The 115,343-nt window shown below is 59.0% G+C and carries 100 protein-coding genes and 1 tRNA gene (2 of these 101 only partly in view); 46 read left to right on the top strand and 55 right to left on the bottom strand.

Features of this window, described 5'->3' with window-relative positions; genetic code table 11:
• Positions 1-447: the beginning of a Bug family tripartite tricarboxylate transporter substrate binding protein gene (locus tag ACR0K1_RS01730; RefSeq protein ID WP_480611456.1), read on the bottom strand. Its footprint begins 537 nt before the window's first position; 447 of the gene's 984 nt are visible here — the first part of the coding sequence; it begins with the start codon at positions 445-447; its stop codon lies beyond the left edge, outside the window.
• A gap of 108 nt (positions 448-555) precedes the next feature.
• Between ACR0K1_RS01730 and ACR0K1_RS01725 the strand changes: the two genes are divergently transcribed.
• From ACR0K1_RS01725 to ACR0K1_RS01715, 3 genes are read left to right on the top strand one after another with little or no spacing between them, the layout of a single operon-like run.
• A complete protein-coding gene (locus ACR0K1_RS01725) occupies positions 556-1,224 on the top strand; it encodes a response regulator transcription factor (RefSeq protein WP_480848398.1) in 669 nt (222 codons plus the stop codon).
• Positions 1,214-2,581 carry a sensor histidine kinase gene (locus tag ACR0K1_RS01720; RefSeq protein ID WP_480848396.1) on the top strand — a complete coding sequence of 456 codons (1,368 nt, stop codon included), beginning with the start codon at positions 1,214-1,216 and terminating at the stop codon, positions 2,579-2,581. Before ACR0K1_RS01725 ends, ACR0K1_RS01720 begins: the two co-directional genes overlap by 11 nt.
• Positions 2,560-3,567: an ABC transporter substrate-binding protein gene (locus tag ACR0K1_RS01715; protein ID WP_480848394.1), complete on the top strand. Its 1,008-nt coding sequence runs from the start codon at positions 2,560-2,562 to the stop codon at positions 3,565-3,567. The genes ACR0K1_RS01720 and ACR0K1_RS01715 overlap by 22 nt, the downstream gene beginning before the upstream one ends.
• On the opposite strand, the gene ACR0K1_RS01710 is transcribed toward ACR0K1_RS01715, so the two are convergent.
• Positions 3,554-3,955, bottom strand: coding sequence for a winged helix-turn-helix transcriptional regulator (locus tag ACR0K1_RS01710; protein WP_480848392.1), 402 nt, complete (start codon positions 3,953-3,955; stop codon positions 3,554-3,556). The two genes, ACR0K1_RS01715 and ACR0K1_RS01710, sit on opposite strands and share 14 nt — an antisense overlap.
• Before the next feature lie 128 nt (positions 3,956-4,083).
• Between ACR0K1_RS01710 and ACR0K1_RS01705 the strand changes: the two genes are divergently transcribed.
• Both ACR0K1_RS01705 and ACR0K1_RS01700 read left to right on the top strand, forming a co-directional pair.
• Positions 4,084-4,692, top strand: coding sequence for an NAD(P)H-dependent oxidoreductase (locus ACR0K1_RS01705; RefSeq protein WP_480848390.1), 609 nt, complete (start codon positions 4,084-4,086; stop codon positions 4,690-4,692).
• Positions 4,679-5,398 carry a glutathione S-transferase family protein gene (locus ACR0K1_RS01700; RefSeq protein ID WP_480848388.1) on the top strand — a complete coding sequence of 240 codons (720 nt, stop codon included), beginning with the start codon at positions 4,679-4,681 and terminating at the stop codon, positions 5,396-5,398. Before ACR0K1_RS01705 ends, ACR0K1_RS01700 begins: the two co-directional genes overlap by 14 nt.
• Before the next feature lie 21 nt (positions 5,399-5,419).
• Here the strand turns inward: ACR0K1_RS01700 and ACR0K1_RS01695 are convergent, their stop codons facing one another.
• The 10 genes from ACR0K1_RS01695 to ACR0K1_RS01650 all read right to left on the bottom strand — a co-directional run bounded on the left by ACR0K1_RS01695 (position 5,420) and on the right by ACR0K1_RS01650 (position 17,181).
• Positions 5,420-6,736, bottom strand: coding sequence for an HlyD family type I secretion periplasmic adaptor subunit (locus tag ACR0K1_RS01695; RefSeq protein WP_480848385.1), 1,317 nt, complete (start codon positions 6,734-6,736; stop codon positions 5,420-5,422).
• Positions 6,736-8,457: a type I secretion system permease/ATPase gene (locus ACR0K1_RS01690; RefSeq protein ID WP_480848383.1), complete on the bottom strand. Its 1,722-nt coding sequence runs from the start codon at positions 8,455-8,457 to the stop codon at positions 6,736-6,738. Before ACR0K1_RS01690 ends, ACR0K1_RS01695 begins: the two co-directional genes overlap by 1 nt.
• A 219-nt stretch (positions 8,458-8,676) precedes the next feature.
• The gene (locus ACR0K1_RS01685; RefSeq protein ID WP_480848381.1) at positions 8,677-9,801 is read right to left on the bottom strand and encodes an aminotransferase; all 1,125 of its coding nucleotides are present in this window, start codon (positions 9,799-9,801) and stop codon (positions 8,677-8,679) included.
• Positions 9,802-9,838: 37 nt separating this feature from the next.
• Positions 9,839-10,861, bottom strand: a complete 1,023-nt coding sequence (locus ACR0K1_RS01680; protein WP_480848378.1) for an Ldh family oxidoreductase — start codon at positions 10,859-10,861, stop codon at positions 9,839-9,841.
• A 75-nt stretch (positions 10,862-10,936) separates the two neighbouring features.
• Positions 10,937-11,689, bottom strand: a complete 753-nt coding sequence (locus tag ACR0K1_RS01675; protein WP_480848375.1) for an ABC transporter ATP-binding protein — start codon at positions 11,687-11,689, stop codon at positions 10,937-10,939.
• A gap of 1 nt (position 11,690) precedes the next feature.
• The gene (locus tag ACR0K1_RS01670; RefSeq protein WP_480848373.1) at positions 11,691-12,539 is read right to left on the bottom strand and encodes an ABC transporter ATP-binding protein; all 849 of its coding nucleotides are present in this window, start codon (positions 12,537-12,539) and stop codon (positions 11,691-11,693) included.
• On the bottom strand, positions 12,536-13,447 hold the full coding sequence (locus ACR0K1_RS01665; protein ID WP_480848371.1) for an ABC transporter permease: 912 nt from the start codon (positions 13,445-13,447) through the stop codon (positions 12,536-12,538). The genes ACR0K1_RS01670 and ACR0K1_RS01665 overlap by 4 nt, the downstream gene beginning before the upstream one ends.
• On the bottom strand, positions 13,444-14,502 hold the full coding sequence (locus ACR0K1_RS01660) for an ABC transporter permease (protein ID WP_480848369.1): 1,059 nt from the start codon (positions 14,500-14,502) through the stop codon (positions 13,444-13,446). Before ACR0K1_RS01660 ends, ACR0K1_RS01665 begins: the two co-directional genes overlap by 4 nt.
• Positions 14,503-16,098 carry an ABC transporter substrate-binding protein gene (locus tag ACR0K1_RS01655; protein ID WP_480848367.1) on the bottom strand — a complete coding sequence of 532 codons (1,596 nt, stop codon included), beginning with the start codon at positions 16,096-16,098 and terminating at the stop codon, positions 14,503-14,505.
• Between the two features lie 27 nt (positions 16,099-16,125).
• A complete protein-coding gene (locus ACR0K1_RS01650; protein WP_480848365.1) occupies positions 16,126-17,181 on the bottom strand; it encodes a dipeptidase in 1,056 nt (351 codons plus the stop codon).
• A gap of 121 nt (positions 17,182-17,302) precedes the next feature.
• Here ACR0K1_RS01650 and ACR0K1_RS01645 point away from each other — a divergent pair, with 121 nt between their 5' ends.
• The gene (locus tag ACR0K1_RS01645; RefSeq protein WP_480611473.1) at positions 17,303-18,214 is read left to right on the top strand and encodes a LysR family transcriptional regulator; all 912 of its coding nucleotides are present in this window, start codon (positions 17,303-17,305) and stop codon (positions 18,212-18,214) included.
• Positions 18,215-18,220: 6 nt separating this feature from the next.
• Here ACR0K1_RS01645 and ACR0K1_RS01640 read toward each other — a convergent pair whose 3' ends face one another.
• The 10 genes from ACR0K1_RS01640 to ACR0K1_RS01595 all read right to left on the bottom strand — a co-directional run bounded on the left by ACR0K1_RS01640 (position 18,221) and on the right by ACR0K1_RS01595 (position 26,329).
• The gene (locus tag ACR0K1_RS01640; protein WP_480848362.1) at positions 18,221-19,342 is read right to left on the bottom strand and encodes an energy transducer TonB; all 1,122 of its coding nucleotides are present in this window, start codon (positions 19,340-19,342) and stop codon (positions 18,221-18,223) included.
• The gene (locus ACR0K1_RS01635) at positions 19,339-19,716 is read right to left on the bottom strand and encodes an ExbD/TolR family protein (RefSeq protein ID WP_480611475.1); all 378 of its coding nucleotides are present in this window, start codon (positions 19,714-19,716) and stop codon (positions 19,339-19,341) included. Before ACR0K1_RS01635 ends, ACR0K1_RS01640 begins: the two co-directional genes overlap by 4 nt.
• A 4-nt stretch (positions 19,717-19,720) precedes the next feature.
• Positions 19,721-20,086: an ExbD/TolR family protein gene (locus ACR0K1_RS01630; protein WP_480611476.1), complete on the bottom strand. Its 366-nt coding sequence runs from the start codon at positions 20,084-20,086 to the stop codon at positions 19,721-19,723.
• Positions 20,079-20,744, bottom strand: a complete 666-nt coding sequence (locus ACR0K1_RS01625) for a MotA/TolQ/ExbB proton channel family protein (RefSeq protein ID WP_480611477.1) — start codon at positions 20,742-20,744, stop codon at positions 20,079-20,081. The genes ACR0K1_RS01630 and ACR0K1_RS01625 overlap by 8 nt, the downstream gene beginning before the upstream one ends.
• Positions 20,741-21,175, bottom strand: coding sequence for a hypothetical protein (locus ACR0K1_RS01620; protein WP_480611478.1), 435 nt, complete (start codon positions 21,173-21,175; stop codon positions 20,741-20,743). The genes ACR0K1_RS01625 and ACR0K1_RS01620 overlap by 4 nt, the downstream gene beginning before the upstream one ends.
• Before the next feature lie 163 nt (positions 21,176-21,338).
• Positions 21,339-21,902 (bottom strand): TetR/AcrR family transcriptional regulator, encoded by a 564-nt coding sequence (locus tag ACR0K1_RS01615; RefSeq protein WP_480611479.1) that lies wholly within the window; start codon positions 21,900-21,902, stop codon positions 21,339-21,341.
• Positions 21,903-21,908: 6 nt separating this feature from the next.
• Complete coding sequence (locus tag ACR0K1_RS01610; RefSeq protein WP_480611480.1) at positions 21,909-22,970, bottom strand: flavin monoamine oxidase family protein; 1,062 nt, start codon at positions 22,968-22,970, stop codon at positions 21,909-21,911.
• A 3-nt stretch (positions 22,971-22,973) separates the two neighbouring features.
• Positions 22,974-23,657: an SDR family NAD(P)-dependent oxidoreductase gene (locus ACR0K1_RS01605; RefSeq protein WP_480848358.1), complete on the bottom strand. Its 684-nt coding sequence runs from the start codon at positions 23,655-23,657 to the stop codon at positions 22,974-22,976.
• A gap of 3 nt (positions 23,658-23,660) precedes the next feature.
• Entirely contained in the window at positions 23,661-24,329 is a 669-nt protein-coding gene (locus tag ACR0K1_RS01600; protein WP_480848356.1) for a cupin domain-containing protein, read from the bottom strand.
• A gap of 215 nt (positions 24,330-24,544) precedes the next feature.
• Positions 24,545-26,329 (bottom strand): ABC transporter ATP-binding protein, encoded by a 1,785-nt coding sequence (locus tag ACR0K1_RS01595; RefSeq protein WP_480611483.1) that lies wholly within the window; start codon positions 26,327-26,329, stop codon positions 24,545-24,547.
• A 279-nt stretch (positions 26,330-26,608) separates the two neighbouring features.
• On the opposite strand from ACR0K1_RS01595, the gene ACR0K1_RS01590 reads away from it, so the two are divergent.
• Genes ACR0K1_RS01590 through ACR0K1_RS01580 form a run of 3 tightly spaced genes read left to right on the top strand, consistent with a single transcriptional unit; the run spans position 26,609 to position 28,500 of the window.
• Positions 26,609-26,776: a hypothetical protein gene (locus ACR0K1_RS01590; RefSeq protein WP_480611484.1), complete on the top strand. Its 168-nt coding sequence runs from the start codon at positions 26,609-26,611 to the stop codon at positions 26,774-26,776.
• A 30-nt stretch (positions 26,777-26,806) separates the two neighbouring features.
• A complete protein-coding gene (locus tag ACR0K1_RS01585) occupies positions 26,807-27,607 on the top strand; it encodes a glycosyltransferase family 25 protein (protein WP_480611485.1) in 801 nt (266 codons plus the stop codon).
• A complete protein-coding gene (locus ACR0K1_RS01580) occupies positions 27,604-28,500 on the top strand; it encodes a hypothetical protein (protein WP_480611486.1) in 897 nt (298 codons plus the stop codon). Before ACR0K1_RS01585 ends, ACR0K1_RS01580 begins: the two co-directional genes overlap by 4 nt.
• A 50-nt stretch (positions 28,501-28,550) precedes the next feature.
• On the opposite strand, the gene ACR0K1_RS01575 is transcribed toward ACR0K1_RS01580, so the two are convergent.
• Positions 28,551-29,291: a hypothetical protein gene (locus ACR0K1_RS01575; RefSeq protein WP_480848352.1), complete on the bottom strand. Its 741-nt coding sequence runs from the start codon at positions 29,289-29,291 to the stop codon at positions 28,551-28,553.
• Positions 29,292-29,511: 220 nt separating this feature from the next.
• Here ACR0K1_RS01575 and ACR0K1_RS01570 point away from each other — a divergent pair, with 220 nt between their 5' ends.
• The 7 genes from ACR0K1_RS01570 to ACR0K1_RS01540 all read left to right on the top strand — a co-directional run bounded on the left by ACR0K1_RS01570 (position 29,512) and on the right by ACR0K1_RS01540 (position 35,641).
• Complete coding sequence (locus ACR0K1_RS01570; protein ID WP_480611488.1) at positions 29,512-30,558, top strand: Gfo/Idh/MocA family protein; 1,047 nt, start codon at positions 29,512-29,514, stop codon at positions 30,556-30,558.
• 2 nt (positions 30,559-30,560) lie between these two features.
• Positions 30,561-31,538 carry a hypothetical protein gene (locus ACR0K1_RS01565; protein WP_480611489.1) on the top strand — a complete coding sequence of 326 codons (978 nt, stop codon included), beginning with the start codon at positions 30,561-30,563 and terminating at the stop codon, positions 31,536-31,538.
• A 30-nt stretch (positions 31,539-31,568) separates the two neighbouring features.
• A complete protein-coding gene (locus ACR0K1_RS01560) occupies positions 31,569-32,195 on the top strand; it encodes an SIS domain-containing protein (protein WP_480611490.1) in 627 nt (208 codons plus the stop codon).
• 2 nt (positions 32,196-32,197) lie between these two features.
• A complete protein-coding gene (locus tag ACR0K1_RS01555; protein ID WP_480848349.1) occupies positions 32,198-32,986 on the top strand; it encodes an inositol monophosphatase family protein in 789 nt (262 codons plus the stop codon).
• A gap of 25 nt (positions 32,987-33,011) precedes the next feature.
• Positions 33,012-33,689, top strand: coding sequence for an acylneuraminate cytidylyltransferase family protein (locus ACR0K1_RS01550; protein ID WP_480848346.1), 678 nt, complete (start codon positions 33,012-33,014; stop codon positions 33,687-33,689).
• 10 nt (positions 33,690-33,699) lie between these two features.
• A complete protein-coding gene (locus ACR0K1_RS01545) occupies positions 33,700-34,620 on the top strand; it encodes a phosphoglycerate dehydrogenase (RefSeq protein WP_480848344.1) in 921 nt (306 codons plus the stop codon).
• 121 nt (positions 34,621-34,741) lie between these two features.
• Entirely contained in the window at positions 34,742-35,641 is a 900-nt protein-coding gene (locus tag ACR0K1_RS01540) for an SMP-30/gluconolactonase/LRE family protein (RefSeq protein WP_480848342.1), read from the top strand.
• A gap of 107 nt (positions 35,642-35,748) precedes the next feature.
• On the opposite strand, the gene ACR0K1_RS01535 is transcribed toward ACR0K1_RS01540, so the two are convergent.
• On the bottom strand, positions 35,749-37,101 hold the full coding sequence (locus ACR0K1_RS01535; RefSeq protein ID WP_480611495.1) for a hypothetical protein: 1,353 nt from the start codon (positions 37,099-37,101) through the stop codon (positions 35,749-35,751).
• A gap of 548 nt (positions 37,102-37,649) precedes the next feature.
• Between ACR0K1_RS01535 and ACR0K1_RS01530 the strand changes: the two genes are divergently transcribed.
• From ACR0K1_RS01530 to ACR0K1_RS01510, 5 genes are all read left to right on the top strand, one after another.
• Positions 37,650-40,805 carry a M10 family metallopeptidase C-terminal domain-containing protein gene (locus ACR0K1_RS01530; RefSeq protein WP_480848339.1) on the top strand — a complete coding sequence of 1,052 codons (3,156 nt, stop codon included), beginning with the start codon at positions 37,650-37,652 and terminating at the stop codon, positions 40,803-40,805.
• Between the two features lie 219 nt (positions 40,806-41,024).
• Entirely contained in the window at positions 41,025-42,149 is a 1,125-nt protein-coding gene (locus ACR0K1_RS01525) for an FkbM family methyltransferase (RefSeq protein WP_480848337.1), read from the top strand.
• 30 nt (positions 42,150-42,179) lie between these two features.
• Positions 42,180-43,097, top strand: a complete 918-nt coding sequence (locus ACR0K1_RS01520; RefSeq protein ID WP_480611498.1) for a 6-hydroxymethylpterin diphosphokinase MptE-like protein — start codon at positions 42,180-42,182, stop codon at positions 43,095-43,097.
• Between the two features lie 12 nt (positions 43,098-43,109).
• A complete protein-coding gene (locus tag ACR0K1_RS01515; RefSeq protein WP_480611499.1) occupies positions 43,110-44,051 on the top strand; it encodes a glycosyltransferase family 2 protein in 942 nt (313 codons plus the stop codon).
• A gap of 300 nt (positions 44,052-44,351) precedes the next feature.
• Positions 44,352-45,206, top strand: a complete 855-nt coding sequence (locus ACR0K1_RS01510; protein WP_480848334.1) for a GSCFA domain-containing protein — start codon at positions 44,352-44,354, stop codon at positions 45,204-45,206.
• A gap of 120 nt (positions 45,207-45,326) precedes the next feature.
• On the opposite strand, the gene ACR0K1_RS01505 is transcribed toward ACR0K1_RS01510, so the two are convergent.
• The 5 genes from ACR0K1_RS01505 to glf form a co-directional block, all read right to left on the bottom strand.
• Positions 45,327-47,171: a carbamoyltransferase family protein gene (locus ACR0K1_RS01505; protein WP_480611501.1), complete on the bottom strand. Its 1,845-nt coding sequence runs from the start codon at positions 47,169-47,171 to the stop codon at positions 45,327-45,329.
• Between the two features lie 20 nt (positions 47,172-47,191).
• On the bottom strand, positions 47,192-47,488 hold the full coding sequence (locus ACR0K1_RS01500) for a hypothetical protein (protein WP_480611502.1): 297 nt from the start codon (positions 47,486-47,488) through the stop codon (positions 47,192-47,194).
• Positions 47,481-48,395 (bottom strand): GDSL-type esterase/lipase family protein, encoded by a 915-nt coding sequence (locus ACR0K1_RS01495; protein ID WP_480848331.1) that lies wholly within the window; start codon positions 48,393-48,395, stop codon positions 47,481-47,483. Before ACR0K1_RS01495 ends, ACR0K1_RS01500 begins: the two co-directional genes overlap by 8 nt.
• Positions 48,396-48,618: 223 nt before the next feature.
• Entirely contained in the window at positions 48,619-52,110 is a 3,492-nt protein-coding gene (locus ACR0K1_RS01490; RefSeq protein WP_480848328.1) for a glycosyltransferase, read from the bottom strand.
• A 156-nt stretch (positions 52,111-52,266) separates the two neighbouring features.
• A complete protein-coding gene (glf, locus tag ACR0K1_RS01485; protein ID WP_480611504.1) occupies positions 52,267-53,436 on the bottom strand; it encodes a UDP-galactopyranose mutase in 1,170 nt (389 codons plus the stop codon).
• 121 nt (positions 53,437-53,557) lie between these two features.
• Between glf and ACR0K1_RS01480 the strand changes: the two genes are divergently transcribed.
• The 4 genes from ACR0K1_RS01480 (at position 53,558) to ACR0K1_RS01465 (ending at position 57,258) form a co-directional block, all read left to right on the top strand.
• Positions 53,558-54,724, top strand: a complete 1,167-nt coding sequence (locus tag ACR0K1_RS01480; RefSeq protein ID WP_480848326.1) for a motility associated factor glycosyltransferase family protein — start codon at positions 53,558-53,560, stop codon at positions 54,722-54,724.
• A 145-nt stretch (positions 54,725-54,869) separates the two neighbouring features.
• The gene (locus ACR0K1_RS01475) at positions 54,870-55,406 is read left to right on the top strand and encodes an RNA polymerase sigma factor (RefSeq protein ID WP_480611506.1); all 537 of its coding nucleotides are present in this window, start codon (positions 54,870-54,872) and stop codon (positions 55,404-55,406) included.
• The gene (locus tag ACR0K1_RS01470; RefSeq protein ID WP_480848323.1) at positions 55,403-56,131 is read left to right on the top strand and encodes a hypothetical protein; all 729 of its coding nucleotides are present in this window, start codon (positions 55,403-55,405) and stop codon (positions 56,129-56,131) included. Before ACR0K1_RS01475 ends, ACR0K1_RS01470 begins: the two co-directional genes overlap by 4 nt.
• Positions 56,132-56,178: 47 nt before the next feature.
• Entirely contained in the window at positions 56,179-57,258 is a 1,080-nt protein-coding gene (locus ACR0K1_RS01465) for a helix-turn-helix domain-containing protein (RefSeq protein ID WP_480611508.1), read from the top strand.
• Here the strand turns inward: ACR0K1_RS01465 and ACR0K1_RS01460 are convergent.
• Positions 57,231-58,121, bottom strand: a complete 891-nt coding sequence (locus tag ACR0K1_RS01460) for a LysR family transcriptional regulator (RefSeq protein ID WP_480611509.1) — start codon at positions 58,119-58,121, stop codon at positions 57,231-57,233. The two genes, ACR0K1_RS01465 and ACR0K1_RS01460, sit on opposite strands and share 28 nt — an antisense overlap.
• Before the next feature lie 106 nt (positions 58,122-58,227).
• On the opposite strand from ACR0K1_RS01460, the gene ACR0K1_RS01455 reads away from it, so the two are divergent.
• Positions 58,228-59,229 (top strand): sterol desaturase family protein, encoded by a 1,002-nt coding sequence (locus ACR0K1_RS01455; protein ID WP_480611510.1) that lies wholly within the window; start codon positions 58,228-58,230, stop codon positions 59,227-59,229.
• A gap of 11 nt (positions 59,230-59,240) precedes the next feature.
• On the opposite strand, the gene ACR0K1_RS01450 is transcribed toward ACR0K1_RS01455, so the two are convergent.
• Entirely contained in the window at positions 59,241-60,545 is a 1,305-nt protein-coding gene (locus tag ACR0K1_RS01450; RefSeq protein ID WP_480611511.1) for a UDP-glucose dehydrogenase family protein, read from the bottom strand.
• Between the two features lie 158 nt (positions 60,546-60,703).
• Here ACR0K1_RS01450 and gmd point away from each other — a divergent pair, with 158 nt between their 5' ends.
• A complete protein-coding gene (gene gmd / locus ACR0K1_RS01445; RefSeq protein WP_480848319.1) occupies positions 60,704-61,828 on the top strand; it encodes a GDP-mannose 4,6-dehydratase in 1,125 nt (374 codons plus the stop codon).
• A 10-nt stretch (positions 61,829-61,838) separates the two neighbouring features.
• Entirely contained in the window at positions 61,839-62,816 is a 978-nt protein-coding gene (gene fcl / locus ACR0K1_RS01440) for a GDP-L-fucose synthase (RefSeq protein WP_480611513.1), read from the top strand.
• Positions 62,817-62,850: 34 nt separating this feature from the next.
• Here the strand turns inward: fcl and ACR0K1_RS01435 are convergent, their stop codons facing one another.
• From ACR0K1_RS01435 to ACR0K1_RS01400, 8 genes are all read right to left on the bottom strand, one after another.
• Positions 62,851-63,921 carry a DUF2793 domain-containing protein gene (locus tag ACR0K1_RS01435; protein WP_480848317.1) on the bottom strand — a complete coding sequence of 357 codons (1,071 nt, stop codon included), beginning with the start codon at positions 63,919-63,921 and terminating at the stop codon, positions 62,851-62,853.
• A gap of 157 nt (positions 63,922-64,078) precedes the next feature.
• Positions 64,079-65,515 (bottom strand): mannose-1-phosphate guanylyltransferase/mannose-6-phosphate isomerase, encoded by a 1,437-nt coding sequence (locus ACR0K1_RS01430; RefSeq protein ID WP_480848314.1) that lies wholly within the window; start codon positions 65,513-65,515, stop codon positions 64,079-64,081.
• A gap of 73 nt (positions 65,516-65,588) precedes the next feature.
• Positions 65,589-66,482: a UTP--glucose-1-phosphate uridylyltransferase GalU gene (gene galU, locus ACR0K1_RS01425; RefSeq protein WP_480611516.1), complete on the bottom strand. Its 894-nt coding sequence runs from the start codon at positions 66,480-66,482 to the stop codon at positions 65,589-65,591.
• Between the two features lie 287 nt (positions 66,483-66,769).
• The gene (locus ACR0K1_RS01420; protein WP_480611517.1) at positions 66,770-68,575 is read right to left on the bottom strand and encodes an ABC transporter ATP-binding protein; all 1,806 of its coding nucleotides are present in this window, start codon (positions 68,573-68,575) and stop codon (positions 66,770-66,772) included.
• 1 nt (position 68,576) lies between these two features.
• A complete protein-coding gene (locus ACR0K1_RS01415) occupies positions 68,577-69,506 on the bottom strand; it encodes an ABC transporter permease subunit (protein WP_480611518.1) in 930 nt (309 codons plus the stop codon).
• A gap of 11 nt (positions 69,507-69,517) precedes the next feature.
• Positions 69,518-70,441 carry an oligopeptide ABC transporter permease OppB gene (oppB, locus tag ACR0K1_RS01410; protein WP_480611519.1) on the bottom strand — a complete coding sequence of 308 codons (924 nt, stop codon included), beginning with the start codon at positions 70,439-70,441 and terminating at the stop codon, positions 69,518-69,520.
• 68 nt (positions 70,442-70,509) lie between these two features.
• Positions 70,510-72,138 (bottom strand): peptide ABC transporter substrate-binding protein, encoded by a 1,629-nt coding sequence (locus ACR0K1_RS01405; protein WP_480611520.1) that lies wholly within the window; start codon positions 72,136-72,138, stop codon positions 70,510-70,512.
• A gap of 386 nt (positions 72,139-72,524) precedes the next feature.
• Positions 72,525-73,760, bottom strand: coding sequence for a lytic murein transglycosylase (locus ACR0K1_RS01400; protein WP_480848311.1), 1,236 nt, complete (start codon positions 73,758-73,760; stop codon positions 72,525-72,527).
• A 193-nt stretch (positions 73,761-73,953) separates the two neighbouring features.
• Between ACR0K1_RS01400 and ACR0K1_RS01395 the strand changes: the two genes are divergently transcribed.
• Genes ACR0K1_RS01395 through ACR0K1_RS01380 form a run of 4 tightly spaced genes read left to right on the top strand, consistent with a single transcriptional unit; the run spans position 73,954 to position 77,951 of the window.
• A complete protein-coding gene (locus ACR0K1_RS01395; protein ID WP_480611522.1) occupies positions 73,954-74,916 on the top strand; it encodes a cytochrome ubiquinol oxidase subunit II in 963 nt (320 codons plus the stop codon).
• On the top strand, positions 74,913-77,003 hold the full coding sequence (locus ACR0K1_RS01390; protein ID WP_480611523.1) for a cbb3-type cytochrome c oxidase subunit I: 2,091 nt from the start codon (positions 74,913-74,915) through the stop codon (positions 77,001-77,003). Before ACR0K1_RS01395 ends, ACR0K1_RS01390 begins: the two co-directional genes overlap by 4 nt.
• Entirely contained in the window at positions 77,000-77,632 is a 633-nt protein-coding gene (locus ACR0K1_RS01385; protein ID WP_480611524.1) for a cytochrome c oxidase subunit 3, read from the top strand. The genes ACR0K1_RS01390 and ACR0K1_RS01385 overlap by 4 nt, the downstream gene beginning before the upstream one ends.
• Positions 77,625-77,951, top strand: coding sequence for a cytochrome o ubiquinol oxidase subunit IV (locus tag ACR0K1_RS01380; RefSeq protein ID WP_480611525.1), 327 nt, complete (start codon positions 77,625-77,627; stop codon positions 77,949-77,951). The genes ACR0K1_RS01385 and ACR0K1_RS01380 overlap by 8 nt, the downstream gene beginning before the upstream one ends.
• 15 nt (positions 77,952-77,966) lie before the next feature.
• Here the strand turns inward: ACR0K1_RS01380 and ACR0K1_RS01375 are convergent, their stop codons facing one another.
• Positions 77,967-78,329 (bottom strand): fluoride efflux transporter FluC, encoded by a 363-nt coding sequence (locus ACR0K1_RS01375; RefSeq protein WP_480848307.1) that lies wholly within the window; start codon positions 78,327-78,329, stop codon positions 77,967-77,969.
• Positions 78,326-78,694: a fluoride efflux transporter FluC gene (locus ACR0K1_RS01370; RefSeq protein WP_480611527.1), complete on the bottom strand. Its 369-nt coding sequence runs from the start codon at positions 78,692-78,694 to the stop codon at positions 78,326-78,328. The genes ACR0K1_RS01375 and ACR0K1_RS01370 overlap by 4 nt, the downstream gene beginning before the upstream one ends.
• Before the next feature lie 227 nt (positions 78,695-78,921).
• Here ACR0K1_RS01370 and ACR0K1_RS01365 point away from each other — a divergent pair, with 227 nt between their 5' ends.
• Positions 78,922-80,502: an FMN-binding glutamate synthase family protein gene (locus ACR0K1_RS01365; protein WP_480848305.1), complete on the top strand. Its 1,581-nt coding sequence runs from the start codon at positions 78,922-78,924 to the stop codon at positions 80,500-80,502.
• 27 nt (positions 80,503-80,529) lie between these two features.
• Here the strand turns inward: ACR0K1_RS01365 and ACR0K1_RS01360 are convergent, their stop codons facing one another.
• Genes ACR0K1_RS01360 through ACR0K1_RS01345 form a run of 4 tightly spaced genes read right to left on the bottom strand, consistent with a single transcriptional unit; the run spans position 80,530 to position 84,446 of the window.
• Positions 80,530-81,186: an ABC-type transport auxiliary lipoprotein family protein gene (locus ACR0K1_RS01360; RefSeq protein WP_480611529.1), complete on the bottom strand. Its 657-nt coding sequence runs from the start codon at positions 81,184-81,186 to the stop codon at positions 80,530-80,532.
• Positions 81,183-82,499, bottom strand: coding sequence for an MlaD family protein (locus ACR0K1_RS01355; protein WP_480611530.1), 1,317 nt, complete (start codon positions 82,497-82,499; stop codon positions 81,183-81,185). The genes ACR0K1_RS01360 and ACR0K1_RS01355 overlap by 4 nt, the downstream gene beginning before the upstream one ends.
• Before the next feature lie 5 nt (positions 82,500-82,504).
• Positions 82,505-83,320: an ABC transporter ATP-binding protein gene (locus ACR0K1_RS01350; RefSeq protein WP_480611531.1), complete on the bottom strand. Its 816-nt coding sequence runs from the start codon at positions 83,318-83,320 to the stop codon at positions 82,505-82,507.
• 1 nt (position 83,321) lies between these two features.
• Positions 83,322-84,446 (bottom strand): ABC transporter permease, encoded by a 1,125-nt coding sequence (locus tag ACR0K1_RS01345; protein ID WP_480848302.1) that lies wholly within the window; start codon positions 84,444-84,446, stop codon positions 83,322-83,324.
• 235 nt (positions 84,447-84,681) lie between these two features.
• Between ACR0K1_RS01345 and ACR0K1_RS01340 the strand changes: the two genes are divergently transcribed.
• From ACR0K1_RS01340 to ACR0K1_RS01330, 3 genes are all read left to right on the top strand, one after another.
• Complete coding sequence (locus tag ACR0K1_RS01340) at positions 84,682-86,211, top strand: sulfatase-like hydrolase/transferase (protein WP_480611533.1); 1,530 nt, start codon at positions 84,682-84,684, stop codon at positions 86,209-86,211.
• Between the two features lie 131 nt (positions 86,212-86,342).
• Positions 86,343-88,211 carry a PAS-domain containing protein gene (locus tag ACR0K1_RS01335; protein ID WP_480611806.1) on the top strand — a complete coding sequence of 623 codons (1,869 nt, stop codon included), beginning with the start codon at positions 86,343-86,345 and terminating at the stop codon, positions 88,209-88,211.
• Positions 88,208-88,909, top strand: a complete 702-nt coding sequence (locus ACR0K1_RS01330) for a response regulator transcription factor (RefSeq protein WP_480611534.1) — start codon at positions 88,208-88,210, stop codon at positions 88,907-88,909. The genes ACR0K1_RS01335 and ACR0K1_RS01330 overlap by 4 nt, the downstream gene beginning before the upstream one ends.
• 166 nt (positions 88,910-89,075) lie before the next feature.
• Here the strand turns inward: ACR0K1_RS01330 and ACR0K1_RS01325 are convergent, their stop codons facing one another.
• From ACR0K1_RS01325 to ACR0K1_RS01300, 6 genes are read right to left on the bottom strand one after another with little or no spacing between them, the layout of a single operon-like run.
• On the bottom strand, positions 89,076-90,386 hold the full coding sequence (locus ACR0K1_RS01325; protein ID WP_480611535.1) for an HlyD family type I secretion periplasmic adaptor subunit: 1,311 nt from the start codon (positions 90,384-90,386) through the stop codon (positions 89,076-89,078).
• A complete protein-coding gene (locus ACR0K1_RS01320; RefSeq protein WP_480848299.1) occupies positions 90,370-92,025 on the bottom strand; it encodes a type I secretion system permease/ATPase in 1,656 nt (551 codons plus the stop codon). Before ACR0K1_RS01320 ends, ACR0K1_RS01325 begins: the two co-directional genes overlap by 17 nt.
• Before the next feature lie 6 nt (positions 92,026-92,031).
• Positions 92,032-92,517 (bottom strand): cysteine peptidase family C39 domain-containing protein, encoded by a 486-nt coding sequence (locus ACR0K1_RS01315; protein WP_480848297.1) that lies wholly within the window; start codon positions 92,515-92,517, stop codon positions 92,032-92,034.
• Positions 92,514-93,857, bottom strand: a complete 1,344-nt coding sequence (locus ACR0K1_RS01310; RefSeq protein WP_480848295.1) for a TolC family protein — start codon at positions 93,855-93,857, stop codon at positions 92,514-92,516. The genes ACR0K1_RS01315 and ACR0K1_RS01310 overlap by 4 nt, the downstream gene beginning before the upstream one ends.
• On the bottom strand, positions 93,844-94,686 hold the full coding sequence (locus tag ACR0K1_RS01305; protein ID WP_480611538.1) for a SapC family protein: 843 nt from the start codon (positions 94,684-94,686) through the stop codon (positions 93,844-93,846). The genes ACR0K1_RS01310 and ACR0K1_RS01305 overlap by 14 nt, the downstream gene beginning before the upstream one ends.
• A 45-nt stretch (positions 94,687-94,731) precedes the next feature.
• Positions 94,732-98,553, bottom strand: a complete 3,822-nt coding sequence (locus ACR0K1_RS01300; protein ID WP_480848293.1) for a beta strand repeat-containing protein — start codon at positions 98,551-98,553, stop codon at positions 94,732-94,734.
• A 226-nt stretch (positions 98,554-98,779) separates the two neighbouring features.
• Here ACR0K1_RS01300 and ACR0K1_RS01295 point away from each other — a divergent pair, with 226 nt between their 5' ends.
• Positions 98,780-100,831, top strand: coding sequence for a dockerin type I domain-containing protein (locus tag ACR0K1_RS01295; protein WP_480848291.1), 2,052 nt, complete (start codon positions 98,780-98,782; stop codon positions 100,829-100,831).
• Positions 100,832-100,862: 31 nt separating this feature from the next.
• Here ACR0K1_RS01295 and ACR0K1_RS01290 read toward each other — a convergent pair whose 3' ends face one another.
• Both ACR0K1_RS01290 and ACR0K1_RS01285 read right to left on the bottom strand, forming a co-directional pair.
• Positions 100,863-101,315, bottom strand: coding sequence for an Lrp/AsnC family transcriptional regulator (locus tag ACR0K1_RS01290; protein ID WP_480611541.1), 453 nt, complete (start codon positions 101,313-101,315; stop codon positions 100,863-100,865).
• A 95-nt stretch (positions 101,316-101,410) separates the two neighbouring features.
• On the bottom strand, positions 101,411-102,847 hold the full coding sequence (locus ACR0K1_RS01285) for an aminotransferase class V-fold PLP-dependent enzyme (RefSeq protein WP_480611542.1): 1,437 nt from the start codon (positions 102,845-102,847) through the stop codon (positions 101,411-101,413).
• Between the two features lie 186 nt (positions 102,848-103,033).
• Here ACR0K1_RS01285 and ACR0K1_RS01280 point away from each other — a divergent pair, with 186 nt between their 5' ends.
• The 3 genes from ACR0K1_RS01280 to ACR0K1_RS01270 all read left to right on the top strand — a co-directional run bounded on the left by ACR0K1_RS01280 (position 103,034) and on the right by ACR0K1_RS01270 (position 105,877).
• A complete protein-coding gene (locus ACR0K1_RS01280) occupies positions 103,034-103,420 on the top strand; it encodes a hypothetical protein (protein WP_480848288.1) in 387 nt (128 codons plus the stop codon).
• Positions 103,421-103,447: 27 nt separating this feature from the next.
• Positions 103,448-104,212: an extensin-like domain-containing protein gene (locus ACR0K1_RS01275; protein ID WP_480848286.1), complete on the top strand. Its 765-nt coding sequence runs from the start codon at positions 103,448-103,450 to the stop codon at positions 104,210-104,212.
• Between the two features lie 258 nt (positions 104,213-104,470).
• Positions 104,471-105,877 (top strand): pyridoxal phosphate-dependent decarboxylase family protein, encoded by a 1,407-nt coding sequence (locus ACR0K1_RS01270; RefSeq protein ID WP_480611545.1) that lies wholly within the window; start codon positions 104,471-104,473, stop codon positions 105,875-105,877.
• Between the two features lie 10 nt (positions 105,878-105,887).
• Here the strand turns inward: ACR0K1_RS01270 and ACR0K1_RS01265 are convergent, their stop codons facing one another.
• The gene (locus tag ACR0K1_RS01265; RefSeq protein ID WP_480848284.1) at positions 105,888-106,913 is read right to left on the bottom strand and encodes an IS30 family transposase; all 1,026 of its coding nucleotides are present in this window, start codon (positions 106,911-106,913) and stop codon (positions 105,888-105,890) included.
• 522 nt (positions 106,914-107,435) lie between these two features.
• Positions 107,436-107,520 (bottom strand) — tRNA-Leu (locus ACR0K1_RS01260).
• Between the two features lie 329 nt (positions 107,521-107,849).
• Here ACR0K1_RS01260 and ACR0K1_RS01255 point away from each other — a divergent pair.
• The 6 genes from ACR0K1_RS01255 to ACR0K1_RS01230 all read left to right on the top strand — a co-directional run.
• On the top strand, positions 107,850-108,443 hold the full coding sequence (locus ACR0K1_RS01255; RefSeq protein WP_480611547.1) for a hypothetical protein: 594 nt from the start codon (positions 107,850-107,852) through the stop codon (positions 108,441-108,443).
• Between the two features lie 5 nt (positions 108,444-108,448).
• A complete protein-coding gene (locus ACR0K1_RS01250) occupies positions 108,449-110,461 on the top strand; it encodes a dynamin family protein (RefSeq protein ID WP_480611548.1) in 2,013 nt (670 codons plus the stop codon).
• Positions 110,462-110,469: 8 nt separating this feature from the next.
• On the top strand, positions 110,470-112,203 hold the full coding sequence (locus tag ACR0K1_RS01245) for a dynamin family protein (protein WP_480848281.1): 1,734 nt from the start codon (positions 110,470-110,472) through the stop codon (positions 112,201-112,203).
• Between the two features lie 51 nt (positions 112,204-112,254).
• Entirely contained in the window at positions 112,255-112,656 is a 402-nt protein-coding gene (locus tag ACR0K1_RS01240; RefSeq protein WP_480848279.1) for a hypothetical protein, read from the top strand.
• Between the two features lie 23 nt (positions 112,657-112,679).
• Positions 112,680-113,531 (top strand): hypothetical protein, encoded by an 852-nt coding sequence (locus tag ACR0K1_RS01235; RefSeq protein ID WP_480848277.1) that lies wholly within the window; start codon positions 112,680-112,682, stop codon positions 113,529-113,531.
• A gap of 66 nt (positions 113,532-113,597) precedes the next feature.
• Positions 113,598-115,343: the 5' portion of a dynamin family protein gene (locus tag ACR0K1_RS01230; protein ID WP_480848274.1), read on the top strand. Its footprint extends 297 nt past the window's final position; the window shows 1,746 of its 2,043 coding nt (coding positions 1-1,746); it begins with the start codon at positions 113,598-113,600; its stop codon lies off the right edge, out of view.

Genomic DNA, 115,343 nt, shown 5'->3' with positions numbered 1-115,343 from the left:
ATAAGCGGCCAGCAGATCCTCCATCGAGTTGATCGGGCTGTCTTTGCCCACAACCAGCGCCGCATAGTCACCGATGGTGCCCGAAACCAGCGTCAGGTCGCGGAAGTTATGCGGGAACACACCAGTCAGCGAGCGGATCACGATGGGGGTCGAGTTGACCATCAGCGTGCCATGGTTGCTGTCTGCGTTTTCGATCAGAAAGCCGATGGCCTTGCCGCCGCCTCCGCCGGACATGTTCTCGTAGGACGCGGTGCCCACAAGACCGGCCTTGGTCAGCGCCTCGCCCGTGCCGCGGGCGGTGCCATCCCAACCGCCGCCTGCGCCGCCGGGGATCAGAAAGTGGATGCTGTCCACGACCTCATGGCCGTCGGCCAACGCGGGTCCGGTCAGGCCCATTGCAGCCACGGCTGCGATCAGGGCGCGGCGGCCCAGTTTGAATGTCGTCATGTTTTCCTCCCATTTGACAACCGGCCGCAGGGCGGCTCAGATTATGCTGAACCAAAACACATCAACCTGACATCAACCTGTCACGCGCGAAAAAACTGCTGGGACGCGATGAAATTTCTGCTGGTCGAAGACAATCAGGACCTCGCGAATGCGATCAGCTCACGCATGCGGCTGGACGGCCATGTGGTTGATCATGCGGCGAAATTAGAGGATGCGACGGCCTTTGTGGAAACCGGCGAATATGATCTGATCCTGCTGGACATCATGCTGCCCGATGGCGACGGGCGCGACTTCCTCAAACGTCATCGAGCTAGTCATCTGGACACGCCCGTCATCGTTCTGACCGCGCGCAGCCAGGTGTCGGATCGAATCGGCTCGCTTGATCTGGGGGCGGATGACTACGTCACTAAACCCTTCGATCATGCCGAGCTTGAGGCCCGCTGCCGCGCCGTTTTGCGCCGCCAGTCAGGTATCTCGAAATCGACGATTGAAATTGGCGGCATCGTCTTTGATCCGGTGGCCGGTCATCTGACGGTTGGCGGGAGTGCCGTGCCGCTCAGAAACCGGGAACTGCGCCTGCTGGAACTGTTCATCAACGCCCCCGGTCAGGTGTTTTCCAAACAGAAACTGGCCGACCGGCTGTTTTCCTATGACGACGATGTTTCGGACAATGCGATCGAGGTCTATGTGGGCCGCCTGCGCAAACATCTTGAAAACTCCGACCTGAAAATCACCACCCTGCGCGGGCTTGGCTACAGGCTGGATCATGGCGGCTAGTCCAACCGTATCGGGATCGCTAAGAAACCGTCTGGTGCTGACCCTGATCGGCGGGGCGGCGATTCTTGCGCTGCTGCTGTTCTTTGCGGTCCGCAACTACGCCGCCCAGGTCGCGCAGCAGGGGCAGGACAACATTCTGGGTGCGTCGGTGACCTCGATCCTGGACGCGGCTGCCCTGCGGGACGGAGAGCTTGAGGTCGACATTCCCTATGCGGCGTTTTCGATGCTGACTACCCCGGCGGATGACCGGGTGTTCTACGCCATTTTTCAGGACGGAGAGTTCCTGTCCGGCTATCAGGATTTGCCGCTGACCCAGGTGGCCGCAGATGGCAGATGGACCTTCCGGTCCGGCGAGGTGCGCGGCGAAAACGTCCGTCAGGTCAGCGCCAGCCGGACTTTGGTGGGGCTGGGCCGACAGACCGAGATTGAGGTGGCGCTGGGGCAGACACAGGATGCTCTGGCCGAGACGCTGGACCAGATCTCGCGCAATGCGGCGCTGCTGGGGCTGGGGTTCTTTGCTCTGGCGGCCGGGCTGTCCTTTTGGGCGACTTCATCGACCATCGGTCAGCTCAACAAGCTGACCAACTCGGTCACACGCCGCGGGCCGCAGGACCTGAGCCCGTTCCGAAAACCGGTGCCGCGCGAGATGGCACCGCTGGTCACATCGCTGAACTCGCTGATGGGGCGGTTGGACCAATCGCTGAGCCAGTCCGAGGATTTCATTGCCGAGGCCGCGCATCGGGTGCGAACGCCCCTGGCAACGGTCCGGTCCTATGCCGATGCCACCCTGCACCGGGTCGAAAAGGAAGAAAACCGCGAGGCTTTGCGTTCCATGGTCCGGGCCATCGACGAAAGCTCGCGTGCGGCGGGGCAGTTGCTGGATCACGCGATGATCACCTTCCGGGCCGACCATCTGGTGCGCGAGGATATCGATCTGGTCGCCCTGATCCGCGAGCTTGTGCAACGGCTGACCCCGATTGCCGAGATGAAAGACCTGTCGCTGTCGTTGGCAGGCGATGCCGAACTGACCTATTCCGGCGATCCGATCCTGATCCAGAACGCGGTGCGCAACATGATCGACAACGCGCTGAAATACGCGCCTGCCGACAGTACCGTCGTCATTAATGTGACTGCTGGTCCTGACGTTCGGATCAAGGTCATCGATCAGGGCCCCGGTTTTCCTGCGGATGAGATCGAAACGCTGACGCGGCGGTTCGAACGGGGCCAGAACGCAACCGGCACCATCGGCTCGGGTCTGGGGCTGACCATCGCGCAGGATGTTGCAACGGCGCATGGCGGCTCGCTTGTGTTGACCAACCAACCGGAGGGCGGCGCATGCGTTATCTTATCGTTCTGATCCTGTGCCTGTTGCCCGCCGGTATTTGGGCCAATGAATGGGAAGATCAGCGGGTTTTCAACACGGACGGCGAAGGCGCGCGCCTGCGCGTTGTCTCCAGCACCGACACTGCCTTGTTCGCGCCGATTATCGAGGATTTCGTGGCCGAGAACCCCTCGATCTCGGTCGAATATCTTGTGACCGGCACCGCAGATATCGACAGGCTTGTCCGGGCGACGCCCGATGCATTCGATATCGTCATCTCCAGCGCCATGGACTTGCAACTGAAACTGGCCAATGACGGGTTCGCCCTGCCGGTCGAAGATGTTTCCCTTCCGCCCTGGGCCCAATGGCATGACCGCCTGTTTGCGTTCACGTCGGAACCCGCGACAATCGTGGTCAATCGCGACGCATTTGCAGGTGGGCCGATCCCGCAGACGCGGCAGGACCTGATCGAAATCCTGCGCGCCCGGCCCGAGGACTTCCGCGGCAAGGTCGGGACCTACGACATCCGCCAATCTGGTCTAGGCTATCTGTTCGCCACCCAGGACGCCCGCGCGTCTGAGACCTATTGGCGGCTGATGGAGGTTTTGGGCGGCCTTGATGTGCGCCTGTATTGCTGTTCTGCCAATATGATCAACGATCTGGCCGATGGGAAGATCGCCGTCGCGTACAATGTGCTTGGCAGCTATGCCGCTGTTCGGACCGAAGGCAAGGACATGCTGGAAATCATTCTGCCTTCGGACTTTCAAACGACCATGATGCGCACGGCAATGGTTCTTAAAGATGCACAGGACCCAAAATCCGCCGCGATGTTCGTGCGTCACCTGATCGAGCAAAACAGCGCGCCCTCAGGCAAGGGGTTCGCGCTGCCCCAGCTGATATCCGGCACAGAAACAGACGAGCGTGCGGCCATATCGCTGGACCCGGCGTTGCTGACCTATCTGGACCGGTTGAAGCGCAAGAAATTCCTGTCGGAATGGGAAAACGCCGTCATTCAACGCTAGAAGTTGCCGTGGCCTGTTGGGCATCCGCAAGCGCCTGCGGCAGGCCATCGCTCCACTTCCGAAGCTCTTCCAGAAATCCCAGCGCGGTGCGCCCGAAATCGGTGATCGAGTATTGCACGGACACGGGCGCGGTATCCATCACCTGCCGGTGGACAAGGCCCTGCGCTTCAAGCTGCCTCAGACGTTCCGAGATCATCTTTTTGCTGGCACCGCCGATCATCCGGGACAAATCGTTGAACCGAACCGGTTCGTCCCGCAGATGCCACAGGATCGAGCCCGTCCATTTGCCGCCGATAATCCGCATGCCGCGTTCGATGGCGCAGGGCTCGGAGCAGGCGTCGGCCACGGTGCGGCGGCCCTTGGCATCCTCTTCGATCTTTGCATGCATGGCGCGGTTCCGTTCGATTTCTATAGGTTACAAAAAGTAAACTGGTTGCATTTCATTCCCGCCACCCACAACTTCGGCTCGTGCCCCCTGCAAGTCAAGGGGGCGGCTTCAATCTTGAGGATATGGAAATGAGCAACATCCTGATTGTAAACGGCACGCAACCTTACGACATTGCGCCCGGGCGGCTGAATGCCAGCCTGACCGAACGGGCCCGCGCCCAGCTTTCCGGGCAGGGGCATAGGGTTCGGGTCACCGCCGTTGCGGACGGTTACGACGCAAATGCCGAAATTGACGCCCATCTTTGGGCGGATGTGGTCATCATGCAGTTTCCGGTGAACTGGATGGGTGTGCCATGGGTGTTCAAGAAGTACATTGACGAGGTCTATACGGCCGGAATAGATGGCCGGTTGGCGGTTGGGGATGGTCGGACATCGGATGCCCCGAAATCCAACCATGGGATGGGGGGTGCTCTGAACGGCAAGACATACATGCTGGCGGTCACGTTCAACGCGCCGAGTGAGGCGTTTGACGACCAGGCAGAGCCGTTCTTTGCCGGTGGTAGCGTCGATGATTTGCTCAGGCCGATGCACCTGAACGGCAAGTTTCTGGGCATGCAGCCGCTGCCGACATTTGCCGCGTTTGATGTGATGAAGAACCCGACGATCGAAGCCGATTTCCTGCGCTTCGACGCACATCTCAAAACCCTGTTTGCCGAGGTCGAAAATGTCCCGGCCTGATATCCATCTTTACACCGCCGGAACTATGAACGGCTACAAACCGGTTATATTCCTTGAGGAGGCTGGCGTTCCCTACGACCTGACCCATATCAACTTTTCCAAACAGGAACAGAAGACGCCGGACTATCTGGCGCTGAACCCCAATGGCAAGATCCCGACGATCTACGACCGGGCCGAAGGTCGGGCGATCTTTGAAAGCGGTGCGATCCTGTGGCATCTGGCGGAAAAATATGGGAAATTCCTGCCATCCGACCCGGTTAAACGGTCCGAAGTTCTGCAATGGCTGTTCTTTCAGGTCGGCCATGTCGGCCCGATGATGGGGCAGGCGATGTATTTCCAGCATATCGCAGCCCCGAACGGGCATGAGGAACCGTTTTCGATCCGCCGCTACGTCGACGAAAGCCGCCGTCTGCTGGAGGTCATGAACGCCCGGCTGGACGGGCGAGACTGGATTGCCGCCGAGGAATACACCATCGCCGACATGATGCTGTACCCATGGGCGCGCGCCTATGTCTGGGCGCGGGTCGAGGTTGACGACCTGCCGCATCTGAAAGCGTGGTTCGACCGGATCGATGCCCGGCCCGCTGTCCGAAAGGCGCTGACGATTCCCAAAGCCAATCCGCAATTTTGGGACAAGAATGCAGATGCCGGCGCCTTTGCCAAAGAAAACGCCGCCCGGTTTGCGGGCGACGTCAGGAAAGACTGAACCTGGGAACCGTTGGCCGGTTTATTCGCGGAAAGCGCGGTTGAAGTAATCGGCCATCGGTTTCACCAGATAGGACAGCGGTGTGCGTTCGTCGGTCTTGATCATGGTCTCGACCGGCATGCCGGGCAGCAGTTCCTGGCCGTTCAGCCGTTCGATCTGGCCGTCGTCCGGGGCGACCTCGGCCCTGTAAAAGGTGAAGCCGGTCTGCTCGTCGGTGAACGTATCGGCTGAGACGTTGACCACATGGCCGTCCAATTCCGGGGTCTCGCGCTGATTGAAGGCGGAAAAGCGCAGGGCGACGGGCTGACCGACATGCAACTGGTCCACGTGGATCGCATCCACACGCGCGGCAACAAGCAAAGGCGTGTCCTGCGGCACCACATACAGCATCGGCTCGCCAGGTTGAATAACGGATTGCAGGGCAAAGACCTGACTGTCGTAGACGCGGCCTGTGACCGGCGCGCGAATATCGAGCCGCGACAGGCGCTCGGCCAGCGACAGGCGCCGCTCGGCCAGTTCGGCGATCTGGGTCTGGACCTCGCGCAGAGTGGTGATCGCCTCTTCGCGCCGTGTGGCGGACAGTTCGACGATCTCGATCTCGGTCGCGGCGATCTGGCCTTTCAGACGCGCCACCGCCGCTTCAAGCCTGCCGATTTCGCCGGTCAGGCTGGCCTCTTCGCGTTGCAGGGCCAGAACCCGGCTGACTTGCGTCAGGCCACGGTCCAGCAGGCTTTGCTGATCGTCCAGTTCCTCCCGAATAAGTTCGACCTGACGGCGCAGGGATACCAGTTGCGCTTCGGTGCCTTCGATCTCGCTTTCGATCTGGACTAGTTGCTTGCTCAACTGTTCCGTCTGCTTGTTCTTCGTTTCCAGCCGCGCATCGAACAGGCTTTGCTGTCCGGCGATCAGATCAGACGCGATGTCGTATTCCTGCTGCACGTCACCCAGCCGTGACGCCAGTTGGTCCGAGTTTTCCCCGTCGCGCTCGGCTTCCAGCCGGGCCCTGCGCGCCAGAAGTTCGAACAGTTGGGTTTCGACGATTGTCTGTTCCGAGGACAGGAACGTGTCGTCCAACCGCAGCAGCATGTCGCCCTCGGCTACTACATCGCCATCGCGGACGAAAATCTCGCCGACAACGCCGCCATCGGGGTGTTCCACCACCTGCCGGTTGCTTTGCACCTCGATCACGCCTGACGACACGATGGCACCTGCAAGCTGTGTTTTGATGGACCAGATGCCCAGCCCACCGACCAGAATGGCCAGCGCGGCAAATCCGACCAGCGCGGGCACGGTGATCCGCCAGACGGGGCGGGCTTTCTGTTTGGTCTGAGCGGGCATCATTCACCTACCTGGCTGAGCTTGCGCTTGATCGCGCCTGCATTCTGCACCATCGCGTTCAGCACCTCGTCCCGGCTGCCGAATTTCACCACCTGACCCTTTTCGACCACCGCCAGATCGTCACATTCGGAAATCGCCTGCGGCCTGTGGGTCATGATGATCGCCGCCTTGCCTTCGGCTTTCAGCCCGCGCACGGCGGCATTCAGCGCCTCGGTCCCGTCCGCATCCAGCGCCGAGTTCGGTTCGTCCAGGATCAGCAATACCGGATCGCCATAAAGCGCCCGCGCCAGCGCGATGCGCTGTTTCTGGCCGCCGGACAACTGGCTGTCATTGCCTTCCAGAAAGGTGTCATAGCCCTTTTCCAGCGTCAGGATCAGGTCATGCGCCTTGGCTTTCTTGGCAGCCTCAACAACCGCCTGAGGGTCCGGGTTTTCGGACATGCGGGCGATGTTTTCGGCAACGGTGCCGTTAAACAGCGTGACCGTTTGCGGCAGATAACCGATGTGGTGGCCCAGATCGTCAGGGTCATACTGGTCCAGCGTAGCACCCCCCAGCCGGATCTCGCCTGCTGCCGGTTGCCACAGGCCCAGCAGGGCCTTTGCCAGCGTCGTCTTGCCGGACCCGCTTTTCCCGATGACGCCAAGCGCCTTGCCGGGCTCAAGCCGCAGGCTGACATTGCGCAGCGTCGGGGTCGATGCACCGGGCGGGATGACAGTCAGGGTTTTGGCCGTCAGGCGCGCGGCAGGGGTCGGCAGCTTGGTACGGGGCCGTTCCGGCGGGGTCTGATCCAGAAACCGGCTGAGCGATATCCACGCCGTCCGCGTGCGTTCGATCATGCCCCATTGACCCACGGCCTGTTCCACCGGAGCCAGCGCGCGGCCCAGCAGAATCGAACCGGCAATCATTGCACCCGGCGTCAGCTCGTTCTGCAACACCAGATAGGCACCCAGCGCCAGCATGGCCGATTGCAAAAACAGCCGCAGCGATTTGGTCAGGGAGGTAAAGCTGCCGGTCCAGTCGCTGGCCGCGATGGTCTGGTGCAGCGCGTCCGAACGCTGGTTCAGCCAGCGTTTGGTCACGTCCTCCTGCATGCCTTGCGAGCGGACAACCTCGGCCGCCTGCCGGGCGTGCTCGGCAAAGGCATTAGCCCGCGCCGACGAGGTCTGCGCCTCGGCCACTTTGCGATGGGTCAGCGCCTGGTTCAGCAGGGCGATGACGATCAGCAACCCTCCGCCCGCTACGGCCAGCCAGCCGAGCAAGGGATGGAACAGGAAGATCGCGGCCAGAAAGACCGGGGTCCACGGGACATCCATCACTGCAAGTAACACGGGTGAGGCGCAAAGCCTTTGAATCGTTTCAAGATCCCGCAAGGCGGTTGCCGGGGCGGACCGGGTCTGCGGGATCAGGGACCGGCGCAGGGTGGCGTCGAAAACCCGTTCGTCCAGTTGCGACTGGAAGCGGGCCCCGAACCGCGCCACGATCCGGCCACGGGCGAAATCCAGCATCGCCATCAGCCCGTAGAGCAGGGCAACCAGCAGGAACAGGGCGGTCAGCGTTTCAACGGCGCGCGAGCCCAGAACCCGGTCATAGACCTGCAGCATGAACAGGGGGCCGGTCAGCATCAGCAGGTTGACGAATATGCTGAACAGAAAGGCCAGTCCCAGAAAGGTTATGCCCTGATTGCGCACATTGTGCAGTTCATGACGGGGGGCCGCAGACATACGGGTATTCGGTTTCAAGGTTTTTCTTCCGCAACAGGCAGTGGGAGATCAGAGAGACCCGCGATTTAAGGCGGGCCCTTGACCTTTCCAACACGGTATATCCACTCCGGCAAGAAACCGCGAATGAAAAGACCCGGCCAAGGCGTTTTTTGGCCGGTTGTGGCGGCAAAAGTGAACTGCCGCAGCGTTTCATTCGGCAGGGGCGGGCACTTAACGCAGTCAGGATCGCTGTGCGGACAAAAACCCAGACACGCGTTTCAGACCTTGCCGCAGAATCTCGGGGTTGTTGGCGTAGCCGATGCGGACATACCCTTCCATGTTCAGCGCCGCGCCCGGCGTGAACAGAACGCCAGTGTCCTGCAGCAATTGGACGCAGAAGTCCCGCGAACTGATCGGAAGATCGTATTTCAGCAATGCCGTGGTGCCCGAACGGGGTGGAACCCATGAAATCCCCGGTTCGTGATTCACCCAGTCCCGCAGGATCGCCAGATTGCCACGGGTGATCTGCTGACTGCGCGCCAGCAGCTTGTCGCGGTTCTCCAAAGCCAGTGCTGCAAAGTGATCGTCGATCATCCCGACCGCGATGGTGTCGTAGTCGCGGTGGATCGTCACCGCCTCGATCACCTCGCGCGGGGCGGTGATCCAGCCCAGCCGGAGCCCGGCCAGCGAATAGGCCTTGGACACTCCGGCGGTGCTGATGCCATTTTCGTAGATATCCGCGATCGAGGCCGTCATGCCCGACCCGTCCTGATCGGTGCCTCGATAGACCTCGTCACACAGAATCCAGGCGTCCGCGGCGCGGGCGATCTCGGCGATCTGTTCTAGCATCGCCCGATCCATCAGCGCGCCGGTCGGGTTGTTGGGATTGTTGATGGCAATCAGGCGGGTTTCCGGCTCGACCAAGGCGCGCAATTCGTCCAGATCCGGCAGAAACCCGTTTTCTTCGCCCAGGTGCAGGTGATGCACGTCAGCCCCGATGCTGGCCGGTATCGAATAATGCTGCTGGTAGGTCGGCACCACGGCCACCACGCGATCACCTGCCGAGACCAGAGTCTTGTGCACCAGCATATTCGCGCCAATCGTGCCATGGGTGACGATGGTGTTTTCCGGGGCCTGCCGGTCGTACAGCGCCGCAATTGCACGGCGCAGCCGGTCCGAACCTTCGATGGCCCCATAGGTCATCTTCATGTCCAGCAGGTCGGACAGATCGGTGGCGTTGCGACCTGTCAGCGCCAGAAGTTCCTGAATTGTCAGGCTTTCGACGCAGGTTTCGGCCAGGTTCCAGTCGCATCTGGTTTCCCATTCGTTCATCCAGATTTCGACGCCGAAAGGTTCAATATGCATTCGGGTGGTTCCTTACTCACTGCCGCAGGGGCGTTACTTAACGCCCGACCCTAAGCGCGTCGAGAGCGGTCAGAATATCAGTGCTAATGGGCACGCCATTGGCCTCGGCATCGGCGCGGGTTTTTAGCCGCCCGTCGCCGGGCACCCGGGCCTGCCCGTTGCCTTCGATCTCGGCGCAGATGCGCGTGACGTAATCGTCAAAGGCCGGATTGCCGAAGCGGGTCGGGTCCAGCGCGATCAGGGTTGCGCCGCCCTTGATGTTGAGCGCGTCGTGTGCCTCGCGGTCAGCGTTGTCGACAGCCAGTGTGCCGCCAGCCAAAGCCGCGCCCAGAACCTCGACCAGAAAGGCGATGGCTGCGCCTTTGTGCGCGCCAAAAGGCAGCATAGACCGCGTTTCCAGTATGGCTTCCGGGTCCGTCGTCGGCTGGCCATGGGCGTCCAGACCCGAGGGCTGTTTCAACGCGCGATCTTCGGCAGCGGCCAGCTTGATTTCCAGCAGGGCCGCGGTGGACGAGGCCTGATCCCAAACAATCGGCGCGCCGCCCTCTCGCGGGCAGGCGAAGGCCATCGGGTTGGTGCCAAAGACCGGCCTTTCACCGCCATGGGGCACCACCAGGGCAAGCGAGTTGATGACGGCAATGGCCAGAAGCCCTTGCTCGGCCAAGGGTTCCGTATCGAACCGCAGGGCCCCCAGATGGTGGCAATTGGCACAGGTGAAGGCGGCGATCCCGTTTTCGCGGGCCGTCGAGATCAATTCCGCGCGCGCTACGCGGGCGGCAATCTGATAATAGCCGTTATCGGCATCGCCCCGCAGCACCCCCGGCGCGATGCGGGTCACGGTGGGCGAGGCGGCGGGATTGGCGTAGCCGGACGTGAAGCTTTGCACATAGGCGGGCAGGTTGCGCAGCCCGTGGCTGCGCGGTCCGTCCCGCTCGGACAGCATGATGATATCCGCAATCACGTCGCTGCCATGGTCGTCCATCCCGGCGGAGGTCAGAAAAGATTTGGCCAGGTCCCGAATTTCGGTGAGCGAAAGCTGTTTTGTTGATGCGTCTGTCACGTGATGCCTCATGTCTGATATTGGGTGGATGCCCGACCGTACCGGCCACCATACACCGATCCCCTGAACTTGAAATCACTGAGGCGCGACCGAGGCTTTTAGCAATTCCTGCGAATAGGGGTGTATCGGCGTCCCGGAGCGCAACGTGTCGGCGGTCATGACCTCGACGATTTCTCCGTTTCGCATCACCGCAAGCTGGTCGCACATATGTGCAATCACCGGCAGGTCGTGAGACACCATCAGATAGGTCAGGTTGCGCCGGGCCCGCAGATTGGTCAGCAAGTTGAGCACCTCGGCCTGCACACTCACGTCAAGGGCCGATGTGGGTTCGTCCAGCAGCAGGATATCCGGCTCGCCCGCCAAGGCCCGGGCGATGGCGACGCGCTGGCGCTGGCCGCCGGAAAGCTGATGCGGATAGCGGAACCGGAACCGCTGCCCCAGACCGACGTCGTTCAGCAGGGTCATCACCCGCTCGTCAATGTCGCCCATTCCGTGCAGGCTGAGGGTCTCGCTTAGAACCTGATCGACCGTGTGCCGGGGATGGAGCGAGGCATAGGGGTCCTGAAACACCATCTGCACGGTCCGAAAAAACGCCTGGTCCCGTTTGGCGCCGGACAGATCGCGGCCTTCCACGCAAATCCTGCCGGACCATTGCGGGGCCAATCCGGTGATCGCGCGCAGAATAGTCGATTTGCCCGATCCGCTTTCGCCGACAAGGCCGAAGCTTTCGCCCTCCATCACTGAAAACGCGGCATCCCTGACCGCATCCACGCGGTCATGGGCACCGCCGAACCAGACATTCAGACCTTGGATATCGAGTGCGGTCATCTTACCCCCTGACACTTGGCGCATCCGCCCAGGACGGGTCGCGGGTCAGAACGCTCAGATGATCGCGCTTTTCGTCCAACCGGGGCAGGGAATTCAGCAAACCTTGGGTATAGGGATGCGTCGCTTCGTGCAGCTTGTTGGCCTGACAGACTTCGACAATGCGCCCGGAATACATGATGAGCACCCGGTCGCAGAATTCGGACACCAGATTCAGGTCATGGCTGATAAAGATCAGACCCATCCCGCGTTCTTTCACAAGCCCGTCCATGATATTCAGAACCTGCCGTTGAACGCTGACATCCAGTGCTGAGGTCGGTTCGTCCGCGATCAGAATCTTCGGGCTGGGGATCAGCATCATCGCGATCATGATGCGCTGTCCCATGCCGCCCGAGACTTCGTGCGGGTAGGACCGCATGACCCGTTCGGGGTCGCGGATCGACACATCCTGCAACATCTCGATGGCCTTCTTCCGCGCCGCCTGCCGCGAGCCGGAATTGTGCTGCAGATAGGCCTCCATGATCTGTTCGCCGACCGTGACGACCGGATTGAGCGAGAATTTGGGGTCCTGCATGACCATCGAAATCTGCTTGCCGCGTACTGACCGCATCTCGCGCTCATCCAGCGTCAGCAAGTCGCGGCCTTCCAGATTGATGTGGCTCGCTTCGACAATCCCGGGCTTGCGGATCAGCCGCAAGATCGCGCGCCCGGTCATGGATTTGCCCGAGCCGCTTTCGCCCACGATGCCCAACCGCTCGCGCCGAAGCGAGAACGACACGCCGCGCACCGCGTCGAATACGCCCTGCCGGGTTGGAAACCGAACCCACAGGTCCTCGACATCCAGCAGGGTCATTGGCCACCGTCCTTTGGGTCCAGAACGTCCCGCAGCCCGTCGCCCAGCAGGTTGAAGGCCAGCGAAACCGTAAAGATCGCCAGCCCCGGCACGGTGGCGACCCACCAGTGATCCAGAATGAACCGGCGGCCCTCGGATATCATTGCACCCCATTCCGGGCTGGGCGGCTGCGCGCCCAGACCCAGAAAGCCCAGACCGGCGGCGGCCAGAATGATCCCCGCCATATCAAGCGTCACGCGGACGATCAGGGATGAGATACACAGAGGCCAGATATGGCGGGTGATGATCCGCAACGGCCCCGCGCCCTGCAGGCGGATCGCGTTGATATAGTCGGCTGAGCGGATGGTCAGCGTCTCGGCCCGCGCCATGCGGGCATAGGGCGGCCATGCGGTCAGTGAAATCGCAAGCACCGCGTTTTCGATGCCCGCGCCAAGGGCGGCCACGAAAGCCAGCGCCAGAACCAGACGCGGGAAAGCCAGGAAGATATCGGTGATCCGCATCAAGATCACATCCACCCAACCGCCTGCATAGCCCGCGACCGTTCCCACTAGCAGCCCCGCAACCGGTGCGATCAGCGCAACCAGCGCCACGATGTAAAGCGTGATGCGCGCGCCATGGATCAGGCGCGACAGGATATCCCGGCCCAGACTGTCGGTGCCCAGCAAATGCCCCTCGGTCCCGATGGGTTTCAGGCGGCTGGACAGGTCCTGAACAAAGGGGTCATGCGGGGCCAGAATGGGGGCCAGGATGGCCGTGAAAATCAGTACGATCAGGATGGTCAGGCCAACCATCGCCATCGAGTTGGACCGCAGATTCAGCCAGCCTTTGTAAAGGCTCGACAATCTGGCATGACGGCGCGAGGTCGGCGCGTCGGTCAGCAGCCATTGTTTCAGGGTCAGATCGCTCATTTCGACCTCGGGTCCAGGAACCGGTAGAGCAGGTCGGAAAAGATGTTCAGGCAGATGAAGATCAGCCCGACCACAACCGTGCCCCCCAGAACGGCATTCATATCCGCACTCAGCAGGGCGGTGGTGATATAGCTGCCGATGCCGGGCCAGCTGAATATGATCTCGGTCAAAACCGACCCTTCCAGCAGGTTCGCATAGCTCAGCGCGATCACGGTGATCAGTTGCACGCGGATGTTCTTGAACGCATGGCGCCAGATCACCTGCCGCTCGGACAGGCCCTTGACGCGCGCGGTGATGACATATTCGGCCGAGAGCTGTTCCAGCATGAAGGACCGCGTCATCCGGCTTATATAGGCCAGCGAGTAATAGCCCAGCAGAGCCGCAGGCAGAATGATGTGAGACATTGCGTTGCGGAACACATCCCAGTCCCGCGCCAGCGCGCTGTCCACAAGGATCAGGCCGGTGCGCGTGGGCACGATGTCCTGATAGAATATGTCCAGACGGCCCGGCCCGCCGACCCAGCCGAGAATTCCGTAAAACACCAGCAGGCCCATCAGGCCCAGCCAGAAGATCGGCATCGAATAGCCCACCAGCGCCACGACCCGGGCGATCTGGTCGATCCATGAGCCCCGTTTGACGGCGGCAATCACGCCCAGTGGCACGCCGATCAGGATGCCGATCAGCACCCCAAGCGTGGCCAGTTCCAGCGTTGCCGGAAAGACGCGGGCGATATCTTCGGACACCGGTCGCGCGTTCAGCAGCGAGTCGCCGAAATCGCCCTGCAGCACGTCGCGCAGATAGTACCAGAACTGCACCAGCAGCGGCTTGTCGAGGCCAAGCTCCTGATACACCGCATCATAGGTCGATTGCGACGCGCGCTCGCCGACGATGGCCAGCACCGGGTCGATGGGCATCACGCGACCGATGATGAAGGTCACGAACAACAGGCCAAGCATGGTAATCGCAATGGTGCCCAGCGTCGCCAATATGCTTCTGGCCCAATGGAGGAGAGGCGCCGAACGGCGCCCCCCCTGAGGTCTTTCGGCCAACGCCATTTACTTGGTCACCTGCCAATACGAGGCCGAGGTGATCGCCTGACCGGTCGAAAAGTCGGTCACGTTATCGCGCAGCGCCGATTGCTCGATCTGCTGGAACATCACGACAAAGGGCGATGTATCGCGGAACAGTGCCTGAATGTCTTTGTACATATCGGCGCGTTTCGCGGTGTCATTCTCGGTCACGGCAGCAGCGGTCATCTCGGTCAACCCGCCGGTATCCCACGAGTTCCGCCAGGCCAACAGACCGGTGGCATTGGCCGCGTCCGAGTTGTCGGGGTTATAGGCAAACGTGCCCGCATTGGTCTGCGGATCGGGATAGTCTGGCCCCCATGCGCCCAGATACACGTCCAGTTCCCGCGCGCGGTAGCGGGCGAGGATCTGCTTGGCGGTGCCCACGGTGATATTCATCTTGATCCCGACCTGACCCAGCGCGTTCTGCAGCGCCTGCGCGATCTCGATACGTTCCTGCGCTTCGCGCACGCCGACTTCGATCTCAAGGCCACTGACACCCGCTTCGTCCAGCAGGGATTTGGCTTTTTCGACGTCGAAGGTGAACGGGTTGTTGTCCGAGGCCCCCAGATAGGTTTGCGGCAGGAAATTCTGATGGATCGTGTACTGACCCTTCAGGAAACTGTCGCGCATGCCTTCATAGTCGATCAGATACTTGAACGCCTGACGGACCTGCGGTTTGCTGAGTTCGGGGTGTTTCTGGTTCAGCGAGACATACATCAGACGGCCTTTCAGCTCGTCCGCGATGCGGATCCCTTCGGACGAGGACACACCGGCCACATCCTCGGGGTTCAGGTTGCGGGCAACGTCGATGTCACCGCGTTCCAGCAGCAGGCGCTGGCTGGCGCTTTCCTGAACATGTCGCACGACCACACGCTCCATCGCCGGAGCGCCCAGATAGAAATCCGGGTTGGATTGCAGCGTAACGCTTTCATTCGGCTTCCAGCTGACCAGCGAATAAGCCCCCGACCCGGCCGAGTTGGTCTTGAGCCACTCGTTGCCCAGATCGCCGTCCTTGTCGTGCTCCATCACCGTCTTCTTGTCGACGATGCCGCCAATGGTGGCGGTCAGGCAGTTCAGCACGAAAGAAGTCGCATAAGGCTTGTCGGTCGTGATGGTCACGGTGTCACCATCCGCGACGATTGTCTGCTCGACGTTTTCCGGCGTGAAGCCGAACTGGGTCAGGATAAAGGCAGGCGTTTTGTTCAGAATGATCGCGCGGCTGAGCGAGAACTGCACATCCTCTGCCGTCACCGGATTGCCGGAATGAAAGCTCAGCCCTTCGCGGATTTTGAAGGTGATGGATTTGCCGTCCTCGGACACCGTCCAGCTTTCGGCAATCTCGGGCTGGAACCCGGCGTCGAGGTTCAGCGGGTCGAAATTGACCAGCTTCTGATAGACGTTCCGGCTGACATCCGAGCCTGCGAATTCAAAGCTTTCCGCCGGGTCCAGCGTGGTGATGTCGTCGATCCGGTTGGCGATAACCAGCATGTTGGGCGGCGTTTCGGCAATCGCCGCGTTCGATGTCACGGCCAGCGCCAAGCTTAGCGCGGCCCCGGTAAGTAATCTGTTGAATGCGTTCATTTTGTCCTCTCTGTCATTTGGTTTTGGTCACGATCCCCAGGTCTTTTCCAGAACCCGCAACCAGTTCTCATGGCAGAGCTTCTTGACGAGCTCTTCGCCGTATCCATGCCGCAGCATGGCATCCCGTAATTGAGGCAGCATCGAGATATCGGTGATCTCATCCGGTACGATGGCCCCGTCATAGTCCGAGCCCAGCCCGACCCGATCCTCGCCCAGTATCCCCATCAGGTGATCCAGATGCCGCATCACCTGAACTAAGTGCACATCCGGCAACATTCGCCCGTCTTCGCGCAGGAACGCGGCAGCGAAGTTCAGGCCGACCATCCCGTCACTTTCGGCGATGGTGCGCAGCTGATCGTCGGTCAGGTTGCGGGTATGGGGGCAAATGGCGTGGGCGTTGGAATGGGTGGCGACCAGCGGCGCCTCGGAATGGCGGGCCACGTCCCAGAACCCCCGTTCGTTGAGGTGCGACAGGTCCAGCATGATGCCCAGATCATTGCACCGGCGCACCAATCTGAGGCCGTGATCGGTCAACCCGTCGCCAGTGTCCGGCCCCGAAGGGTATCTGAACGGAACCCCGTGGCCGAAGATGTTTGGCCTGCTCCAGACCGGCCCGATCGACCGCAGGCCCGCAGCATGGAACACGTCCAGCGCGTGCAGATCGGTATCGATGGCCTCGGCCCCTTCGATGTGAAGGATCGCGGCGATCCGGTTATCCGCGATGCAGGTGCGAATATCGGCTGCCGACCGCACCACGCGCAGCGCGTCCAGACGTTCCAGTTCGAACAGGATGGCCGCCTGGCTCAGGGCCGAGGGCAGGGCGTCTTCGGCATCGATCTGATCCGGCAGCGGCAGGTCGTATTCCGGCTGCACCATCTCTTCCATCTTGGCGTCCGCATCCATCGGCGATGGCACCCAGATGGCAAAGAAGCCCCCGGCAAAGCCGCCGGTCCGCGCCTTGGGCAAGTCAATCGCACCATCGAGGCCGGACAGGAACCGTTTGGCCCCGGCCAGCCCGCCAGCTTTGGCAAGCTTTGACAGGACATCGTTGTGGCCGTCAAAGATCGGGGGTGTGGAAGTCATCATTGTGTGGCCGCAAAAAGTCTCATTTCGACACACGCTAACAGACCGGATCATCATTGTTGCCAAAAAATTCAATGAGTTTTACTCATTGATCTAGTCGCTTTCATGAGGGTCCGTCGCGATGGGAAAGCCCAGAAACTGGCATTCGCTGCCCGAGTATCAGGCCCTGCGTGCGTTGATGCAGGCGGGAACAACAGCGGCGGCAGCGCGCCAGCTTGGCCTGTCGCAATCTGCGGTCAGCCGGTCGATCGGCAGCCTCGAATCCCGATTGGGTAAGACATTGTTCGAACGCGATGCGGGGCGGCTGCGGCCGACGCAAGAGGCGGTTCGCCTCAACATGCGGCTTGATCCGCTGTTCGAGGCGCTGGACCGCATCGACGGCCCCAGCGAAACAGTGCAGGAAACCCTGCGACTTGTCGCACCACCCAGCTACGCCCATCGCTATCTGGTGTCGCTGATCGCCAGCTTTCTGCGCGGGAACCCGGGGTTCTTTGTCAATCTGGAAGTCACGACATCGGATATGGTGACGCTTGGCGTGCTGGAAAACCGGGCCGATCTGGCGGTGACAGGGATCGAGCAAAGCCGGGCAGGGATCAAACTCATCCCCTTTCGCGCGTCGCCTGCGGTCTGTGTGATGCGGCCAGAACACGCCCTTGCGCAGCGCGATGTGTTGACGCCATCGGACCTGCATCAGCAGGAATTGATTGCCCTGACATACCGGCATGGACGTCGGGGCCAGCTTGACCGATTGCTGCATCAGGCCCGTGCCGAACCCCATATTGTAGCCGAGGTATCCACCTCATTCGCAGCAGCCGATCTGGCGCGCGAGGGGTTGGGGCTGGCCGTCATCAATCCCTTCCCGGTCTACATGTACCGCGCGCCCGATCTGGCCTTTGTCCGGTTTGACTCGCCCATGCGCTACCGGGGGCATTTTGTCGTGTCCGACCAGCGCCCGATCCCGCGCATCGCGCGGGCGTTCATGCGGCACCTCCGGCTGAACACGCCGCCCGATCCGTTCTCGGAGCGCAACTAGCGCCGGTTATCCCCCCGGCGGGCTGTTCTGGTAATAGAATGACAGCTTCCGGCTGACCCCACCCGGCGGCGGCGGGAAGGGCGCGGCGACGCGCACTTGTTCCCGTGCCGCGCGCTCCACATCCGGCGAGCCCGAACTGCGGATGATATCGACCCAGGCCAGCGAGCCATCCGGGTCGATCTGGAAAAACACCTGCGCATACCCGCGAGCCTTTACAAAAACCGGCGGCGCGCGATTGAGATGCACAAGCACCCGACCGGCATAGTTCGTCTCGTTCGCATTTCCGGGACCACGGCCCCCGGACCGTGTGCCCGAGTCGCTGCGGGTAAAGGCATCAAGCCCTTCCCGGCGATAGACGGTCAGCGGCGAGTCGATGGTTTGTTCGGGGAATTTCAGATTGTCGAAATTCCTCAGGTTTTGGGGCGTGCCCTGCGGCGTTGTCTGTGGTCTGCGATCAGGAAGGCGCGGGCGGATCGAGGCGGTCACGGCCTGCTTGGACTCGGTTTCTTCGGTGTCCTCGGGCGTCGGCTCGGCAGAGATGTCCGGTTCAACCGCGTCACGCTCCAGCGGGATCACAGGCACTGCCGTGACCTCGGGCGCTGGCAGTGCGGCCAGTTGTTCGGGTGCGACCGGTGCCTCGGCTGGGGCTTCGACGGTTGCATCTGGCGTGCCCTGCGGGACCTCAGCGACAGTTTCGGGCTCGACCGGAGGGGTTTCGGTTGCCTCATCGCTGGCACTTTCTTCGCTGTCGGGCTGGCCGACAGGCTCGATCACCTCGGGTTCCGGCGCTTCCGGCTGGGCAATCTGCGAGGTTCCCGTGTCGGGCGCGAACACCCGCTGCGGATCGGGCGAGGCCACCTTGGCCTGACTGGTCGGTATCTCGGCGGGTTCGGGTTCCGGCGGGGTTTCAACCGGAGGTTCCGGGGTTTCCGCCTGTTCCGGTTCGACCGGTTCAGACGGGGTTTCGGCAAGGTCTTCGAAACTGTTGCCCAAAGCCACCGTGTCGGGTGCGGTTTCCGTGGTCTGCGGCGCGGCCAGATTGGGTGCGGTCATGCTCAGGCCAAGGATATGCACAACAAGTGACACCAAGGCGGCCACCACGGCGACGAAAACCGACCGGCGGATCATTCCAGAGCCTGCTCGGTGACGAGAAACACAGACGATGCGCCCAGCCTGCGCAGCGCCCCCGCGACCTTGATCAGCCGCGGGCCGGGGGCGTTCCGGTCGGGCAGGATGCGCACGGGCCCGTCCTGATGGATAGCCATGTAGCGTTCCGGATCGGTCGGCGTGCCGCGAAAGCTGAGCGTGCCATCCTGATGCAGGATCAGCGCATCGGGCGGCTCACGCCCCTCAAGCTCGGCAGTGTCCACGAGGTCAAGATCGGGATCCAGCGGCGGGGCCACGGTGCCGGCGATCAGAAAGAACACCAGCATCAGGAACACAACGTTGATCAGCGGAATGGTCGAATCGCGGGACCGGCGGGGGCGGGCGTGGCGGATCATGGCCTTACTCCAACACCGTCACGGTCAGCCCATCGCGTCCACGCAATGGCACCAGCAGGTCCACCAGCCGCTGGGCCGAGGTCTCGGTATCAAGGCTGATCAGGACCTGTCCGGTTTCGACCTGTGCGACCAGCTCGTCCAGCGTCACCGGCGCGCCGTTCAGCGCCAGCCGGTCGGGGCCAAGCTGTACAAATACACGCTCGGTAGTATCGCCCGAGGCCGCGTTGCCCGCCGTTGCATTGCTTAGCTCGATCTCGGCAAACCGTGAAAAGGTCGAGGTCAGCATGAAGAACAGCAACAAAAGAAAGATCACGTCGATCAGGGGCGTCATCGCCATGCGGCGCCGGATAAAGGGGGCCGGGTTACGCATGTTCCGGTGCGGTTCCGGGGCGTCCAGCGCCCGCCACTTCATGCAGGGCATGGCCGGGCACCAGAATGGTGCGCAGGGCCTTGTCGGCAAAAACCCTTTCCCGCGCAGTGCGGCTTTCGAACCACGACAGCACCATCGACGTGGGCATCGCCACCGCCAGCCCCACGGCGGTTGTCACCAGCGCGACCCAGATGCCGCCCGCAAGAAGCGACGGATCGACCGATGAGCCAGAGGTCTGAAGGCTGCGAAACGCTTCGATCATGCCCAGAACCGTGCCGAACAGCCCAAGCAGGGGCGCAAGCTGGGCAACCGTGTCGAGCAGGCGGAACCCGCGTTCCAGCCCTGCAAGCGCAAGGCCTGCTTCGGCGTCCAGCCGGTCATCGAGGCCTGGCGTGTCCGGCGCATCCATCGCAGCACTGACAATGGGCGCAAGATAGCTGCCGCTTTTGGTAAGATGCGCGCGGGCGGCTGCCCGGTCGCCTGCATCCCAGGCGGCCAGTGCTTCGGACAGGACCTTGTGCCGCCCGACGCCACAGGCCGCGAATTGCCACAGCTTGTAGATCGTCACCGCCAGTGTCAGCACGGACATGACGATCAGGATGGCGACAACAGGCCCGCCGAGGGCCAGAATTTCACGAAACGCGTCAAGAATGCTCATCCCAGAAGCTCCACATCCACACGGCTGCTCAGCGACAGCGATTGCTGACAGATATCGCTTTCCGCGCCGTTGACCACGCAAGAGTTCGCCCCGTTGATCAGCGCCTGCCCGACATCGGCGCAAGCCGTGCCGGACAGGTCGAACTGGCGCACACGGGGGCGGTCAGCGGGCAGGTCGCGGAAGTCAAACAGGGACAGGCTCATCACACCGCCGTTGGCGTCAAAGATCACCGTCTCGAACACGGCTTTCTCGATGGGGGTTCCGGTCTGGTTTCGGGCCAGAAAGGTCAGTCGGCAGGCCTGGCCCGCGTCTTGTACCGTGTTCAGTTCCAGAAACAGGCCCGAACCGGTGGTTTCGGCCTCCTGGGCCGTGGCCGCAATCGGTGATGCTCCGGCAAGCAGGGCCGCAAATGCGAAGGGACGAAACGACATCAAGGGGCTCTCCTGACTACAGGGCGCGGAATGTGAAGGCCCGCGATGCTCCGCTGGCGCTGTATCCGTCATATCCAAGTAGACGCATGGGTGAAAGGGTGGCCGACGCCATTGTGACCCGACGCGTGAGCGGTGTCTTGCCAGAGGTGTTGCAGCGGCGTGATCAAAGACGAGAGGTCAGGATATCGACCGCCGCATCGAAACTCGCCACGTTTTCTTCGGCGCGGGCAGACAGATGCGCGCCTTCGAGCAGGGCCAGCGTCGCGCGGGCATCGGCGGTCGGGTTGGTAACGCCCCGGATCGTTCCGTCTTGCCGCCCAAGTTCGAAGACCGCAGTGATCCGTTGTATCATCATTGCCCTGAACGTCCTGATCTTTTCGATCACCTCGTCCGACAGGCTTTCGCGGCCGCAGATGAGCGATACACACAGGCACAGCGTTTCGCCTCCGTTCAGCGCCTTGCGATAGAGCGTAATCATGGCGCGCAGACGTTCGGCACCGGTTTTGTACTGGCTTTCGATGCCGGTGCACTGGTCGTCCATCGCTGCGTGGTAGCGTTCCATCAACGCGGCGGACAGGGCGGCTTTGGTCGGGAAGTGATAGTGGATCGAGGCTTTGCGGATGCCGACCGCTTCGGCCAGATCGGCATAGCTGAAACCATCGAACCCCCGCGCCCGCGCGGCGCGTTCAGCAACGTCCAGCAAGGCTGTTTTGGTGTCTGTTGTCATGGCGGATCAGACCCTTTCCAATGCGATACGGGCCAACGCGGTCTCTGCCGCCTCCAGGGCCCCTTCGATATAGCCGCCGAACTGAACCGCGACCTCGGTGCCGCCAAAAATCAGCCGGTCGCCCCAGATATCTTTCAGCGCGTGTGGAAGCCCATACCGAGGATGGGCGTATAGCGGCTGCAGATCCCGCTCGGTCGAGGTGAATGGGTCAAAAGCCCAGTCCTTGATGCTGAGCGACAGAGGGTTAGCGGCTTCGGGTCCGAACAGGCGGACCAGTTGCGCCCCGATCAGTTGGCGCAGCATCGGCTCGTCCAGACGCGTTTGCGGGGGCGTGCCGACAAATCCGAACAGGGCATAGGGGCCGTCCTTCGCGGGCGAGGCATCGTGGATTTCCACCATCGGGCCCCGGCGGCTTGTCGCGTCACCGGACAGGCCAGCCTTGCGCCAGAAGGGGGTTTCGTAAACGGCGACGGCTTTGGCCTGACCAGCCATCCATGTGGCGACCCCGGTCATCGCGGCGACGGTCTGGTCGGGGAGGGTTGGGGAAAAGGCGATGTTCGTAGCGACCCGAGGCGGCAGGGCCATCACAACCTGTTGTGCGTGGAAGATCAAACCGTTGCGGGCGGTTGCGGTAACTCCGTCGCTTGATTTTGAAAGTGCGTCGATGGGAGTGGAAAGGTGCAAACGCCCCTCCGGAATTTCGGCGGCCAGCGCATCAATCAAGGCCCCAAACCCCTGTTTCAAACGATACGACCCCTGCATCGAGGCAAAGCCCCGTCCGCGTTCGACCTGCCCGCGCTCATCTTCGAAACTCAGCGCGCCTTCGTAGTATTGTTCGAACCACTCCAGCCCCAGCCGTTCGATCAGCGCGGCGATCCGCGGCTGACCGGGCCAGAACCATGTCGGGCCCAGATCGAACTGGCCGCCGCCCAATTGCCGGGTCAGGATACGCCCGCCCAGCCGGTCCCGCGCTTCGACCAGCAGGAAATCCCGGCCTTCCCGGGCCAGTTGTGAGGCGAGGCTGAGCCCCGACAACCCCGCGCCGATGATGAGCGTTTGGGTACGCATCGTTCAGAACCCTTCTGTGGCCGGGCGCAGATCCAGTTCGTGGGTCCAGGTCGACGGGGGCTGGTGGGCCAGTTGCCAATAGACCTCGGCGATCTCGTCCGTCTTCATCATCTTGGCCGGGTCAAGACTGTGCAGCCCGCGCGATCTGGCGGTGTCGATGATGCCATCCAGAATCACATGCGCCACATGCACGCCCGCTGGCTGGTATTCGCGCGCCAGAGATTGCGTCAGCCCCCGCAGCGCAAACTTGGCTGAGGCAAAAGCGGAAAACCGCGCCCCGCCGCGCAGCGAGGCTGTGGCACCGGAAACGATCAGCGTACCTCCGCCACCGCTGACCATAGGTTGCAGGACAGACTGGCCCAGTACGACCAGCGACTGGACCATGGATTTCCACGTCCGCTGATAGTCTGAAAGGGAGGTTTCGGCGAAAGGCGCGATCACCAGTTCCGCAGTGTTGTGGACAACGATCTTTGGCGGGCCATGCGCTGCGATCAGATCGGCGACCACGGGGCCAACGGCATCGGGGTCAGAAACATCAAGTTGATGAAACGCACCGACCGGATTGTCCGGCGTCGTGCGGCCCAGACCCACGGCGGTCATGCCGCCGGCCTGAAACCGGGCGAGCAGGCTCTGGCCAAGGCCTGCCCCGGCCCCAGCGACAAGTGCGAGTGGCTTTTCGGCAGGCATGGATCAAACCTCCGGTGCTTTGGCAAAGGGCAAGTGGCCGGTCTTCATCCAGACCTTGGCACCGTCCGGTCCCGCGATTGCGGACAGCGGCTCACCTTCGGGCAGGCGCAGCCAGTCGTTCTTGGTCAATGCATCGCCGCCGGTCGTCATCGAGCCATCGATGACCAGCAGTTCGATGCCTCCGGTCGCGTCGGACGCGAGCGACGCGCCGGGGTCGAGATGGCTGTAGGTGACAATCTCGCGCGCGTCTTCGTGCAGGGTTGCGGTAGCGATGCCATTCTTGGGCGCGGCCAGTTCATCGGCCATGGTTTTGCGGAACTGGGTGCGGTCCTCCATGTCAAACTGCCAGAGTTTGACAAAGATCGTGCAGCCCGGCGCGGACCCCGGCGTATGCTGCGAGGTTGGCGGGTTTCGCACATAGGTGCCCGCCGGGAAATCTCCGTGTTCGTCCTGAAACACGCCGTCCAGCACGATGAACTCCTCACCGCCCGTATGGGTATGGGCCGAGAATTTGCTGCCCGGCGCGTAGCGGACAATGGTTGTCGCGCGGGCGACCTCACCTCCGATCCGGTCCAGCATGCGCCGGTCCACGCCTTTCATGGGCGAGGGCTGCCATTCAAGCTGATCCGAGTGAACAACGACGCGGGAGGAAAAGTCCGAGTTGAGTTCCATGGGTCTATGTTCCTTTGGCTGGTTGCGGGCGGTTCAGACTGCACGCGACGGGCGTGTCGCCTTTTGGGGTTTGAACTATACCTACTAATAGGTAGGCAGATTTGCAATTGAAAGGAATACAAAATTCCGGCTTTCACGGATTTGTGTGCCTAAAGCCTGTTTATTTGGCCACCGAATGGCCGAACCCAAAGTCGGTGAAGCAAACCGGACCGCAGTTACTCTGCGACTTCCGGGGTCGAGTCGTGTTTTTTGAACTGCTGATCGAACAGGCGGCGGAAGTTGCCGTCCAACTGCATCAATTCATCCAGATTGCCCTGTTCGACAATGGCACCGTCCTGTACCACCATGATCTGATCCGCTTCCAGAATGGTCGACAGGCGGTGCGCGATCACGATCACGGTCACGTCCTTTGTCAGAGCGTCCAAAGCGTTCTTGACCAGCGATTCCGATTCCGCATCGAGCGCACTGGTGGCTTCGTCCAGCAGCAAAATTTCGGCATTGCGCAGAATGGCGCGGGCAATCGCGATGCGCTGTTTCTGGCCCCCGGACAGGAAGGTTCCGTTTTCGCCAACCGGCGTGTCGTAGCCCTGGGGCAGATCGCTGATAAAGTCATGGGCATGCGCGGCTTTCGCGGCCTCGATCACCTCTTCATCTGATGCGTCGGGCGCCGAGCAGCGCAGGTTCTCCATCACCGATGTCGAGAACAGGAATGTATCCTGACCGACATAAGAGATTTTGCGGCGCAACGAGGGAAAACTGACCTCACGCAGGTCCTGCCCATCGATCTCCACACTGCCCTGATCGGGGTCATAGAACCGCATGATGAGACCAAAAATGGTCGATTTGCCGCCGCCGGACTGACCCACCAGCGCGGTGGTCTTTTTGGCCTCGAATTTCAGGTTCATCTCCTGAATTACCGGAACGGCGCCGTGATAGCCAAACGTGACGTCGCGCAAGGCAATCTCGCCCGGACCTTTTTGCAGATCATGCGCGTCCGGGCTTTCCTGCATGGTGTCTTCCTGATCCAGCAATCCAAACAGCATGCCGACACCGACCATGCAGGCTTCGATCTGGACCCGCATCTTCGAGAGGCGCTTGGCGGGCTCATAAGCCATCAGCAACGCTGTGATGAACGACATCAACTGGCCCGCCGAGGGCTGTTCGCTACCGGCGATTCCCATGGTGCTGACGACTAGAACGCCAGCGACCGCGAGCCCTGCCAGAAACTCCATCAGAGGGCTGGCGATGGACTGCAATCTGGCGATGTCGTTGGATCGTTTTTCGACCGATCGGATCGCCGTCTCCATGCGTGTTATCATCCGGTCCTCAAGGGAAAAGACCTTGATCACCTTGATGCCGCTGGATGTCTCCTGAAGAACGCGGATGATTTCGGCCAGAGATTTGAACTCGGCCTGCATGATCGCGCGCACGCTTTTCAACAGGTAACGCACGCCCAGCAACGCGACCGGTCCCACGATGAAGAACATGACCGAAAGAACCGGCTGCTGGTAGACCATGACGACAACAAGCCCGACCAGGGTCAAAGCGTCCCGGACAAAGCCGGTGACCAGAACGTCGATCAATCGGCGCGCCATTTGCGCGCCGTTGGTCGTGCGCATCAAAAGATCAGAGGATTCGTTGGCACTGAAAAACGCAACACCATGCTTGAGCAGCTTGCGGTAAACACGTTCCTGCTGCGCCGCAACAATGCGGTTGCCCGCACGGGCGAGGTACATGGCCTGAACGTAGGACGCCAGAGCCTTTGCAAGGAACAGACCCACCACGCCCAGAGCAATCACATGGGCCCAGCCCCGCATATCGGGGCTGGTCATCGCATCGACGATATACTCCATCATGTACGCAGACCCGGCGGTCGTAACGGCAACGATGACCATTGCAAAAATGGCAATGCCGTACAGCCCGCCCTGCGCATAGAAGCTTTCGCCGATCAGTCGGCCCATATAGCCCGATCGCCATTCGTTCCAGGCGCGCTTTACCATTGCATTCTCCAGATCGTAAAACCGTGCTCTCGCTCAGATAACCTATATTCCTGTCTGCCAAAAGTGCAGATGATGCGAGGCTGTAGCCCGGAAGGAACATAAGCCGTGCTTTGTCCGGGACTCAGACAGGTTAGATAGATGCGGGCACTTGGTAACACAAGCATTTCGGCAAGAAATTGGTTGATCCGCCAGATTCCCAACCGGACGCGGAAAGCCCGCTCGGCCGCAGGGGGCGAAAAACTCAGGATCCCGCTAGGTGTTTGATTTTGATACTTCAATATGGTAATTCTTGCCGGGATCATTGCGGCGTTCCACCGCTGTCAAAATCGCCCGTTTTTTTCCGGGTGGCCGGTGACAACGGCGGAAATTCGCCGCGATGCAGAGAAAACGGTTATTTGGCGAAAGATCGCTTTTTATCCTCTTGCTCGTACCCTGCTTGCTGCTTAGTAACGCTTGGGATTTTTTGGTGAAAGTTCGGTGTCGATCAGGACCTTTATTCTAAGCCTGCCAGAGGATGCGGAACGGCGACGTTTCTGCAGGGATGAACTGACTCATCTTGATCTGCAGCATGAGTTTACGGATGCAATTTCCGGCGACCAGCTGGAAGAGGCTGATCTGCGGCGCATTTATGATGCCGATATGAACCGCAGCAAGTTCAAACGCCCGCTCAGCCGCAGCGAGGTTGCCTGTACGCTGGGGCATCGTCAGATCTGGCAGAGGGTCGCGGACAGTCCCAATTCGGTAAGCCTTGTGCTTGAGGATGATGCCACATTCGTTCAGGACCCCAGACCTTTCCTGGACGCGATAGATCAGTGCGCCGAGTGTTTCGAAGATGTCATGATCAAACTCGACGGGGTGTCTGACCGAAACGCCCGCGTTCTCAGGAAAGTTGGCGATCAAAGTCTGGTTCTGTCTGACCGTTTGCCGCCACGCACCACCGGGTATGTCCTTGGGCGCAAGGCCGCCGCGCGGCTCGTCGAGCTTGCCGCGCCGATTGCGCGGCCGATCGATATCGATCTGAAATTCTACTGGGAGCACGAGATACCGATCCTCACACTCGTCGAGCAGATGGTGGAAGAGCGTGAGACCTTCAGCAGTACGATCGAACCTTGCCGGACCGCGACCAAAACAGGATCGTCTTTCAGCAGGTTTGTGCGGAACTTGGTCTATCAGGCCAAATACACCCACGGACGGTTGAGCCATCCCCTGCGCCCTGACATGATCGAGGGGCTCGGCCCGATACTTCGCCCTGAATCCCAGGTCCAGACGCGGTCATGAAAAAGAACCTCGTCGTCGTGCGCGCAGGCAGCCAGTCGCTGCATTCCCGCTGGCAGGACATTCCTTATGAGGACCGGAGTTTCGATCTTCTGATCAGTTTCTTTTCAGACGAGGCGTTTGCGCAATTCTCCCCCGAGCCGGGTGTCGAAGCCGTTTTGGTCAAGGGTGGTAAGTGGGATGGGCTGTACCAGACGCTCAGGAATCGGGACCTGACCCAGTACGACTACTTCTGGTTGCCGGATGATGATCTGGATATCAGCGCGCAGGACGTGAATGCCCTGTTCCGGGCCATGCAGGTCTACGGCCTGCGCATCGCACAACCGTCACTGAGCCCCGAGAGCTATTTTTCCCACTTTGTCTTCAGCCAGTGCCCCGGTTTCGTGCTGAGATACACGAACTATATCGAAATCATGGCTCCCTGCCTGCACCGGGACATCCTGACCAAGGCCCTGCCGCTGTTTCAGGGCACAATGAGCGGGTACGGTTTGGACTACATCTGGTGCCGCTGGGCCGAAGCCGGTGCGTTTCGCGCGGCGATTCTGGATGAAATCGCGATGCACCACACGCGGCCCGTCGGCAAAAACCTGAAGGTCGCAATGGCCGACAAGGGCAATCTGAGCTCGGAAGAGGAAGAGGCGGTTCTGAAAAACATGTTCGACCTGTCGCGCCGCACCGTGCCAATCGTCTTCGCGGCGATACTGCAAGGCGGGCAACCGATCTCGGGCCGGTTTCAGGTCGGCTGGCGCATGTGCCGGAACTGGATGTCGGTTCTGCCGAGCTTCCGCAGCGCGCAGGAGGCTCGGGCCGGAATCTTCAAGATCGCTCGCCGGCAATTGAGCAAGCCGTTGGACATGTCCACGATTTCGATGAAGACAAACCCCGACTCGATCTGACTGCTGGCCTTTCTGGACGTTTGCCGCCAGACCGGAACTCAGGTCGCACCTCAGATCAGGTTGAGGCTTACATCCCAATCCAGGGCCTGAACACGCAGGGAGTCTCCGGCTGCAACCGGGACAGCCGGGCTAAGGCCACCCGTTGCAACCCATTGCCCCGGCAGCAACGGCGCGTCAAAATTCGCCGCCACCCGAAGAAACTCGAAAGCGGCCCCCAGTGGACCATTGGGCAGATTGGTGGAACTGCCGGATGGGGTTTCTGTTCCGTTGTGCCATGTGCGGGATGAAAATTCCTGCTTCAAGGCAGTTTGATCGAATGGAGTGATCCCGGTGATCCAAAGCGCGCCTGCTCCGGCCCTGTCCACGATCTGGCCGTTCAGAATCGGTTTCAGCGCTTCGGGAAGAACCGATGCCGGAATTTCGAACCCGATTGCCATGCGGGAAAACTCCATATCGCCTGCCGCGCTGGTGCCGCGCGTAAGCTCCAGCATGATCTCGGGCTCGGCCAGCGGCGCATTGAGATGCGCAACCGGAACGGACGCAGTTTCCAGGAACACTTCGTCCGGATGCAGCGGGCCAATGAAGCTGTCTGTGTTCTGAAACACTTTCCGCGACCATGGATTGGCCCCGCCGACTTTCCATGCCGCGATATTTTTCATTTGCGCAAAGCTGACGGCATATGCATCGGACATGCTGTCGGGGATGTCTGACTCGTCCAGCAGAGCGGGGCGCCCCGCTGTTCGGGCTTGCGAGAGCGCTGCGCGAATGTGTTCTGACCGTTTCTGATCCATAAATTCTCTGCAATTCATTGTGTCTGGTCATCCATAGCTTCGAACAGACGTAACGCAAGCGAAGTTTCTCTCAAATCGTGCGGGTTGATGCCCGGGACGGACTTCCAACTTGCGCCGGTTTTGCAGCCTGATATGGTCGGCGCGGTTTGGCGTTCCGGCTGTATCGCACGGTTTCGGAACGTTGCTGGGCGCTGCGCCACAATAATAGAGAGATTGGTTTATGACCTTGCGTGTGGCCATAGTCGGTTATGGCAAAATGGGGCGGATTCGCCACGAGGCTATGGAACGTCACGGCGGATTTGAAGTGGTCGTGGCCTGCGACACATCGTTGGATCCCGATGCAAGTGTTCCCATGGTTACAGACCCGCTGGCGGTTTACGACTATAACCCGGACGTCATCGTTTGCAGCGTGCCGAACATGATGATCCCGGACGTGGTGTGCACGGCGCTGGAACGCGGAAAACACGTATTCTCGGAAAAGCCACCCGGTCGCAACTCGGGTGATGTGCGCCGCATGATGGCCGCTGAACACGCGGCAAACGATCGGGTTTTGAAGTTCGGTTTCAATCACCGGGTCCATGACGCGATTGAAGAGGCAAAGAAGCTGATCGATGCCGGCACGATGGGTGAGCTCTATTTCATGCGCGGCGTTTACGGCAAGGCGGGCGGCCCGAACTATGCGCAGAACTGGCGCAATGACCCGGCACAGTCCGGTGGCGGCATTCTGATTGATCAGGGCATTCACATGCTGGATTTGTTTCAGATGTTTGCCGGTCGATTTGAGGACGTGCAAAGCTATGTCCAGCGCAATTTTTGGACAGATGTTCCGGTCGAAGACAATGCATTCGCGTTGATGAAGAATGCCGATGGCATCGTTGCCTCGGTCCACTCTTCCGCTACGCAGTGGCAACACACGTTTCGGCTTGAGCTTTATTTGCGCAATGGTTTTGTCTCGGTGGACGGCATCCTTTCGGCTTCTGGCAGCTATGGGACAGAGGTGCTTACGGTTGCGTTGAACAGGCTGGATGCAAGCGGCAATCCGATCCCGAACCCGGAAAGTCAGGAATTGCGCTTTACGGAAGACAAATCCTGGGACAAGGAAATTACCGAGTTTTACGACGCGGTTGTAAAGCACGAACCGTTGCGCTGCGGTACATCTCAGCAAGCGTTGGATGTGATGGAACTGGTCGAGAGAATTTACTCTGCCGATCCAGAGTGGCATCGAATACTGCAAGACCAAACCACGCTTTCCGATCAGGCAATCTGACAATGCAAACACCTGTTTTTCTTGATCATCTTCCGGATGTCAGCACCATCACCGGGGAAAAACCCGCCCAATACCGTCTTGCCCGTAACAAGGCGCTGTTAGAGTTGATGCTGGATGGCGATACTACCTGGACGGCGCGTCAGAATTGTCCGGCCTGCGGCGGAGATTTTGCCAGAAGCAAGAACTTTTCCCAGACACTGCTGGAATTTCAACGCTGCACCGGTTGCAACACCATTTATGCGCAGCGCGTTCCCGGCCAGCAGACGCTGGACCGTCTGCGGCTTGATCTCATCGGTCAGAAAGAAGCCGGAGATACAGGCAATAACCGCGAGTTCGAATTCATCTCGCTTATGAATTGGATCAGCCTGACCGAAGCGCGGCTGCAGCGCCCGCTTGATACAGTTGTCGATATTCGGTTTGCCTCGCAGGCGACCGCATGGCCTGAATCGACGCGGCGGTTAAGCCACAATCGCAGTTGGGATTTTCTGCCGCTCACCCCCGAAAACGCTGATTTTGACGATATCGGCGAGCGTCTGAGGAACATAGCACCCCGGGCAGTCTTGATGCCGACAGAGCTGGACCGGGTTGCCGACCCCGAGGCCCTGATGCGGACGATCAGGCAATCGGTTCCCGCCGGAACGGTGATTTTCATTGCCAGTTCCTGTGCGGACGGTCTGGAGTATGAAATCCTGGGGGCGGATTCCCCCAGCTTCATTCCACTTGATCGGCTGACCGTATTTTCCATCAAGGGCTTTCAGGCTTTTTGCGCACGGATCGGCCTTTCGGTTCTTGAAGTTTCGACGCCCGGTCGGCTGGATGCGGTCATTCTGGATCGCTACTTCAAGACCACCGAGAATTCTGATATCCCGTTCTGGTCTGGCTTTTTTCGAGAGGCAGACCAGAACCGCTTGCGTGACTTACAAATCCTGCTACAGCGCAGTCTGAGATCCGGGGTTCTGCGCTTTGTCCTGGAAGCCTAAGAGTGACCCATCTTCGAAGGATGAATGGATATGAAAGACTTTTTCCCAAACACGCGTTTCCCGAGTTGTGAAAGCTTTGCTGGCCAGTATTTCGACACCCTCGCGAAGGCGGCAGCACTAAGCAACCTGAGCGCACTGGATCAAGTTAGTGCGTTGCTTGTCGAAACGATCCAGGCGGGCAACTTCATCTATATCTGCGGCAATGGTGGCTCTGCCGGTATCGCCAACCATTCGTTGTGCGACTTTTTGAAATGTGTACGCACAGACACAGAGCTGAAACCCCGCTTCATGTCGCTTTCCGCGCATACAGAAATGAATTCGGCGCTTGCCAATGACATTTCATATGCCGAGGTTTTTGCCTACCAGCTGCAATCCATGGCGCGCCCCGGCGATCTGCTATGGACCGTAAGCTCGTCAGGAGACAGCGAGAATGTCGTGAGGGCGCTTGAAGCCTCCAAGGACATCGGCATGAAATCCATCTCGTTCACCGGGTTTTCCGGCGGGCGGTCAAAGGGCTTGGCGGATGTGAACGTGCATGTTGAGGCCACGAATTATGGCGTCATCGAAGACATCCACATGTCGTTCATTCATATTCTGACCCAGTATCTGCGTATGTCGAATATGGACGAAGCACTTATTGCCGAACGAAAGTTCTGATCATGCCCGCTCAGCCAGCGCCAGACGGCTTGCATGCGGCGTTGTGCGCCGCACTGCCCGGTTGGGTGAAAGAGGTATTCAACGAGCGGCCGGAAGTCTGGGACAAAGGCTCCGATGGATTGGACTTGGTCACCAGTCTGGACCTGAACATGCAAAAGCTGCTTGAGGCCAGGCTGCCGGGATTGCTTCCCGGTTCCTCGGTGGTGGGAGAGGAAGACTACCGCCCGCACGAAGGTTCAGGTCCGCTCTGGCTGGTTGACCCGCTGGACGGAACCGTGAATTTCGTTGCCGGAGTACCCGTTTACAGCGTTGCAGTGGTCTTGATCATCGGCGGCGAACCGGCGCTGTCCGCTGTCTATGATGTCGTGCAAAACGATCTTTATTCGGCGCAGAGGGGTGGTGGTGCTTGCCTGAACGGGGCGGCTTTGCAATCCACGCCCGGAAAATCAAAACTGGCGGTCGTGTCCTCGGGGTTGCTCAAAGATTTTGCAACTGTCGCGCCTGACGCGCTTGCACAGCTGCTGACCGAGTTCAAACTGCGCAATTTTGGCAGTCAGGCATTGCATTTGTGTTACGCCGCAGCCGGGCGTGTCAGCCTTGTTGCCAGCCGGGAAGCCAAAGGCTGGGATGACATGGCGGGTGCCCTGATCGCGCAGGAAGCTGGTCTGCGCTATGCCAGCTACGACGCCAGTGCTGTGTCGGTGCCGCTGGACGGCGATCAAAAAAGCCTTTGTGCGCCTCGGGAAATTTTTGAAAAGCATAAGCCGCTATTTGCACGCAGTTGCGCCTGAGTCGGCTATCGATGGGAAGGAAGATATGAAAACAATTGCAATGATACCGGCGCGCATGGGCAGCCAGCGTTTGAAGAAGAAGAACCTTGCCCCGCTCGCGGGGCAACCGCTGATTACCCACGCGATCGAGAAATGCAAGACCTCTGGCTGCTTTGACGAAATCTACGTCAATTCGGAAAACGCGGAATTCGGACCCATCGCCGATCAATACGGTATCAACTTTTACCAGCGCCCCGAGGAGTTGGGTAATTCAGTCGCAACATCAGAGCAGTTTGTTTATGACTTCCTGAAGAATGTCGATTGCGACCTTCTTATTCAGGTACATTCGATTGCGCCCTTGCTGACAGCCGAGGAAGTAAAGAACTTTGCCGAGGCGTTTATCGCATCGGACGCGGATGTGATGCTGTCCTGCATCCAGGACCGGATTGAGGTGGCGTACAAAGATCAGCCCGTGAACTTCACTTTCCAAGAGAAAACCAACTCGCAAGATCTGGAGCCCACCCAGCGCGTAACCTGGTCGATCACCGGTTGGCGTGCAAAGTCCTATATCGAGGCTGTAGAAGCGGGCACTATCGGCACTTACAACGGCAAGATCGCCTTTTACCCGGTCAGTGCGATCTCGGGCCACGTGATCAAAACGCAGGAAGACCTTGATATCGCCGAAGCTCTTTTGGGCGTTCTGGCAAAACGCAATAACGCATAAGGGTTCCGTCATGCATGTGCTTGTTTCCAACATCATGATGATAAACGAAAAAGATCGTTTTGACGCACTTTTGTGGGAGAAAGGGCTGACGCCAATCTGGCCTGAAGTGAACCAGTTCATGGCCGAACCGCAATGTCTGGAATACGCTCAAGACGTGGATGGTTGGCTCGCCGGTGATGATCAGATCACGCAAACCGTTCTCGAGGCTTATCTGCCGCGGCTCAAAGTGATCTCGAAATGGGGCACCGGTATCGACAGCATTGACCTTGACGCAGCACAGCGCCTGAACGTGCCGGTCTGCAATTCGCCGGGCGCGTTCCGGGATGCGGTCAGCGAATATGCAATTGGCCTGTTGCTTGCTGCGACACGCCGCCTGGCGCGCACCGACCGGATGATCCGTGCGGGTGAATGGCCAAAGGGGCGCTTTCCCGGAATGACCGGAAAGACCATGGGTGTTGTAGGTTATGGGGCCATTGGTCAGGGGGTGGGCCAAAGGGCGCGCGGACTGGGCATGAATGTGATTGCGCATGATCCCCATATGGATTCAGCGCCGGACGGCACGCAGATCGTTTCGTTTGATGACCTGTTGGATCAGGCCGATGTGATCTGTTTGTGCTGCAACCAAACGCCTGAGAACTATCATCTGATCAACGCAGATACGCTGGAAAAAGCCCGCGATCAGGTGATCCTGTGCAACGTGGCGCGCGGCGGGCTTGTGGATGAAGCGGCGCTGATTGACGCGCTGCAAAGTGGCAAAGTCGCGGCGGCGGCGCTGGATGTTTTTGAACAGGAACCTCTGCCCACCGATCATCCGCTGCTGCAGTTCGAAAACGTCGCCGTTTCAAGCCACAATGCCAACAGCACCGTGCAGGCCATTGAATATGTGCATGAAAACACGTTGAAAAACCTGTACCGGCACTTGGGGTTGTAGTCGTGCGGGGTGCTCTGCAAGCGGGATCGACGGCGAGAGGTGGGTTTGGTGGCCGACCACACCTGGCGGGTATCAGGCTGACCGGGAATACCTCTGAGGCGCATTTTTGTCCGGTTATTCTATGACCCATCAAGCGAAGATTTTTGATGATCGCCCCTGTACTCTTGGCGAAGGCCCCCTCTGGCATCCGGAGCGCCAGCAGCTTTTCTGGTTCGATATCGTCAATTCGAAACTCCTGTCGCGCGTCGTATCCCAGTCCTTTAACTGGCAATTCGACCGTAATGTCAGCGCTGCGGGTTGGATTGATCGGGACCATCTGCTGATTGCCAGCGAAACCGGGTTGAGCCGCTTCAATCTCCTATCAGGGTCCGAAGAAATGCTCTGCGACATCGAAGCCGACAACCCGTTGACGCGTTCTAACGACGGTCGGGCCGATCCCTGGGGTGGCTTTTGGGTGGGCACCATGAGCAAATCCGGAGACGCGGGCATGGGAACGCTCTACCGCTGGCGTCCGGACCACCATGGTGGCGGCGAATTGCGGGTTCTGAAGCGCGATTTGAGCACTCCCAACTCTATCTGCTTCGACCATAGCCGGGACTGCGCGTATTTTTCGGACACCAAAACCCGTATCATCTGGCGCTTCCAGGTTGACCCCGAAACCGGTTGGCCAGTGGGCGAGGCGGCGATGTTTGTCGATTTGCGCGCTACAGATGACCATACTGAACGCAAACCGGACGGTGCCGTGGTGGATGCAGAAGGATGCCTGTGGAGCGCTCAATGGGGTTCGGCCCGCGTCGCGCGCTACAGCCCCAAAGGTGCTTTCCTGTCCGCGATTGATCTCCCAACCGGCCACACGTCTTGCCCTGCGTTTGGGGGTCAGGATTTCCAGCATCTCTTTGTGACGACGGCGCGCCAGAAGCTGCCCGAAAATCGCCCGGAGTGGTTTGAACATGCCGGAAACACATTTGTTGTCCATTTGGATGTGCGTGGTAGTGCTGAACCGCGCGTTATTCTCAAATAGCAGTGCGCAAACCGGGCTTGGCGAAAACCTATTGTGCTAGGTGGCCTGAATTCAAGTCCGACCCGAACGCACACAGACGTCAGGCCGGTTCCTCAAGGTAGCAGCCGCTACTTCGCGAAAACCGATTGATTCACGAACTCTGCCAGCCGTTTGTTGCCCTCGGCGGACAGATGCCCGTCGTAGACCGGGTGGATCACATAAGGCCTTTTTTCTGGATACAACCCGGTCGCATCCAGAACCTCCACATGCCCGGCATCCTGAAACAACTGCTTTAGATCGACATAGGACTCAATTTCGCTGCCCGATTTTCCGGGGTGGAGGACAACGATCAGGCGCGCGTTGGGAATCTCCTGAACCTTATTCGCTACGAATTGCACGAGGTCCGAATAGGGCGCCGCCTCATACCCCAGCCGGTTAAGGGCCCTGCAGCGGCGTTCGCAGAAATAGTGGAGAGAGGAATAGAGGACGTACTTTTTGAACGAGTAATTTCTCAGGCGGCCGATCTTTGCAATTTGACCGTCCGCAACCTCAAACCTTGGGTAATTGGGATGGTAGTATAGCGTTTCGATGTAACCACCCGCGCTGCGCCCCACATGTCCGATATAGGCGACGTATACGAATGTGACCGGTTCACGCTCTGCTATTTCTGCAACATCCTCAAACCGCTCGTTCAGCAGAAATGCGTTCTGCCCGATACCCCAACCGCTCAGCGCCCAAATGTCTCCGCGCATGCCGGTCAACTCGGACAGGTAATAGGGTATCGTCTGATCATCCCGGACGCCGTCCCCAAAGACGCGAGAGCCGCCAATGAAAATCAGCCGCCCCTCTGTGCGGACAGGTGCGGGGTTCACGCGTTCCGCGTTATCGTCGGTCTTCAGAAAATACTCGCTCAGCAGCTCTTCGCCGAGAACCTGATTGGTCTTTTGCCCCTCGCAATTTGCTTTGCGCCGGTAGCCGAGATTGGGATCGATAGCATAGCCGCAGTCTACATGCCCCGGGGCAGGCACACGGGCAAAAGCCGATCCAGAAGAACTGGTGTCGCCGGACTTATCAAACAGCAAAGTTTCAATCAGCGGGAAACAGACGATTAAACCAAATATCGTGAACGCGGAAACCCAGGCCGACGACCCGATGCCCAGCAACACCGTGCCGATATAGAAAGGCATCAGCAGCACCAGAAAGTGACTGTCAGGGGTGCCGATCACGTTGTCGACGTAACCTGTTGACCAGAGGGCATAAATCACAGGGAAGTAAAGCACAGCCGAAACCAGCTTGACCCAGAATGAACCGAATAAGAAAACCACAAAATATATTAAAACGAGTGTCGCATAGACCAAGTGGTGCGCCAGGTCTGCGGAAAAAAACATGCTCCAGCCCAGCATCAGGATGGCGTAACTAGCTTTGAAGAAAAACTCTGCAGGCGAGATGCCGAAGCGGTTCAGAAAACGAGCGGACGACATAGTACATACCTCAGTAGACAAATTGCTTTAAGTCAATCATTGCATCCGGGGTCAAGTGCTGAATGTGTTACTTCTTCATTGTGCGGTTGATACCGAAATCGGCCCAGTCGGTTCCTTTCCTTGAGTATGCATCCTTTGACGTCGCGCATGCAGGGGCTGTCCATGACCTCGGGTCAAGCAGGAAATTATGGCTATCCGGACACAAAAACGAACAATATAGTAAAAGCGTTTTAGCACCTCGGACACACAGCTGTTCTTGGGGGTGAAGCTGGATGTTAAATCTGGTAATCGGTTGTTTTTCTTTAAAAATACAGGGTTCGGTTTGTGGCATCTTTGCATTGGCAAAGTTATCGCGGAAGGCACCGATTGTGACACATTTCCCTCTTGTTTTGGCCACAACGTTGATTCATCAATAGGCCAATTTTGAGTATCAGACGCGTCGACCACGACAGTTGCCGCGTCAGTCTGGTTGTTTGAACGAATATGTTAACCTTGGTGCTGGCCCTGGATTTTGCCAGCAAAGAAATCAATAAGTAAGGCTAAAGAGCATGACACCTTCTTCCCACGATCAGATTGCCAACTATTTGGTATATGAAGGGGGCACTAAAGCGACCAGCTGGTCGTCCAGTTCAATTACCGTCAATCTTTCGGGCCTGCCTTCGGCGGTAAAGACAATGGCTCGGCTGGCCTTGTCCACGTGGGAAGATCTGACTGGGGTCAGCTTTTCCGAAACCTCCTTCGGCGCGCAGATCGCTATCGATGACAATCTGTCTGGGGCTTATGCCGCATCCCGCTATTTTCCTGGTGCCACAAAAAACACCCTGTTCGACGTGGATATCAATATCAGCGCCAGCTGGGTTCTGTCCTATGGTATCGGGACGGACACCTATTCTTTCCAGACCTATGTTCACGAAATCGGCCATGCGCTAGGCTTGGGTCACGCCGGGAATTACAACGGCAACGCCACTTTCGGGCAGGACAATCTTTTCAACGATGACAGCTGGCAAACCTCGGTCATGTCCTATTTCTCGCAAACCGAGAACACGTTTACCAACGCGTCGTTTGCGTTTGTAGTCACGCCGATGATCGCAGATGTGCTGGCCATGTGGGAACTCTATGGCAGAACGAATGATCTGAGGGATACGAATACGGTATACGGCGTTGGGTCAACCGCCGGAGGGGTTTACGACGAAATCTCCAGCATCGGAGATTCGGTGACATTCAACATTGTAGATGACGGCGGGTGGGACATCATTGATTTCTCGAATGATACCCAAAACCAAACCGTGAATCTGAATGCCGAAGAATACTCTGATGTCTACGGGCTGGTCGGAAACATGGCGATCATGCGCCATACGGTGATCGAACAGTATAACGCGGGGCAGGGCAGTGACACGATCACCGGGAACTCGGCGTCAAACGTCCTGAATGGCAATGGCGGCAACGATACAATCTACTCCAAGTCCAACGGGTCCAACAACAACACAATCAACGGCGGCAACGGCAATGACACAATCTACCTTGCCAATGGCACAGGGGCGGACACGGTCAACGGGAATGCGGGCAACGATACCGCTGTCGTGCGAAACAACACCGGATCCTTCACCGGAGGTGTCGGTGTCGATACCGTTCGGTTTGTTGCCGGAATGAACAACTATCTGCTCAACACCAATGGCGGCAGTTACGAGTTCTACAATGTCCTGACAGGCCGGACCTTTACCGTGGCAAACGATGTGGAGCGGTTTCAGTTCTCCAACGGGTCGCTCAGCCTGACCAAGTCCGAGCTGGCATCGGCAACGCAGATCGTGGACATCGAAACCACCGGCACAGCACTGCGGCATGCCAATCAAGGGATCTACCTTGTGGGCGGCAACTCGGGAGATATCGTTGTAACCAAAAGCGGCGATGTTGTCGGCGATGGAACCATAAACGGGTGGTCTGCGATCCAGGCGCAATCCAACGGCTCTGGCGGCTACAACCTGCTTTGGAAAAGCGACAACGGCGATTTTTATGAGTGGACCCTGAACAGTCAGGGGGCGCAGGTGAGCGGGACAGCCGTTGCCAACGCCGTCGACCGGGAGGTCTTCTATGGTGCGGACCTCAACAATGACGGCACGATAGGGCACACGACGTCGTCGGTTGAAAACAACGGTTCCCTTGAGCTGATCCTTTCAACGCATGGCATGTACCTGATCAACGGCACCACGGAGATTACCAAAAACGGGGTTGCCATGGGGCCAGATTCGATCCCCGGTTGGACGCCGATACAGGTCGAGGCCTCTGGCGGCGGGTACCGCGTGCTGTGGCAGAGCAGTTCCGGCGGCTATTATGAATGGACGCTCGACGGCCAGGGTGAAATCATCAGTGGCAGCGCCATCGGCAACGTCATCGATGTCGAAAACTTCTATGGGGGTGACCTCAACAACGACGGCCGGACCGGCCATTTCAACACCTCTGTCGAAAATGACGGATCGAACGATCTGATCTTGTCGTCGCGGGGCATGTATCTGATCGACGGCTCCACTGAGATCACCAAGAACGGCGTGGCCATGGGGCCTGACTCCATCCCAGGTTGGACACCGGTTCAGGTCGAGGCCTCTGGCGGCGGGTACCGCGTGCTGTGGCAGAACAACTCGGGCAGCTACTATGAATGGACGCTCGACAGTCAGGGCGAGCTTGTCAGCGGCGCCGCCGTCGGCAATGTCATCGATGTCGAAGCCTTTTACGGGGTCGACCTCAACAACGACGGTCGGACCGGCCATTTCAACACCTCTGTCGAAAACGACGGATCGAACGAATTGCTGTTGTCGTCACGGGGCATGTACCTGATCGACGGCTCTACGGAGATCACCAAGAACGGGGTTGCCATGGGACCCAACTCCATCCCTGGCTGGACACCGGTTCAGGTCGAGGCCTCGGGCGGCGGCTACCGCGTGCTGTGGCAGAACAACTCTGGCAGCTACTATGAATGGACGCTGGACAGTCAGGGCGAGCTTGTCAGCGGCGCCGCCGTCGGCAATGTCATCGATGTCGAAGCCTTTTACGGGGTCGACCTCAACAACGACGGTCAAACCGGCCATTTCAACACTTCTGTCGAAAACAACGGATCGAACGAACTGCTCTTGTCGACGCAGGGCATGTACCTGATCGACGGCTCTACAGAGATTACCCGAAACGGGGAGGCCATGGGACCGGACTCCATTCCCGGCTGGACACCGATTCAGGTCGAAGCCTCTGGCGGCGGGTACCGCGTGCTGTGGCAGGGCAGTTCCGGCGGCTATTATGAATGGACGCTGGACAGTCAGGGTGAGCTTGTCAGCGGCGCCGCCGTCGGCGACGTCGCCAGCGTTGAGAGTTTTTATGGCGTAGATATTGACGGAAGTGGCTCGATTGGGGCCGCTGCCGCTAATCAGCCCATTCAGGTCTCGGTCAGCAGTCAAGCCGAACTATTGCCACCCAATCAGACCGATTTGGCCGTTGACGACCCACAGGACGATCTCGAATTCGACTTCATCCCGAACATAGATGTAGGCATCGAAGAAGGCGACACTGTGTTGCGTGTGATGGACAGTAGCGACAATGGGCTCCCCGGTGCTGAAAACGCTAGGGCCAAAATCTGGGACAGTATCGCGGACTCAGAATTTGGGCAGGATGCAGATATCCTTTCTCCCGGTGTTCTCGAGGAGGAGTTCTTTTTCCTTTGAGCCGGGCATAGTCCTTTCATCGCGTTCGAAAGCGGGCTTGCAGCGCTCAGAAGTCGAGAACTGCAAGCTTACGCGATGTGAAATCCTGACCGGCGTCATACTGCTTTGGGGATGCCAATCCCGTCGCCGCTGGCCACTTGTTCGATCGTTGCTTTGTTGCTAAGCAGCATCCAATTGAGCGGGCCCTCAGGCCGCGCGCCCGTAGCAGAATGGCCCCCTATGCCCTCATTTCGACAGGTATTCAGATCTTTGCGAGAGGGGCGTCGCCGCCCGAACTTCACCGAACAGCGTTTAGAAACGATGTCTCGCCAGCTTGAAGCTTTGGAGCAAGGCCTGAACCGTCTTCAAACGCGCCAGTTGGAACGCAGCGAGTTTTTGCTGCAAGCTATACGCAGTTCTGACCGCAGCCTTAGCCTGGATATCAAGGCTTTGTCCAAAGCGAAGGAGAACGTTCCGGCAGGGCAAGCCTCATTGGCCGATCTGCGCGCGGCTTTGGCTGACCCCAGTCACAAACCCCGCCGATTGCCCAAGCTCAAGGATGTATTCAGCGAATACCCTAATGTTCTTGAAGAAGGCAAACCCCTTGAACTATGGGGCTATGATGTAGAGTACCTTGATCCCAAGGCACTTTGGATTCAGCTCAATGAACTGATCTTTCGCCGCGAGTACATTTTTTCGCACGATTTCGACGCACCCCATCGGATTATCGATGGCGGCTCCAACATTGGCCTGTCCGTTTTGTTTTTCAAGGCGATCTACCCCAATGCGCATGTGGTTGCGTTCGAGCCCAACGAAGAGTGCTACGAAGTGGCGCGCAGAAACATTGACCGTAACAACCTAAGCGATGTGACATTGGTGAAAGCGGCGCTCGGTCCCGAGAGCGGCTCTGCCAGGCTTTATCTCAGTGACACTGACAGTATGGCCGCCTCGCTTGCTCCGCGTCGGATCACCGAGGAAATGGAAAACAACGCCGTTGATGTTCCGATGGAAGGATTGAGTAGCTACCTGGAGACGCCGGTGGATTTCCTCAAGCTCGACATCGAGGGTAACGAGGCCGAGGTACTGGACGCTGCGCGCGACAAGTTGGGCAACGTGCGCAACCTCTTTTGCGAGTATCATTTTTCGGAAACCCAGCCAGACAAAAACAAGCTGCGCGATATTATCGATGTCCTTGATGATGCTGCGTTTGATTTTCAGGTGGGCAAGTCCTTGTGGTTTGGCGAACACTCCGAGTCGGCACCCATGGATTTCATTGGCAAGGACTATAGCGGCGTGATCTACGCCAAACACCGCGCTAGCAGGATGGCGGGTTCTGACATGCCTGCGGACGCCGCAGAAGTCTGACCGCTACAGCGACTAAGGGTGAAACGCATCATGTTCAGCAAGCTTTTCAAAAGCTCACAAATCGGCGGCAACGGGGCAGGCACCTCTGCGTCTTCCGAACAGCGTATTGCGCAGTTGGAGGAAACTGTGAAGACGCTGGAAAAGACGGTTCAGAACCGCACCAACGAGATTAACAAACTAAAATACAAAAGCGTTTTGTCCGACCGCACCTTTGAAAGCCTCTTTCGCGGCTTTTATGGCCGGTCATTGCACGATTTTGTTGGCCGCCATGCAGGAGAGAGGTGTTTTGTCGTGGGCAACGGCCCTTCGCTCAACAAAATCGACATGTCCCGCCTGAAGGATGAGGTGACGCTCGGCGCCAACCGGGCCTTCATCGGGTTTGAGAAATGGGGGTTTTCCTACGACTATTGGATGGTCCAGGATCGCATCCTGGCCGATCAAAGTGCCGATGAATTCTGCGAAAACCTGCCGAAAGAGATGATCAAATTCATCCCTTATACGATCTTGCGGCATTTCGATATTGCCCGGCTGGACAACGTGGTGCCGTTCCATTTGGACTACACGCGGCAATGTTCTTTCTCGAACGATCCTTCCGCATTGCATGAAGGGTTCACCGTCACGGTGGGGTTGCTGCAGGTCGCCGCCATCATGGGCTTTACCAAAATCGTGCTGGTCGGGGTCGATCACAGCTATCAGATTCCCAAAAACAATGTGAACGACGACAAAAAATGGTCAGGCCAGGGCCTTTCGAACCATTTTTCCGAGGATTACACTAACTTCAAAAATGGCCAGGTGTGGGAAATGCCTGATATAGACAAGATGACCCGGGCCTATGAAGCGGCAGCAGCCTGGGGCCGGGAAAATGGCATCGAGATCGTAAACGCCTCGCCCGGAACCCATCTTGAAGCTTTCCCAAAAGTTGAATTTGAAAGCCTGTTCCAATCCTGATTGCTGCGTGACATGCCCAAGATTTCAATCGTCGTTCCCATTTACAATACCGAAGCCTATTTGCGGCAGTGCCTGGATTCGATTCTGGCGCAGACGCATGAAGACATCGAAGTCATTTGCGTGGACGACCGAACACCGGATGGATCAGTCGATATCGTAAGGGACTATATGGCTGGTGACGACCGGGTATGTCTTTTGTCCCACAGTGTAAATCAAGGGCTGGGGCCCGCCCGCAATACAGGTATCCAGGCTGCCACGGGTGAGGTTATCGGCTTTGTAGACAGCGACGATTGGGTCGATCCCGAAATGTTCGCCACCCTCTGGGCGGTGATGGATCGCGACAAGGCTGACATTGTCCAGTGTTCTGCGCGTCGCATCAAAAATGGCAACAACATAGGTTCTTATCCGAAATCTGCAGGTACGCGGGATAGCTTTGTCATGCATTCAATGTTTGGCGAGGGTCCTCGGCTGGTCGGCGCGGCCTGGAACAAGATCTACCGGACGCGGCTTTTCCATGACAATGGCATTGCCTATCCGCCGATCCTTTTCGAGGACGTGGCCACCACGCCACGGCTGGTGCATTTGTCCAAGCGCGTGTCGAGCGTAACCGAAAGTTATCTGAACTACCGGTTCCGCGATGACAGTATTGTCAACTCGGTAAACCAGGACACTTTGGTCAAAAGGATCGACGGCCTGCTCACGGCTGCTAAAATCCTTGGTGGGTTTTTTAACCAGCGGAATGCGTATTCTCTGGAGTTCATTCTCAACTTTCGGACATTCATGCTGCATCAGATCGGGAACAACCTGCGTACCGCACAAGCCCTGCCCAACGCGGACGACACGTCGGAGCGATGCCATAAGGTTCTGCGGGCGCATTTCTCGGACCAAGACCGGGACGCACTGTATTTTTTCCCAGACCAGACGGAACTTCTTGAGCGGTTTGGCGCACAGTGAAAAAACAGCTTCTACCCGTCGTTCCGCCCGTAGGATAAACTAATCGCCGAGCCTCTGGTTTTACTTGATAGGATAAACTCCGTGATCTCTTTCATCGAACGTCGTTACAAGCAATGGACCCGAGGGACCTCTGGTAAGCCCAAAGGTGATTTACCTCCGGGCTCATCCGGCATGCCTGGCGCTGCGACTTCGTTTGTCGAGCGTCACTACAAGCAATGGTCGCGCGGACTGGACGAAAAGTTCAAGACCGAGGGGCACGCGCCGCATGACGCCTGCACCCGGCTGGTTCAGGATGATTTCGTGGACATCGCCTTTCATCCTAAATTCAAGCTTGCCAAGGATGCCAGCTATTTTGCTATCGGTTCCTGTTTCGCGCGCAATATCGAAGCAGCTCTTCTGAAGGAAGGGTATCCGGTGTTGTCGCTTGATATTGAACTGCCACCCGAGGCCGAAGAGCGCATCTTTTACTTCCGAAGCGAAGTGATGACCAAGTTTAACCCGCACTCAATGGAAATCGAGATTGAGCGTGCATTCTCCGACACACCGCCCGAATACGGACTGATCGAACTGAACAAAGGTAAACTCTGGAACCCTCAACTTCATCAGGTGGGGGAGCTTTCGGCCGAAGGCCAGTTGGAAACGACCAAAGCGGTCCGCAAAACCGTTCGTAAAATTGCGGACGCCGATGTGATTTTCATAACGCTCGGTCTGACTGAAACTTGGTGGGACACCAAGACGAACACGCCTCTCAACGATGCGCCCGCGGACTGGCGTTTTGCCAAACGGACCGGCCGTTTTGAGTTTCGAAATACCGGGTTTGCCGAAAGCTATAAGAGTGTAAATCGATTGCTGGACCTGATCCGGGCCAATTCCAAGCGTGATCCGAAGATCATCCTGACGGTGTCGCCCGTGCCCCTTTTGCGCACGTTCACGGATCAGGACATTATTGTTGCAAACTCCTATTCGAAATCGACCCTGCGTTCCGTTGCGACCGAAATCGCAAGCGAACACGAGGATGTCGACTATTTCCCCAGTTTCGAAATGGTCACGTACTCGCCGCGACATCTGGCTTGGCGGCACGACCAGCGCCACGTGGAGAAACCGATGATCTGGAGTGTCACAAGACGCTTCAGAGAGGCCTATATCGAAAACTAAGCTCTGGGAAAGAAGGTAAATTTGCTGTTCGCAAGGCCATGTATTTGCGAACAGAATCTTCCCCATTGACTCCTGTGTCGAGACGCCCGGTTGAAAATCCGTTGCGTATTAGGGCGCAGCTCAGTCGTCTTCGAACTTCTGAAAATACCGAAAACACACAATCGGGTCCTGTTCTTTCTTGCTGACAAGAAACGGGCCTATGGCCAGATGATCCAGATCGGTATTCACAAAACACCTGAATGCATCCTCCGGTGTGCAGACGATTGGCTCGCCTCGGACATTGAAGCTGGTGTTAACCAAAATCGGGCAATCGGTGAGCCCCCGAAACTCTTCGATCAGGGCATGAAACTCTGGATTGGTTTTCTTACTAACGGTCTGAACCCGGGCCGAATAATCCACGTGAGTTACCGCAGGGATCTTACTGTGATCCGTTTCGGGCCGGATGTCCTGACCTTCGTCGGTGGTGGCTTTGTTGCCGCTGTCCTTGGTGCAATGTTCTTCCTTCACTTGCGTGACAAGCGACATGTACGGGCTTGCGCCATCGAATTGAAACCACTCGCCGGTGAACTCTTCCAATACCGCCGGTGCAAACGGTCTGAAGGATTCCCGCTTTTTCACCTGAAGGTTCAGTTTGCGTTGCATTACGCGCGAGCGTGGATCCGCGAGAATGGACCGGTTACCAAGCGCGCGCGGGCCGAATTCCATTCTTCCCTGAAACCACGCCACGGAACTTCCATTGGACAGTTCCGAAGCGATTGTTTCGCGCAGCTCTTTCATCGGCAATTCCGTAAAACTCGCGCCCATAGCTGTGAGCCGCGCACGAATATCGTCGGCATCGAAGGCCGGCCCCAGATATGCCCCTGACATGCCGTCAGATTGGGAAACAACCTCTCGTTCCTTCCCCTCAACCACATGATGCCCGTAAAGCGTGGCCCCAAGTGCCCCGCCCGCGTCGCCTGCTGCTGGTTGCACCCAAAGGTTTCCTGCACCGACTTCCTGAGACAACCGGCCATTTGCAACAGAATTCAGGGCGACCCCCCCTGCAAGACAGATCGAGCTGCAACCCAATTCCGAAAGTGCTGTGGCCGAGAGTTTTAGAACAATATCTTCGACCACGCGTTGAATGGAAGCTGCGACATCGGCATAGGTTTTTGTCAACAAAGAGTCGGCGTCCCGATGTGGAACGCCAAAAAGCCTTCCCAGCTTTTCCGCAACCAGATCATTTCTGGAGAAACCCTGAAAATACGCCTGATTGATCTCGAACGAACCATCGTCGTTGATGGAGATAAGCTCATCCCGGATTTGTTTTTCAAAAACCGGGTCACCGTAGGGTGCGAGCCCCATCATTTTATACTCACCCGAATTAATTTTGAATCCGGTGAAATGCGTGAAGGCTGAATAAAGCAGGCCCAGGGAATTCGGGTACTTCATTTCCTTGAGCATCGATATCTTGTTTGCTTCGCCCAAAGACAGGCTTGCGGTGGCATGTTCACCAACCCCATCCAGCGTGAGCACGGCAGCCCGATCAAAAGGCGACGGAAAAAACGCGCTTGCTGCATGAGCGGTGTGGTGCTCGACAAACATCAGGTTCGATTTGCAATCGAAATCCGGGACAGCGCTACAGATTCTTTCTTCTATGTCCCTGTGTTGGAACAAATGGCCGCCCAACCAGCGCGACATCGCCTCGTCAAACTCTTCTTTGCCGTCCGAAGGCAGGCCAAGCACGGTCTCGACAATTCGGTCGAATTTCAGAAGCGGGTTTTCGTAAAAGACGATCTTCTCAACGCTTTCGCCATGCGCTGCCGCCTGAGCGACGCAGTACTCTAACGCGTGGGACGGAAAGGAGGCATCGTGACGCTTGCGGGTAAAGCGTTCTTCCTGCGCAGCCGCCAGCACCGAACCATCGCTTCCGACACACGCCGCAGCAGCGTCATGGTAAAAGCAAGAAATACCAATTATCGCCATGATGTTCTTTCGTTCTCTATTCAGTAGAGGGGATATTTGTATTGCAAAAGCGCGCTGACGGGCGTGTGCAAACGATACTCATCTTCATCAGATGAAATCTTGATGCATTCTTCCAGGAACGCCGCCGCGCCCGTCCTGCCCATCGTGTGGAAAAGGGCCGCCGCTTCCTTGAAGTTCTCAGGCAGGTCCCGGGCGTGGAGGACAACGGATTCATCTGAATCCCGCACACTCCACCCAGTCTGGCTTGGCTTGGCATCTGCGTTGCCGGACCCCAAAGATCTGGACTTTTCCCATAGCCTGTCGAGCGCATCACTCATTCTTCAGCCCCTTGATGTCGAAACGTTTGCCCATTTCGTGAACCATTGCCTGGGCGATAACCCGGTCGCCAGCCTCATTCTGGTGCCTGTAATCCCGGTACAACTTGACCTTACCGTCGAACAGTAGGCTCAGATCACAACAATGCGCATAGCTATCCGGCTGTGACTGCAACTGGTCGCGAACGGAATTGTAGAAGCCGATTGCTACATCCCGGTAGATACTTCCGTCATTCATGTACTTGCTGGCAAAAGGCTCCAGCATGCTCGTTCGTTCCTGTTCATCAAGGTTGTAGTCACCAAAGATCATTGTCGGCTGCAAACAACACAACAGCTGCGTACCCGCATCGGCACACAGCGCCTGCATCAATCGCATGTTGCGCAGCCAGACCTCGCTCTTGTCATCGCGATGGGGCAGTCCGCCAACCCAGTCGCCAAACGCCTCTGTTGACTCGCAAAGGTATTCTGCGACGCGCCGTTGGTACGAGTGCAAGAGCGGATACTCCGGGCGCGTATGCCCCCAGGTGAAATCATTAATTCCGGACAGTGAGACAACCAGGTCAGGCTTGATGGACGGCAGGTCCCTGAGAACTTTGATGAGTTCCTGACTGGACGAATACCCCGCAACACCGCCGTTCAGAATGACGGCGTTAACCCCTTGATCAATCAGGATATCCCCAAGAAACGCCGGCCACCGTGCGCTCCCAAAGTCAGTTGTCGAGCCTCCGATCGTGAGAATGACAATATCCTTGTCTTTCAATCCCTCTCCCTGCGGCCAAATATCATAGCCTGGGATCGCGTTATTCTTCTTCGAGTAACCCAGAAAGGGGTCGTAAACACTGTAATCGGGTTTTTCATATGGGAAAGCTTCACCTAGATTTTCGTAGGGCGTCGTCACTTTGGTGTTCATTCTTCGCACTCTCCTTTTCCGGTGGTGATAGAGGCAGCTTTCTGGTGCTTCAACCCAGCGCAAGGTGCGATTGCGGGATTATGCGCAATTTATCTGTCAATTGTCGTTGCGTCTGGGAAGTCCTGATGGCCGGTTTTCGGTTTGCTTGGGGCTGGCGACCGAACCCTGCTCTGTCCGGTATCCAGACCTCTGTTTTGAATGGCGTAAAAAGCTTCCACGGTTCCTATTTGTGGCGGCCCCGCAAAGTGCGAGAGGCGCGTTTCAAGGAACGGGCCAATCCGCGCGCATATCGTTTCGAGGACCTAAAGATACGTTTATGCTTCTTTGACTTGTCTGCCTTTGGGCGCATCCAGCCGGTATTCCGTGAACCGCCATCCGACAGAGTATTGCGCGACCCGGAAACAGCTTTCGGAACCTCGCCGCGCAAAGCGGAGCGTATAAATTCGACTTTTCCCTGCGACATGTAAGAGAACATCGACGCGAGGTCGTCACGTTCAAAGAACTCATCGTCTCCCGGAAGGAACAGGCCTGAAATGTCAGCCAGATAGGCCTCTTTCAAATCCTCCGGCAACCGGGTCCAGGCAAAGTGCAGAAGGTGAATTTTGTAAGGGACGTAGTATTTCTGGAACTCGTCGTAGCGCCCGAATTTGGTATAAATTTCATTCATCAGCCGGACAGCGTCCAGCATTCCGATCACACGCGGATTGACCGATTGGGTCATTGAGTTTTGGTTTATACGAAACTTGTAGAACGGCTTGTTCAGAACAAAAATGTTCTGGCTCGAAAGCAAGGTGCGCAAATTCTGCGGGTTATCGTCGAAATTGGCGCAATCGAGATCGAAATAGAGGTCCTTGTCGCGAAAGAAATCGGCCTTGAACACCTTTGCCCAAGGGAAGGGATACTGCGCGAACAGACGTTTATGCTGCTCTTCCATCGCAAAGAGCCCCTGCTGCGGCAAATAGTTCTGAAATTCGCGATGCCTGGGCCGGCCCGTCTTGGAAACGTTGTAAAGCTCGTCAAAAAAGAAATACAGCACATCAGCCTGCGTTTCCTGCATCGCTGACAGCAGTTCTTCATACGCGGTGGGGACCAGCAGGTCATCGCAATCAAAGAAGTGCAGGTACGCGCCTTTGGCGTGCTTCACCCCAAGGTTGCGAGCCGAGCGTTGGTTGGGTTCTTCCTGATAAAGCGGTTTTACACGCGCGTCCCGGCGGGCAAAATAGTCCATTATTTCCTGCGACCCGTCGGTGGAGCCATTGTTCACGCAGAGAAGTTCAAAGTCACCAAAACTCTGTGACAATATCGATCCGATGCAATCGGCCAGATATTGCTCGCCGTTAAAGACCGGCATGATGATCGAAAGAGCGGGCGTTCCCTCGACCAGTTGCGGAGCCTTGTTATGCGCGTTCAGGGCAATCTGTTCGGCTTCCAGATGCGCAGGCCCGGATGCGTTTAGCAACGCCACAATGTCTTCCGCGACTTGCGACTGCGGGCGGCCGAATTCTGCACCCGAAACGGAATAAACATAATACTTCAAAAGCCGCGCGACGTGCTCTTCGAATGATGTCTTTTGCGCCGATGTTAAGCCGGTCTGAAGCGCGTTCAGAACATCGTCTCTGAGAGCATCCCTGCCGCTCAGTTCATAAACCGCGCCGGACCCGTTCAACTGGTTGCGCCCAAGCATCAGGACAGGAGTGTCCCGCATCAGTGCTTCGTAATTTCCTTGTGAAACCTTGACCAGCGCGAGATCGGCAATCTGCAGGCAGTCATCAAGGTTAACGTCCTTCAGGACCGTCACATTGGGGTACTCGTCTTCAAGGTCCAGTCCGCGCGTGATCGAAATGGGATGGGGCTTGTAGATCAGGTGGATGTCCGGATCGTTCGCAAATGCCTCGGACAAGTTGCGGACCACATCGTCATTATCGCGGAAAAAGGGGGAATGATACGTACGGGCGTTGTCATCGTACGGCATATGGCCGGAAAACGCACAATTACTGCCGATATAGGCGACAACCTTTTTTCCTGAGTTTTTCAGTCTCAAAAGCTGGTTAGAAGCGGCTGGCGAAACATCGACCTTGACGTTCCGCGATGGCCGATCACGCCGGATTTTCTCGAGGTAGTTTTTGGCGGCCAACCTATCCGCATCCGCCAGGGGCAATGCGTTGAAGGCATCGACATTCCGGGCGACCCAGCTTTCCCCCATATGACCAAGACAGTCAAAGGCCAGCGTTTCAGGAAGAACGCCAAGCTCCATGGTTAGAAACGGGATGCCGCGTTGCTTGCAGATTTGCCTGAGGATTCGAGAGCACAGCAGATACGCGCCCCAGCCAACAACCACATCCGGTCTGTAATAAGCTATTGCTTTGCTTAGGTAAATATATGCCGCGTTTGCCACCGCGCGGGCATTTCTTTGCGAACACCCATATTCCTTGACCAACGCGGCGATCGCGCTGGCAATTGCGTCTTCTGGGATATCGCTTCGTTTGTATCCAAACTGACGGCCAAAACGATTGTCAAAAACGGTGCGTGTCACATGAGCCAGCAGATCGGGCAAATCCTCGGAGATCAGCCCGTCATTGTCATTGGCATGTACGTTTCCGTCGATCACCGCCAAGTCAAAGGCATTGTTGTTGAGGAAATCCGTCAATGTGCCGCGCAGTGGACGATGGCTGCCAGTGTCGAGCCAGGAAAAGAACAGCATTCGCTTCTTTTGGCTGTCGGCCGTCAGCTTCATCCATTCTGCGCGTGCAGCGGCTTTGGTCTTTATGTTGTGCTCGGTGAACAACGGCGACGGGGCGTCAAACGGGTCGTAATCGGTTAACCGGCGGATTTCATCAAACCGTTCCGTTTGCTCTTCCATAAAGAAATATGCGTTTTCGTTGACCAGATAGGACGGCGCGATTGACGGATAGGCCCCCCACGCGCCGCCCGCGAAGTGTACAACATACGGTTTTTCTTTGGTTTTCTTGTGAAAGAACTCTTGCGGGCTGCGCTCGTCCAGCAGATTTTCCCCGCCGTTGCACAGATGCAGAATATCCCCTTCCTCAAACAAGCGGAACAGCTTGGGATCCTGGGCCCGGATCAACCGCACAAGATCCTGATCGTGCCAGAGGCAGTCCCGGAACAGTTCGATGTGACAACTCGAGAAAAGCGCTTCGACCCGCCGGAAAATCGAACGCATTGTTCGGGGGGAAGAGATTACGAACCCGATGTTTATTTCATGCTGGCCAAAATCCAACCCGTCGCTTGCATGAAGCCGGGAATAGTGGGCGTTTTTCATCCACAGGTTGGTGCCCGGTAAGTTGCTGTTTTCTTCCTGCCAATACCACAAAACGTCAGGATCAGACTGCACGGAACGTTGAAACAGGTCGTTTACGTCACGCTGAAAGTACAGATCGTTGTCACACAGCGCCACAGCGTCATAGTTTCCGCCGAACTTTTCCACCCAGTCATTGATGATCAGCTTGCTCATTCTCTTGTTGCGGTACAAAAGAAATGCATCGTCTTCTTCCAGTTTTCCACGCAGGAATTCAGGCTGCGAGCGCGCTATGTCACGGCGGTATTTCCAGTTCTGGAAGCTGGCAAGTGGATTGATCAGATAACGGATACCGCGGCTTTCAAGGTATTCCTGGCACCCTGCGCTCAGATGGGTGGAGATGACCCACAAGTCCCCTTTGAAATTACCTTTTTCCGGGTCGAACAGGGAATCAATCATCAAATTGGCTTGCGCCACGTGCATGGTATTGGCTGTAAAAACGATTGCGTTTTTAGTCATCTCGAAAAACCTCGGGACTGAAAGTTCTTGGCATTGAATGTGCTTTCCGACCGGGCCGCCGACGCAAGATGCCAGGGCGCCAAAGCACTCTGATTTCTAGACAGGCTTGACAAAAAACGCAGGCGCGTCTTCGCCATTTGCCACTTTAGCTTCGAACCCACGGGCGGTATCCAGGGCCTCTCGGATTGTCACGTCCATGTCGAGATAGCGATACGTTCCAAGCCGACCCACAAACGTCACGCCGCGTGTGGCATTGGCAAGATCAACATACGCGCTCAGCAGTTCTTTTTCTTTGACCTGACGAATTGGGTAATAGGGAATATCTCCGGCCTCTGCCGAGCGCGAGAACTCACGGTAACAGACAGAGCTTTCGTGTTCTTCCCAGGGTGCGAAATGCTTGTGCTCGGTGATGCGGGTGTAAGGAACGGTTTCCTCACCATAGTTCATCACTGCGCATCCCTGATAATCCCCGTCATAATCAAACCGTTCGAAATCGAGCGTCCGATACCCCAGCCGCCCAAGTTCAAAATCAAAATACCCGTCGAGCGGGCCGGAATAGAACACGTGATCAAAACTTTCCCCCATCGCGCGAGTGAAGCTTGTGTTCAGGTGAACCGTGATTCCGGGATGGTCCAGTATCGCCTGGATCATCGCGCTATAGCCGTTTTTGGGCATGCCCTGGAATTTGTGGAAAAAGTAATTGTCGTCGTAATTGAAGCGCACCGGCAGACGTTTCAGGATGGAAGCAGGCAGCTCTGACGGGTGCATGCCCCATTGTTTGATCGTGTAACCCTTAAAAAAGGCTTCATACAGATCCTTGCCCACAAAACGCAGCGCCTGTTCTTCAAACGTCTGTGGATCGTCAATGCTGCTATCAGCCTGTTCTTCGGCAATAAATTCTTTGGCCTCGTCCGGCCGCATTGTCTTGCCAAAAAACTGGTTGATGGTGTGCAAGTTGATCGGAAGCGAAAAAACGCTCCGCTTGCCATTTGGATCGCAAGAGGTTGTCTTAACCCGGTTTTTGAAAGGCAGGAATTCTTCAAACTGGTTAACGTAGCCCCACACTTCGTCATCATCCGTGTGGAAAATGTGTGGGCCGTACACATGAAGCATTATGCCGGTGTCAGGATCGCGGTCGGTATGACAATTTCCGCCGATGTGATCGCGGCTGTCGACTATGGTGATATCATGCCCGGCTTCGGCCAAATGGCGCCCGATTACGGCACCTGAAAGCCCGGCTCCCACCATCAGATATTTTTTTGTCATGCCCTGCCCAACCATATGGTCTGATGAGCGAATGCCCTACTGGAATGTCTGTCCCTGCGCAACCACACCTGTGCCATCTGCGCGGTGTCGCAAGGCTGAAAGGGCAACGCAACCAAACGACATGGATCAGAGGCGGAAAACCGCGCAAAAAACCATCAGATTCGCCAAGCGCCGGTTTATACGGCGCAACCGTTTGGGCGCCGCCAAGGACGATCCATACCCCAAGGCTTGTCTTGCGGCAGCGCCCCGACGGCGTTTGCCACAGGGCCTGCGACTTGTGCCCAACGCCGCGCGTATTTCCAGCCCGATACCATGGTCGCGCTGCCGCGTGGACTTCCCGGTCTTGGTTGCTATAAAGCATTTCGATCAGCGGATTTCTGCGCTTTGCTCCCATAGTCGCGTTGTCACAAGATCCGCAGGCCGCGCAAGAATTATCCAGTTTGGAGGTCGCTTATTTACCATGATTCCATTTTGGAAAATTAAAAGAGAGTTGCGGCGTGCGTTTGTGCCCGGGTATCGCGCCAGAATTTACTCTCATGTCAGCAAGCGGGACAAAGATTACCTGAAGGGAATAACCGGCAAGTATGCAGGGCAAAGGTGTTTTGTCATTGGCAACGGCCCAAGCCTTACTGCGGCGGACCTTGAAAAGATAAAGGATGAGATATCATTCGCTTCCAATAAGATCTCTCTGATTTACGATCAAACATCCTGGCGCCCCAGTTTCTATTGTGTTGAGGACAAACTGGTTTTCACCCAATGCCTTGATGAAATACAAAAACTGTCGGGATGCGAGAAACTTTTTCCCGCCAATATGTTCTCTGACATCAAAAGATTTGATGGCGCGATTTGTTTTCCCACGATCCCACCAAAATACTGGGATAACCCGTTGGACGATCCCGAATTCCCGAAATTCAATCCAGACCTGACCGGCGGAGTTGGCTGGGGATCGACGATTGTTTACACCGAGATACAACTGGCGATTGCAATGGGCTTCACAGAAGTCTGCCTGCTGGGATTGGACCACCAATACACCGACGGTAAAGTCTCGGAAGGTGAAAAGGGTGTCATGATCAGCGACGGAGAGCAGAACCATTTTCACCCGTTATATCGCCCTCCGGGTGAAAAATGGCACTCGCCAAATTTGCATGTTCTTGAGGTATCCTATGCAAAGGCCCGCTCGGAAGCAGAGAAACTGGGTGTACGCATTGTCAACTGCTCCAGACGCACGAGCCTGAGTGTCTTTGAGCGGCAGGATCTGGAAAGTGTTCTGGCCCGCAGCCCGAATTAGGTTGCTTGGGGCAAGCTTGCGGTGATGGTGCCCAAATGGTGACGGAAAGCCCTAGTATAAGTTTCTTTTCTTTCCCCAACCCAGTGTGTCAATCCTGATCGCACGGGCGGCGCCCGTGATGCACAAATAGGTCGCGCATTAGTCCATGAGCAGCAAGATCAGTTCCGAACAAGCCGTCCGGCGCGCGGTGCAGACGCATTCGAGGCGCGTCTGGCGGTTTGCTCTTGCACTGTCGGGTGCGTCGGATGTGGCAGATGATTTGGTGCAGGCCACATGCCTGAGGGCGTTGGAACGGCATCATCAGGTGACATCCTTTGACCGGCTGGACAGTTGGCTGATGACGATCTGCCGCTCGATCTGGCTGAACGAGGTGCGCGCGCGGTCGGTTCGGCGGGCGCAGGCGCTGTCGGTGACGCCCGAGGCCGATCTGGTCGCCCCCGGGGTCGATGCCGAGACGAATATTTTCGCGTCTGAAGTGTTTACACAGGTGATGCACCTGCCAGAGGCGCAGCGCGAAACGGTTATGCTCGTCTTCGTCGAAGGGTACAGCTACCGCGAAGCCGCCGCGCTGCTGGAGGTTCCCATCGGCACGATCATGAGCCGGCTGTCGAATGCCCGGCGGGCGCTGAAAACCGTGATGCAGCACGATGCGGCCGGGGCCGCGCAACGGAGTGGCAAATGAAGGTCTCTGACGACACACTTCTGGCCTATCTGGAAGGCACATTGGATGAGGACCAGTGCCATGCCATCGAGGCTGCGGTAGAGGATGATGCCGAGCTTGAGCAGCGTTTGATGGCGCTTGATCCGTTTGCCCCCGTGGTTCTTGGGGTATTCGAAAAGCTGCCGTCGGATACCCCGGTCATCGACCTGCCAGAACCCGCGCGCACCGGCGGTGTTCTTCGATTGGTTGCCGTTGCAGCCTGCGCCGCGAATGCCGCTGTGGCGCTGACCTTCTGGGCGACCCGCCCGGTCCCGATGGGGTGGGCCGAACAGGCCGCGATCTACCAGTCCCTCTATGCGCCCGAAACCATTGCGGCGCTGGATAGCACGCCTGCCTTGCTGGACACGCAGTTCGCGCAGGCGGAACAGCGTCTGGGCCGCCCCCTGAACCGCGAGACGCTGGAGGGATTGCCGGGGCTGAACCTGAAACGGGCGCAGGTTCTGTCGTTCAAAGGCAAGCCGTTGGTCCAGATCGTTTTCGCCGACGACCAGGGCCAGCCCTTCGCCTTCTGTGTCATCCGTCAGGGTCCGGCGGCCCCGAACAAGGACGTCAAACACGCGGTTCTCAGCGGGTTGGCGACCGCGACCTGGGCGCAGGACGGCTATGGGTACATGCTGTTGGGGGGCGACGCGCAGACAGATTTGGGTGGTGAACTGGACGTTCTGATGCAATCCTTCTCGGGCTGACAGAAAACCCCTTGTGAAGCGGCGAAAATGCCCAAAGAATACCGGGTATGAAGTCGAAACGTGTCATGCCCGAACCGGATGACGAGGCCGAGGATCTGGGGCCTCGGAGCATTTATGACGCGGACCCTTCGGAAGAAGAGGACCTCTGGTTTCTCCCCCCCGAAGATGAAGGGCCGCAGGACGCGTTTCTACCGCCGGGGCCGCGCGCCGACACCCGAACGCTGTTCGACCCGCGTGACTGGCGCGCCGCGCAAGACGGGCTGTCGGCTGAACTGGCCGATGTTGCCCTGACTTTCGGTGCGCTGGACGAACGATTGCGGGCGGGGCCCGAAGGGTGGACGCATCGTCTGGCCCTGATGGATGTGTCCGATCTGGGCTGGTGGACGGGCGACCGGATCAGCGTGGATCGCCTTGCGCTGTGGACCGGGTTGCGGATCGGCGCGACCGGAGACGATGTACAGGCCCTGTTCCGCGCCGGATGGGCGGTGCGGCGTCTGACCGGCGGGGCCGCGCCCTCGGTCGGTGGGTGGGAGGGTGGATTGACCGCTTTTCTGGACCGGATGGCGCAGGGCATCGAAGAGGTGCCCGAAACGGTCGCGGATCTGGCCGAGGTCATGCGCAACGCAGAAGGTCTGCACCCGGTGACACAGGCCGCAATCGCCTTTCACGCCTGGCGTGCGCTGTCGCAGGGCATCGGGCAGGATACCGAGGCCGCCATCGTCGCCGCCCGGCACGCGGCATCGATGGGTCGGGGCGGGGCGCTGTTCATGCCTCTGGCCTTGTCGGGGCCGGGTGCGCTGCGCGGGGTGGGCGAGCCACATGAAAAGCTGTCAGCCTGGTTGCAGGGGGTAGGGCAGGCGGTGCTGGCGGCTCTGCTGCATCTCGACAGGGTGAGCGCCTGGGAGGTCCGCGCGCGCGAGGCGGTCGAAGACCTGAGCGGCCGGACACCGCCGCGCCTGATCGATGTTCTGACCGCATGGCCCATGGTATCGGCCCCTTTGGCCGAGGAACTGACCGGAGCGTCCCGTGCAGCGGTGCAGCGCAATATCGACCGGTTCACCCGGCGCAACCTGATCCGCGAGGTCACAGGGCAGGGGCGCTATCGGGTCTGGACGGCGGCGCTGTAATCCAGCAACCAATCCCGAAACACCCGCGCCGAGGGGCGCAGAGAGGCGCGCGAGGGATAGATCAGGTGATAGGCTTCCTGCCCGGATACCTCGACCCCCGGCAGGCAGGGCACAAGCCCCGACAGTTCCATGATCCGGTCCGATGCCGGGGCGCGCGCCAGGGCAATTCCGCCGCCGCAGGCTGAGAGTTCCGCGGCCATCAGGGAATTGTCGGCAAAGAAATACCGCGCCTGTCCTGCTGGCAGTCGCAATGTTTCAAACAGGTGTAGCCAGCTTGCGCGGTGGGTTGAAACCTCGATCAGGGTGAATTGAAACAGGTCTTGTGGCGAGTTGATCGCAGCCGCAATGTGGGGCGGGGCCACGGGATACAGACGCTCGCGCAGCAGCTCGTCGCCTTCGGTGCTGAACAGGGCGGGGTTGCCGAACACGATCTGCAGATCGGTGAACCGGTTGGCGAAGTCCGCGATCAGGTTGCCGGTGGACAGCGACAGGTTGATCTGGGGCTGCGCGCGCTGAAACTCGGGTAATCCGCTAGCCAGAATGCCATGGGCGAACAGCAGAACGGACTGCACATAAAGCCTCTGTTCGCGTGTTTCGCCAAACAGTCCGGTCGTCGCCGTTTCCAGCATCAGAAGCGATTGCTGGACCGAGGGCAGATAGGCTCGGCCTGCCTCGGTCAGGGTTACCGCATGGGCGTGTCGATGAAACAGAGGTGTTCCAAGCCGGGTTTCCAAAGCCTTGACCTGCTGGCTGACAGCGGCGGCGGACATGTTCAACTGGCTCGCCGCGCGCGAGAAGCTTTCGGTGCGGGCGGCGGCCTCGAACACGCGGAGCCAGTTGAGCGAGGGGATGCGGGTTGTCATGCGATCAGGCTAAGCAAAACTTATCCTCACGGGCAAGACTATACGTTCTGAGCTTTCGCGCGGGCGGCCTATGGTTGCAGTCAGCGATCAGAACGGATGCCACGCCATGCCCCAACCTGCCCTGCCACCGCGCCCCAAGCGGAAAATCTGGAACTACACACCGCAACTGCCGATCCAGACCTCGCCCTATTGGGACTGGCCGATGAAACCTCTGGCGACGCTCAGATACCTGCTGCAAAGCTGGAATCCGCTGGCACTGCGGGCGTTTCTGTTCGTCTTTGCCATCATCACGTGGACTTTTCTGACGCCGTCACTGGCGCGGATCGAAACCTTCAGTTGGGACTGGGTCGCAGAGATTTGGTTCCGCAATTTCTGCATCCTGATGGTGGTGGCTGGCGGCTTGCATCTTGCCTTGTGGAAGTTCCGCACCCAGCAGGACGAATACCGCTATGACATGCGCCCGATGATGAAAGGGGCCAAGGTCTTTACCTTCAAAAATCAGGTCTGGGACAACATGTTCTGGACGCTCGGGCCTGCCCTGACATTCTGGACATTCTGGGAGTGCCTGATCCTTTATTCCTATGCCAATGGCTGGGCGACGATGATCACCTTCGACAGCAACCCGGTTTGGTTTGTCGTGATGGTGATCTTTGTTCCGATCTGGGCGGGCTTCCATTTCTACTGGCTGCATCGGTTGCTGCATGTGGGGCCGCTTTATACCAAGGTGCACGCTTGGCATCACCGCAACATCAACACCGGCCCCTGGTCCGGGCTGGCGATGCATCCGGTCGAAAGCTTTTTCCTGATGTTCGACACGATGATCTTCTTCCTGCTGCCCGCCCACCCGATCCATGCGATCTTTCTGCTGTTCCATCACGGGATCGGCGCGCCGACCTCGCACGCGGGGTTCGAGCATGTGAAGCTGGGCAACAAGGCGAAGTTTCAGCTGGGCGATTTCTTTCACCAACTGCACCACCGGTTCTTCGACTGCAACTACGGCACGTGGGAGACGCCGTGGGACGAATGGTTCAACACGTTCCACGACGGGACCGAAGACGGCAATGAGCTGGTCAAGGAACGGCGGCGCAAGATCTGGCTGGCCGAATAGGCCGGGCGGATTCAGCGCCCGACGCCTACATAGGTCGCGAACCCGGAACTCAGCGCTTTGCTTTTCGAGTAGATGTTACGCAAATCGACCATGCGGGGGGTTCTCATCGCGCCAGACAGATCGGTCAGCTTCAAGGCCCGAAACTCGTTCCATTCGGTCAGCAGGACCACGACATCCGCGTCCTCAGCAGCGGTATAGGGGTCATCCATCCACTCCACACCGGGCAGCAAGGCCTCGCCTTCGGACCGGCCCTGAGGATCAACCACGCGCACCTTTGCGCCGCCACCGATCAGGGCGGGCACGATGGTCAGCGAGGGCGCATCACGCATGTCGTCCGTGTTGGGTTTGAAGGTCACGCCCAGCACAGCCACGGTCTTGCCGTTGAAACTGTCGTCGCAAACCGCGCGGATTTTATCGACCATCCGCTTCTTGACCTCGTCATTGACCCGCATGACCGTCTCGGTGATCTGCATCGGATGGGCAAATTCCTGACCGATCCGGGCCAGAGCGGTTGTGTCCTTGGGAAAGCACGAGCCGCCATAGCCCGGCCCTGCATGCAGGAACTTGTTGCCGATGCGGCCATCCAGCCCGATCCCGCGCGAGACCTCTTTGACATCCGCGCCAACACGCTCGCACAGGCCCGCGATTTCGTTGATGAAGGTGATCTTGGTCGCCAGAAACGCGTTGGCGGCGTATTTGATCATCTCGGCGCTTTCCAGATCGGTGGTCAGGATCGGGAAGTCGCGCAAGTAAAGCGGGCGGTAGATTTCCGCCATCACCTCGGCCGCGCGGTCGTTTTCGATGCCGACGACCACCCGGTCAGGGCGCATGAAATCGTCGATCGCCGCGCCTTCGCGCAGAAACTCGGGGTTCGAGGCGACGTCGAAATCCGCATCCGGATTGGTCGCGGCAACAACCTGATGCACCTTGCGGTTCGTGCCAACCGGTACCGTGGATTTCGTCACGATCACGGTGTAGCCGGTCACGGCATTTGCGATCTCTTCGGCGGCGGCCATCACATAGGTCAGGTCCGCATGGCCATCGCCACGCCGCGTCGGCGTGCCCACGGCAATGAACACCGCATCCGCGCCGTCCACGGCCGCAGCCAGATCGGTGGTAAAGCTCAGACGCCCGGCTGCAACGTTCTTGGCCATCAGCACATCCAGCCCCGGCTCATAGATCGGAACTTTGCCAGCCTGCAGCATCTGAATTTTCTGGTCGGCCTTATCGACGCAAATCACCTCATGACCGAAATCCGAAAAACACACGCCCGACACCAAGCCGACATAGCCCGTGCCGATCATCGCAATACGCATTCAACAAAGTCCTTCTTACCTAATACCGCCGACGGCGCGCCTACATTCAAAGAAACCGCCGTCAGTTTCAATGCCCGATAGCGGCCTTGGCTTGCATTCCAACGGTTCTTGCTGTTTTTGAGACACCACATCGGCGCACGAGTTTTGTGAGGCAAACCATGACCAAGACGGCATTGATTACCGGTATCACCGGGCAGGACGGATCGTACCTGGCCGAGTTCCTTCTGGAAAAAGGCTATGAAGTTCATGGGATCAAGCGGCGGGCGTCCTCGTTCAACACGCAGCGCATCGATCATATCTATCAGGACCCGCACGAGCCGAACCCCAAGCTGCGGCTGCATTATGGCGACCTGAGCGACACCTCGAACCTGACCCGCATCATTCGCGAGGTTCAGCCGGATGAAGTGTACAACCTGGGTGCACAATCCCACGTCGCGGTCAGCTTTGAAGCGCCAGAGTATACAGCGGATGTCGACGCCATCGGCACCCTGCGCCTGCTCGAGGCGATCCGCTTTCTGGGGTTCGAGGGCAAAACGCGGTTCTATCAGGCCTCGACATCCGAGCTTTACGGTCTGGTGCAGGAAACCCCGCAGCGCGAGACGACGCCGTTTTATCCACGCTCGCCCTACGCGGTTGCCAAGCTGTATTCCTATTGGATCACGGTGAACTATCGCGAGGCTTATGGCATGTATGCCTGCAACGGCATCCTGTTCAACCACGAAAGCCCGCGCCGGGGTGAGACCTTTGTGACCCGCAAAATCACACGCGGACTGGCCAATATCGCGCAGGGGCTCGAAGACTGTCTGTATATGGGCAATATCGACAGTCTGCGCGATTGGGGCCACGCCAAGGATTATGTGCGGATGCAGTGGCTTATGCTCCAGCAGGACGCGCCGGAAGATTTTGTAATTGCCACCGGCAAGCAATACTCGGTGCGTCAGTTCATCGAATGGTCGGCGGCCGAGCTTGGTATCTCGCTGGAGTTCACCGGCAGTGGTGTGGATGAGGTCGCAACGGTCGCCGCCATCGACGGCGACAACGCGCCCGCGCTGAAGCCGGGGGATGTGATCATGCGCATCGACCCGCAATATTTCCGACCGGCCGAGGTGGAAACGCTGCTGGGTGATCCGACCAATGCCAAAACCAAACTGGGCTGGGAACCGGAACTGACGGTGCAGGAAATGTGCGCCGAAATGGTGTCCGAAGACCTCAAGACAGCAAAACGCCATGCGCTGTTGAAAGAGCATGGGTTCGCATTGCCGGTCAGTCTGGAAAACGGCTGAGGAGGGCCGCATGCGCAAGATATACATAGCCGGGCACCGCGGCATGGTTGGCGGCGCGATCCTGCGCCGGTTGCAAAAACGGCAGGCCGCCGGCGAAGCGCTGAAGCTTGTCACCCGCAGGCATTCTGAACTGGATCTGACGGACCAAGCAGCAGTGCGCGATTTCATGCAGGCCGAACAGCCGGATGTGGTCATTCTGGCCGCTGCAAAAGTCGGTGGCATTCACGCCAACAACACTTACCCGGCTGATTTCATTTATGAAAACCTGATGATCGAATGCAACGTGATCCATCAGGCGTTTGCGGCAGGTGTGAAGACCCTGCTGCAACTGGGCAGTTCCTGCATCTATCCGCGCGAGGCGGCGCAGCCCATGCGCGAAGATGCCCTTTTGACCGGCATTCTGGAACCCACAAATGAACCCTACGCGGTGGCAAAAATCGCCGGGATCAAGCTGTGCGAAAGCTACAACCGGCAGCACGGGGTCGATTACCGCTCGGTCATGCCGACGAACCTGTATGGGCCTGGCGACAATTTCCACCCCGAAAACAGCCATGTCCTGCCTGCCCTGATCCGCCGGTTCCACGAAGCCAAACGGGACGGTCTGGACGAGGTGATCATCTGGGGCACCGGCAAACCCCGGCGCGAGTTCCTGCATGTGGATGACATGGCTGAGGCGTCTCTGTTCGTGCTCAACCTGCCGCGCGATGTCTACACTGCCAACACTTTGCCCATGCTGAGCCATATCAACGTGGGCTGTGGCGAGGATATCTCGATTGCCGAACTGGCGGCGCTGGTGGCGGAAACTGTCGGCTTCTCGGGCCGGATCACGCAGGATGTGTCAAAGCCGGACGGGACAATGCGCAAGCTGATGGATGTGTCCCGCCTTGGAGATATGGGATGGCGCGCCAGCATCGGGCTCGAAGACGGGCTTTGCGACACCTATGCGTGGTTTCTTGAGCAGTCCGATCAGAGTTTGCGCGCCAAATAGCCGCCCGACCACCGGGGCCGGGCGGCTACGGCAGTTAGAACCAGCGACCAATCGCGATGGCGGTCGGTGACTGAGTCCCGGCGTCCGAGACGGCAGAGAGAACTTTGCAGGCCACTTGCGACGCCGACGGCGCATCAAAGCCAAGGAACCGCCCCGAAGCCCCGCCGCTGCCGCTGACAGCGGGGGCTGCGGCGAATGCCACCGGAAAGTCCCATGTTGTTGAGGTGCTTGCAAAAAGCGCGCCCTCGCCTGTGGTGCAGGCCACAGCACTCAGTTCGGCAGTGCAGATTAGCGTGCCATCCGCGAACCGGACAAATTCGCCATTTGCGTTGCTGCCGCGCTCGATTACGGCACCGGTCGGGATGCCCGAGTTTTCGGACACCGACCCCAGCAGATTGCCGGGCCCATAGCCATAATCCGCGCGCATCAGACGACCGGTTGTGGTGTCATCCGGGCTGGCCTGAACCGCCGCCCCGCTTGCGGTTCCGGTGGTGGGATCAAACGCCAGCGCCTGGGTCCAGCTGCCGCCGTCTGGCGAAACCTTTATGGAAAACCCGGTGCCGCCGGACAGGCCCATCTCGGCATGGCCGGTCCAGTTCGACTGAAACAGCAGTGAGGCGGTATCGCCCGTATCCGCCTTGTTGATCTTTAATTGATGACTTGCACCCTCATGGCTCAGCAGGGTTGCTGGGCTGCTGACCGACAGCCGATTGGTAGTGTCATAGGTGGTTGCAATGCCCACACCTGCCAGATTTTGGGTCGCGACCGGCGGATCGATCCATGCGGTCCCATCCCAGACCTTGAGCTGACCGCTCGCCTGATCCCAAACGCGCCAGCCGGTATCCGGTGTCACAAAATGCCAGGCGTTGTCCAGCCACGCGGCAAGCTCATTCGGGTGCCCGCTCCAGTCGCCGCCGGGGGATGATCCTAACGCATGCAACTCGCCCTGATCCGGCGCAGGGGGCGGCGTGGTGCCGTTGACCGAGAGGACGCTCAGTTGCACCACCAGATCCAACCGGCGCAGGGCCTCGTTATGCGTGACATGCTTCTGCGCCTGCGAGGGTTGCAGGAAAGGCAGGTTCAATCGGGGAGAGTTCTGTGACACGGGCGTCCCCCTGTGGCTGTCGGTCTGACACTTCTGTTGCGCGCCAACCTGCAGTGACGCGCCTGAATCCTGTCTGACCGGAGCGGACGTCCGGGTTACGTATTGCTAAGAATTTGGGTGCAAATCCAAGGCAAAGACCCGCGCGCGGTTCCCTGCCTCAGCTGCGGGCGTAGATGTCTTCGTACCGGATGATGTCGTCTTCGCCCAGATAGGTACCGGTCTGCACTTCGATCAGAACCATGGGAACCTTGCCCGGATTCTCCATCCGGTGAACAGCGCCAAGCGGGATGTAGACCGACTGGTTCTCGGTCACCAGCCGTTCATCATCGTCAATCGTGACCTTGGCCGTGCCTTCTACAACGATCCAGTGTTCCGAGCGGTGATGATGCGATTGCAGGCTCAGCGACGCGCCGGGATGCACGTGTATGCGTTTGACCTGAAACCGGTCCCCGATCACCAGGCTTTCGAACCAACCCCAGGGGCGATGATCCACCGGCAGTTCTTCTGCCTGCTTCGCGCCTTTGGCCTTGAGCGCAGCTACCGCCTGTTTGACGTCCTGCGCCTTGTCCATACTAGCGACCAGCACCGCATCGGGCATGGCGACCGCAATCATGTTCTCGACCCCAAGCGCGACCACCTCTTGCGAAGGCGATTCCGAGCGAACCAGAACGTTGTAGCAATCGATCGTTGTGACCTCACCGGTTGTGGCAACGCCATCTGTATCGGGATGGCTCAGTTCCTGAACTGCGGACCAGCTGCCAACGTCGGACCAACCCGCCGCGTAAGGAACAACGCTGAGGTTGTTGGCCTTTTCCATCACTGCATAGTCGATCGAGATATCTGCAACGCCCGCCCACGCTTCTGGGTCAAGCCGCAAAAATCCCAGATCGGCCCTGGCATCGGCTACGGCCTGTTTCACGGGATCGATGAGGGCAGAGGCGTGTTCTTCAAAGGCTGCGATGATGTCCTGCACACCAAAGAGGAAGATGCCCGAATTCCACAAATAGCTTCCGTCTTCAACCATCATCCCGGCGGTTTCCAGATCGGGTTTTTCGACGAACCTGTCCAACGGCACGGCCGTACCGCTCGCGTCCGGGGCATGGCGCAGTTTGAGATAACCGTATCCCGTTTCGGGCCGGTCAGGTGTGATGCCAAAGGTCACGAGATCACGGCGCGCTTCGATGGCCTCAACACCCGTAGAGACGGCCTGATGAAAGGCGGATTTGTCCGGTACGACGTGATCGGAAGGCGCGACCAGCATCACCGCGTCCGGATCGCTGGTTGCAAGGTGCAACGCTGCGGCCAGCACGGCAGGCGCCGTATTCCGCCCCTCTGGTTCGATCAGGACCGGACCCGGGTCGATGCCAATGGCCGTCAACTGCTCGGGCACCACAAAGCGAAAGGCCTCGTTGGTCAGGATTAGTGGTTTTGCATAGGGTGCGTTGACCGGTCCGCGCATGCGCTCGGCGCAGTCCTGCAACAGGCTCGTCTCGCCCAGCAGAGGCACAAACTGTTTGGGATAACTTTTGCGCGACAGTGGCCACAAACGGGTGCCGGACCCACCGCAAAGAATGACGGGATAGACAGTTTTCATTTTGCACGAACCCCTGCGCTGTTGTTGGCGGGTTTTACCGCTTTAATCGCAGTAAGGTAAACGGACATCCGGTTTATTGCGCCGCCTGTCCTGTCGCAACGATATCGTGCAGAAATTGCCCCAGATCGTCGCGCAGGTCGTCGCGGGCGAGCGCAAAGGCCACGGTCGCCTGCAGAAAGCCCGATTTCGATCCGCAGTCAAAGCGCTGACCGCTGAATTTGTATCCGAAGACCGGCACATCGTTGTCGATGTCCTGTGCAATCGCGTCGGTCAGCTGGATTTCTCCGCCGCTGCCGGCTTTTTTGTCGTTCAGGTTGTCCAGCACCGAAGGGCTGAGGATGTAGCGACCGATCACCGCCAGGTTCGAGGGCGCTTGTTCGGGCTTGGGCTTTTCCACCATTCCGTTGACGCGGACAACCGAACCTACCGCGTCACCGACGTCCAAGACGCCGTAAGAACTGGTTTTCTCGGTGGGCACTTCCATCGCGGCGACCATGTTGCCGCCGGTTTCCTCATAAGCTTCGATCATTTGCTGCAGGCAGGGTTTGTCTGCGGCGATCACGTCATCCGGCAGCATGACCGCAAAGGGTTCGTCCGCGATCAGCCGACGTGCACACCAGACGGCGTGGCCCAGTCCCAGCGCCTTGTGCTGGCGGATGTAAGCGATGGCCCCGCTTTCCATATTGGTTGCGTTGAGCCGTTCCAGCAGTTCGTCCTTGCCCTTGGCCTTCAGTTCCTGTTCCAGCACCAGATTGTGGTCGAAATAGTCTTCGAGGGCGGATTTTCCCCGCGAGGTGACGAAGATGAATTCCTTGATCCCGGCGGCCCGCGCCTCGTCAATGGCATATTGTACCAGCGGGCGGTCCACCAATGTCATGATTTCTTTGGGAACGGATTTCGTTGCCGGAAGGAAACGCGTTCCCAGCCCTGCTACCGGGAAAATCGCTTTGGTGACCTTGCGTGTCATGATGCCTCTCAAACTCAATATTCAACCGGAAGGGCAAACAGCATCCGGGACTTCCTAATAGGCTGCGAAGCCTGGTCAATCAACAAGGCCCGTGAAACCGGGCACCAATCGGTTAAATCGTGCCACCGGAGCGCTTGTGAGTCAAAACCAACAATTAACCTTTGTGGCCTTGAGTTAAATAACGAAGTTCACAGAGTGCAAACTTTAAAGTACATGCGGTGGGTCCTTGCCGATGTCTTTGCGCAGAAAAAGCCCCGAAACCGGCGTTTCGGTTTCGGGGTGTTCCTTCAGGCGGTTCCCATGATCCGTTCCAGCGGATCGTGTTCTGCTACAAAATGGTCGGGCGCGACCTCGGTCAGCTTCGGCACATAGCTTGTTTCGCCAGCCGTCAACCGACTGGGCAGAAAGCGTAAAGCCGCTTTTGGGTCCATGGGTGAGGGTAGTTCGCCCGGCAGTTTCAGGCGCTGTCGGGTGCGCTCGACCTCCGGGTCCGGGATCGGCACGGCGGAAATCAAGGACTGCGTGTAGGGATGGATCGGGTCCGAGCAGATGACCTCGCCATCCCCCAGTTCAACAATACGTCCCAGATACAGAACCATGATCCGGTTCGAGATCGCGCGAACGACTGACAAATCGTGGCTGATGAAGATCATCGACAACCCGAATTCCTGTTGCAGTTCCCGCAACAATTCAACGATCTGAGCCTGAATAGACACGTCGAGGGCGGAAACCGCCTCGTCGCAGATGATCAGCTTGGGTTTGTTGATCATCGCCCGCGCGATGCCGACACGTTGATTCTGCCCGCCGGACAGTTCATGCGGGTAGCGGTTGATCATATTTGCTTTCAGGCCCACCCGTTCCATCATCTCGGCGACCATCTCTTTGCGCTCGCGGTCGGTCAGGTCCGGTCGATAAGTCTTGAGCGGTTCGGCAATCGATGCCGAGATCGTCATGCGCGGATCGAGGCTGGCCAGCGGGTCCTGAAACACGATCTGCAGGTCCTTACGGTACTTGTTCAGCTCGGCCCGTTTCAATCCCACGATGGGATGACCCAGCCAGCTGACATTGCCCGCGCTGGGTTCGATCAGTTGCAGAACCGCCCGCGCCAATGTCGATTTGCCGCAGCCGGATTCCCCGACGATGCCTAAAGTTTCACCCTTGCGGATGTCAAAGCTGACGCCGTCAACGGCCTTTAGCGGCACTTTGTGCCCGAACAGCCCGCCAGAAACATGGATCGGGAAATGCACCTTGACGTCATCGACCTTGAGCAACGGGTCTTCGACCTTGGCCAGCGCCTTGGGGGCGTCGCCCGCGTCGATCCGGGGCATCGCTTCCAGCAAGGTGCGGGTATAGTCGTGCTTTGGCGCGCGGAAAATGTCGCCCGTTTCGCCAGCCTCGACAAATTCGCCCATGCGCATCACCTGAATGCGGTCGCACATCCGCGCGACGACGCCCATATCATGGGTGATCAGGGCAATCGCGGTGCCTTCATCCTTTTGCAGCCGCACCATCAGGTCCAGAATGTCGGCCTGAACGGTCACGTCCAGCGCGGTTGTCGGCTCATCCGCGATCAGCAGCTTGGGGTTGCACAGCATCGACATGGCGATCATCACCCGCTGGCGCATCCCGCCCGACAGCTCGTGCGGATACTGGTCCAGACGGCGTTTCGCTTCGGGGATGCGCACGCGCTCCAGCCATTCCAGGCAACGCGCCTGTGCGGCGGAACCCTGCAGGCCCTCATGCACCTGCAACACTTCGCGCATTTGCTGCCCGACCCGCAGATGCGGGGTCAAGGCGGTTAGCGGGTCCTGAAAGATCATGCCGACATCGGCGCCGCGGATCTGGTTCAGCTTGTTCACCGGCAGGTTCAGAATTTCCTTGCCGTTTAGCATGGCCGACCCCGAGGCCCGACCCGCAGGCGGCAGCAGGCCCATCGCGGCCATGAAAGTCTGGCTTTTGCCCGACCCGCTTTCGCCCACGATGCCTAGGCATTCGCCGGGATTGATGTCGAAACTTGTGCCTTTGACGGCCTCGACAACGCCATCGGGGGTGTCGAAGCGGACGCTCAGGTCTTTTACGGAAAACAGACTCATATCAGCGATCCTTCGGGTCCAGAGCGTCGCGCAGACCATCACCGATGAAGAACATGGTGATGATGATGGCGACATAGAATGTCAGGGGGTACATCAACTGCCACAGGGTGCCGTAACTCATCGTGCCGGCCCCTTCGGCGATCAGGCGCCCCAGCGAGGTGTAGGGTTCCGAAATCCCAAGTCCGAGGAACGAGATGAAGCTTTCCGTCAGGATCATCTCGGGCACCAGCAGCGAGGCGTAGACGATCACCACGCCCAACAGGTTGGGCAGGATGTGGCGGTACATGATGGTGAACTCGCTGACACCGGCGGCGCGGGCGGCCTCGATGAACTCGCGGTTTTTCAGCGTCAGGGTCTGCCCCCGCACGATCCGCGCCATGGTCAGCCAACCCACCGCTCCCAGCGCGATGAACAGCATGAAGAACGACCGCCCCGCTACGACCAGCAGCAGGATGATGACCAGCGTCGCCGGAATCGCCAGCAGGATATCGACGAAACGCATCATCACGCTGTCGGTGCGCCCGCCGATATACCCGGCGGCGATTCCATAGCAGGTGCCCACGATCAGCGCCGTCGCAGCCCCGATCAGACCCACCAGCAGCGAGGTCGTGGTCGCCTGAATGACGCGGCTGTACAGGTCGCGCCCCAGATCATCGACACCGAAATAGTGCCCCGTCTCGACCGATGGCATTCCCATGCCGCGCACGTCACCCATGACGTTCCAGTCGATCTCTTCGTTGTTCCAGACCGCAAAGTAGGGCCCGAGGATCGTGAACAGAACGATCATGCCCAGGATGAAAACACTCGCCATCGCGGCCTTGTTGCGGACAAATCGCATCCGCGCGTCCTGCCACAGCGAACGCCCCTGAATTGCCGTGTAATCGGTGATTTCCTCGGCCAGATGGGCGGCTTTTTGTGATTTTCCAAGCATTTGCCAGCCCCTCAGTAACGGATTTTCGGATCGAACCAGGCATAGGCCAGGTCGGTCAGCAGGTTCACGATGACGGTCAGCGTGCCATAGAGGATCGTGACCCCCAGCAGCACCGCATAATCCCGCGCCAGCGCCGAGTTCACATAGGCCTGACCCAGACCACCTGTCGAAAAGTAGATGTCGACAAACACCGAGCCGGTCAGCACATAGACGAAGACCGGTCCCAGATAGGACACCACAGGCAGCAGCGTCGGTTTCAGAGCATGCCGCCAGATCACGGTTCTGGTCGGCAGGCCCTTGGCCCGCGCAGTGCGGATGAAGTTCGAGTTCAGAACCTCCAGCATCGACGACCGGGTGATCCGCGCAATCGAGCCCATATAGGACGTGGCCAGCGCGATAACCGGCATCACCAGATACTGCCATTGGCCGCCATGCCAGCCTCCGCCCGGCAACCAGCCCAGCCACAGGGTGAAGGTCAGGATCAGGATCGGGCCCATGATGAAGTTCGGCAGCGCCTGCGCGGCAATGCCCAGACCAACAGCGAAATAGTCGATCCAACTGTTGTGCTTGATCGCAGCAGCAATCCCCAGCGCGACACCGATGGCGGTCGCAAACAGAAACGACAGCGAGCCATAGGTCAGCGAGATCGGGAAGCCCTGCGCGATGATATCATTCACGTCCCGGTCCTTGAACTTGAAGGACGGGCCGAAATCGAAATGCACGACGATGTTGTACAGATAGTCCCAAAGCTGCTTCCACAGCGGCTGGTCCAGCCCGTAGCGCGCCTCGATATTGGCCAGAACCTGCGGCGGCAAGGGCCGTTCCGAGGTGAAAGGGCCGCCGGGCGCGACGTGCATCAGGAAGAAACAGGCGACGACCAGCAACAGGATCGTCGGAATGGCGACCATCAGTCGCCGCACACTATAGGCAAGCATTTTTTCTGCCCCCATGTTTTTTGGCCCTGCCCCGGGCGATCCCGGGACAGGGCGCGGTCCAAAGACGATTATTCGGCGAGCTTATAAAGGTTTTTCGAGTACCAGTTCTGCTCGACGTTGTTCACCGGCCAGTTCCCCACATCGCTGTCCATCATGTAGACACCGGCATAGTGGTAGATCGGGATCACAGGGGTTTCCTGCGCGATGATCCGCTCGACCTCGGTGTAAAGCGGTGCCGGATCGTCCGAGGTTTTGGCCTCGGCCAGCAGTTCATCAACGCGGGTGTTGGCGAATTTGCCGTCGTTGTAACCCGAATCCGACTGCAGCAGGTCGAGGAAGGTCGAGGCTTCGTTATAGTCGCCACACCATGCGCCACGGGCCAGATCGAAGTTCTGGTTGCCGCGCTCTTCCAGGAATACTTTCCATTCCATGTTGGCCAGTTCGACCTGAACGCCCAGCTTCTGCTTCCACATCTGGCTCAGCGCCACGGCGACCTTCTTGTGGTCTTCCGAGGTGTTGTACACCATCTCGAAGCTCAGCGGATTGTCGGGGCCGTAGCCTGCTTCGGCCAGCAGTTCCTTGGCCAGCTCGTCCCGCTCGGCTTGGCTCATCGACGCCATCTCGACTGCCGGAACGGTGAAGCCTGCGGTGGCCTCGGGCGCAAAGGTATAGGCTTGCGGCTGGCCACCGGCCATGACCTTTTCGGTGATGATCGCGCGGTCAACAGCCAGCGACAGGGCCTGACGGACGTTGGGGTCTTTAAAGGCTTCGGGGCCACCTTCGGACAGGTTGAACGTGTAATAGTAGTTGCACAGACGCGGGAAGCTGATGGCCTCTTCCGGGTGCTCCTGGCTCAGACGCGGGAACTGACCTGCGGGGATTTCGGTGCGGTCCAGCTCGCCTGCCAGATAGCGGGTCAGGGCGACGTTTTCATCGTTGATGACCAGCGATACGACTTTGTCGATAATGGTGTTGTCGTTGCCCCAGTACATCTCGTTGCGTTCACGCACGGAACGTTCCTGCGGCAGATGCTCGGTCAGAACATATGCACCGTTCGAGACAATGTTTTCAGGCTTGGTCCACGCGTCGCCAAACTCTTCGATCACTTTCTGCGGGGCAGGGAAGGTGGTCGAATGTGTGGTCATCTGCGGGAAATAGGGCAGGGGGGCGCTCAGCCGGACTTCCAGCGTCTTGTCGTCGATGGCCTTGACGCCCAGATCGTCGACCGAGGCTTTGCCCGCGATGATGTCAGCAGCATTTTCGATCGACATCAGCTCCATGAACCACGCATAGGGCGAGGACAGGGCAGGATCGACAGCACGTTTCCACGCGAAAACGAAATCACCGGCGGTTACCGGGTCGCCGTTGGACCACTTGGCATCGTCGCGCAGAGTGAACGTGTAGACGTCCTTGGTGTCATTGACTTCAAAGGCCGTGGCAACACCGGGCACCAGATTGCCGTCTTCGTCCTGGTTCATCAGACCTTCAAACAGGTCACGCACGATCTCGGCGCCGGACACATCCTCGACCACCTGTGGGTCGACCGAGCTGTGCTCGTCCAGGATGCGATAGGTAAAGGTCTGGTCATCGGCCAATGCTTCACCGGTTACGGGATGGGTGCCTGCGGCAAAGGCGGCACCAGTGATCATGGTCGAGGTCATCAGCCCCGCCAACGAGGTTCGGATTGTTCTGTTCATGTGTTTACTCCCATTTATTGGTGTCAGAAGCCGGGCCACGGCTGTGGCGGGGCTCGTCTACCTGTGCGTTTCCGGCATCTGCTTAAGCTTCGCTTTGATCTAGATCGCGGTGGGGTCAGAAAATTCGGCCCTCAGCGGCAGGCAATGTCGGAAATTCAACTGCGAAAGCTTTCTTTCACTGGTGCGGAACGTGCCGCTTTTTGGGCAAAGGTAAAGGGTTTTGGAGTCTTTGTGGGATCAAAGTTTGAATGAAACTTTGGCAGGCAGCGCTTTCGAAATAAAATTCTGAAACGCCTCGCGATCATGACATTTTTGTGAAGGCTGACATATCATGCGGGATGAATGGGTTCAGAAAAGCACCCGTAATCGGCGAATCAGTGGGGGCGTTATGGGGCCAGCCGGGCTTTCATTCCGGCCTCGGGGAAACAGGTGGGTGTCTGGCCCGTCGCCTCCTGCCAGCGTCCGATGGATCGGCGGGTTTTGTACCCCGGCAGCCCATCGACCCCGCCAACATCGTGGCCCTGCCGGACCAGCGCGTCCTGCATCCCGGCAATGTCCGAGCGGTAAAGCCCGCCCACCTTGCCCCAGCGCCCGCTGAAATTGCCGACCCCATATTGGATGCGGTCCCCCACATGGCCGACAAACAGCGCATAAAGGTCGCTCGTGTTGTAATGCTTCAGAACGTAAAAGTTCGGCGTCACGACAAAGGCCGGACCGTTGCGGCCCGCTGGCATCATCAGATAGCCCTCTCCAGCCAATTCATGGGCGGGGAAGGGCTTGCCGGATACGCGGGTGATCCCCATGTCCGCCCAGTCCCGAATGGGCCTGCCCTGATCCGGCCCCTCCAAAGCGCAGGAAACGGCCTTGGGCACAGTCACCTCGAACCCCCAATCGCGGCCCGACACCCAACCATGGCGGGCGAGGTAGTTGCCGATCGAGGCGATGGTATCCTCGGGCGAGCCCCAGATATCCGCCCGCCCATCGCCATTGCCGTCAGCGGCATATGTCAGAAAGCTGGTCGGCATGAATTGCGGCTGCCCCAGCGCACCGGCCCAACTGCTTTTCATCGCCTGCCCGCGCAGATGGCCCGCCTCGGCAATCTGGAGGGCGGCTATCAGTTCAGCCTCGAAATAAGCGGCGCGGGTGCTCATGAAGCCCTTGGTGGCCAGAACCTGAAACGCATCGTGGCGGATCGGAACCTGACCATAGCCGCTTTCCCGACCCCAGATCGCCAGAATGATGCGGGCCGGAACGCCGGTTTTCGCCTCGACCCGCGCCAGCGTTGCCGCGTGCCGTTTGGCCATCTGACGCCCGACCGAAGTGGCCCCCTGCACCGTATTTGCCTTGAAATACCGCCCCGGAGAGCCGAATTCGGCCTGTCGCTGCGTCTTGGGCGTTTTCGGCGCGCTGCCGGGCGGCACAAGATCGGGCAGGTCCCAGTTCAGCGAAACGCCGCCCAAGGCGTCATCCATCGTATCGCGTGAGACACCCTTGGCACGGGCCTGCGGCCAGACCGTATTCTGCAGCCAGGTCTGAAATTGCCGCTCGACGTCGGATCGGTCCTGCGCAAAAGCAGCACCGGTCAGCAAGGTCAGGCCGAGAAGGAAAAAGAGCGCACGCATGTCAAAATGTCTGTCCCGGTCCTGCAAACAAGTCAACTGAAAGCGAAGAGCGCGCGTTATGTGCACGGCGCGGTTAAATTCGCAGTTGAACATCCGCCGCGTCCGGCAATTGCCGGTTACGAAAAATCCTTGAGAAAATTCCTGTATCTGCCGATAGTTGGACGCAACCGGCAGCAGCAGAGGACCGTCAGGCATGGCCAGGATCAGAACGTCCCCAGCGTCAGTTCCGGTGCTGTTGGCCATGGTGGTTCTTCTGGCCTCGGTCCAGGGGGGTGCGGCCAGTGACAGTTTCATGGACCCGCAAGGCCCGATTGCGGCGGTGCAAAAAACCCATCTGCTGCGGGCGACGGCGCTGATCCTGATTGCCGTTGTGCCGGTTCTTGTGCTGGTGCCGCTGATCGCGCTGCGATACCGCCGACGCAAGGGCGGCGGCGCGGCTTATACGCCGAAATGGGATTTCTCGGGCCCGTTGGAATTCGTCATGTGGGGCGTGCCTGTCGTTATCGTCGCCATTCTGTCCTTTTACCTGTGGAAGGCGACGCATCGGCTTGACCCCTACGCCGCGCCTTTTGGCGAGGAACCGGCCCTGCGGGTGCAGGTCGTGGGTCTGGATTGGAAATGGCTGTTTATCTACCCCGATCTGGGCATCGCCAGCGTGGGAGAGCTTGGTATTCCAGTCAAGCAGCAGGTTGCCATGACGCTGACGACGGACACGGTGATGCAATCGTTCATGATCCCGGCGCTGGCGGGGCAGATTTATGCGATGCCGGGGATGACCACTCAACTGCATCTGGTGGCGGATGCGCCCAAAACCATGCAAGGCGAAAACACGCAGTACAATGGCCGGGGCTTCACCAAACAGAAGTTTCTGACGCAGGCCATGCAGCTACAAGATTTCAATGCCTGGGTCGAAAGCGTTCGCACCCACGGCATCCCTCTGACCGATGAGACATACCAAACATTGGCCATGCGCACCGACCGGGATGAGGTACAGGCGGCTCTGGGAACCGAGCTCATGCCGCTTCACGCGCTGTATTTCACGCTGGAAGAGGGTGATTTGTTTCACTCCATCCTGCACCGGTATCACAGCGGCGAACCGCTGCCGCAGGATCAGCAACCCGGAACCACCGCCTATGGGCAGGAGGCAAGCCAATGACATCTGCCGAGTCCGGTTTCTTTGGCCGCCTGACATGGGATGCGTTCCCCGTCGCTGGCCTGATCCAGAACCCCGGCGCGAATGAAATCATCGCCAATGCTGCTGCGGCGATTGTGGTTGTGGGCGTTGTCGCCGTGGTCGGACTGCTGACATGGTTTCGCCTGTGGGGGCCGCTCTGGCGCGACTGGCTGACCAGCGCGGATCACAAGAAGATCGGCATCATGTATATCGTCTTCGCGATTGTGATGCTGGCGCGGGGCGTGCTGGAGGGCGTGGTCATGCGCGCGCAACAGGCCGCAGGGCCGGGGGATGGGTTCCTTGAACCGGAACATTTCGCCGAACTGTTCAGCACGCATGGCACAATCATGGTGTTTTTTGTGGCCGTGCCCTTTGTCTTTGGCGTGGCGAACTACCTTGTCCCTCTGATGATCGGTGCCCGTGATGTGGCATTCCCGGTAATGAACCAGATGAGCCTTGGCCTGACCGTTTCGGCGGGCATGATGCTGATGGTGTCACTTGTCGTGGGTGAGTTCTCGACTGGGGGCTGGACGGCTTATCCGCCCTATACCGGGGCTGCCTTCAATCCGGGTGTGGGACCGGATTACTGGATTTGGGCCATCGTTGTTTCAGGCGTTGGGACGACTCTGACCGGCATCAACTTTGCGGTGACGATCTACAAGCTGCGCGCGCCGGGAATGAAATTTATGCGGCTGCCGATGTATTGCTGGACGATCATCTGCAGCTCGATCCTGATCATCTTTGCGATGCCGCCGCTTGGCGTTGCAGCACTGCTGCTGGCCGCCGACCGCTATCTGGATTTCCACTTCTTCACCAATGACCTTGGCGGCAACATGATGAACTACGCCAACCTGTTCTGGCTGTTCGGCCACCCCGAGGTCTATTTACTGGTCCTGCCCGCCTATGGCATCTATTCCGAGGTCTTTGCGACGTTCTCAGCCAAGCGCCTCTATGGTTACAACTCGCTGGTCATCGCCACCATGTCGATTGCGGTGCTGTCGTTCACCGTCTGGCTGCACCATTTCTTCACCATGGGCCAAAGCGCGTTGATCAATGCGGTGTTCGGCATTGCCACGATGCTGATCGCCATCCCCACCGGCGTGAAGGTCTATGACTGGATGGCGACGCTGTGGCGCGGCCGCATCCGGTTCTCGGTTCCGATGCTTTACGGGCTGTCCTTCCTGATGCTGTTCGTCATCGGCGGGCTCAGCGGCGTGGTGTTGGCCAACCCGACCGTCGACTATCAGGTGCACAACACCCTGTTCCTGGTGGCCCATTTCCACAACGCGCTGCTGCCGGGAGTGCTGTTCGGCCTGCTCGCGGCGTTCAACTATTGGTTCCCCAAAGCGTTCGGCTTCCGTCTGAACGAGTTCTGGGGGCGGGTCTCGGTCTTTTGCTGGACCGTCGGTTTCCTGCTGACCTTCATGCCGCTTTATTTCGTCGGGCTGATGGGCATGCCGCGCCGGTCGTTCAGTTGGGATGACCCGAGTTTTCATCCCTACATGATCACCGCCGTGATCGGCGCGCTGGTTATTACCTGTGGGCTGTTCTCGATCCTGATCCAGCTTTGGGTCAGCATCCGCGACCGCGAGAAAACTCTCGCCCCTGTGGGCGATCCGTGGGACGGGCGGACGCTGGAATGGTCGATCCCGTCGCCACCGCCGCCCTATAACTTTGCGATCATCCCGCAGGTCACCGACCGGGACAATTTTGCCGCCGCCAAGGAACGCGGCACGGCTTATCCGACGCCGGATGCCTATGAGGATATCGAAATGCCCAGAAACACCGGGATCGGGTTCATCCTGTGCGTGCTCAGCGGGGTCTGGATGTTCGCGCTGGTCTGGTGGATCTGGTGGCTGGCCGCCCTGGTGACGATTGCACTGATCCTGGCCGTTATCCTCTGGAGTTTCGACACCAGCACCGAGATCATCATTCCCGCCGAAGAAGTCCGCAAGGACCACGAGGCCTGGCTGGCGCTGGTTCACAGTTCCACGGCGGTGGACCGCGACCATGAGTCCGCTCCCGAAAACCGCGGCCTTGCCCGCCCGGATATGGAGGCCGTGACATGAGGCGCGCACCTAAGCACAGCTATCCGGGCCTCAACCTGGGCGAGGATCACGCCAGCGCCGACAGGGCGTCCGAGGTCGTCACCTTTGGCTTCTGGGTCTTCTTGATGAGCGATCTGGTCTATTTTGGCCTGATGTTCGCCATCTACATCACGATGATCGATGCGCAGGCGGGTGGGCCGGGGCCGCATGAGCTGTTCGATCTGAAAAGCATCTTTGCCCAGACGATGATCCTGCTGACCAGCAGCCTGACCGTCGGGCTCGCCATGCTGGCGCTGAAGTACAACCTGCCTCACGTGCGCATCGTGCTGTGGTTTGGTGTGACGCTGGTTCTGGGGCTCAGCTTTCTGGTGCTGGAAATCCGCGATTTCATGGCCATGGCCGAAAAGGGCGGCATCCCGCAGCGTAGCGGATTCCTTTCCGCGTTTTACGGCCTCGTACCCTTGCACGGCCTGCATGTCGCGGCGGGCTGCTTGTGGCTGATCGTGCTGGGTATCCAGCTAAGGGTCTTTGGCCTGACCGATTTGCTGATGTCCCGCGTGGTCCGGCTGGCGCTGTTCTGGCACTTCCTCGACCTGATCTGGATCGGCATCATCACCATCGTTTATTTCGGAGGGCTCACCTATGGATAAGCGAACCGAAATGCACCGGCGCGAGCGTCGGCGGTATGTCATCGGTTATGGCGGCTCATTGGTTCTGACATTGGCGATGTTCGGGATCGCACACACCTTTGGTATCGAAACGATCGGGGTGTATCTGACCCTCAGCCTGCTGGGGCTTTCGCAACTGATCTTTCAGTTGGTTTACTTCCTGCATATCGACCGCCGCCGCAGCAGCCGCGAAGATCTGGACCTGATCCTGTTTTCGACGCTTGTTCTGCTGATCATCATCCTCGGGACTGTCTGGATCATGGGCAATCTGGCGATCCGGATGCATATGCACGCGATGTAGGGCGGCAGAACGTGGTCAACGCGTCAGGGTCAACCCAAGCCACAGCGCAAACCAGCACAAGGCCAGGCTGATCAGGATATTGCCGGCGGCCAGAACCAACGTGCGTTCCCGGTGCAGTGCCAGCGATTGATAGGCAAAGCTCGAGAATGTGGTGAACCCCCCGCAAAACCCGAAGACCAGTCGTTTTTCTTCTTCGCCCATCTCGACCGGCCCGCCCAGATAGCCGATCCACAGCCCCAGCAGCAGGCTGCCCAGCACGTTCACAATCAGCGTGGAAAAGGGCAGATCGTGGTTGACCTTAAGGGCCAGCCAATGGCGCAGGACCGCGCCCAGACCGCCGCCCAACCCAAACATTGCGTGCAGGTAAAGCTCGGTCATTCTGCGCCCCTTCCGGAATGGAAACGGCGGCCCAGTGCTTCGCCCAGCACCGCTGCGGCAAGGCCAAACACGATCTCGAGCCCGGCCGCGGCTGATGCGGCCCAGACATTGCTTTCCGCCAGCCGTTCCAACTCGGCCACGAACAAGGAAAAGGTGGACAGCCCACCGCAAAACCCCACCGCGCCCAGATGCAGCACATGGGCGTGGACCCGGTGGCGCACGGAATAGAGCCAGCCCAGAATGAAACAGGCCACCACGTTGATGCCGAAGGTTGCCGTCAGGAACGGCAGGCCCGGCAATTCCAGCGAGAATGCCTCGCGCAGCAGTGATCCGATGGCCCCGCCGATGAAAACCGCCAGAAACATCAGGGTTCGGCTTTTAAATGCAGGGTCTGCCAAAGGGGTCGGCCTCGTTACGCGTCTGAAACGGCATACCGGTTGCCATGGGCCGGATCAACAGGGCCAACCCCTTAACAGCGCTTCACAATTACGCCGGTCACCGAAACGCGGCGCACAAAGGCTTGCAATCAAACGGCCAGTTGTTTCACGGTGGGCGTGTCAACACAGGCAGGTGCCACCAAGGGAGAACCGGCATGATTGTTCGCAGGCTCTATTATTTCCTGACTTATGTGTGTTTGCCTCTGGTGGTGGTTTTGGGCGTGTTCTGGCCCCCCGCATGGTGGCTGCTGATCCTTCTGGTGCCTTATGCGGTTGTCGGCCTTTATGACGTGCTGACCACCAAGCACAACGTGCTGAACAACTACCCTGTACTGGGCCATTTCCGGTACATGCTGGAATTCGTCAGCCCGGAAATCCGGCAGTATTTCGTCGAGACCAACGAAAGCGGTCGTCCCTTCAACCGGATTATTCGTGCCCTGGTGTATTCGCGGGCCAAGGGTCAGGTGGATACGCAGGCTTTTGGCACCCAGTACGACATCATGACTGTGGGCTATCACCGGGCCAATCACTCGCTGGCCCCCAAGGAGGTGCCCGAAAGCGAAGAGCGCGTCATGCTGGGCGGCCCGCAATGCGACAAGCCTTATAGCGCGTCGCGACTGAATGTCTCGGCCATGAGCTTCGGGGCGCTCAGCGCCAATGCGATCCGGGCCCTGAACGGTGGGGCCAAGGATGGCGGTTTTGCCCATAACACCGGTGAGGGCGGATTGTCTCCGCACCATCTGGCCGAGGGCGGCGACATCATCTGGCAGATCGGCACCGGCTATTTCGGCTGCCGCACGCCCGAGGGCGGCTTTGACAAGGATGCCTTTGCAGAAAAGGCCAAAAAGGACGTGGTCAAGGCGATTGAGATCAAGCTGTCGCAGGGGGCCAAACCTTCGCACGGAGGTGTTCTGCCCGCGGCGAAGGTCGACAAAGAGATCGCCGAAATCCGTGGCGTGCCTGAACATCAGGATGTCATCTCTCCGCCTATTCATTCGGCCTTTGAAGGGCCGACGGGCCTGATGCATTTTGTGCAGCATCTGCGTGAGATGTCGGGCGGCAAGCCCGTCGGGTTCAAGCTGTGCATCGGCAGACCATCCGAGTTCATGGCGATCTGCAAAGCCATGTTAGAGACGGGAATTCTGCCCGATTTCATCACCATCGACGGGGCCGAAGGCGGCACGGGGGCCGCCCCGGTGGAATTCACCAACCGTCTTGGCATGCCCCTGAACGAGGCGCTGATCTTCGTGAACAACTGCCTGCGCGGGGTCGGGCTGCGCAACAAGATCCGTATCATCTGCTCGGGCAAGGTGGCGACCGGGTACGATATGGTCGAAAAGTTTGCCCTTGGGGCGGATATGTGTAACGCGGCGCGCGCCATGATGTTTGCCGTGGGCTGTATTCAGGCCCTGCATTGCAACACCAATCGCTGCCCGTCCGGCGTTGCGACGCAGGACCCGATCCGGGGGCGGGCGGTGAATATTCCGCAAAAACGCCAGCGCGTGCATCGATTTCATGACGCCACGCTGGAAAGCTTCCGCGAATTGCTGGGCGCAATGGGCAAAGATAAGGTTGCAGACCTGCGACCGGGGGATATCCGCCGCCGCACGGCCGATGAGCAAGAGCGGTCCTATGCCGAGCTTTACACTTTCTTAGAAGACGGCGCTTTGTTGTCCGACACCGTTCCCGACAAATTTGCCGAGGACTGGAAACTTGCCTCGGCAGATCATTTCTGATCCGGCATTCCCGCTTTGAAATACAGACTAGCTGGGCGACGAGCGCGGATTGTTGGCGGCATGGGTATTGATCCTGCGAATGCTCCATTCCACCGCGTCCCGCATCGTTTTGCCAAGGGCGATGTCAAAGGCTTCGACCAGATCGGGCGTCTTGTCGCTGGCCGACACCACAAATTCCTGAAATGAATCGGATGCGATGATCTTGTCTTCGTACTCGTCGATGATCTTGATATTTATGCGCACTTCGACGCGCACGGTTTTGGAATCCGCAGTCTCGCCAACCACGATCCCCTGAAATTCACGCAAATCCGGGACAATCACATAATCGGCACGCAGGCCAACGGTCGAGCGTCCAACGGCGGCGACTTTTCCGGAATTCTCGTAACTTTCAACCAGCAGTGACTGGACGATAAGCGGCGCGCGGTCCACCCATCGGGCCTGTGGCAGATACTGGACCTGCAGCGGCGTGGGCTGAATCGCGATCTGATCGGTGTTGACCGCCGCCGTTGCGGTTGGTTCCTGCACCACGATCTGCTTCCCAACGCGCGGCAGCGAGGATGAGAAGGTGCTTTTGGGCGTCAGCAGGTACAGGTCATTGGGTTTCGAGGCCTGCCTGAGCGTATCCAGCCCGGTGCATCCGCCAAGCGCTGCAAATATCAGGGGTAGAAGTAGCGGCCTGATCATTGACGGAACTCCGATGCTTGGGTGCCCAGAAGGAAGCGTGCCGGGTCACGCTCGACCTTGTCTACAAGGCGATCGAGGCTGATGACAAGCCGTTGAGACTCTTCGATAAAGCGGACGAACTGTGGCAGACCCACGCGCAGGAAGTCCGAAACTTGACGGCGGTTGGATTGCACGATGCCGTCAATGGTGCCCAAAAGCTCGGACGCCGAGTTCGAGGCTTTGAGCACATTGTCGGAAATCGAATCCAGCTTTTCCGTGATGTTCGAAACGGTCTCGGTGACTTGATTGGCGGCGTTGCGAATATCTTCGGCCACCGGGGCGACGTCTTCGTCGATCACCCGGTTGGCCGTGTCGAACGCCCGCTGGGCCGAGGCCAGCGTCGCCTTGGCCGACTCCATCGTGGCCGTGACCGAGCCCAGCGTGGTGTTCGCGTTCAGGACGGTTTCGGTGACCACACCCAGGCTCACGCTGGCTTCGTCCGAAAGGCGGGTCAGCCGTTCCGCCAGTTGCGAGCCCTTTTCGATAAAGGGTCTGACATCTTCGCCGATGACCTGATTTGCCGTGCGCAGCGTTTCCTGCGCCTGATCCAACGCCCCTTTCGCGGACTCGGACGCGGTTTGGACGCTTTTGAGCGTTTCGGTCCCCGTTGCAAGCGTGGTCTCAGCCGTTTCGATCATCGGCTCCAGCCGCTTGGTAAAGTCGCCGATATTCTTGGCGGCGTCACTGATGTTCCCCGACACGGATTCAAAATCCGTCATCGTCTTGTCCAGACGGCTTGTGGCCGAGGCCAGATTGTCCAGAATCTCGGACACGGATTTCCGGTTTTTCTCATCCACGACCGAGTTCAGTTTTTCCAGCAGCGAGACTGCTTCGTCCAGCACCTTGGGCGCGCCTTCGAACAGGGATTGTATCGTGCTGCGTTTGCTCTTGATCACACTGTCCTGCGGTAACCGCTGGGCCGAGGCGGAGCCGCCCGTCAGTTCCACATAGCCCACGCCGGTCACGCCCAGCGATTGCAATTGCGCAATCGTTTCATCCGTGATCGGTATGTCTGCATCCACTTCGATGCGCACCCGCACCTTGGCCGGATCGTCTTCATCCAGATTCAGCGAAATCACCTGTCCGACCGGCAAGCCGTTGAAGCTGACACCACCGGCTGCGGACAGGCCCGAAACATTGTCGAACAGCACGTCGTAATAGGCGTATTGGCGGGTCACTTCGAATTTGACGAGCCACAGGAAAAAGGCGAACACACCCAGAATGCCCGCAAGGGTGAACGCGCCGATCAGAATGTAATTCGCCCGGGTTTCCATTGCCTTTACCTGTCCTGCCCCTTCTCTTGCGCCGCGCGGGCGCGGGGGCCTGTGAAGTATTCCTGGACCCAAGGGTGATCGACCTTGGTCATGTCTTCTATCGGACCTTCAACCAGGACGCGTTTTTCTGCAAGTACCGCAATGCGGTCGCAAATTGCGTAAAGGCTGTCCAGATCATGCGTGACCATGAAAACCGTCAGTCCCAGCGCGCTTTGCAGCTCGCCAATCAACTCGTCATAGGCGGCGGCCCCGATCGGATCCAATCCGGCGGTTGGTTCGTCCAGAAACACGATCTCGGGGTCCAGGGCCAGCGCCCGCGCCAGGGCCGCACGTTTGCGCATACCACCGGATAACTCGGACGGGAATTTACCGCAGCTGAGTTGCGGCAGCCCGACCAGGCTGATTTTCAGCGCCCCCAGCGCCTCCATCAGTTTCTCGCTGATGCCGGTATGTTCGCGCAGCGGGGCCATCACGTTTTGCAGCACGGTCAGCGAGGAGAACAGCGCCCCGTCCTGAAAGGCCACGCCCCAGTGCCGTTCGATTCGCCGCCGATCCGCTTCGGGGCCGTTCAGCACGTCGACGCCCAGAACCTCGATACTGCCTGCGGCGGGTTTGTTGAGCCCTACAATGGTGCGCAGCAGCACCGATTTGCCGGTCCCCGATCCGCCGACAACGCCCAGCACCTCGCCCCGCCAGACATCGAGGTTGAGGTTTTCGTGAACCACCTGCGGCCCGAACTGGTTGCGCAGCCCGCGCACCCTTATCACCGCCTCGCGTTGTGCGCCGGTCTGGGTGGTCTGCTGTTGAACCGTGCCATCCATGTCAGACGCCGATCTCGGAGAAGAAGATCGAGAACAGCGCGTCGATGGCGATTACCATGAAAATGGATTGCACGACCGAGGCGGTGGTTCTCTGCCCCACGCTTTGCGACGACCCTTTGACCTGCATCGCCTGCCAACAGGCAATGACGCCAATGGTCACCGCAAAAAACGGCGCTTTAATCAGGCCGATTGCCAATTGCCAGCCATCGGTGTTTTCGTTCAGCCGGGTAATGAACATGCCGGGGCTGACGCCCAGATCAATCCAGCTCATCAAGGCGCCGCCGAACAGACCCGCGATATCGGCGACAAATCCCAGAATGGGCAGGGTGATCAGCAGGGCAAGCACGCGAGGAATGACCAGCACCTCAATCGGGTCCAGGCCGAGGGTGCGCATTGCGTCGATCTCCTCCTGTACCTTCATCGACCCGATCGAGGCGGTAAAGGCCGAACCGGACCGGCCCGCAACGATGATGGCGGTCAGCAGAATGCCCAATTCACGCAGGATCGAGATCGAGATCAGTTCGACCACAAAAATCTCAGCCCCGAACTGTTTCAGCTGCGTGGCCCCCTGAAAGGCCAGCACGACACCGATCAGAAACCCCATGAGCGAGACGATGGGCAGGGCTTTGAACCCCGTTTCCTCCATATGCGTGACCAGCGCCGCCCGGCGCAGGCGCCAGGGCATCACAAGGGTGCGGGCCAGCCTGTGCAGCGTCAGGCCCAGAAACTCGAGCATGGACAGGGTGTCTTTCCACCCTCCGGCCGTTTTTTCGCCGACCTGTTCAACCCAGTCGGTGAAACTGCGCGGCGGGGCGAGTGTGCCGGCATCGTCGGGGATGTTCTGCGAGACGGTATCGATCAGCGCCGCATGGGCTGGCTGAACGCCCTGAAACTGTAACTGCGCCCCCTGCGCCGTAAACCGCCGGGCCAGATCCGCGACCAGCCAGGCCCCGCCTGTGTCCAGCGCTTCGACCTTCGTCAAATCCAGCGTGACCTGACCCTTGTCCGGACGAACGGCAGCAAAGGCGGCCTCGACCGATGCCAGGGATCGTGTCAGCATTTCGCCGGCAATCTGCACATTTGTGCCGTTGGCGGTTGGCTCGGATGTGATTGTCGGTGCCGTCATGTGGACATGTGAATTGAAACACGGTTTCGCTGCAACGGGTTTATGTGACCCAACCGGGAATTGACCAGACAAGATTGCGTCTGGGCGACAGTCCTTTGGGGGGCGGGCACATGCGCCATATCGGGCGTAAGAAACTTTAAACTAATGAATTATGGCCCGACTATTCTGTTGCGCGGGCGCGGGAACCGCTCCAAAGTCCGCGTCGAAATACGGGTGCGGAATCGAGGATTGTGGCATGCGTCGGGCCGGAAATGTTCTGTTCATCATCATCGACCAATTGCGGGCCGACTGCCTGAGCGGTGCCTTGGCTGACCATGTGGAATTGCCCAATCTGCGGGCGTTCATGGACGAGGCCGTCACCTTCACCCGCCATTTCTCGGTCACGAACCCCTGCGGCCCGTCGCGCGCGTCGATACTGACCGGGCAATATGCGATGAACCACCGGTCCGTGCGCAACGGCACGCCGCTGCGCCACGATACCCCGAACATCGCCACCGAGATGCGCAGGGCCGGGTATTTCCCGATGTTGTTCGGCTATACCGATACCTCGGCCGATCCGCGTGTACATGACCCGAATGACCCCGTGCTCAGGTCCTATGAACAGCCGATGGCCGGCTTTTTGGAAGTCCTCGAAATGCGGCTCGAGGAATCTTATCCCTGGCGGGCCTATCTGATGGACAAGGGATACAGTTTCGACACCTATTGGGACCTGTACAAACCGGTGTCGCCAATAGGTGGTGCGCCCAAGCTGAACGACCCCGCGCTGTACAAGGCCGAACACAGCGACACCGCCTTTCTGACCGACGCGTTTCTGCGTGACATTGCGCCGCGCCGGGGGCAGGACTGGTTCGCGCATCTTACTTACATTCGCCCGCATCCGCCGTTGGTCGCGCCCGCGCCTTACAATGACATGTATGACCCGGCGCAAGTGCCGCTGCCTGCGCAGCTTGGCGAGGAAGACGAACGGAATCTGCATCCGTTTTTTGGACCCGCGCTTGACAGTTCCACCGCCCGGGATTTCGTGCACGGGTTTGATGAAGTCGCACCGACCGATGACAACCTGCGCACCTTGCGGGCCGTTTATCTGGGTCTGGCGACCGAGGTCGACCACCACATTGGCCGGGTGATCCGGTACCTCAAAGACAGCGGCCAATATGACGACACGCTGCTGGTGATCACGGCGGATCACGGGGAAATGCTGGGGGATCGCCATAGCTGGGGCAAGATGACGGTCTTTGACGCGGCCTATCACACGTCCTTGATGATCCGCATGCCGGGCAATCAGGCACAGGCCGGGGCCTCGGTCACGGTGCCCACGGAATCGATCGACATAACGCCCACCATTCTGGACTGGGTGGACCAGCCGGTGCCCAATTCGATGGACGGGCGGTCCTTGTTGCCATTGCTGCAGGGAGGCATACCCGAAGACTGGCGCAGCTATTCCTTCAGCGAACTGGATTTTGCCAAACCTGAAAAGCCGACGCTGTGGCAGCAACGGCTGGGCACCGGGAATAGTGACTCATGCCTTGGCATATTGCGGGACGACCGCTTCACCCTGATTGAGTTTGCAGCCGATTTGCCGCCGATCCTGTTCGACCATCAGGGCAAGGGAGAGTTCGAAAATGTGGCGCGCAGGCCTGAGTTTGCCGCAGACCTTGCGCGGTTGGGGCGGCAGATGCTGCGGCACCGGATGCGGAACATGGATCACACGCTGTCGCTGCACGCGATCACTGCGCAAGGCGCGACTTCCAAACCCAGATACTAGGTGCAGCGCGGGGCAAACAGGGGGCGAATTGGAATTCCTGCCCCGGACCCTCTACACCTGCACGTGTTCTGGTGTTACGCCTGAGCCAGCGGAGGGCTGAGTTGGACATCTCTGAACAGCGGGTAAAGGCGATGACGACCGCCGGTCTGAACCTGATCGGTCAGGCTCTGTCGATCTGTGACAGCGATCTGCGCCTTGTCGTCAGCAACCGGCGCTATCAGGAAATGTTCGATCTGCCGGACGCGCTTGTGCAGCCCGGAGCGTTGTTTGCCGATACAATCCGCTTCATCGCTGAACGAGGTGAATATGGCGACGATGTGGATGTCGACGAAATCGTGCACCTGCGCGTCACCCAGGCCTTGGCTTTCGAGCCGCACTACCTGGAGCGCGTCAGACCCAACGGGCAGGTGATCTCGGTCGAAGGTGCGCCGCTGCCGCAAGGCGGCTGGGTCGCGGTTTACACCGACATCACACGCACCAAACGGGCCGAAGACCTGCTGCGGGCGCGGTCCGAGGAATTGTCCGATCAGGTTCTCAGCCACGCCGAAGAGCTCTCGGCGGCCAACCGGCAGTTGGCGGCGACCAATTCGGCGCTGGAAGAGGCCAAGCGCGAACTGACCGAGATCGAAGCGCGCACGCGTATGACGACCGAAATGATGCCCGCTCATATCGCGCATCTGGATGGCGACGGGCGCTATGACTATTCCAACCGCCGGCTCAGTTCGGTTCTGCCAAGCCGCCCCTCGGACATACTGGGCATGCATATCTCGGACGCGCTCGGGGCCAATGCCTTCGCCCGGGTCGAGCCCCATCTGCAAAAGGCCTATGACGGTGAAACCTCGGTCTTTGAGTTTACCGAAGATCAGGACGCGCGGCGTATCCGGGTTTCGTTCACACCTGACGGTGCAGGGGGCGTGTATGTGATGTCTGTGGACATCACCGAAGAGACACAGGCCCGCGTTGCCCTGCAGCAGACCCGCCGCCGCGCCCTGGCGGCGCAGATGACCAGCGGATTGGCGCATGATTTTTCGAACCTGCTGACCATCATATTGGGTATGCAGGCCAGGCTGGACAGGATGGACCTGCCGGATGATGCGAAAGAGCTGATCGCCGCCACACAGCAAACCGCGCGGCGTGGCGGGCAATTGCTGAACCGCATCGCCGACATGACCGGCAATCGCACGCCGCAGCCACAGGCAACCGATATGAAGGGCCTGCTTGAAGACTTGCGGGTCCTGGCCTCCCCATCCTTGCCGCGCGGGATGGGGCTGTCGGTTGTCAACAACCTGCCGGATCAGGCGCTTATGCTGGATCCGGGCATGGTGCAGGATGCGCTGTTGAACCTTATTCTGAATGCGCGGGATGCCTGCGGGGCAACCGGCCAGATCACGATCAGTGCCCATGCTGTCGGAACGATCTGGATCGAAATCACCGTTTCCGACACCGGCCCCGGCTTCTCGGCCGAGGCGTTGGACAAGGCGCTGAACCCGTTCTTCACCACCAAAGGCAGCAAAGGCTCGGGGCTGGGCCTGCCGATGGTTTACGACACGGTCAAGCTGGCGGGTGGCGGGTTGAATTTGCGCAACACACCCTCTGGCGCGTCCGTGATCCTGCGACTGCCTTACCGGCCTGCGCCGCCGGTACAGGACGGGTTGGTTTTGCTGGTCGAGGACAATGCCGACCTGCGTGGCCAGTTCCGGGACATGCTTGTTGAACTGGGCTTTTCGGTGATCGAGGCGACATCCGTAGACGAGGCGCTTGCCCTTGCCCGGGACGTGGAGGACATCGGGTTGATACTGTCCGACGTCCTTCTGGAAGGCAAAGGCACCGGGCTCGATTTGTCGAAAACGATCAGGTCCGGGCTGCCTTGCATCCTGATGACATCTCTGCCGGATTCGGACCCTTTGTACCGGCAAGCGCTTGCCCTTGCGCCTGTGTTGCGCAAACCGTTTACACGGGCACAACTGGCCGCCCTGATCCGAACCGAGACGACCTCATGACCCAACCGCTTGTGACCATTCTTGACGACGAGCCTGAGATTCGGCGCATTCTTACCGATACGCTGGCAGATGCGGGGTTTCGGACCCAAAGCTTTTCACGGGCGCGAGAGTTCGAGGCCGCCCTGAACAGCGTCACACCCGACGTGTGCCTGGTGGATCTGTCTTTGCCGGATACAGATGGGCTGGCCCTGGTTCACCGGCTGGCGCTGGAACAGGGGGCCGCAGTCATCATCATTTCCGGTCGCGCGCAGGTGCAGGATCGGGTGACGGGGCTTGAACTGGGGGCGGATGACTACATCACCAAACCATTCGACCCGGTCGAGGTCGTCGCGCGCATCCGCGCAAGATTGCGGTCGCCGCAAGCGCGGACTGCACGATCTGACGTTGCGGACTTCAACGGATGGACGGCCCACTTCGACCGGTACGTTCTGGAAAATGCTAACGGGGCCGAAACCACTTTCAGCCACGCGGAAGGAGAAGTCCTGCGTCTGTTTCTGGAAAGCCCCAAAAGACTGATCAGCCGCGCCCAGATGCAGGAAACGCTGGGGGGTGCCGCGGGTGAGAGTTTCGACCGGGCGATGGACGTCCGGATTTCACGTCTGCGCACCAAGCTGGGCGAAGACCCCAAAAACCCCCGATTGATCAAGACTATTTACGGAGCAGGCTATATCTTTCTTGGCGACGTGAATTGGCGATGAGCACTGGATCACCTCGCGCAACTTCATTCTGACGCAACTGATATTGCGCGTATTCACTGCAACAAGCCGGATCAAGTGAGGGGGGTTCCTCGCCCGGCTGCCGTGAACATCCGCCATGCGCCGGTGAAACGGAACGACGCGTTGGTTGCCGATCGTTGACGGCACCTCATTCCCGCAAAGCCTGATCTTTGATCTTCACAACCGGCTGTATGATATAATCCAAAACCGATTTTCTTCCTGATAGCATGTCGACCTCGGCAATCATGCCCGGGATTATCTCGACGGCGACGCCATTGCCGTCCAGCATCGTGTTGCTGGTACGGATTTCCACTACAAAAACTTCCTCATCATTGCGCTCTGATCGGGTGATTGTGTCGGCACCGATGCGAATGATCTCGCCCTCCAGACCGCCGTAGCGGGCAAAATCATAGGCCGTTATCTTCACTTTGACTTTCTGGCCCGCATGTAAAAAGGCGATGTCTTCGGGTCGCACATAGGCTTCGACCAACAGAGAATCGTCCAGCGGGACAATCTCGATAAGTTCCTCGCCGCTTCGGGCCAGCCCGCCGATTGTGGTGCGGTGAATGCGGTTGACGATCCCGCGCACCGGCGATCGGACCTGCGCGCGCAGGGCCCTGTCACGCAAGGCGGGCAGGGTGGGTTGCAGCGCCGCCAGTTCTGCCGTTGCCAAGGCCAGATCGGTCAACGCGGCGCTGCGGAACCGGCTGCGCGTGGCCCGAATGCGATCGTCAATCTCGGTCAAACCGGATTTGAGCCGGCTGGTCGCGGCTTCGGCCCTGACTTTGTGCCCCTTCCATTCGGCCTCGCTGCGGCGCAGGGCCAAAAGGGTCGTTGCGGGTTCCATCCGGCTTTCCACAAGCGGAGCCATCATTGCGCGTTCTTCGGCCAGAACCTTTAGGGTTTCCTCGGCGGTGACCTGATCCACCAGGCCTTCTTCGTATTCCCGGTGCCGTTGCTGCCGCTGGCGTTCCAGAATCGCTATTTCCGCCTGCAACTCTGCCATCCGCCCCTGAAACAAGGCGGTTTCCGAACGCACGACCGTCGGCGCGCCTTTGATCAGTCGTGCTTCAAATTGCAACTCCGTTTCGTCGATTTCAGCCTGAAGTCGCTGCACACGGGCCATCAGACCAAAGGCCTTTTGTTGTTCCTGATTCAACTGGCTGTCAATCTGGGTGGCATCCAGTTCCATCAACAGGGCAGCTTTGTCCACAACCTGACCTTCGCGCACGTGCAAGGACTGCAAGACCCCGGGTTCCGTGGCCTCGATCACCTGCACGTCTCCCGAAGGGACGATCCGACCGTCCACGCGCGTCACGTCGTCCAACTCGGTCAGGTGAGCCCAAATTCCGGCGCATACCAGACAGGATAAAATCGCCAGCAGCAGGATCGAACCCCGCAGGGGCGAGCGGCCACGCATCTCGCGCGCAAGTGCTGCCAGATCAGGATGCTGCGACATTCAGATGCCTCCCCGCGCGGCGAGTGCGTTGCGACAGCAGGCTTTTCGGTCCATCGGCGCAGATCTTTCCGCCCTCGATCACAATGACCCTATCGACCAAGTCCAAAAGACTGGTTCGGTGGGTGACAATGACCATGGTGCTGTCTTTGGTGGCGTTCTTCAGACGCTGTACGACCTCTGCTTCGGTCTTGACATCCATGGCGCTGGTCGGTTCGTCGAACAAAAGAACCGGAGGCCGTCCGATCAACGCGCGGGCCAGAGCGATAGCCTGTTTCTGACCGCCCGACAGGCCTTCGCCCCGCTCAGCAATGCTAAGGTCGTAGCCTCCGGGATGCCGGGCGACGAATTCCTCCACCCCAGCAATGCGGCCCGCCTCGATCAGGTCTTCATCGCGAGGGCGGATTGCGCCACTGGTGATATTGTCCCGTACTGATCCTGAAAACAGCCAAATATCCTGCAATACCGAGCCGATATTGCGGCGCAGTTCGCCGGGGTCGATCTGGCGGATGTCCACACCATCAAGCATCACCGACCCAACCCGTGGCGTATAAAGCCCCAGAAGCAGACGTGTTATCGTGCTCTTGCCGGACCCAATTTGCCCGAGAATTGCAACTTTCTCACCGGGGTTGATCGTGAAGGACACGCCATTCAACGTATCCTCGGATTGATCCGGGTATGCGAAGTGGACATTGCTGAAAGAAATGCTGCCTTTGAAGCTGGACCGGCTGATCCAGGTGCGCCCATCCGGCCTTTCACTCTCGGCCCGCATCAGCGCATCAAGGTTCCGGTAGGCGCTGCGCGCCTGATTGGCGCGGGTCAGCGTTTGGGCGAGTTGCCCCAAGGGTGCTAGGGCGCGGCCGGTCAGCATGACGGAGGCAACCAACGCGCCCATGCTGGCCTGACCCTCCGTGATCAGAAACACACCACAGAAAACGATCAGGACCTGCGCGGCCTGCTGCGTAAAGCCCGTCAGGTTTAGGGCAAACTGAGTAACCGCCCGGCTGTGCGCACCATGCGCGGATTGCCGTTCAATCGCGGTTTTCCATCGTGCCCGCATCAGCCGTCCGGCGGCCGTAGTCTTTATGGTTTCCAAACCCGAGACCGCCTCGACAAGAACGGATTGCTTGGATTGACCGTCCGCTAGGCTCTTTTCCGCCATGCGCGACAAGACGGGCTGAACGGCGAGGCCGCATATCAGAACAATCGGAACCGCCAGAGCCGGTATCAGGGCAAGCGGCCCGCCGACCAGATAGATCACAAAGATGAACAGCCCGATGAAGGGCAGATCGACCACCGCGACCAGAGTTGCCGAGGTAAAGAACTCGCGCAAGGTTTCGAACTCGCGAATGGTGCTGGTGATCGCTCCGGTTGATCCTGTGCGCGATTTCATTCGAATGTTCAGCAGTTTGTCGAAAACACGCTGGCCCATAAACATGTCGGCCCTTTGGCCTGCCCGATCAATGAACCCGGCCCGCAGCAGTTTCAGGACAAAATCGAACACAAGCGCCAGACAAACCCCTGTCGTCAACGCGATCAGGGATGCCGTTGCTTCATTTGGCAAGACCCGATCGTAAACAACCATGATGAAGACCGACGTCGACAAACCCAGCAGGTTTGCCAGTGCGGCGGCCAGCGCCACCTGAGTTTATGACCAGCGGTTGGCGGCAAGGGCCGACCAGAACCAGTGCCCGTTAACCCCACCCGCGTCGACAGATGGTTCGTCGCGATTGTCGCGGCGAAACAAGATGGCGTAACCGGTATAGGTCCCGGTCAGGCTCTGTTCGGAAACCTCGCCGACGCCCTCGCCAAGCTCCGGGTCAAAAACAAGCAGCGCACCTGTGGTTGTTCGCCCATGATAGACAACGGCCCTGCCGTCTTGCAGAAACAGAATGGCCGGCACAAGAGTGTCGTCAAATTTGCCCAGTTTCCGCGCGCCATAGGCCGCCTGCAGCCCCGAGCGGTGGGCTACTGCCATGATGTCTCGTATTGCAAGATCGTCTTCGACGCCCGATTGAATTGCGTGCAAAGCGGCCAGGGTTAGTGGCCTGTCCAGCGTTGCAGCCACGTTCAAAAGACAGGCTTCATACGCGGTCGGTCCAGAGGGGTCGGATGTTTCAACAGGCCCGGTCATTGATCTTCCCTCCGGTCTTTCAGTGAAATGCCAAGCAGGTCCAGAATGTCGCCCGTCAGGCTCAGCGCCGCGTAGTTGGTTAGGAAAAAGCTCTGCTCGGACAGGATCAGGCGTTCTTGTGCATTCACATAATCCAGCTGCGCATCCAGAATTTCGATCAGGCTGCGGCGCCCGATTGTGAATTGCGCGCGCGTCGCCTCGAGGCTTTCGGCATTGGCAAGCGCCGCAGAACGGGCGGCCCCCAAACGTTCAGCGCCTGCTTTCTGGTCCGACCGGATGAAGGCCAGTTCGCGTCCTATCTCGCGAACCAGTGTTTCCCGTGCGAATTCGGCCTCTTTGACCCGGGCTTCGGCGGCGGCAATGGCGGCGCGGCGTTGTCCTGTGCTGTCGAGCTCGTAGTTCAAGGCCAGATCGACACCGAAATTGGCGTCGCGGCTGTCGTCCTGATTGGCAAAGGCTGCGACGCGAACGTCCGGTTGACGGCGGGCTTGTGCCGTCGCCCATTCGGCTTTGGCGGCGACTAACCCCGCATTCGCCCGACGGACCTGAGGGCTTTCGAGCACGATCTGAGTATCGCTGCGTTCAAGCATCGGCGCTGGGACGGGATCGGACAGAACACCGGCAGGGGTGCCAAAGACCTCGCGGAACCGCGCTTCTGCCCGATCAGCCCGCGTTTTTGCGTCGGCGAACCGGGTACGGGCGTCTGCCATGCGTGAGCGTGCCGTCAGCACGTCGGCATTCGATCCTGCCCCGCTGGCTGCGCGGCTTGAAATCTGACGAACCAGATCCTCATGCGCCGTTACATTCCGGGCGGTAATCTCAAGGATCTTTCGGCTGTCCAGAACCAGCACATAGGTTTCTATGGCGGCCAGAGCCGTTGCTGCCGCTGTCTGTATCTGATTTCCACGGCTCTCTAAAACTCGCGCCCGGGCGGCCGCCAGATCCCCGCGGGCTGCGCCGCCATCGTAGACCAATTGCGACACGCGGAGGTAGGGAAAGACATCGGCAATGTCAGAGTCAACGCGTTCGGATCGGGCATTTAGCCCCAGCGAGACCTGCGGCAAGAACGCACCCCTGGCCGCGAATTGGTTTGCCGTGGCGACCGCGATGCCGGTCTCGCTTTGGGCCAGAACCGGGCTGGTTTCCACGGCGGCTCGCACCCGCCGGCCAAAACTGTTTTGTGTCAGTTTTGCCGAAGGTCTTACGGCCCCGGACCCGGCAAAGCCGCCAGTGAACGAGGCTTCTTCCGGCGCAAGATCCGGCACCGACGTGCAGGCACCGATTTGGCAGGCCAGGATCAGGGCGGAAATCAGATGGAGGTTTCGATTAACCTGCGGCATCAAGGTCCTCCGGTTCGGAGTAGTAGACAGTCGCATTGAGTTGATGCGCGTCGGCCATTGCATCCAGAAACCCGGCGACACCAGAAGTCGCATCGTGCTCCGAAGTCGGTGAAGGCTGGCTCAACCGGTGTTGCGCGCGCAGTACCCATGCCCCGTGCTGCAGGGACAGATGGTGGGCGTGTATCATTCGCCAGACATTGCTTTCTGTCAGAGCCGCTCTTTGACATTGCGGTAGTTTTTTCAGCGCATCCGCGTCCACGGTGAGGAGCCTGTCTGGAAACCGTATCCCTTGAAAATCTCTCAGGGGCGAAAAAAGCTTCATCTTATCAATGATCTGGCAAAGCCTGCGCGTTTCCTTGACTGCATATGACCTAGCCCGGAGAAAGGCGCATACTTTTTCCAGTTCCGGAGCCAGCCGACCCGAGCTGTCAAAAAACGCCTCTCCGTCAGAGTCGTCAGAGACAAGACCCAGTGTTTCATCGACCATCAGGTGAAACTGTTTTGAACCGGTACACTCATCTGCCGCGTGCTGCCCCGCGTGAAACGGGGGACAGCGCAGGGCAGACGGGACATATGTGGCCAGCCAGGTGCCAGTTTCAGAGACAAACGGTGATGCAACTTCGGGCATCATGGACAGCAGAGCCACAGGTTCAGGACCAGCTCCCAAATCCCGAAACGCGATCGGAAAGTTTGCCGCCGCTTGGAAAACCTCTGTTTCCACGATTGGACACTCGGTGCGGTACCGGGCGAACGCATATGACAAAAAGCGCCGCCACGACCTGTGCCCATGTCGGGAAAAGCTGACCGGGTATAAACCATTCTGAGTCATAACCGCCTCGCGAAACCTGAATCTAGCAACAGTAGGTTTGTCGGCTCAGGCCGAGGCCCCTGTTGGGTCGGTGTGAAGGATGTTGTCCGCGGTCAAACCGCTCAGATCAGCGAGGCCATCAAACACCGCGACTGTTTCAACCAAAGCCGTATCCGACGCGGAGTAGTCGACCTTGACCAGCACACTGTCCGTTCCATCCGTTGCAAGCAGATAGAGTTCATCTCCGGACTGCGCGCCGGCGAAGCTTTCAACCGCGGTTTCAAGTGTGCCCTGGTTGAGGTCTGACAGAACCGTGGTCAGACCAACAAATCCGGTGTCCATTCCAAGCGCGGCGCCGACCGTCATAAGTTCCATATCCGTGCCGTTCCCGCGCAGGGTTGAGACATTCAGCCCGCTGAACAGCAAGGCGTCCGAGACCTCTGTCGCAGTGCCGAGGGTGAAGCCGGTGATGGTATCAACGCCATTATCTGTCGGGCTCGCTTCGAACACGACGACGTCCCGGCCCGCTTCGGTAACATCAATGGTATCGTCACCATCGCCACCGCGGATAAATGTGTCTGTATCCACAGCAGACAGCGTGTCTTCGCCGTCCGTTCCCAGGACAAAAACGGTTGGGCCACCGTCGGGCGTTGTGAGTGTCAACTCGATTGGCTGGTTGGGGTCCTGAACCGTCATGGTGAAGGTGACCAAGGGTTGAGACAGATCAGTGAACGTGGTCGCAGCCCCGGCGAAGTTGATGGTATCACCGACGCCCGGGTTCGCCAGGAACAGATCAAATTCGCCGTTTTCCGCGTCTGATCCTATGTCGAACGTGGCAACCGCAGAGTCGAACTGCAGTTCCGCAGTCATGGCCAGACCGCTCGAGATGTCACGGTCCTCGTCCGCGTGGATGGCGAATGTGACCGTCGATCCACTGCGCCCGACTTCGGTCAGCACATAGGCAGCGGGGACATGAGCCGTGACGTCACCGGACACCGGAGCGGGATCGGCCCCGCCGGACACGGTTGCCTGAGCGGTGAAATTCAGGTCGTCGCCCGCCTGAGTCCCGGAAAACTCCGATGCTGGAACAGTCACTGACCAAGAGCCGTCCGCTGCCACTGTCGCGGTGCCTGCAGAAGACCCGTTCAGCAGCACGTCGACGGCCTGTCCCGCAACCAGCCCGGCGGAGGAACCGCTGACCACGACGCCGGTACCCTGCGCATCCGCCAATGACACCGCGCCATTCGAGCCGATAGAATCCAGGCTGAGAACAGGGCGGAAATCGGTCGTGATGGATGTTGGAGTCGCACTGGTTGTATTCCCCGCCGCGTCGCTCACCGTGGCGGTAAGGTTGAAGGTCGTCGCGTCTGCCAGAGCTCCCAAATCTGCCGCCGGCACCGTAGTAGTCCACACGCCGCCCGACACAGCTGCTGTGTAGGTCTGGCCGCCAAGCTTGACCGAAACGGTCTGCCCATCTTCTGCTGTGGTGGTTCCCGAGATGTCGAGATCGACATCTTTTTCAGCCACGTCCAGCACAGCCCCGACCGAAAGCGGGTTCACGGTGACAACTGGCGCCGCGAAATCGGTCGCGAAGGCAGCGGTATCCTGATTGCTGTTGCCAGCCGCATCCGAGACCGAGGCGGCAACGCGGTAGGTTTCGGCGTTAGCCAGTCCGCTCAGGTCCGAGGCGGTTGCGGTAAAGGTCCAGGCTCCGCCGGAAACGGTCGCCGTCCCGCTGACATCGACGGTTCCGTCCGACCTTTCGATTTGAACCGCGATCAGAGTGCCGTCAGCTGCGTCGGTTGTTCCGGAAACGGTCAGGTCTGTGCCCTGTTCGGCTGCATTCATGACCGCCCCGTCGGACAGGCTCGTGATTGCGACGGTCGGAGGGGTAAAGTCAGTGTCAAAACTGCCGTTGGCCTGAGGGGCCGCGTTGCCCGCCGCGTCAGAGACGTCTGCGGTGACGGCAATGGTCGCTCCGTCCGACAAGGCCGCGAGGTCTGCGGCAGGGACGGTGGTACTCCAGGCTCCGCCTGTGGCGGTGCCCGTGTAAGTCTGGCCGTTCATGGAAACAGTCACGATCTGCCCATCTTCGGCAGTGGTTGAACCGGAAATGACCAGATCGGTTCCTTGCTCGGCCGCGTTCAGCACAGAGCCGTTCGAGAAACTGTCGATGCTCAAGCTTGGCGCGCTGATGTCTTTTGCCACCGGAACACTGGCCTGGGGCGCGGCAAGCCCGTCGCTGTCCGACACATCGGCGGTGACGGTGAAGGTGCCACCATCGGCCAGCGCGCCGAGGTCCAGAGCGGGGACGGTAACGCTCCAACTGCCTCCGGAAACGGTGCTGGTGTAAGTCTGGCCATCCAATGTGACGGTGACTTGCTGGCCATCGCCAACATTGGCAGTTGATCCGGTGATTGACAGGTCCGACCCGACCTCGGCCGCGTTGATCACGGCGCCGACGGACAGAGGTGCGATCGTGATCGATGGGCCGGTCAGGTCGACAGGCACCGCAACCGAAACCGGAAGCGCCGGGTTGCCTGCCGGGTCGGTGACGCTCACGCCTATGGCGACGGGCGATCCGTTTGTCAGGCTGGCCAGATCGGCGCTGGGAACCGTGACGCTCCAACTACCGCCGCTGGCGGCGGCGGTATAGGTCTGGCCGTTGAACACGACGGTCACCATCTGCCCGTCCTCGGCTGTTGTGGTCCCGGACAGGCTCAGATCGCTGCCCACATCCAAAAGATCGATCGAACCACCTGCGACCGGGTCGAGTGTCACAGTGGGGGCGGTGAAATCGGTGTCGAAGCTGCTGGTGGCCTGTGCGGCCGGATTGCCCGCGCTGTCGGACACATCTGCGGTGACAGAGACAGTGGAGCCATCCGTCAGAGAGGACAGATCGGCGGCAGGGACGGTCACGCTCCACTGTCCGCCCGCGACGGTACCGGAATAGGTTTGGCCATTGACCGTTACCGTAACGTTTTGTCCGTCCTCGGCATTTGTGGTGCCCGAGACGGTCAGATCGGTGGTCTGTTCGGCAGAGTTCAAGACGACCCCATCCGAAAATCCGGTGATCGACAGGGTGGGAGGCACCGTGTCGATGTCGAATTCAACAGTCTCAACCGAAATCTCCTGACCCGACTCGTCCAGGTTTCGGATCGTCACAGTGGTTACACCCTGCGGCAGACTACCGGCCTCAGCCGCTGTCAGAGACAGGCTCCACGTTCCGTCTTCATTGGGCTCCACCGTTTTGACCAGCGATCCGATTTTCACTTCGACGGTCGAAGTGCCTTCGGGCGCGGTCGAGTTTGTGCTGCTGCTGTTCAAAGCGGCAGACTGCACCTGCGCAAGGTTAAGACCGGGGAAGGTGGGCGCGGGCTCGGGGTCGTCGGACCCGCCACCGCCGCCGCCACCTGCGCCAGCGGCTGCCGCCCCGGCCAGTCCGACACCACCCAAGGCCGCGCCAACACTGCTGATGCCGCTGGTCGCAGCTGCGGCACCGCCGGCTTCGGCGACGCTGAGCTGTGCAATTTCACCGACCACTTCCTCGGCAATCATGATTGCGCCGCCCTCGAGGACCTGCACATTCTCGGCTGCCACGATCATCGTGCGGCCGTCCGCCATTTTCAGAAGCACGTCGCCGTTCTTGAGCATCTTGACGGACCGCACCCCCGGAATGGCTTCGGCGAACTGAAAGGCATAAAGCTCTTCAATCGTGGCCTGAGACAGCGCGGGCAAAGCGGTCAGCATGGACCCGAGCCCGCCGGCAATCCCGCGTCCGGACCAGCGGCGCAGTTTGCCGTCAATCCACTTGCGGACGTTGTGCTTGTGTTCCGTATCCGGATGATCTGCGGCCGGACGGGTGTTGGAATCGGGTGCTTTAGTCATCTTTCCCTCACATTTGGTTGTTGCAATCTGCCGGTGGGGGCGGGCTGCCCGGTCAAGGTTCTGTTCATCTGTCTTGCCGTCTGACGATTGCTGCGATCGGACCAGAAAAAATTTGAGTTAAACCGAAACCGAACTCCTTTTTTTCACCACATTTCCGTTTTGGTTTTGGCCTTGGCATCGGATCATCCTGTTTTTAGTGCCAGGGGAGGCATAGGGGGTGACGGGTATGAGGCTTCGGTTCGAAAGTGTGGCTGCAACGGCGAGCGCGGCGTTCGATTCAGGTATCGGCGATACGGCTTTAAAAACGCTTAACGGGGACACGTATCTGTATTCAGTCTCGGGCCCGCTCGGTGGCGTCGCCGTCTGGCGACTGGTCGAGGGCAACCTGCCGCAGCTTGTGGATACCGAATATTACGGGGGGACGATCACCCTTCAGGTGGGCCGAACTGCAACGCCGGTCACGCTGGCGGGAACCGAACATCTTGTGCTGGATGTGGACACGGCGACGGGGTTGGTCAGTTATGGGCTGAACGCTGACGGCTCGGTCGGCAGCCTGCGGGAAACCGGAACCCTGACAGGGGGCGGAGATATCCCGGCCCTTGTCCAGATTTCACTGGATACCACAAATATTCTGGCCGTTGCGCATGAGGATACCGGCCAGATCGGGACCTATTTTGTCAACAGTGACGGGACGCTCAGCCTGGCAGAGCTGGTGGCGGGGCAGGCTAATTCCATCCAGACGGTGCAGGCCGGGTCTGGGCACTTCGTGATCGCGTCAGATGCCGCTGGCAACGCGATTTCGACCTATCATTTGGATCAGGGAACGGGCACGCTCAGCGCAATCGACAACAGCGCGGCCACGTCTACATTGGGCATTGCCACGCCCACCGCGTTGGAGGTGGTCGAAGTGTACGGCCAGTCCTGGGTGATCGTGGCAGGGTCGGATTCTCATTCGATCAGCGTCATGAAGCTGGGCAGCAACGGCAGCCTCAGCCCCACCGACCACGTTCTGGATACCCGTTTTACCCGGTTCGAATCGGTGCAGGACATGGCGGTCGTCGAAGTGGATGGACGCGCCTTTGTCGTCGCCGGTGGAGCGGACGGGGGCGTAACCCTGTTCACCCTGACGCCCGATGGCCAGTTGATCCACCTGGACAGTTTTGAGGATACGCTGGCGACCGGCCTGCAAAACATCCAGTCGCTGAGCGTCGCCCATGTTGGCGATGAGTTGCAGATCTTTGCCGCGTCACAACAGGACGCAGGGCTGACGCAACTCACCACCTCGGTCGCGGATCTGGGCGTGGTGCGCGAAGGGTTTGGCACCGTCAATGGCACGGCCCTTGATGATATGCTGACGGGTGGCGTGCTGAGTTCCACTCTGTTGGGCGGGGCCGGTGACGATATTCTGATCGCAGGCACCGGGGCAACCACCATGACCGGCGGGGCAGGGGCCGATATCTTTGTCATGCAATGGGGAAGCGACCCCACAACGATTTCCGATTTCGAGGTCGGAGTCGACCGGCTGGATATGTTCGACTTCATGCTGTTGCGGACGCCGTCCCAACTGACCTTTACGACGACCGCGCAGGGGGCCGATATCGAATATCGCGGCCAGACCGTTCAGGTCCACTCGGCAGCCGGAGGCGGGCTGACCAGCGCCGAAATATTCGGACCCGGCTTTGGTGGCCCCGATCACATTCCGGTGGATTTCGGAGATTTCGGCGGGCTGGACCCGGACAGTTCCGGCGGCATACAGGGCGATGTTACCGTCAATTCGGAAACCGCCAATCCGGGGTTTTCGGATGCCGAGATTCGCTTTACCCCGGACGGCGGTGGGACTGTGGTGGCGACGGCGGACAGCACCGGTCAGTTCGATCTGGACCTGCCGGACGGAACATTCCCCGGAGAGTTGGAGATCGTCAAAACCTACTCCACCGCCAGCGGCGAAATCACCGCCCTTGATGCGCTGCAGGTTCTGCGCCTTGCGGTCGGGCTTGATCCGACCTGGGGCAGTGCAGAGCCCGAGAATCTGATTGCTGCCGATATCAATCAAGACGGGACAATTAATGCGCTGGACGCTTTGGCGATCCTGCAGGTGGCGGTCGGCCAGCCCACGCCGAACGAGGCGGAATGGGTGTTTCTGGACGCCAACGCTGATCTGTCCGGGATCACGAGCAACAATGTGGTTTACGAAACGGGTATGGATGTTGTGGCTGTGGACGGCGTGATTTCCGCGGATATGACGTCGATCCTCTTGGGCAATCTCGAGGCCGTCTGAACCGTGCATAAAGTCCAGACGGACCCAACCGTCACGAAATTTTCAAAGGCCTCTGCTCGGCAATCGCTTCCATCGAGAAATAAGAGGTTACAGCATCCAGCTCGACCGTCGAAATCAGGCGCTGATAGACCTGATCGTATGTGTTCATATCCTCGGTAATGACCTTGATCATGTAATCGTAATCCCCTCCGATCCGAAAAAAGTCGATAACGTCCGGGATGAGCAGAACCGCCCGGCGGAATTCATCCAGCCAATCGGCGGAATGATGTCGGGTTTTGACCATCATGAAAACGACCAGCCCCAGCCCCAGCTTTTCGCGGTTCAGAACTACGGTAGAGCCGACAATGATGCCGCTCTCATTCAGCTTCTGCAAACGCCGCCAGCACGCGTTCTGCGACAGGTTGACCCGTTCGGCCAACTCACGCTGCGACAAGGAGCTGTCTTTTTGCAGTTCCTCGATAATCCTTAAGTCTTTTCTATCCATTTTCGCGAGTTACCCGTTCAATTGACCCATCATTTTGAAAAACTTAGAGGGTTTTCGCATGTATGGGAAGAACAGGCACGGTCGGTTATGCGCACTCAGGCGACCTCCAATGCGTCCGAGGCGATGGTGAACCGCGCGGTGGCCGGGTCGGCTGTGTAGTGCGGTTCCAACTCCTCCAAACGCGTTGTCAGGTCATTCACGCTGTTGATGATGTAGCGCGCTTTGCTGTCATCCATCAAATAGCTGAAATTCAGGCGGACCCAGCCGGGTTTCAGCAACTCCTTGCCCGCATTCAGGTCGTTGAACAGCGCATCGGAATGTGGACGGTCGATGCCCAGCAGCCGGTGCGCATAGGGACCGGCGCAGGCGCAGCCGCCCCGGGTCTGGATGCCGTATACATCGCTGAGCATCCGGGTGAACAGCTGGTGATGGAACGGAGACCCGTAGGCGCGGGTGACCCGGAATGAGAAAATGGGAAGCCGGTCTGGATGCTCTGTTCCCAGCAGCGTCAGCTGCGGGTTCTGCGACCATGCCTGAATGGCCATCTTGTTCATCTCGGCCTCGCGCGCCGAAATGAAGGCCTGCCCGATCTCGTCCTTGACGATAAAGGCGAGCGCGGCGCGGATGTCGCCGACAACGTTGGGCGTACCTGCCTCTTCCCGGGCGGCGATGTTCGAGGTGTAGCAATGGCTCCAGGGCGAAACGAACGTAACGGTGCCGCCGCCGGGCCAGGATGGGGTTTCCCGGCACACCGCCGCGTCGCGCACGATCAGCACTCCGCTGCCGCCCGGCCCGCCGGGAAACTTGTGTGGCGAGACGACTACTGCATCCATTTGCGCGTCGGGGGCCGGGTTCATATCGACTGGCAGGTAGGGCCCGCCGCCGGCGTAATCCCAGACCGCCAGCGCGCCGTACGATTTGAGCAGCCGGGTCACCTCATCGGGCTGCGTGACAATGCCGGTCACGTTGGAGGCGGCGGAGAAACTGCCGATCTTCACAACCGCATCTGCATGGTCTTTCAAAGCAGCCTCAAGCACGTCCATATCCGGGCCGCCGGTTGCGGCCTCGGGAATCTCGACCACCTCGGCGTTGGATTCGCGCCATGGCAACAGGTTTGAATGGTGCTCATAGGGGCCGACAAAAACCACAGCCTTCTGGGCTTCATTGACGCCAAACAAGGGAACCAGACGGTTCAGACCAGCGGTCGCGCCCGAACCTGCGAAGATCACGCTGCAGCCTTCGGCATTGGTGAGCCGCGCGATTTCTGCACGAGCCTCTGCGCGCAGCCGTGTCATGTAGGCGCCGCAATAAGACGCCTCGGTATGGCTGTTGGCATAGAAGGGCAGCACCTTGTCCCGGATGTAATCCTCGACCTGAGCCAGTGCGCGACCGGAAGCCACGTAGTCAGCATAGACAAGCGAAACGTCCCCAAACAGACCCGGAATCGAAACCCCGTCGCCGATCACGCCGTCACGCAGATCGCGTACCAGATCACAGGATTGCAGGGATTGGCGGAAATCAGACAACGACATTGGGATTCTCCTTTGAAAGAGAATCTAGGTACAGTCCGGCAGAAAAGTGACCCAATCTTTGCGCTATTGTCACTCTGTTTGAGTATTTTGAACGAGCAAGTCGTGGTTCATTGGTGAAAATACTCTTTCGCGCCCTTCCGGGACCAACATCTGCCGGACGCCATGCCCTTAAGGCGCGATAAACGGTTGAAAGGTCGAGCCGAGAGTGCTTCCATCAATCCAAACGTTCTGTTTGCAGCTTTTTTTGAAGGTTTTGGTGTAAAGGAGTACGATTTGATGATCAGAAAATACCTCGGGGCGGTCTGCGCGATTTCAATGTTTGCAGCCTCCGCCAGCGCGACCGAGAACAACAGTTCCTCGGACGTCACCATCTCCTGCAATCAGCACGGGGCGGTCGTGAAAACGGCCAACGGTGCGACCTACTACCTTGGCAACAGCTGCGACGCCTCGCAGCCGGGCGTGGGGGAGGGCAGATGGTGGTTCGCCGCATCGGCATTTATCATCGAAATCAACGGCAAATCCGTACGCTTTGCGCGTGACCTGACCTGCAACGTGCCGTTTTGCCGCCCGTGAGGGATTGGCCAAAAACGCGGTGATCTGATGCGGATACTGGTTGCGATGTTCCTGCTTAGCGCGTCTCCGGTCGTCGCCACGCCGGATTGTGCTGAGGCACCGTCTTCGAACCTTGTGGCAACTGCGCCCGTTCTCGGGGCGGCCTCCGACGAGATCATCGTAAAAACAGGGGTCACACGCGGGCCTGAGGTTTTGACCTCACCAAGGCCGCAGGTAAGGCCCTGCAAATTTCGCAATTTTGAACTTGGGCGCGAAAGAATGCGGGATCGCGGCGCTTTGTGCGGGGACTGGACGATTCTGGGCGAAACACGCAAGCCGATTTCCGGAAAACACCCGGGCTGCGGCATAGCCGACCCGGTTCAGGTCCGTGTGATCTCGGACATCTTTCTCAGTCAGCTTGCGCTGATGGATTGCGAAACGGCAGTAACCTTCAAGACGTGGATCGAAAATACGGCCAAACCGGCCTTTGCCGGGCAGGGGGGTGGATTGAAGGGGATGCGCCTGGCCGGGCACTACTCGTGCAAGACGCAGAACAACCAGCCCCGGGCGCGCCTGTCTGAACACGCACGGGGGCGGGCGATCGATATTTCTGCCTTTGTCCTGCAGGACGGCACGCTGATTACGGTCCGCGACGGCTGGGATGCCGAAAGCACTGCCAATGTGCTGCGTGACCTTCACAGTGGTGCCTGCGAACTGTTTGGAACCGTGCTCGGCCCCGAGGCGGACCAGTTTCACAAAGGCCATTTTCACTTCGACACGGCACGACGCAGCAGCGGGTCTGTCTGTCGCTGACCGAACGTCGAGTCTCGCTCGCTCGGATTGCCAAACAGTCGACCCCGATCAGGGACCGTCAGCGGTAATCGCTGAGGGGCGCACCAGCACCGCGCAGAACGACATGTCACCGGCAGCTTCGCCCGATATTGCGCCGTAGGGACAGAGTTGATTGATCCTCCCCCGGAATCTGCGCCATGTTGCGGTGGGCCGGGTGATTCCGCCGGGCTGGAGTATTTCCGGACATCTGGAATGCCTGCCGCAGAAAGAAGGTGACTGATGGATTGGGACGAGTTTTCACATTGGGGCCAGCACATCTCGAAATGGGCTGCGGATTATCATAAGTCACTGGCAGACCGGCCCGTTCGGGCGCAAACCGCACCGGGTCAGATCGGACCGCAACTCGACAGCGCGCCCCCGGAGACCGGCCAGCCGATGGATGCAATTCTGGCCGATTTCGAACGGATCGTGATGCCGGGTATGACCCATTGGCAGCATCCCAGGTTCTTCGCCTATTTCCCGGCCAACGCCGCGCCGCCCTCCATGCTGGCCGAGATGCTGGTGACCACCATCGCGGCGCAATGCATGTTGTGGCAGACCTCACCCGCAGCGACCGAGGTCGAGGGTGTCATGGTTGACTGGCTGCGTCAGGCGCTTGGCCTGCCGGATGGCATGACCGGGGTCATACAGGACAGCGCGTCCTCGGCCACTTTGTCGGCCGTACTGACAATGCGCGAACGCGCCACCGGCTTTACCGGAAACCGCGATGGCCTGAATACCAAAGGCGCGCTGCGTATCTATTGCTCGGATCAAGTGCATTCGTCGATCGACCGCGCTTGCTGGGTTGCCGGGATCGGCCAGAACAATCTGGTCAAATTGCCCACCCATGGCGCGACTTTCGCAATCGACCCCACCGCGCTGGAGGCTGCCATTCAGGCAGACCTGACCGGCGGTCATATCCCGGCAGGTATCATTGCGATCACGGGTGGTACGGGGGTAGGGGCCTGCGATGATCTGAACGCCGTCGCGGATATCGCGGCGAAACACGACCTCTATACGCATCTGGATGCCGCATGGGCCGGTTCCGCCATGATCTGCCCCGAATTTCGCGAGGCTCTTTGGTCGGGCGCAGACCGCTATGACAGCATTGTCTTCAACCCGCATAAATGGCTGGGCGCTCAGTTCGATTGCGCCATTCAGTTCCTGCGGGACGCGGCGCCTCAACTGAATACACTGAAGATCGAACCGGAATACCTGAAGACAACCGGTGCCGAAGTGACGAATTACTCGGAATGGACCATCCCCTTGGGTCGCCGCTTCCGGGCCCTGAAAATCTGGTTCCTTCTGCGCTCTTACGGGGTGGACGGGCTGCGCGCACGCATCCGAAACCACGTGGCCTGGGCGCAGGAACTTGCACAGGAGATCGGGAAGATGGAGGGGTTCGAAATCATCACCGGCCCGATCCTCAGCCTGTTTGCATTCCGCTGCCCCGGCGACGATGCGAAGCAGCAACACTTGGTGGATACGCTGAACGAAGACGGCCGGATCTATCTGACCCAAGGCATGTTCGACGGGCGCAAGATTATCCGGTTTCAGGTCGGGCAGTTCGATACCACCCGCGATGATGTGCTGATGGCAGCCGATGTCATCCGCGATGTGTGGGAGAAGATTGTGAGCGATACCTGAACTGCGACTCCTATTGCCTTTGAGGGTAGGGGGCTCGGCCCATTTCTTCCAGCATCTTTTCCCGGAACACCTCGGCGGGTGTCTTCCATCCCAGGCATTTTCTGGGTGTCGCGTTGAGGCGGTCACAGATCATTTTCAAGTCATGATCTGAGACCGCCGTGATGTCGCGCTTACGGGGAAGCCAGCGCCTGACCCTGCGATTGGTGTTTTCGACAGTTCCTTTTTGCCATGGAGAAGATGGGTCGCAGAACCACGTTTGCGTTCCGATCTCGGCCTGCAAATGGGGCCACGAGACAAACTCGGTGCCGCGGTCGAAGGTGATGGATTTCCGTGCCAGATGGGGCAAATCGCGCACCGCCTTCATGATCTTGCCCATCACGGGCTTGGTGCGCTTGTTCGGGTTCTTCAGCAGCACCGTAAACCGGCTGACGCGTTCGACCAATGACGTGACATTTGACTGGCCAAGAGCCTGTTTGAACAGCATCAAATCTCCCTCCCAGTGACCAAACTGACGTCGATGCGCCACGTCATCCGGGCGAAACAGAATGCTAACGTCCCGATCAAATTTAGACGGAAGACGCTTTCTGGCGCGGCGTGGCCGACGATACATTCGATGCTCGGGCAGATACCACCAGAGCTCGTCGGCCATGCCTTCTCTGGAATAGATGTAGCGGTAGATCGTTTCCTGACAGACGCGCAGCTTTGCGCCTTCATAGATCATTCGGTTGCCGATCTGCTCAGGCGTCCAGCCATTCTTTAGCCGCTCGACGACACGCTTGCGCAACTCGGGATGGCGGATCAGTTTACGTTGCCGGGCGCGCCGATCCGCAGCTTTCCGATGCGCAGACGCGCCGTAGTAGCCATCACATTTCGGCAGACAAGGATCCGAGAAGAAGTTCCGCTTGATCTCTCGATGGATGGTGGCTTTCGAGCGCTTCAACACACGTGCCATCTCCCGAACCGGAACCTTCGCGTGCCTCCAGCGCTCAATTCTACGGCGCTCTTCGATGCTGAGTTGCGAATACACTGTCCCCATGACATGATCTCCTCATTAGATAACCCATTGGTTTCTAATAGGAGTCGCACTTGGAAGTAGCGGCACCATCTGTGAGCGATGCGTCGCATAATACTGATTATGTTGAAAACCGTGGGGTGTATTTCCTTGGCATACCGTAATCGCGTTCACTATCCTTTGTATGAAACAGACAAACGTTCGCCAGTTCTTCCACGGCGCGGCTGAAAGTCCGTAGCGAGGCTGCTCTGTTGGAGGGAACCGGATGACCAAGCCGCGGACACAAATCATCACGGACGAGGTCAAGTTCGTGACCGGCACCCAGGCGATAAAACCTGCCCGCTAGCCCTTCGGTCGGAACAAGTTCTACGGGATGGTGAAAGCGAATCTCATCAAGCCCCATTTCGCCTATGAAGGTGCGCGACGGTGTATTCCGTGGCCGAAATCGACGCTCTATTTAAGCCCTCAAGCGCTTGATAAGGTAGGGGCCAAAGTGGGGTCAAAACTGCCTGAAACAAAATTTGTTTAATGAAATCAATAGATAATTGGTGCGGGTGGAGGGACTTGAACCCCCACGCCTTGCGGCGCCAGAACCTAAATCTGGTGCGTCTACCAATTTCGCCACACCCGCAACCGGGCACCAAAGTGCCGGAATGACGAGCTGATAACAAAGCTTGATCCTGAGTGCGAGAGGGAAAATCGGCCAACGGCCAAGTTTGTGATCCGGCGTCGAAAGAAGCTGGTCAGCCGACCAGGCACATCGGGTTGTTCAGACCAATGGGTTCTTCAATCGGGAAACGCGCCTCGGACTTTTGCCAGCTCGGCACGAGAGTTATCCCTTCAAACAAAGCGGCTATAGCCGCTGTTCCATGGCTGTACACGCGACCAGACGGGACAATCCGCTCTGCATACCAACCCGCCAACAGAACACCTCAAACACGCAAGGGTTGAGGCGTTCCTGTGAGCACACCTCCACATTCCCGCCACATTTCAAACGCCAAAAAATCTTATTCACGTCAAATTAACACCGCCTTGAAGGGTCTTGTTTGTCGTCAGGAGTTAATGAGTCTTTTTTGCCACTTTGGCGCCCGTACGAGTTTTTCGCTCAACTCCAGTACAAGGTTTTCTGCCGTGACCGATCTGAACAACTCCGCTGCCCCTGAGCAAGATGCTATCTTCTTTGCTCGCGAAAGTTTTCTAGGTGAACTCAAAACCCTGAACCGGGATTATCCGAATACCGGGTTCGGCATTTCGCTGCGTACCCATTCCGGCCAGCACTACCTTCTTGCCAATGCGCGTATGCCGCTGCCTGCTGTAAAGTCCGAGGGCTTTCCCACGGGCCGCCATGTTGCGAGCCTCGAGAATGGCGACCGCTTTAGCTCGATCGAGGTTCTGGCGGATGCCCAGGCCTATGAAAGCATCTCGCCCCGGGCCGAAGCTGAAATTCTTGGGAATGCGCTGGATCTGATTGCGCGCATCGACACACATACCAGCAGTCCCGCCGGGCGGCCCCCGCACCGGCCCGCGATTGCAGCGACCGGAACCGGAGGCTGACCATTATGGCGCGAAACGACCACCTTTTGTCTGTAGGCAACGAGGCTTTGGCCCCGATGACGTCGGCGATGTCCTCGCTGACGGCACAGATCGACCAATTGACAGAGGTGGCGGACGCGCGGTCTTCGGCGCGGCTGGCCACATTGAAAACGCGGATGGAGAATTTCACCGCGAGCGTCACGATGGTCGGTCAGGTCAAGGCCGGGAAATCCTCAATCATCAACATCCTGGCGGGCCGCCCTGCCCTGTTGCCGTCCGACGTCAACCCGTGGACATCCGTGGTCACGACGCTGAATATCAACACCCGCACGCCGGGCGACACAAAGTCCAAGTTCACGTTCTTTGAACAGGAAGAATGGGACAATCTGATGGTGGGCGGCGGCCGTCTGGGGGAACTGGCCAACCGGGCCGGTGCCGATGATGAGATGGACGATATTCGCCGCCAGATCAATGAAATGAAGGCCAAATCCGAGGAACGGCTGGGCAAGCATTTCGACTTGATCCTGGGCCAGAGCCACCAGTATGACTATTTCGACGAGGAACTGATCCAGCGCTATGTCTGTCTGGGCGACGAGGACGATCCGGATATCGACCCCAAGACAGGCCGTTTTGCCGATGTGACGAAATCGGCGGAACTGTTCATGGACATTCCGCAATACCCGATCTCGCTGAAGCTTTGCGATACGCCCGGCGTGAACGATACCTTCATGGTGCGCGAGCAGATCACGCTGCGCAGCCTGCGCGGGTCCGAGGTGTGTATCGTCGTACTGGCCGCAAGCCAGGCGCTGACCACCATGGACATGGCGCTGATGCGGATCATCTCGCAGTTTGAAAACAGGCAGATCATCCTGTTCGTGAACCGCATCGATGAATTGTCCGACCCGGTCAATCAGGTGCCGGAAATTCGTGACCGGATTCAGGACACACTGAAACAGAACAATATCGACGCCAATACCAGCGTTGTGTTCGGCAGCGCTCAGTGGGCCGAGGCCGCGCTGACCGGCAATCCGGACATTCTGACCGAGGAATCGCGTCAGGCGTTGAACACGTTCTATCTGGCGGCGGGTTTTGGTGATCAGGCGCCCTCGCTTGACAAGATTTGGGCCTTGTCCGGCCTGCCGGACCTGCTGCTTGCGATGAACGAACGCATTGCCGAAGGCGCGGGTTCGCGGCTGTTGGATCGTGTACGCCACCGCGCGCGCAACATCGCCAGCCAGATCCGCGCCACAGCCGTGGCCAAGAACCTGTCCGACGGGGATGGCGTGATGCGCGATTTGGACGGGGTTTCGCCGGATGAGGCGATTGCCACCGTGACCGCCGAGTATGAAAAGAAGGCGGCAGACCTGACCGTGAAGCTGCGCGACAAGGTTCTGGAACGGCTGAATTCGGCTGAGGCCAATTTTGTCAAACGCGCGACGGATTCGTTGATTTCGCATCTGGAACAGAATGGCGAGCAAGGAACGTGGCAATATGATCCTGCTGGGTTGCGCACCCTGCAAAAGGCCGCATATTTCAGCTTTGCCCGTTCGATGCGCAAGGAAGCAGGGACGCTGTATTCTGCCGCCGCGGCGGATGTCGAGGCGCTGTATCACAAAATCCTCGGCAACCATCTGGGTGAATTCAGCATCGAAGCGCCCATTGTGCCGCGGGTTCCGCCGCCCTTGGGCATTGGCCGGACCATCGCGCTGGACCTGCAGAGCACGTGGTGGCGACGGTGGTGGCAACGGCGCAAGGGGTTCGAGGCTTACGCCGCCGATTACACCCGGCTGATCGCCTCTGAAGCGAACTCGATCACCAAGGATATCGAGGAAAATCAGGTCGCGGCAGTGCTGGAAAACGTCCGGGCGATCCTGTCGGATTTCATGCGCGAGCAGAAAGAGACGCTGCTGAGCATCTCGGCCTCGGCCGAGACGGATGCGGCACAGAACCCGGCCCTGATGGCAGGGCTGCAGCCCAAGAAATCGAAGGATGAGATCCTTGGCGACATCCTGAAAGACCTAAGCAACGAAGCGGCATAAGTAGAAAAATGGCAAAAGATTCACAAACACGCTTCGTTTCACCCAAGGCATGGGAACGTATCGAGCATTGGTCCCGCCGCAAACCGGTCTTCGCGCTTATGGGAGAATTCAGCGCCGGGAAATCCACGCTGATGAACTTTCTGCTGCGCAAGAAGGCGCTGCCGACACAAGTGACGGCGACGCAGCTTCCTCCGATCTGGTTTAGCTGGGGCAATCAGTCCGCCTATGTGAAACGACATGATGGCAGCACGCAGAACATCTCGCTGGATGAGCTTGAGACGGTTGGCGTGGACGATGCGCAGTTTGTGCGCATATTCCTTGAAGCCGATATTCTCGAGGCCGTCGACCTGATCGACACGCCAGGTATTTCGGACCCCAAGATTTCCTCGGATGTCTGGCAACGGGCCGTCGGGCAGGCAAATGGCGTTCTGTGGTGTACCCATGCAACGCAAGCCTGGCGCGAAACGGAACGTGCGACCTGGGTTGCGCTGCCGGAGCGCTTGCAAAGCAATTCACTGCTGCTTGTCACCCGCGCCGATGCGCTGGGAGCGAAAGACCGGCAAAAGGTCCTGCGCCGCGTCAATCGCGAGGCCGGTCATCTGTTCAATCGTTCGATCCTGTTTTCGGCCCGTGACGCAATCACCGCGCGCGACAAAACCGGCGATGCCGATCTGTGGGCGCGCAGTGGTGGCGGCAAGATGATCGACAGTTTTCTTGAGATTACCGAGCAGATCATGGACACCCGGGCCGACCAGCTGGCCCGATACCAGATCGACAAGGGCCTGTCGGATTTACCTAAAATCCAGCCTCTGCGCCCTGAAAGAAAATCTGAATTTTCGGAAACCGATCAGGGGACAAAAGAAGCCGAGCCTCTGAAACTGGTTAACCCGGTAGCTGACGCCCCGGAGGATGAAGGCAAGGACAGCGCCGTCGTCACCAGCTTCCCGGTGCGCCCTGCCCGGGTAGAGCGGCGGTCGGAGGATACCGACCGGGCCCGGATCGACGCGGAAGAGGCCGAGCGGCTGCGGGCGGAAATGGTGCCGGTAAAGGACCCTGCCGCAACCGGTCAGGACACCGATGACGAGGAACTGCGCGCCTTTTTCCGCGACACGTCCAACGATCCGCTGGACCTGACCAGCCTGGCGGCAGATGCAACCGACTTTGACGAATTCGAACTGATTGATGAGTTCGAAACGGATGAGGAGATCGAAGAAGGCATTGCCGCCGAAAGCGATGACCCGGATACGCCGCAGACGGAAGAAACGGACGCGTCCGACGATGTTCTGACATCTCTGAGTTCCGCACTGGCCGACACGCCAGATGCTGAGGATGAGCCCACAGAGGACGAAGAGCCAAAGGACCGCAGCATCGAAGTTTCAGTTTCTTCGATTACCGCGCTGATGGCCGAGCAACCCGACAGCGATGCCGAAGAATATGAGCCCGAGCCGGAAACAAGCGGCATTGTCGAAATCCGCGTGGATTCGCAGCCCGAAGCCGTTGGTCTTGATGATCTGGCGGACGGGTCTGCGGGCGCTCCGCTCAGCGCGTGGGCCATGTGGCAGGAAGTTGTCAAAGACGACGAACTGCCCGACGATGTCGAAGGGCTCAAATCGGTGTTTCAGGCTTTTCTGGCCGAGTTCGACCAGATCGTCAGTGAACAGGGCGTACGCCAGGAAAAAGAGACATTGCAATCGATGCCCAAAACAAGTGAGAACAGCGGGGCGGAATGGCATGTGTTGTAGCGGTGTCCGAATCAACCCAATGGGCAATTGAAAGGGAAAACAAAGGTTTAAATGTCGATACAGGCCGCATTGACCTCTGCAATTGAAACCATACCCGACTGCATTGCAGCCGGGTATATTGACATGGAAACGGGGATGGTGCTGGGCACCAGCGCATCCGATCCCAAAAATGCAGAGGTTCTGGATACATTGGCCATCGCTGCCGCCAATCTGTTTCAGGGGCGCGGCGTGAGGGCCTTTGAGGCGCTCTTGCGTCAGGCCGGTACGGAAGAGGTGGACAATCCGGGATTTGGGGAAATCGCGGTGTTTTCAAAAGACCATCTGCACATTTTCCTGCGAACGCAGGCGTATCCGGACCATGTGGTCTGCTACATCTGCAACAGCAGCGCAAATGTCGGGCTGGCACTAACAAAATCGCATCTCAGTCTGGGGCCGGTCGCGGCAGCAGTCTGATCGGGACCAGAGGGGGTCACGGTATGATGGATACGGACATACTCGACATGCTCGAAAATGTCGGGCGGTCGTCGGTTGCCCGATTGTCACCGGCGGTGAATATCGCGGGTGAAACCGCTGTGGCGCGCCGCGCCGGTGTTCTGCGGGCCATTCGCGGCACCGTCCTGCCCCGCCGTCTGGAGTTCACGGCAGCCAGCGGCGAATGTCTGGCGCTCGAAGTGACCAATTCGCGGGTCACGGATGTGTTCCGCGTCCGCTCTGGGCCCGTGCCGGATTTCGAAACCGAGGCGCGGGAAGATCTGATCGGCAAGCTGGCGCAACTGGTCACGGACATTGCGGATGCCCCTGCCCCGTTGGAACTGGTGTCGCTAAAGCCAGACGCAGCGCTTGAAGCGGATGATGTCGGCGTCACGCTGAGCGAAATTGAAAAAGCCTGTGCGCAGATTGAACTGCCCACTGAACCGATTGTGTCAGTTGTGCCGGATATCGTGGACGAAACAGCCGCTGATGAAACTGACGCATCGCTGGCGCAGGCCTTTTTCGACCGCTCGGCGCGTTTTGCCACCGGACGCCTGCTGGCCGATAACGCGGACGGAGCCGTGTCGGATGCCGAAGGCGATTTTGCCGCTTCGGGGTCTTTGCAGCCGGACAGAAAAATGCTCGCCCGGTTTGCCGCTGATCTCGCCGGGTGGGATGGCGACACGGAAGCGGAACTGGACCACCCGCAACTGATCGTGATGCGCCCATCCGGTGGCAAAGGCGCGGGTCTGGCCGTTCTGCACGATGGCGAACAGATTGCCATTGCCGCACATGAAGCCCGCAAATTGGGCGCTGTTGTTAATCTTTGGGGCGCTCTTTTGGGGCAGAAAGAATGATCGCCCTCAAAACATTCAAGTTTTCGTCTAATTCAGTCCATTTTTACGAGTGACAAGGTAAGGGTTATGAGTGAGTCAAATCGTCGCGAACTTATTCGCATCGCTGAAGAAATGCATGAAACGAGCAATGACGAAACCCGTCAGTTCATTTCGCGCATCATCGGCGATCTTTCGAACCTGAAACCGTCGATTGCCTTTGTCGGGCAGATCAAGGCCGGGAAGTCCCGCCTGATCAACGGGTTTACCGGGCAGGCCGAATACCTGCCCTCGGACGTGAACCCCTGGACGACGGTGATCACCGACATGCATTTCGGCCACCCCTCGGGCCGCTCCCGGGGGGCCGAGTTTCATTTCTTCGACAACCACCAGTGGCAATCCCTGATCGCCGAGGGTGAAGAACTGCGCAACATGTTCCCCGATGACGAGGACAGCTATAAGCGCGAGATGATCGAAGAGCAGGTCGAGGCAATGAAGACCCGCGCCAAGCTGCGTTTGGGCGAAAGCTACAAGCATCTGCTGGGCCAGCATCACGATCTGGACGATCTGTCCACCGACGATCTGGCACGCTATGTCTGCGCCGGGGATGACCCCACCGAAGGCGAAAGCCCCGACCCCGGCAGCGACCGGGGCCTGTACAGCGACATCACCCGCAAGGCCGAGGTCTATTTCGACATCGGTCATTTCCCGTTCCCGCTGACCGTTACGGACACGCCGGGGGTCAACGACCCGCTGCTGATCCGCGAGGAAATTTCGCGTCAGTACCTCAAGGAATCCGACTTTTTCGTCGTGGTCCTGTCGGCGCATCAGGCCCTGTCGCGGGCCGATCTGAAACTGTTCCGCCTGATGCAGGCGCTGGAACTGGGGCAGATTGTCGTCTTCATCAACCGCGTGGACGAGCTGGGCGGCGGCCCCGACGACGCCGGAAAAGTGCGCGCCGATGTGGTCGACGGGCTGGAAAAGGCCCTGGGCAACTCGGATATCGACGTGCTGATGGGCAGTGCGCAATGGGCGCATTATGCGCTGACCGGGGATGAAACCGGCGTCAATCACGATCAGGTTCTGGCCTGGCTGCGCGCGCATCCCGAACAGATGAAGCAATATCTGGACGGTGTCGAAGAGATCAAGCAAGGCCCCGGCCCCATCAGCCGCGAGGCGGTTCTGCGCTTTGCGGCAATGATCGCTTCGGGCTTGCCGGACCTGCGCCGTCATGTGACCAAGGCGCTGACGGATGGACCCCGCAACGAACAGATGCGGATGGCGTGGCAGCACCTCAACAGTTTCGCGCAAGGAGAACTGGAACGGTCTCAGGTCCACCTGCGCGCATTGGAAGATGAAAGCGCTGCCGATGCGTCCAGCTCGGACGAAAACGACAAGACACTGACCGATCTGCGGGCATTGATTGCAGGCAAGACGCAAGAGATGACGCAGGATATGGACGATATTCTGGCCAACTTGCGCGGGGTCATGGATGACACGGTGGCCGAAGCGGTCTCGGCCGTGGTGCGCGGGCCGAACGGGCAATCGCCGCTGCTGGCCAAAGGGGGTGAGACCGAACTGAACTTCACGCCCCTGCGCGATCGCATGCGGGAACTGACCCAGGGGGCGACACAGGTTGTGCGCCAGCGCATGCTCAGCGAGCTATACGCCATCGACATGCAAAGCAACGCGGCCCTGCGCGCCCTGCCCGGCTGGCAGGAGCCGATGGACAACCGCATGAACACCAGTGCGGTACGCTGGTTCCGTCCCGACACTACTGCCCTGACCCGCGGCATCACGGTCGAACTGCGCGTGAACTGGCTGTCGCGTCTGATT

Source organism: Ruegeria sp. F5 (genome assembly GCF_056533845.1).
This window is presented reverse-complemented; position numbering and strand designations above follow the sequence as displayed.

What these genes read in the sequence shown, in the direction of transcription:
- ACR0K1_RS01725 (WP_480848398.1), top strand. Translation starts at nt 556, where the DNA reads ATGAAATTTCTGCTGGTCGAAGACAATCAGGACCTCGCGAATGCGATC.
- ACR0K1_RS01720 (WP_480848396.1), top strand. Translation starts at nt 1,214, where the DNA reads ATGGCGGCTAGTCCAACCGTATCGGGATCGCTAAGAAACCGTCTGGTG.
- ACR0K1_RS01715 (WP_480848394.1), top strand. Translation starts at nt 2,560, where the DNA reads ATGCGTTATCTTATCGTTCTGATCCTGTGCCTGTTGCCCGCCGGTATT.
- ACR0K1_RS01710 (WP_480848392.1), bottom strand. Translation starts at nt 3,955, where the DNA reads ATGCATGCAAAGATCGAAGAGGATGCCAAGGGCCGCCGCACCGTGGCC.
- ACR0K1_RS01705 (WP_480848390.1), top strand. Translation starts at nt 4,084, where the DNA reads ATGAGCAACATCCTGATTGTAAACGGCACGCAACCTTACGACATTGCG.
- ACR0K1_RS01700 (WP_480848388.1), top strand. Translation starts at nt 4,679, where the DNA reads ATGTCCCGGCCTGATATCCATCTTTACACCGCCGGAACTATGAACGGC.
- ACR0K1_RS01695 (WP_480848385.1), bottom strand. Translation starts at nt 6,736, where the DNA reads ATGCCCGCTCAGACCAAACAGAAAGCCCGCCCCGTCTGGCGGATCACC.
- ACR0K1_RS01690 (WP_480848383.1), bottom strand. Translation starts at nt 8,457, where the DNA reads ATGTCTGCGGCCCCCCGTCATGAACTGCACAATGTGCGCAATCAGGGC.
- ACR0K1_RS01685 (WP_480848381.1), bottom strand. Translation starts at nt 9,801, where the DNA reads ATGCATATTGAACCTTTCGGCGTCGAAATCTGGATGAACGAATGGGAA.
- ACR0K1_RS01675 (WP_480848375.1), bottom strand. Translation starts at nt 11,689, where the DNA reads ATGACCGCACTCGATATCCAAGGTCTGAATGTCTGGTTCGGCGGTGCC.
- ACR0K1_RS01670 (WP_480848373.1), bottom strand. Translation starts at nt 12,539, where the DNA reads ATGACCCTGCTGGATGTCGAGGACCTGTGGGTTCGGTTTCCAACCCGG.
- ACR0K1_RS01665 (WP_480848371.1), bottom strand. Translation starts at nt 13,447, where the DNA reads ATGAGCGATCTGACCCTGAAACAATGGCTGCTGACCGACGCGCCGACC.
- ACR0K1_RS01660 (WP_480848369.1), bottom strand. Translation starts at nt 14,502, where the DNA reads ATGGCGTTGGCCGAAAGACCTCAGGGGGGGCGCCGTTCGGCGCCTCTC.
- ACR0K1_RS01655 (WP_480848367.1), bottom strand. Translation starts at nt 16,098, where the DNA reads ATGAACGCATTCAACAGATTACTTACCGGGGCCGCGCTAAGCTTGGCG.
- ACR0K1_RS01650 (WP_480848365.1), bottom strand. Translation starts at nt 17,181, where the DNA reads ATGACTTCCACACCCCCGATCTTTGACGGCCACAACGATGTCCTGTCA.
- ACR0K1_RS01645 (WP_480611473.1), top strand. Translation starts at nt 17,303, where the DNA reads ATGGGAAAGCCCAGAAACTGGCATTCGCTGCCCGAGTATCAGGCCCTG.
- ACR0K1_RS01640 (WP_480848362.1), bottom strand. Translation starts at nt 19,342, where the DNA reads ATGATCCGCCGGTCGGTTTTCGTCGCCGTGGTGGCCGCCTTGGTGTCA.
- ACR0K1_RS01635 (WP_480611475.1), bottom strand. Translation starts at nt 19,716, where the DNA reads ATGATCCGCCACGCCCGCCCCCGCCGGTCCCGCGATTCGACCATTCCG.
- ACR0K1_RS01630 (WP_480611476.1), bottom strand. Translation starts at nt 20,086, where the DNA reads ATGCGTAACCCGGCCCCCTTTATCCGGCGCCGCATGGCGATGACGCCC.
- ACR0K1_RS01625 (WP_480611477.1), bottom strand. Translation starts at nt 20,744, where the DNA reads ATGAGCATTCTTGACGCGTTTCGTGAAATTCTGGCCCTCGGCGGGCCT.
- ACR0K1_RS01620 (WP_480611478.1), bottom strand. Translation starts at nt 21,175, where the DNA reads ATGTCGTTTCGTCCCTTCGCATTTGCGGCCCTGCTTGCCGGAGCATCA.
- ACR0K1_RS01615 (WP_480611479.1), bottom strand. Translation starts at nt 21,902, where the DNA reads ATGACAACAGACACCAAAACAGCCTTGCTGGACGTTGCTGAACGCGCC.
- ACR0K1_RS01610 (WP_480611480.1), bottom strand. Translation starts at nt 22,970, where the DNA reads ATGCGTACCCAAACGCTCATCATCGGCGCGGGGTTGTCGGGGCTCAGC.
- ACR0K1_RS01605 (WP_480848358.1), bottom strand. Translation starts at nt 23,657, where the DNA reads ATGCCTGCCGAAAAGCCACTCGCACTTGTCGCTGGGGCCGGGGCAGGC.
- ACR0K1_RS01600 (WP_480848356.1), bottom strand. Translation starts at nt 24,329, where the DNA reads ATGGAACTCAACTCGGACTTTTCCTCCCGCGTCGTTGTTCACTCGGAT.
- ACR0K1_RS01595 (WP_480611483.1), bottom strand. Translation starts at nt 26,329, where the DNA reads ATGGTAAAGCGCGCCTGGAACGAATGGCGATCGGGCTATATGGGCCGA.
- ACR0K1_RS01590 (WP_480611484.1), top strand. Translation starts at nt 26,609, where the DNA reads ATGGTAATTCTTGCCGGGATCATTGCGGCGTTCCACCGCTGTCAAAAT.
- ACR0K1_RS01580 (WP_480611486.1), top strand. Translation starts at nt 27,604, where the DNA reads ATGAAAAAGAACCTCGTCGTCGTGCGCGCAGGCAGCCAGTCGCTGCAT.
- ACR0K1_RS01575 (WP_480848352.1), bottom strand. Translation starts at nt 29,291, where the DNA reads ATGGATCAGAAACGGTCAGAACACATTCGCGCAGCGCTCTCGCAAGCC.
- ACR0K1_RS01570 (WP_480611488.1), top strand. Translation starts at nt 29,512, where the DNA reads ATGACCTTGCGTGTGGCCATAGTCGGTTATGGCAAAATGGGGCGGATT.
- ACR0K1_RS01565 (WP_480611489.1), top strand. Translation starts at nt 30,561, where the DNA reads ATGCAAACACCTGTTTTTCTTGATCATCTTCCGGATGTCAGCACCATC.
- ACR0K1_RS01560 (WP_480611490.1), top strand. Translation starts at nt 31,569, where the DNA reads ATGAAAGACTTTTTCCCAAACACGCGTTTCCCGAGTTGTGAAAGCTTT.
- ACR0K1_RS01555 (WP_480848349.1), top strand. Translation starts at nt 32,198, where the DNA reads ATGCCCGCTCAGCCAGCGCCAGACGGCTTGCATGCGGCGTTGTGCGCC.
- ACR0K1_RS01550 (WP_480848346.1), top strand. Translation starts at nt 33,012, where the DNA reads ATGAAAACAATTGCAATGATACCGGCGCGCATGGGCAGCCAGCGTTTG.
- ACR0K1_RS01545 (WP_480848344.1), top strand. Translation starts at nt 33,700, where the DNA reads ATGCATGTGCTTGTTTCCAACATCATGATGATAAACGAAAAAGATCGT.
- ACR0K1_RS01540 (WP_480848342.1), top strand. Translation starts at nt 34,742, where the DNA reads ATGACCCATCAAGCGAAGATTTTTGATGATCGCCCCTGTACTCTTGGC.
- ACR0K1_RS01535 (WP_480611495.1), bottom strand. Translation starts at nt 37,101, where the DNA reads ATGTCGTCCGCTCGTTTTCTGAACCGCTTCGGCATCTCGCCTGCAGAG.
- ACR0K1_RS01530 (WP_480848339.1), top strand. Translation starts at nt 37,650, where the DNA reads ATGACACCTTCTTCCCACGATCAGATTGCCAACTATTTGGTATATGAA.
- ACR0K1_RS01525 (WP_480848337.1), top strand. Translation starts at nt 41,025, where the DNA reads ATGCCCTCATTTCGACAGGTATTCAGATCTTTGCGAGAGGGGCGTCGC.
- ACR0K1_RS01520 (WP_480611498.1), top strand. Translation starts at nt 42,180, where the DNA reads ATGTTCAGCAAGCTTTTCAAAAGCTCACAAATCGGCGGCAACGGGGCA.
- ACR0K1_RS01515 (WP_480611499.1), top strand. Translation starts at nt 43,110, where the DNA reads ATGCCCAAGATTTCAATCGTCGTTCCCATTTACAATACCGAAGCCTAT.
- ACR0K1_RS01505 (WP_480611501.1), bottom strand. Translation starts at nt 47,171, where the DNA reads ATGGCGATAATTGGTATTTCTTGCTTTTACCATGACGCTGCTGCGGCG.
- ACR0K1_RS01500 (WP_480611502.1), bottom strand. Translation starts at nt 47,488, where the DNA reads ATGAGTGATGCGCTCGACAGGCTATGGGAAAAGTCCAGATCTTTGGGG.
- ACR0K1_RS01495 (WP_480848331.1), bottom strand. Translation starts at nt 48,395, where the DNA reads ATGAACACCAAAGTGACGACGCCCTACGAAAATCTAGGTGAAGCTTTC.
- ACR0K1_RS01490 (WP_480848328.1), bottom strand. Translation starts at nt 52,110, where the DNA reads ATGATTGATTCCCTGTTCGACCCGGAAAAAGGTAATTTCAAAGGGGAC.
- glf (WP_480611504.1), bottom strand. Translation starts at nt 53,436, where the DNA reads ATGACAAAAAAATATCTGATGGTGGGAGCCGGGCTTTCAGGTGCCGTA.
- ACR0K1_RS01480 (WP_480848326.1), top strand. Translation starts at nt 53,558, where the DNA reads ATGGATCAGAGGCGGAAAACCGCGCAAAAAACCATCAGATTCGCCAAG.
- ACR0K1_RS01475 (WP_480611506.1), top strand. Translation starts at nt 54,870, where the DNA reads ATGAGCAGCAAGATCAGTTCCGAACAAGCCGTCCGGCGCGCGGTGCAG.
- ACR0K1_RS01470 (WP_480848323.1), top strand. Translation starts at nt 55,403, where the DNA reads ATGAAGGTCTCTGACGACACACTTCTGGCCTATCTGGAAGGCACATTG.
- ACR0K1_RS01465 (WP_480611508.1), top strand. Translation starts at nt 56,179, where the DNA reads ATGAAGTCGAAACGTGTCATGCCCGAACCGGATGACGAGGCCGAGGAT.
- ACR0K1_RS01460 (WP_480611509.1), bottom strand. Translation starts at nt 58,121, where the DNA reads ATGACAACCCGCATCCCCTCGCTCAACTGGCTCCGCGTGTTCGAGGCC.
- ACR0K1_RS01455 (WP_480611510.1), top strand. Translation starts at nt 58,228, where the DNA reads ATGCCCCAACCTGCCCTGCCACCGCGCCCCAAGCGGAAAATCTGGAAC.
- ACR0K1_RS01450 (WP_480611511.1), bottom strand. Translation starts at nt 60,545, where the DNA reads ATGCGTATTGCGATGATCGGCACGGGCTATGTCGGCTTGGTGTCGGGC.
- gmd (WP_480848319.1), top strand. Translation starts at nt 60,704, where the DNA reads ATGACCAAGACGGCATTGATTACCGGTATCACCGGGCAGGACGGATCG.
- fcl (WP_480611513.1), top strand. Translation starts at nt 61,839, where the DNA reads ATGCGCAAGATATACATAGCCGGGCACCGCGGCATGGTTGGCGGCGCG.
- ACR0K1_RS01430 (WP_480848314.1), bottom strand. Translation starts at nt 65,515, where the DNA reads ATGAAAACTGTCTATCCCGTCATTCTTTGCGGTGGGTCCGGCACCCGT.
- galU (WP_480611516.1), bottom strand. Translation starts at nt 66,482, where the DNA reads ATGACACGCAAGGTCACCAAAGCGATTTTCCCGGTAGCAGGGCTGGGA.
- ACR0K1_RS01420 (WP_480611517.1), bottom strand. Translation starts at nt 68,575, where the DNA reads ATGAGTCTGTTTTCCGTAAAAGACCTGAGCGTCCGCTTCGACACCCCC.
- ACR0K1_RS01415 (WP_480611518.1), bottom strand. Translation starts at nt 69,506, where the DNA reads ATGCTTGGAAAATCACAAAAAGCCGCCCATCTGGCCGAGGAAATCACC.
- oppB (WP_480611519.1), bottom strand. Translation starts at nt 70,441, where the DNA reads ATGCTTGCCTATAGTGTGCGGCGACTGATGGTCGCCATTCCGACGATC.
- ACR0K1_RS01405 (WP_480611520.1), bottom strand. Translation starts at nt 72,138, where the DNA reads ATGAACAGAACAATCCGAACCTCGTTGGCGGGGCTGATGACCTCGACC.
- ACR0K1_RS01400 (WP_480848311.1), bottom strand. Translation starts at nt 73,760, where the DNA reads ATGCGTGCGCTCTTTTTCCTTCTCGGCCTGACCTTGCTGACCGGTGCT.
- ACR0K1_RS01395 (WP_480611522.1), top strand. Translation starts at nt 73,954, where the DNA reads ATGGCCAGGATCAGAACGTCCCCAGCGTCAGTTCCGGTGCTGTTGGCC.
- ACR0K1_RS01390 (WP_480611523.1), top strand. Translation starts at nt 74,913, where the DNA reads ATGACATCTGCCGAGTCCGGTTTCTTTGGCCGCCTGACATGGGATGCG.
- ACR0K1_RS01385 (WP_480611524.1), top strand. Translation starts at nt 77,000, where the DNA reads ATGAGGCGCGCACCTAAGCACAGCTATCCGGGCCTCAACCTGGGCGAG.
- ACR0K1_RS01380 (WP_480611525.1), top strand. Translation starts at nt 77,625, where the DNA reads ATGGATAAGCGAACCGAAATGCACCGGCGCGAGCGTCGGCGGTATGTC.
- ACR0K1_RS01375 (WP_480848307.1), bottom strand. Translation starts at nt 78,329, where the DNA reads ATGACCGAGCTTTACCTGCACGCAATGTTTGGGTTGGGCGGCGGTCTG.
- ACR0K1_RS01370 (WP_480611527.1), bottom strand. Translation starts at nt 78,694, where the DNA reads ATGTTTCTGGCGGTTTTCATCGGCGGGGCCATCGGATCACTGCTGCGC.
- ACR0K1_RS01365 (WP_480848305.1), top strand. Translation starts at nt 78,922, where the DNA reads ATGATTGTTCGCAGGCTCTATTATTTCCTGACTTATGTGTGTTTGCCT.
- ACR0K1_RS01360 (WP_480611529.1), bottom strand. Translation starts at nt 81,186, where the DNA reads ATGATCAGGCCGCTACTTCTACCCCTGATATTTGCAGCGCTTGGCGGA.
- ACR0K1_RS01355 (WP_480611530.1), bottom strand. Translation starts at nt 82,499, where the DNA reads ATGGAAACCCGGGCGAATTACATTCTGATCGGCGCGTTCACCCTTGCG.
- ACR0K1_RS01350 (WP_480611531.1), bottom strand. Translation starts at nt 83,320, where the DNA reads ATGGATGGCACGGTTCAACAGCAGACCACCCAGACCGGCGCACAACGC.
- ACR0K1_RS01345 (WP_480848302.1), bottom strand. Translation starts at nt 84,446, where the DNA reads ATGACGGCACCGACAATCACATCCGAGCCAACCGCCAACGGCACAAAT.
- ACR0K1_RS01340 (WP_480611533.1), top strand. Translation starts at nt 84,682, where the DNA reads ATGCGTCGGGCCGGAAATGTTCTGTTCATCATCATCGACCAATTGCGG.
- ACR0K1_RS01335 (WP_480611806.1), top strand. Translation starts at nt 86,343, where the DNA reads ATGACGACCGCCGGTCTGAACCTGATCGGTCAGGCTCTGTCGATCTGT.
- ACR0K1_RS01330 (WP_480611534.1), top strand. Translation starts at nt 88,208, where the DNA reads ATGACCCAACCGCTTGTGACCATTCTTGACGACGAGCCTGAGATTCGG.
- ACR0K1_RS01325 (WP_480611535.1), bottom strand. Translation starts at nt 90,386, where the DNA reads ATGTCGCAGCATCCTGATCTGGCAGCACTTGCGCGCGAGATGCGTGGC.
- ACR0K1_RS01315 (WP_480848297.1), bottom strand. Translation starts at nt 92,517, where the DNA reads ATGACCGGGCCTGTTGAAACATCCGACCCCTCTGGACCGACCGCGTAT.
- ACR0K1_RS01310 (WP_480848295.1), bottom strand. Translation starts at nt 93,857, where the DNA reads ATGCCGCAGGTTAATCGAAACCTCCATCTGATTTCCGCCCTGATCCTG.
- ACR0K1_RS01305 (WP_480611538.1), bottom strand. Translation starts at nt 94,686, where the DNA reads ATGACTCAGAATGGTTTATACCCGGTCAGCTTTTCCCGACATGGGCAC.
- ACR0K1_RS01300 (WP_480848293.1), bottom strand. Translation starts at nt 98,553, where the DNA reads ATGACTAAAGCACCCGATTCCAACACCCGTCCGGCCGCAGATCATCCG.
- ACR0K1_RS01295 (WP_480848291.1), top strand. Translation starts at nt 98,780, where the DNA reads ATGAGGCTTCGGTTCGAAAGTGTGGCTGCAACGGCGAGCGCGGCGTTC.
- ACR0K1_RS01290 (WP_480611541.1), bottom strand. Translation starts at nt 101,315, where the DNA reads ATGGATAGAAAAGACTTAAGGATTATCGAGGAACTGCAAAAAGACAGC.
- ACR0K1_RS01285 (WP_480611542.1), bottom strand. Translation starts at nt 102,847, where the DNA reads ATGTCGTTGTCTGATTTCCGCCAATCCCTGCAATCCTGTGATCTGGTA.
- ACR0K1_RS01275 (WP_480848286.1), top strand. Translation starts at nt 103,448, where the DNA reads ATGCGGATACTGGTTGCGATGTTCCTGCTTAGCGCGTCTCCGGTCGTC.
- ACR0K1_RS01270 (WP_480611545.1), top strand. Translation starts at nt 104,471, where the DNA reads ATGGATTGGGACGAGTTTTCACATTGGGGCCAGCACATCTCGAAATGG.
- ACR0K1_RS01265 (WP_480848284.1), bottom strand. Translation starts at nt 106,913, where the DNA reads ATGGGGACAGTGTATTCGCAACTCAGCATCGAAGAGCGCCGTAGAATT.
- ACR0K1_RS01250 (WP_480611548.1), top strand. Translation starts at nt 108,449, where the DNA reads ATGGCGCGAAACGACCACCTTTTGTCTGTAGGCAACGAGGCTTTGGCC.
- ACR0K1_RS01245 (WP_480848281.1), top strand. Translation starts at nt 110,470, where the DNA reads ATGGCAAAAGATTCACAAACACGCTTCGTTTCACCCAAGGCATGGGAA.
- ACR0K1_RS01240 (WP_480848279.1), top strand. Translation starts at nt 112,255, where the DNA reads ATGTCGATACAGGCCGCATTGACCTCTGCAATTGAAACCATACCCGAC.
- ACR0K1_RS01235 (WP_480848277.1), top strand. Translation starts at nt 112,680, where the DNA reads ATGATGGATACGGACATACTCGACATGCTCGAAAATGTCGGGCGGTCG.